This is a genomic window from Phycicoccus sp. CSK15P-2, from assembly GCF_016888005.1.
Taxonomy (GTDB): Bacteria; Actinomycetota; Actinomycetes; order Actinomycetales; family Dermatophilaceae; genus Phycicoccus.
The window spans coordinates 1-98094 of the sequence record NZ_JAFDVE010000017.1; the positions used below are offsets into that span (position 1 = coordinate 1).

The following is a 98094-nucleotide window of genomic DNA, read 5'->3' on the forward strand; positions in this document are numbered from 1 at the left end:
CGGCCCGCGTGTGTCTCACCCCGCCCGCCGGGGGGGGGGTACACACCCACGGTGCGCGGAGGCCGTGGTGCACCTGGGCCATGACGTCGGCCTCGTGGAGGCGCAGCGCGAGGAGGTCGAAGCGCAGCACCCTGTCGCCGCCGAGCGTGACGGCGTTCTGCCGGAGGTTGTCCATCGTCAGGGCGAGCCCTGAGCGGTGTCCCGACCCGTCGACCTCGACGACGAGCCGCGCCCGGTCCCAGCGCACGTCGAGGTAGATCCGCCCACGCGGCCCGCGCCGGACGACCTGGCGGCTCGGCTCAGGGACGTCGTGCCGCCGGCACATCGCCGCGAAGTCGAGCTCTCCGAGCGAGTGGGCTCCGTCGGCGATGTCCCGGGCGACCTGCCGGACGAAGGGACGACGGCCGCGGATGCGGACGGCCCGCACCGCCCTGAGCAGCTGCGGACCTGTGACGAGGCGCTGCTGCACCACCATCGCGAGGACGAGCGCTGCCTGCCGGTCGCTGGCCGCCCATCCGGCGGCACGCACGGCGGCCACATCCGGCCGGGTCCGGGGCGGCTCGGCCCCGCGACACAGCTCCTCCGGCCGGCGGGTGACTCGGTGCACCTCGACGCCGTCGGGTCGCGGGCATCGGGCGTTACGCGTGACGGACACGTGCACGGCCGACTCGTCGAACCCGACGAGGCCGGCGGCCTGCAGGCTGGTCACGCCGTCGAGCACCGCCACCCGGCGGCCGACCTCCCACACCGCACGCCGGCGGAGGGCATCCTCACCGAGGGGCCCGCGGTGCACGGCCACCGTGTGTCGTCCGACCTCGAGCCACCGGGAGTCGGCGACGGCCCGGGCGACCGCGCCGCCGGACACCCCGAGCGCGGCGAGCCGTTGGCGCGACAGCACGCCGCCGAGGGCGTCGCCCTCCGCCTCGACCGCACGTCGCGTCTCCCGATCCACCTGCCCATCGTGTCGAGAAGTGCCGAGACGCCCGGAGCGTCATCCACAGCCTCGGGGGGGGGGGGGGGGGGGGGCGGCGGCGGGGGGGGGGGGGTGGCCCCGCAAGCGGGCGGGGGGGGGGCGCCAAACCCCCACCCCCCCTACGGTGTGTCACCCCGCCGCGGATCCGGCGGCGTGTTCACACACGTTCGCGGCTCAGGAGGGGGCGTTCCAGGCGTCGACGATGTCGAGGACGTCGAGCAGCTCGTGGGCACGCGCGTCCGGCACGGCCGTGACGTCGACCTTCTGCGTCGCCGGGATGTCCGAGTGCGGGATCCACACCGCCCGCATCCCCACCTGCTGCGGGCCGTGCACGTCCTCGAACATCCGGTCGCCGACGTACACCGCGTGCTCCGGCTCGACCCCCACGGCGGCGCACGCCGCCCGGAACACCGACGGATGCGGCTTCACGTGGTCGAGCTCGCTCGAGTAGAGGTCGGCATCGAGGAGGTCGAGCACGCCGTCGCGCTCGAAGATGCCGCGATGGTACTCGCGGTTCCAGATCGTGTTGGACAGCACGCCGACCCGGATGCCGCGCTCGCGCAGGCCCTCCCAGAGCGGACGCACCTGCGGGTCGGTGTGCGTGTGCGGCTCCCAGAAGCCCCGGTAGGCCGCGAGCGCGAGGTGGTGTCGGTCGTGCTCGGCGTCGACCCCGGCGGCGTCGAGGATGCGTTCGAGCGAGGCCGACGAGTGCTCGGCCTGGCCGCGGCGCCAGGCGGCCGCCTCGACCTCGAGGATGCGTTCCGCGAGCCGGTGCGCGGCGTCGAGGTCCTCCGGAGGCACGTCCGGGGAGTCGACCGGCAGGCCGTGCACCTCGCGCGCGAAGACCCTCCACTGCTCGGGCAGGTCGACGTCGTGCCACGGGGTGAGCGTCCCGCCCCAGTCGAAGACGACGGCCTCGACCGGGCGCCCGACGGGGCTCACGACCGGCCGATCTCGCGGAGGACCTCGGCGAGCGCGTCCGTGCTCGCGACCTCGCGCTTCTCGCCGGACCGGCGGTCGCGGACCTCGACGGTCCCCTCGGCCAGCCCGCGCCCCACGACGACGATCGTCGGGACACCGATGAGCTCGGCGTCCTTGAACTTCACCCCGGGGCTGGCCTGCTTGCGGTCGTCGAAGAGCACCTCGACACCCTCGGCCTCCAGGCCCCGGGTCAGCTCCTCACCGAACTGGAAGACGGCCGGGTCCTTGCCGGTGGCGACGACGTGGACGTCCGCGGGCGCGAGCTCGCGAGGCCAGACGAGACCCAGCTCGTCGTGGTTGCCCTCGGCGACGCAGGCGACGGCGCGCGAGACGCCGACGCCGTACGAGCCCATGACGACGGTGCGCAGCTTGCCGTGCTCGTCGAGCACCTTGAGGTCGAGCGCCTCGGCGTACTTCGTCCCGAGCTGGAAGACGTGTCCCATCTCGATGCCGCGGGCCGACTCCAGCGCGTGCCCGCACGAGGGGCAGGCGTCGCCCGGGCGGACCTCGGCGGCCTCGATCGTGCCGTCGGCGGTGAAGTCGCGCCCGGCGACGAGGTCGAGGACGTGCCGCCCGTGCTCGTCGGCGCCGGTGACCCACGCCGTGCCGTCGACGACCCGCGGGTCGAGCAGGTAGCGGATGCCGGACACCTTCTCGGAACCGAGCACACCGGGGCCGATGTACCCCTTCGCCAGCGTGGGGTTGGCCGCGAAGTCCTTCTCGTCGAAGGCCTCGACGACGGCCGGCTCCACCTGCGCTCCCAGCCGCTTCTCGTCGACCTCGCGGTCACCGGGCAGCCCGATGGCCAGTGGCTCGCGGGTGCCGTCCGGGTGGGCGAGGACGACGACGACGTTCTTCAGCGTGTCCGCGGCGGTCCACGCGCGCCCGTCGCCGCGCGGGAAGGCATCCTCGAGGTGCGCGACGAGGGTCTCGATGGTCGGGGTGTCGGGGGTGTCCTCGACGTGCGCCGCCGGCAGCCCGGACGCGTCGACGGCGTCGGGCACCGGCACCCGGACGGCCTCGACGTTCGCGGCATACCCGCAGGACGCGCACCGCACGTAGGTGTCCTCGCCGTTCTCGGCGGTGGCGAGGAACTCCTCCGACTTCGAGCCACCCATCGCCCCGGCCATCGCCTGGACGATGACGTAGTGGAAGCCGAGCCGGTCGAAGATCCGGACGTAGGCGTCCCGGTGCAGCTGGTAGCTCTTGTCGAGCCCGGCCTCGTCGATGTCGAAGGAGTAGCTGTCCTTCATGACGAACTCGCGCCCGCGCAGGATGCCGGCGCGCGGCCGCGCCTCGTCGCGGTACTTCGTCTGGATCTGGTAGATCGCGAGCGGCAGGTCCTTGTACGACGAGTACATGTCCTTGACGGCGAGGGTGAACATCTCCTCGTGCGTCGGCCCGAGCAGGTAGTCGTCGTCGCGGCGGTCCGTGAGCCGGAAGATGTTGTCGCCGTACTCGACCCACCGTCCGCTCGCCTCGTAGGGCTCCCGGGGCAGCAGCGCCGGGAAGAGGAGCTCCTGGGCGCCGATGGCGTCCATCTCCTCGCGGACGACCGTCTCGACCCGTCTCAGCACCTTCAGTCCGAGCGGCAGCCACGTGTAGATGCCCGGGCTCACCCGCCGGACGTAGCCGGCCCGGACGAGCAGCCGGTGGCTCGGGACCTCCGCGTCCGCCGGGTTCTCGCGAAGGGTTCGCAGGAACAGGGACGACATGCGCATGGCCACGGAGGGGCTCCTCGGAGAGCGTTGGGGTCTGGCCGGGTCAGGATATCCAGCGTGTCCCGCCCTGCCCTGCCGCGGGCACCCCCGCGCGGCCGGGGGCGGGAGGGACCGGGGGCCGCGCCGGCGTGGGCATTTTGTTCTCCGGTCGAACGAATGGCTGGGCGTGGGTACGCTGACCGCCATGTCGACGCCGACGGGGTCCCCCGCCACCAGTGGCCGGATCGCCCGTGGGCGACGACACGAGGAGGCCGCCCGGCAGTCGACTCTGCGAGAGCACAACCTCGCACTCGTCCTCGACCGCATCGTCGGCGCCCACGCCGTCGGGTCCCCGGCACCACGCGCGTCGATCGCCGCGGAGGTGGGCCTGGCCCGGGCCACGGTGTCGGACCTCGTCGACCGGCTGATCGGCGCCCGCCTCGTCACCGAGCTCGCCCCCCGCGCCGGCGAGCGCGCCGGCCGTCCGGGCGTCCCGCTCGCGCCGGCCCCGAGGTCCGTCGTGGGGCTCGGCCTCTCGGTCGGGGTCGACCACCTCGCCGCCGTGGTCGTCGACCTCTCCGGCATCACGGTCTCCGAGCGCGTCGTCGAGGTCGACCTGCGCGGCAGCGACCCCGACCCCACCCTCGCCCGCCTCGCCGACCTCGCGGCCGACACCTGCCGGGCGGTGACGTCCCAGGGGATGCGTGTCGCCGGCGCCTGCGTGTCCCTCCCGGGCCTGGTGAGCCGCGAGACCGCGACGCTGCGCTACGCACCCAACCTGAACTGGCACGACCTCGCCGTCGACGCCGCGCTGCGCACCCACCCCGACCTGGCCACCCTCCCGGTCACCGCGGCGAACGACGCCGACCTGGCGGCTCGCACCGAGGTCGGCGAGCGCACCCGCAGGTTCGGCGTCCCCGCCGAGGAGCAGAACTTCCTCCTGCTCTTCGGCGCGGTCGGGATCGGCGCCTCGATGGTCCTCGCGGGGCGGGTCTTCCAGGGCATGCACGGGTGGGGTGGCGAGATCGGGCACGTCGTCGTCGACCCCGCGGGTCGGGAGTGCCCCTGCGGCGCGCGCGGATGCCTCGAGCCGTACGCCGGCCGCGACGCGATGGTCCGTGGGGCGGGGTTACCGGCCGGGTCCGGCTCGGCCGTCCTCGACCGGCTCGCCGCGGCGTCGACGACCGCGGGGCCCGCCGCGGAGACCGTCGCCGCCGCTGGGCGCGCCCTCGGACAGGCCGCGGCGACGGTGGTCAACGTCGTGGACGTCGACGAGGTCGTCCTCGGCGGGGTGTACAGCGCGCTGCACGACACCCTGGCCCCGCACGTGCTCACCGAGCTCGAGCAGCGGGCCGTGATCGCCCGCTGGGCGCGGATCCGGGTCAGCTCGTCGACCGGCGCGGCCGGAGGCTCGGCACGGGGTGCCGCCCTCAGCGTCCTGGACGACGTCGTCGCCGACCCCAGCGCCTGGCTCGCCCCCGCAGGTTGAGCCCGGGTTACCGGATTGTTACGCCGAGATGGCGTGTGGGATCTTGCGTGACAACGGTGTCCGCAATATGTTCGGCCATAGAACTATTGGCGTCGACCGCGCACCCGGCGATCGGCGCCGATGTGTGATCCGACAGGGGCAGCCCCTCAACGACGAGGACAGTGATGAGCGACGACGCACCCGCCCGCACCGGGAAGAGCAGCGCCTCCGGTGACGTCATCCTCGAGATGCGCCACATCACCAAGGAGTTCCCCGGCGTCAAGGCCCTCGACGAGGTCGACATGGTGGTCCGGCGCGGCGAGATCCACGCCATCTGCGGTGAGAACGGTGCCGGCAAGTCGACCCTCATGAAGGTCCTGTCGGGCCTCTACCCCCTCGGGAGCTACGAGGGCGAGATCCACTTCGAGGGCGAGCTGGCGCGGTTCCACACGATCCGCGACAGCGAGCACAGCGGCATCGTCATCATCCACCAGGAGCTCGCGCTCATCCCCGAGCTCTCGATCGCCGAGAACATCTTCCTCGGCAACGAGCAGACCCACCGCGGGTCCATCGACTGGGTGACGACCCGGGCCAAGGCCGCCCAGCTCCTCGAGCGTGTCGGCCTGCACGAGGACCCGACGACGAGGATCAAGGACATCGGCGTCGGCAAGCAGCAGCTCGTCGAGATCGCCAAGGCGCTCTCCAAGGACGTCAGGCTGCTCATCCTCGACGAGCCCACTGCCGCGCTCAACGAGTCGGACTCCCAGCACCTGCTGGAGATCATGTCCGGCCTGCGTCAGGACGGCGTCACCTGCATCATGATCAGCCACAAGCTGAACGAGATCGAGCAGATCTCCGACGCCATCACGATCATCCGCGACGGGCGCACCATCGAGACGCTGCGGGTGCACGAGGACGGTGTCGACGAGAACCGCATCATCCGGGGGATGGTCGGGCGCGACCTCGGCTCCCGCTTCCCCGAGCACACCCCGGACATCGGCGAGGTCTTCTTCGAGGTCAAGGACTGGCGGGTACAGCATCCGGTCCGGGCCGACCGGCTCGTGTGCAAGGACGCGAGCTTCTTCGTCCGTCGCGGCGAGATCGTCGGTTTCGCCGGTCTCATGGGCGCGGGCCGCACCGAGCTCATGCGCAGCGTCTTCGGCCGCTCCTACGGGAACCTCCTCGGGGGCACGATCGTCAAGGACGGCCAGGAGCTCCGCCTGGGCCACGTGCGCGACGCCATCGACGCCGGCCTCGCCTACGTCACCGAGGACCGCAAGTCGCTCGGCCTGAACCTCCTCGACGACATCAAGACGACCACCGTCTCGGCCAAGCTCTCCCGGATCACCGAGGGCCTCGTCGTCAACGAGGCGCTCGAGTTCCGCTACGCGGAGCAGTACCGCAAGGAGCTGCGGACCAAGACCCCGGACGTCGAGGAGGGCGTCGCCAAGCTGTCCGGCGGCAACCAGCAGAAGGTCGTGCTCGCCAAGTGGCTCTTCACCGAGCCCGACCTCCTCATTCTCGACGAGCCCACGCGCGGCATCGACGTCGGTGCGAAGTTCGAGATCTACGGGATCATCCAGCGGCTGGCGTCCGAGGGGAAGGGCGTCATCGTCGTCTCCTCCGAGCTGCCCGAGCTGCTCGGCCTCTCGGACCGCATCTACACGATCTGCGAGGGCGAGATCACCGGCTGCCTCGACAAGGGCGAGGCCAACCAGGAGTCGCTGATGCGCCTCATGACCACGACCACGAACGGCCGGTCGGAGACCCCGGCCGCTTCCTGACCCTCCCCACCCAGACAGAGGACATCCATGAACGTCGTCCGCAAGATCTTCGGGGGTGACACCCGCCAGCTCGGGATGGTGCTCGCGCTCGTCGCTCTCATCGTCTTCTTCCAGTGGAAGACCGGCGGGCTCACCCTGAAGCCCGACAACGTCAACAACATCATCCAGGGCAACGCCTACATCCTCGTCCTCGCGATCGGGATGGTCCTGGTCATCATCGCCGGGCACATCGACCTCTCCGTCGGGTCGATATCGGCCTTCGTCGGCATCGTCGTCGCCATCGCCATCCGCGACTGGGGCATCCCCTGGCCGCTCGGCATCCTGCTGGGACTGGCACTCGGTGTCCTCGTGGGCATCTGGCAGGGCTTCTGGGTCGCCCGGGTCGGCATCCCCGCCTTCATCGTGACCCTGGCGGGCATGCTGCTCTTCCGCGGTGCCAACCAGTACGTCGGCCAGTCGACCACCGTCCCGGTGCCCACGGGCTTCCGCGTCATCGGCTCCGGGGCGCTCCCCGAGGTCGGCCCGTCCACCGGCTACAACAACCTCACCGTGCTCCTCGGCATCGTCGGCTGCGCGGCCATCGTCGTGGGCTCGCTGCGCTCCCGTACGCGCCTCACCAAGATCGGCGCACACGTCGAGGAGTCCTGGGTCATGTGGACCCGGCTGGCTCTCATCTGCGCCGCCATCATGGGCGCGATGATGCTCATCGCCTCCGGGCGCAGGGGCTTCCCGGTCTCCGGGCTCATCCTCGTCGTCCTCGTCCTCGTCTACGGCTTCGTCGCGAGCAAGACGATCCTCGGCCGACACATCTACGCCGTCGGCGGCAACCGGCACGCGGCCGAGCTGTCCGGCGTCAAGAGCCGGGCCATCAACTTCTTCGTCATCGCGAACATGTCCACCCTGGCGGCCCTCGCCGGGATGATGTTCGTCGCCCGCTCCACCGCCTCCGGCCCGTTCGACGGTGTCGGCTGGGAGCTCGACGCCATCGCCGCGGTCTTCATCGGCGGCGCGGCCGTCACCGGCGGCGTCGGGACGGTCGTCGGGTCCATCGTCGGCGGTCTCGTCATGGCGGTTCTCAACAACGGCCTCCAGCTCGAGGGCGTCGGTGCGGACAAGACGCAGATGATCAAGGGCCTCGTGCTCCTCATCGCCGTCGCGTTCGACGTCTACAACAAGTCGCAGGGCAAGCCGTCGATCACCGCACTCCTCCTGCGCAACGTCCGCGGTGGGGGCGGCAGCGACGACGGCAAGGCCCAGGCCGAGTCCCACCTCGACGAGCAGAACCCGGCGGAGGCGGAGACCCGCTCCACGTCCGCGACCGTCGGCGAGGACCGCTAGCCACCACCTCCGGGCGGCAGCCAGTCGTCCGACCCACCCAGAACCCCCGCGTCCACAGGACGCGCGAGTAGAAAGAGATGCACATGCGTCACATCACCAAGGCCCTCGCGATCACCGCGGTCGCCGGGCTCGCCCTCACCGGCTGCGGCCGGTCCGACTCGACCCAGGACGCCGCGGAGGCCGGCGACGACGCTGCGGCGAGCGGCTTCGACGCCAGCGCCGTGATCGGCGTCTCGCTGCCGCAGAAGACCTCCGAGAACTGGGTCCTCGCCGAGAACCTGTTCAACGACGGGCTGACCGAGGCCGGCTTCCAGGGCGATGTCCAGTTCGCCAACGGCGGCGTCGCCGAGCAGCAGAACCAGATCCAGGCCATGGTGACCAAGGGCGCCAAGGTCATCGTCGTCGGAGCCATCGACGGCTCGCAGCTGGGCACCCAGCTCGCGGCCGCCAAGGAGTCCGGCGCCACCGTCATCGCCTACGACCGGTTGCTGACCAACACCGAGGACGTCGATTACTACGTCGCGTTCGACAACTTCAAGGTCGGCGAGCTGCAGGGCCAGGCCCTCCTCGAGGGCATGGAGGCCAAGAAGAAGAACGGCCCGTACAACATCGAGATCTTCGCCGGCTCGCCCGACGACAACAACGCCAAGGTCTTCTTCGACGGCGCGATGAGCGTCCTGCAGCCGAAGATCGACGACGGCACCCTGAAGGTCGTCTCCGGGCAGACCTCGTTCGAGCAGGCCGTCACCCAGGGCTGGAAGGCCGAGAACGCCCAGAAGCGGATGGACACCCTCATCGCGGGCAGCTACTCGGGCAAGACGGCGATCGACGGCGTCCTGTCCCCGAACGACACCCTCGCGCGGGCGATCATCACGTCGGTCAAGCAGGCCGGCAAGGACATCCCGGTCGTCACCGGCCAGGACTCCGAGGTCGAGTCGGTCAAGTCGATCATGGCCGGTGAGCAGTACTCGACGATCAACAAGGACACCCGCAACCTCGTCGAGGAGACCATCAAGATGGTCCAGTCCCTCCAGAAGGGCGAGGAGCCGACGGTCAACGACACCGACTCCTACGACAACGGCGTCAAGACCGTCCCGGCCAACCTCCTCGAGCCGGTCATCGTGACCAAGGAGAACGCCGCCGAGGCCTACGCCGGCAACGAGACCCTCGAGCCGCTCACCCAGTGAGCCGCTCGGCCCGAGGGTCGACCCACGAGGGGCCCGTCCGCACTGCGGGCGGGCCCCTCGCTCGTCCGGTCAGCCGCCGACCACGCTCTGCCCGAGGACGAGCATTCCCATGACGAGGACGAACCACCCGAAGCCCTTGCGCAGCCCCTCGTGCGGGACACGGCGAGCGAGAAGGCCGCCGAGGACGCTGCCGACGACCGCTGTCGCCGTGACCGCGAGTGCCAGCCGGCCGTCGATGCTCACCGACGACAGGTAGCCGACGAGGCCGGCGAAGGACTTCATCGCGACGACGAGCAGCGACGTACCGACCGCCACCGGCATCGGGAGGCCACCGAGCAGGACGAGGGCGGGCACGACGAGGAAGCCGCCACCGGCGCCCACGACGCCGGTGACCAGGCCCACGACGACCCCCTCGACGAGCACGAGCGCGACGGGGAGGTCCCGCCCCTCGCCACCGGCCGGCTCGGTGCTGCGCCCCCGGATCATCGCGACCGCGGTGGCGAGCATCATGACGGCGAACCCCACGAGCAGCACGGAGCCCGGGACGAACGCGGCGAGCCGTCCGCCGGCGTAGGCCCCGACCATGGCCGCCGCCCCGAAGACGAGACCCGTCCGCCACCGGACGGTCCCCGCGCGAGCGTGGGTGACGAGCGCCGCGACACTCGTCGCGCCGACGACGAGCAGGGACGTCGCGATGGCCTCCTTCGCGGACTGTCCTGCGACGTAGACCAGCAGCGGCACGGTGAGGATGGACCCCCCTCCGCCGAGCAGGCCGAGTGACGCACCGACGAGCACCGCGAGCGTGAGAGTCAGCCAGAGCACACCTCAATATACCCCCATGGGTATGTCAGAGCAGCACGGTGGCGAACTCTCCGACCTCGCGGAACCCGAGCCGGTCGTAGGTAGCCCGGGCCGCGGCGTTGAAGTCGTTGACGTAGAGGCTGACCACCGGGGCGTCGCCGGCCATCATCTGCTCCAGCACCGCGGCGAGCATCGGTACCGCCAGCCCCTGTCGGCGCAGCCGCGGCGTGACCCAGACCCCCTGGAGCTGGGCGCACCCCTGGGCCAGGCTGCCGATGTCCGTCTTGAAGATGACCTCGCCGTCCTCGACGACGACGAAGGTGTGCCCTCGTGCCACGAGACCCGCCAGTGACGCCCGGTACCCGCGGCTCGACCCGCGGTAGGGCGGGTACCCGATCTCCGCCGTGAACATGTGCTCGGCGGCGGGCAGGACGAGGTCGACCTCGTCGGGGCGCGCGGGCCGCACCCGTGGGTCGGGCTCGACCCCGAGGGCCGACGGCGGCAGGTCGGCGACGAGAAGCGGCTGGTGCGCCCGCATCGCACGTGCCGGCCCCCACGAGGGCTCGAGGTGGCGCCACAGGCCGATGACCTCCTCCCGTGGGCCGAACACCGACGCACACCGGCCGCGCCACCGGCGCAGCCGCTCGGCGAAGAGCGGACGGTCGTCCTCGGTGGTCCCGACGGGGACGACGTTCGCACTGGCCCAGCACAGGGAGTCGAGCCGCCCCTCGACGCGGTGGCCGAGGACCGAGGACAGCGACCCCGCCCGGGCGCTCTCGACCACCCGCGCGGCGACGAACACGCTCGCGGGGAGGTCCTGGTCGCACACCTCGAGCGCGGCGTCGCGGTCGTCGAGCGACAGCGGCCGGACCGGGGAGCGGGTGCGCAGCACGAGGCCAGCCTAGGGCCGCGGGGGCGGCGCCACTGCCGGCTCCACCGTGCCGGGCCGCCGGACCACGACGGCGGCAGAGCGCCGCGGTCAGCCGACGGTGACGGAGGGGGCTCCCGCGGTGGTCTCGTGTTCCGGCTCGCCCATCTCCTCGGCGATGCGCATCGCCTCCTCGATGAGGGTCTCCACGATGTCCTTCTCGGGGACGGTCTTGATGACCTCGCCCTTCACGAAGATCTGCCCCTTGCCGTTGCCGGAGGCCACGCCGAGGTCGGCCTCGCGGGCCTCGCCCGGGCCGTTGACCACACAGCCCATGACGGCGACCCGCAGCGGCACGGTCATCCCCTCGAGCCCGGCCGTGACCTCGTCCGCGAGCTTGTAGACGTCGACCTGGGCCCGGCCGCAGGACGGGCACGAGACGATCTCGAGCTTGCGCGGACGCAGGCCCAGCGACTGGAGGATCTGGATGCCGACCTTGACCTCCTCGACGGGGGGCGCCGAGAGCGAGACCCGGATGGTGTCGCCGATGCCCTGGCTGAGCAGTGCGCCGAAGGCCGTGGCCGACTTGATCGTGCCCTGGAAGGCCGGACCGGCCTCGGTGACCCCGAGGTGCAGCGGCCAGTCGCCGCGCTCGGCCAGGAGCTGGTAGGCGCGCACCATGACGACGGGGTCGTTGTGCTTCACCGAGATCTTGAAGTCGTGGAAGTCGTGCTCCTCGAAGAGGCCGGCCTCCCACACCGCGGACTCGACGAGCGCCTCCGCGGTGGGCTTGCCGTACTTCTCGAGCAGCCGCTTGTCGAGCGAGCCGGCGTTGACCCCGATCCGGATGGAGACCCCGGCGTCCTTCGCCGCCCGCGCGATCTCCTTGACCTGGTCGTCGAACTTGCGGATGTTGCCGGGGTTGACCCGGACCGCCGCGCATCCGGCGTCGATGGCCGCGTAGACGTACTTGGGCTGGAAGTGGATGTCGGCGATGACCGGGATCTGGCTCTTCTGCGCGATGGCCGGCAGCGCCTCGGCGTCGTCCTGGCTGGGGCAGGCGACCCGCACGATGTCGCAGCCGGAGGCGGTGAGCTCGGCGATCTGCTGGAGGGTGGCGTTGATGTCGGTGGTGGGCGTGGTCGTCATCGACTGCACCGAGACCGGTGCGTCGCCCCCGACGTCGACCGACCCGACCCGGATCTTGCGGCTGGCCCGGCGCGGGGCGAGGACGGGCGGAGGCGCGGCGGGCATACCGAGGGAGACGGACATGGAACCCAGGGTACGGTCACTTCCTCCAAGGACCATGAACGACCTCTCGGCCACCCGGGCCGCGCTCGACGCAGCGACCGCCGACGACCGCGAGGCGGTACGCCTGCGCGCCCTGGTCACCTCGCTGCACCGTGAGGCGGGTGACGCCCGCACCGAGCTGGAGGGGGTCCGGCGCCGGCACCGCCTCGAGGAGGACGACGTCCGCCGTCTGGAGCGGGTGGGGCTGACCGCGCTCCTGGCCGCGCTCCGGGGCACCCGCACCGGCGAGCTCGACCGTGAGCGGGCGGAGGAGGTTGCCGCGCGCTACGCACTCCAGGCGTCCACCGCCCGGGTCGCCCACCTGGACCAGCGTCGCCAGGAGGCCGAGCAGCAGCTCGCTCGGCTCGGTGACACGCCCGGCCGTCGGGAGCGCGCCGCCCAGGCACACGCGGACGCCGTCCGCGCGTCGGGGTCCTCCCCCGAGCTCGAGGCCGTCCTCGACGACCTGGCGGCCGTCGAGTCGGACGCCCGCGAGGTCCGGGAGGCTCTCGCGGCCGGACGGCGCGCCGCGAGCCGGCTCGACGAGGCCCGCCGCACGCTCGGGTCCGCCGACTCGTGGTCGGCCTACGACACCTGGGGTGGCGGCGGGATGCTGTCGTCGATGGTCAAGCACGACCGGCTCGACGCCGCGGGGGACCACGTGGCCGCAGCGCAGGACGCACTCGTCGACTTCTCCCGGGAGCTCGCCGACGTCGGGCCCAGCGCTGCGGCTTCGCACCGACCTCGGGATCACTCCGACGAGCCGCACGATCGATATCTGGTTCGACAACATGCTGACCGACCTGTCGGTGCGCTCCCGGATCAAGGACTCGCTGCGCGCGGTCGACGAGGCCTCCGCGTCGGTACGCGACGCCCTGGGGTCGCTGACGCTGCGCGGCGCCGAGCTCGACCGGCACGGGGCCGACCTGCGCGCCCGGCGCGACGCCCTGCTCGGCCCCTGACCGGCCCGGTTCGTGGCGCCGGCTCAGCCGCCGAGCTTGACCGGTGCGACGACGTCCGCGTAGATGAGCAGGGCCGAGACCCCGATGAGCACCATCGCGACCGTGTAGGCCACGGGCAGCGCCTTCGCGACGTCGACGAACCCGGGGTCGGGCCGGCCGCGCAGGCGGGCCCACACGCGCTTCGCCCCTTCCCAGAGCGCGCCGGCGACGTGGCCACCGTCGAGCGGGAGGAGCGGGACCAGGTTGAACACGAAGAGCATGAAGTTGAGCCCGGCGAGCAGCGAGACGAGGGTCCACAGCTTGTCCGAGAACGTCTCGCCGACGAGGTCGTCGTACTTCCCCATTCCGACCTCACCCGCGACGCGCCCGACCCCGACGACGGACATCGGGCTGTCCGCGGACCGCTCGGCTCCACCGAACGCGGCGTCCCAGACGCCACCGAGCCGCTCCGGGATGTGCACGAGCGCCTCGGCGGTACGCGCCGTGTAGTCCCAGACGATGGCCGGGACGACCGTGACCGGCTGGGGCTCGAGCTCGGCCACCGGGCGGGTGACGACGCCGAGGAAGCCCGCCTCGGTCGTGCGCGGCGTGCCGTCGGCAGCGAGGACCGGGCGGCCGTCGTCGTCGAGGACGGGCACGACGTTGCGGATGGGCGTCACGGCCAGGGTGAGCTGTCGACCGTCCCGCTCGACGAGGAGGTCGACGTCGCGTCCGAGCGCGGGGCGCACGAGGCTGCCGACGTCCCGGTTGCCCTCGACCGGTTGGCCGCCGATGGACAGGATGCGGTCGTCGGGCCGGAGGCCGGCCGCGAGCGCTGGCGTCTCGTCGCGTCCCTCGCAGGACGTGGTCGTCTCGGCCTCCAGGACAGGGACGACGCACTGCGAGACGGCCACGACGTCGGCCCCGGGCCGCGGGGAGAGCACGCCGTGGACCGTCACGAGGATGGTGAGGAGGACCACGCCGATGAGGAGGTTCATCACCGGCCCGCCGAGCATCACGACGACCTTCCGCGGGACGGAGAGCTTGTAGAAGACGCGGTTCTCGTCGCCAGGACGCACCTCCTCCATGCTCGCCGCACGTGCCTCGTCGACGAGCTGGCTGAACCGTCCGGTGCTCGACGCCCGCAGCATGCCGTCGGCGTCGCCCGGTCGGGGCGGGAACATGCCGATCATCCGGATGAACCCACCGAGCGGGATGGCCTTGACGCCGTACTCGGTCTCGCCCCGCCTCCGGGACCACAGGGTCGGGCCGAAGCCGACCATGTACTGGGTGACGCGCACCCCGAAGCGCTTGGCGGGCACGAGGTGCCCGATCTCGTGCAGCGCGATGGACAGCGCGAGCCCGGCGGCCATGAACAGGACGCCGAGCACGAACGCGAGGGTGGTCACGCGGTCACTCCCTGGTGGGGTCGGTGGCGGAGGCGGACCCGACGAGCTGCCGGGCACGTTCCCGTGCCCAGCGGTCGGCGGCGAGCACGGACTCGACGCCCGAGGGGTCGAGGTCACTCCCATTGTGCCCCTCGACGACGCGCTCCACGGTGTCGACGATGTCGGTGAACCCGATCCGGCCGTCGTGGAAGGCGTCGACGCAGACCTCGTTGGCGGCGTTGTAGACCGCCGGGGCGGTGCCACCGGCCTCCCCCACCTGCCGGGCGAGCCGGACCGCGGGGAAGGCGTCGTCGTCGAGCGGCTCGAAGTCCCACGACTGGGCCAGCGACCAGTCGCAGGGCTCGTCGACGTCCTCGAGCCGATCGGGCCAGGACAGCCCGAGCGCGATCGGCACGAGCATCCGTGGCGGACCGCACTGGGCGATCGTCGACCCGTCGTGGAACTCGACCATCGAGTGGATCCACTGCTGGGGGTGCACGACGACGTCGATGCGCTCGAAGGGGATGTCGAACAGCAGGTGCGCCTCGATGACCTCGAGCCCCTTGTTGACGAGGGTGGCAGAGTTCGTCGTGATGACGCGGCCCATCGAGAAGTTCGGGTGGGCCAGCGCCTGCTCGGGGGTGACGTCGGCGAGGTCGGCCCGGCTCCGGCCCCGGAACGGGCCGCCCGAGGCGGTGACGACGAGCCGACGGACCTCTGCTGCCCTGCCGCCGCGCAGGCACTGCGCGATCGCGCTGTGCTCGGAGTCGACGGGGACGATCTGCCCGGGCGCCGCGGCGTCCCGCACGAGGGGGCCGCCCACGATGAGCGACTCCTTGTTCGCGAGCGCCAGGGTGGAGCCGGCCTCGAGCGCGGCGAGGGTGGGGCGCAGCCCGATCGAGCCGGTGATGCCGTTGAGGACGACGTCGGCGCCACACGCCGCCGCACGCACGGCCGCGTCCTCCCCGACCACGACGTCCGGGGTGGCCCCGGGAGCGAGCGCGGCGACGGCGTCGCGGAGGGTGGTGGCGTCCCCCGTGGCCGCCGCGACGAGCGGCGCACGCGTGGCGGCCGCCTGCCGGGTGAGCAGGTCGGTGTTGCCCCCGGCCGAGAGGGCCACGACCCGGAACCTGTCCGGGTGCCGGTGGATGACCTCGAGAGCCTGGGTACCGATGGATCCGGTGGAGCCGAGGACGGCGACGGTGCGCTGGGTCACGCGCCCATTGTCCCGGGTCGCCACGCGGCGACCGTCACGTGGTGAAGATCCGCTCCTCGATGAGCCGCTCGGCGACGACCCGGGCCTTGGGCTGGAAGCGGCCGTGCTCGAAGTTCTTGTGCAGCTCCAGCTCGATCTGCCCGCTGCCGTGCCGGTTCTTCTCGACCGTGACGACCGACCAGCGGCGGAACACCTTGACGGCCCCGAGGTCGTAGACGAGGTGCTCGCGGGAGACGATCTTCTCCTTGCTCGAGAGGATGAGCACGACATCCGCCTCGTACGCCAGGGCCGAGGACCCGCGCAGGTCGCTCGTGCGCATCCGGTGGCCGGAGCCGAGGCTCTCGCGGTCGGCCGCGGAGATGGCGACGATGGGGCAGCCCATCTCCATCGCGAGGTCCTTGAGGCTCTCGGTGACGACGGTGACGCGAGCGATCTCGTCCTCGGTCGTCCCGGGGCGAGGCACCTTCTGCAGGTAGTCGACCAGGACGATGGGCGGCTCGCCGGCCTCCTCGGTGACGGCCGAGACGACGCCGAGGATCTCCTGCATCGTCGTGTGGCTGTTCGACTCGTGGATGTGCAGCCGCTCGGCGTAGGCGTCCACCATCGTCAACGCCGCACGTCCGTACGCGAGCTTGCCGAGGGCCTCGGAAAGCCCCTTGCGGTGCGGGTCCGCGGCCTCGAACACGGCGCGGAAGGCGTGCACGTCGGCTGCCGTCGAGACCGGCTGCTCGGACGCCTCGGCCGCGAAGGCCGCCTCGAGCCCGAGGAGCCGCTGGACGATCGTCTGGGCCTCGTGCTCGTAGGAGAACACGACGGCCGAGCGGCCGGAGGCCACGGCGTTGCGGACCATCTGCACCGCGAGGGTCGTCTTGCCGGAGCCCTCCGTGCCACCGAGGAGCACGAGCTCACCCGAGCGCAGGCCGCCGTCCAGCGTCTTGTCGAGGAGGTCGAAGCCGGTGGGCCAGACGGTTGCCCCGGCCCGGGCGCCGCGGCGCAGCGCGTCGTCGGTCTCGTCGAGCAGGGTGCGCACGGACCGGCGGCGGTCCAGGCCGTTCCGGGTGGTGGGCGTGGTGATGCTCATGGGACAAGTCCACCATCGGCAGGGGCAGCGTGCACGGGCTTCGGAGCGATCCCGGCCGTGCGGTGGATGACCGTCCCGGTCAGGTGGCGATCCCCACGTACTTGACCTCGAGGTACTCCTCGATGCCCTCGGCGCCGCCCTCGCGTCCGAAGCCGGAGTGCTTGACCCCACCGAACGGTGCGGCGGGATTGGAGACGATGCCGGTGTTGACCCCGACCATCCCGAACTCCAGCGCCTCGGCGACGCGCAGCACGCGGGCGTTGTCGCGCGTGTAGAGGTAGCCGACGAGGCCGTACTCGGTGGCGTTGGCGCGGGCCACGGCCTCGTCCTCGTCGCGGAAGGTGCACACCGGCGCGACGGGGCCGAAGATCTCCTCGGTGAGGCACCGGCTGCCCTCGGGGACGTCGGCGAGCACGGTCGGGCGGTAGAAGTGCCCGCGCCCCTCGATGGCCTCGCCTCCGGTGAGCAGCCGCGCCCCGCGCCCCACTGCGTCCTCGACGAGCTCGTGGACCCCGGCCCGTGCCTCCTCGGTGATGAGGGGACCGACCTCGACGCCCTTCTTCGTGCCCTTGCCGACCGTGAGGGCGTCCATCCGTGCAGCCAGCTTCTCGGAGAACTCCGCGGCGACGGACTCGTGGACGAGGAACCGGTTGGCGGACGTGCAGGCCTCGCCGATGTTGCGCATCTTCGCCAGCATCGCGCCGTCGACGGCAGCGTCGACGTCGGCGTCCTCGAAGACGAGGAAGGGTGCGTTGCCACCGAGCTCCATCGAGACCCGGAGCAGCTGCTCGGCCGCCTGTCCGACGAGCACCTTGCCGACGGCGGTGGACCCGGTGAAGGTCAGCTTGCGCAGCCGGGAGTCGCGGATGACCGGCTCGCAGACCCCGCCGCTGTCGGTGGTCGTCACGACGTTGAGGATTCCGTCGGGCAGCCCGGCCTCCTCGAGGATGCGCGCGAGGAGCAGCATCGTCAGGGGGGTCTCGGCGGCCGGCTTGACGACCATCGTGCAGCCCGCCGCGATGGCCGGGGCGATCTTGCGGGTCCCCATGGCGAGCGGGAAGTTCCACGGCGTGATCATCAGCGTGGGCCCGACGGGCTGGCGCATCGTGAGCAGCCGGGTGGCCCCGTTCGGGGCCACCGCGTAGCTGCCGCGCACCCGCACGGCCTCCTCGGAGAACCAGCGCAGGAACTCGGCGCCGTAGGCGACCTCGCCGCGGGCCTCGGGCAGCGCCTTGCCCATCTCGAGCGTCATGAGCACGGCGAGCTCCTCCGCCCGCTCGGTGACCATCTCGAAGGCGCGGCGGAGGATCTCACCGCGGTCGCGCGGCGGGGTGGCGGCCCATCCGGCCTGCGCCTCGTGGGCCGCGGCGAGTGCCGCGAGGCCGTCCTCCGGGGTCGCGTCGGCGCACGTCGTGATCGTCCCGCCGGTGGCGGGGTCGTGGACGTCGAAGCGCGCTCCCCCGCTGGCCTCGCGCCACGTCCCGCCGACGAGGAGACGGGTGGGGACCGAGTCGACGAGTGCCTTCTGGGTGATGGCCATGAGCTCCTCCGGGACGGTGGGCGGCGCGTCGGTGCGCTGCTGGTCCGAGCCTAGGCCCAGCGTGCTCCCCGCCCGCCGGGCGGCCCTCCGGCGGGAACCGGCGACCACGAGCGCGTCGCTGCGCCCGTGAGGCCGCCGCTGCACAGAGAGGGCGTGGCGTTGTGCCGGCCGCGGCTGTCACCACCTCGGAGGGTTGTATCGTATAGCGATACACGCTACGTTGGGGCTGTGATCGTCAGCTTCCGGCACAAGGGTCTGGAACGGCTCTACCGGGACGGGTCGAAGAAGGGCGTGCAAGCAGTGCACGCCCCGAAGTTGTTGCGGATCCTGTCGGCACTGGACGTGGCGCAGACCCCGGAGGACCTGTCGATCCCCTCGTTCCGGACCCACCGGTTGAAGGGCGACCTGGCCGGCCACTGGTCGATCTGGGTCAACGGCAACTGGCGGGTGACGTTCCGTTTCGTCGAGAACGACATCGAGCTCGTGGACTATCAGGACTACCACTGAAGGAGAAGGTGAGGACCATGGCGATGAAGACCCCGGTGCACCCCGGTGAGATCCTGCGCGAGGACGTCCTGACCGACCTCGGCCTCGGTGTTGGTGAGGCCGCATCGCGCCTGGGGATCTCCCGCGTGACGCTCAGCCGGGTGCTTCACGGCCACGCCCGGATCAGCCCGAACCTCGCCGTGCGCCTCGAGGAGGCCGGAGTCGGGACCGCCCGCGGCTGGTTGGCCATGCAGACCGCCCACGACCTGGCTGCCGAGCGAGCCACCGGCTCCCACAACGTCCGCCCTCTGGGCGGCGCTGCCTGATCGACCTCGCGCCGCCCACATCGCGCCGGTCGACTATGTGCTGTCCTTCTCCGCAGGTGCTATGGGCTCGGTCGCTCGGGATCCGTCAGGCGAACCTCGTCGGCGTCGACACGGAACTGAGAGCTGCCGCGCCAGCGTGGCAGCTTGCGTTGAAGACCGCGCAGAATTGAGATGGCTTCTCCATCTGGGATGCCGCTCGTGATCGACCAGTCGATGCCCGATCCGACGACGTCACTCACGAAGACCACCTCGGCGGCGAGCAAGACGCGCCGCCAGTCTTCGTGGCTGAGGTCTTCACGCCTTTCGATGCGTCTCCAGAGTCCCCACGCCTCGCTCGACATCGACTCGGCGTCGGTAAAACCGAGCGCGGCAGCGAGAGCGTCGTCAGGAGACAACAGGCCGCCCCAATCCAGCATTGCGGCCCGCAGGAACCGCAGTTCCTCCTCGCTCAGCTGAACCGGGCTCACGGCATCACTGCCATGTGCGTTTGCCCGACCTACTCCACGACGCGGCACTGGGGCGGCATACGCATGCCTCATTCACCGCGTGACGGCAGTGGTCGATCTCGCGGGACCGTCGCGCGGGGCTCAGCGCTCCTCGAGACCCCACGGAGAGCCGTAGCCCTCCGGCGCCGGGGCCGCGAGCAGGTCGAGGAACGGGACGGCGTCGAAGGCCTCCGGGCCGAGGACGCCGGCACCCGACCACGCGCCGGTCGCGAGCAGCTCGAGCGCGACGACCGGGCCCAGCGCGGTCTGCCAGACGACGCACTGGGCGTCGTCCTCGCGCATCGAGTCGGCGTTGTCGACGACGTGGTACAGGTAGGTCCGCCGCGGGCTCCCGTCCGTCCCGGTGCCCGTGACCAGCACCCCGGCGCACGTGCGCCCCTCCATCCGCGGCCCGATCGTCAGCGGGTCCGGCAGCACGGCGGTCACGACGTCCCGCGGGCTGACCGTCGCCGTCCCGACCCGGACGGGCTCGGTGCGGTCCAGACCCAGCGTGTGCAGGGTCCGCAGAACGGAGATCATCTCCTCGCCGAGCCCGTACTTGAACGTCACGCGGCGGGCGTCGATCCAGCGCGGCATGAGGAGGACCTCCTCGTGCTCGACGTGGACGCACTCGACCGGCCCGATGCCCTCGGGGAACTCGAAGACCTCCGGCTCGCTGAACGGCGGCAGCGTGAACCATCCGCCGTCCTCCTCCCCCGCCCGCCCGCGCTCCCACACGACCGGCGGGTTGAGGCACTCCTCGATGGTGGTCCACATCGAGAACCCGGGGGCGAACACCGGGTTGCCCGCCTCGTCGCGGACCACGAGGTTCGCCCCGTCCCGGACCGCGAGCTCGTCGACCTCCGAGAAGAGGTGGTCGGCGGCGTACCGCGCGAAGACGTCCGACAGACCGGGCTCGACGCCCATGCCGACGAGCGCGAGCCGGCCCTGCGCCTCCCACGCCCCCGCCGCGGCGAACTGCTCGTCGCCGAGCCGGACACCGACCCGTGCGTACGGCTCGTCGGGGTGTGCCCGCGACAGGCTCATCGCCATGTCGAGGTAGTCAGCGCCGGCCGCCCGAGCGCCCTCGAAGACCGGCATGACGAAACGGGGGTCCACGGCGTTGAGCACGTGCGTGGCCCCGGCCTGCCGGGCCAGGGCGGTGACGGCGGCGGTGTCGGAGGCGTCGACCTCGGCGGGGGTGAACCGGGTCTCCCCCGGGTTCCGGCCGACGACCGCGTCGACGGTCCGCTCGGCCCGGGCCAGGTCGCGGTCGGCGACCACCCAGGCGTCGAAGAACGACCGCCGCGCGGCGATCCGGGCCGCGGCGTCGCCGACGCCGCCCGACCCGATGACGAGCACCCGCATCCGGGCTCCTTCCGGCTCAGCCCGCTCGGCTGCGCTCGCGGCGGGCGGCGAGCGCCTGCCCGGCGACGACGACGAGGAGGGCGACGAGGAACATCAACGTCCCGATGACGTTGACCTGCACCGGGGCCCCGCGCTGGGCCGCACCCCACACGTACATGGGGAAGGTGACCGAGCTCGGGCTCGCGGTGAAGTTCGTGATGATGTAGTCGTCGAAGCTCAGCGAGAACGCCAGCAGCGCCCCGGCGAGGATCCCCGGGAAGGCGAGCGGGAACGTCACCCGCAGGAACGTCTGCAGCGGCGTGGCCCCGAGGTCGGCCGCCGCCTCCTCGAGCCGTGGGTCGAGCGTGGCGACCCGCGCCTTGACCGCGACGACGACGAAGCTGATGCAGAACATGATGTGCGCGATGGTGATGGCGAGCGTCCCGGCCGGCAGCCCCATCATGAGGAAGAGCGTGAGGAGGCTGGAGCCCATGACGACCTCGGGGGTGGCCATCGGCATGAAGATCAGCAGGTTCGTCCCGGCCCGCCCGCGGAAGCGGTGCCGCCCGAGCGCGAACGCGACCATCGTCCCGAGGACGGTCGCGGTGAGCGAGGCGACGAGCCCGACGCGCAGCGACAGCCCGAGCGACTGGCAGATCCCCGCGGCGCCGCACGGGTTGGCCCAGGCGTCGAGCGAGAAGGCCCGCCACGTGTAGTTGTAGCGACCCACGGGGTCGTTGAAGGAGAACACGGCGACGACGACGTTCGGCACGAGCATGTACGCGAGCACGAGGACCGCCGCGAGGAACAGCAGGTGGCGCCGGACCCAGGCCATGTCAGACCAGCTCCTCGGTGCCGGCCCGGCGCACGTAGGCGGTGACGAGCCCGAGGATCATGAGGAGCAGGACGAAGGACAGCGCCGCGGCCAGCGGGTAGTCGAGCACCCGCAGGAACTGGCTGTCGATGACCTGGCCGATCATGACCGTCTGGGTGTTCCCGAGCAGCCGGCTGTTGATGAAGTCACCGGCGGCCGGGATGAAGGTCAGGAGCGTCCCCGCGACGACGCCCGGGAGCGACAGCGGCCACGTGACGTGGCGGAACGCCTGCCACGGCGAGGCGTAGAGGTCGCCGGCGGCCTCGACGAGCCGGGGGTCGAGACGGTCCAGGGCGGCGTAGAGCGGCAGGATCATGAACGGCAGGAAGTTGTAGGTCAGCCCGGCGATGACCGCGAACTTCGAGGACAGCAGGGTGTCGTTGTTCGTCAGGTGCAGCAGCTGCAGGAGGTCGGTGAGGTGCAGCGCCTGGGCGACCTCGGTGACCGGCCCGGTGTCGGAGAGGATCGTCCGCCAGGCGAGGGTGCGGATGAGGAAGCTCGTGAAGAACGGTGCGACGACGAGTACGAGCAGGACGTTCTTCCACCGGCCCGCCTTCTGCGCCATGAAGTACGCGAGCGGGTACGCGAGCAGCAGCGCGAACACGGTGGCGGTCGCCGCGTAGCCGACCGAGCGGAGCAGGTGCGGCCAGTACTTCCCGACGGCGTCGGCGTAGATGCCGACGTTGCCCGTCAGGGTGTAGCCGTCGTAGACGTTGCCCTCCTGGAGGGACTGCGACCCGAGGGTCACCATCGGCGCGACGAAGAACACCGCGAGCCACAGCAGGCCCGGCGCGAGGAGCGCGTACGGCACCCAGCTGCGCCGGCGACGCCTCGCGGGGCCGCCGGGCGCGAGCGCGGCCTCAGCCATCGACGGCGACCTCGTCGAGGCCGGCGTGGTCGTCCTGTGCGGCGTCGAGGACGAACTCCCGCCCGGGCTCCCAGGACAGCGTGACGTCCTCACCGGGGGTCGCGCGCGCGGAGCCGTCGTTCTGCTGGACGACGACGAGATCGGCACCCCACGGGGTGCGCACGACGTACTGGGTCGCGACTCCGGTGAACGAGGCGTCGACGACACGGCCGCCCAGCCGGTTGCGACCGCCCGCCTCGCCGAGGGTCAGCTTCTCGGGACGAACCCCCACCCACAGGTCGGTGAGCCCCTCCGGGACCGAGTCCGCGGCCAGGAGCAGCTCCTGGCCCTCGGTGTTCGCCCGCACGAGGCCGTCGCGGGCGCCGCCCTCGACCCGCGCGCGCAGGAGGTTGGACTGGCCGAGGAAGTTCGCGACGAAGGTCGACGCCGGGTGCTCGTAGAGCGTCGCGGGGTCGGCGAGCTGCTCGATCCGACCGGCGTTCATCACGGCGATGTGGTCGGCCATCGTCATGGCCTCCTCCTGGTCGTGCGTGACGTGGACGAACGTCAGCCCGACCTCCTGCTGGATGCGCTTGAGCTCGATCTGCATCTGCCGCCGCAGCTTGAGGTCCAAGGCCCCGAGCGGCTCGTCGAGCAGGAGGACGTCGGGGCGGTTGACCAGGGCCCGGGCGAGCGCCACCCGCTGCTGCATCCCGCCCGAGAGCTGGCCGGGCCGCCGCCCGCCCGCCTGCCCCAGCTGGACGAGCTCGAGCGCCTCGCGCGCCTTGGCCTCGGCCTGCTTGTCCCCCTTGCGGCGCAGCCCGAACATCACGTTGTCGAGGACGGTCATGTGCGGGAACAGCGCGTAGGACTGGAACACCGTGTTGACGTTGCGCCGGTGGGCACGGGTGCCCGTGACGTCGGTGTCGCCGAGGTGGATGGTGCCGCCACTCGGCTCCTCGAGGCCGGCGACCATGCGCAGCGTGGTGGTCTTGCCGCACCCCGACGGGCCGAGCAGGGCGAAGAACGAGCCCCGCGGGATCGTGAGGTCGAGCGGGTGGACGGCCGTGAAGTCGCCGAAACGCTTCGTGAGCCCGGTGAGCCGGAGGTCCCCCGCACCGTGCTCGGCCATCAGGACGCCGTGAGGTCCGAGTACGCGCTGGTGTACCGCTGCTCCTCCTCGGGCGTCAGACCGCGGAAGACGTGGGCCCGGGCGAGGACGTCGTCGCTCGGCACGATGAGCTCGTTGCTCGCGAGCTCGGGGTCGATCGCCTCGAGCTCGGCCTGGGTGCCCTGGACCGGCGGGATGTAGTTGACCCACGCCTCGACCTCGGCCATGACCTCCGGCCGGTAGTAGTAGTCGATGAGGGTCTCGGCGTTCTTCTTGTGCTTCGCGAGCGCCGGCACCACGAAGTTGTCCGACCACAGCATGAAGCCGGCCTGCGGCAGGGCGTACTGCACGGCGTCGTTCTCGAACTGCAGCTGCACGACGTCGCCGGTCCACGCGACGCACGCTGCGATGTCGCCCTTGGTCAGCCCGTCGGTGTAGTCGTTGCCGGTGAAGCCCTTGAGCTGGCCGGAGTCCTTGGCGTCCTGGAGCATCTGCATCGCGGCGTCGAAGTCGGCGTCGGTGAACGCGGCCGGGTCCTTGCCCATCTCGAGGAGCACCAGGCCGACCGTGTCGCGCATCTCGGTGAGCAGGGTGACCTTGCCCTTGAGCCTCGGGTCGGTGAGCAGCTGGGTCATCGTCTCGACCTCGGTCCCGCCCGTGGCGTCGAGGTTGTAGGCGATGCCCGCGAAGCCGCTCTGCCAGGGCAGGCTGAACTTCCGACCGGGGTCGAACTCGACCTGACGGAGCGACTCGACGAGGTTCTTCTCCCCGTTGGGGATGTTCGCGTAGTCGAGCTCCTGGACGTAGCCCTGCTGGATGAGCCGGGCGACCATCCAGTCGGTGCTGCACCAGAGGTCACGGCCGGTGTCCTCGCCGCCGTCGAGCAGCGGGCGGACCTTGGCGTAGAACTCGTCGTTGTCGTTGTAGTCCTCGGTGTACTCGACCTCGATCCCGGTCTCTTGGGTGAAGGCGTCGAGCGTCGGGCGGCTCGCCTCGTCGTCGGAGACGTCGATGTACTGGGTCCAGTTGGACCAGTTGACGACCTTCTCGGTGTCGCTGAGGTCCTCCGCGGCCGCGGCGGTCCGGGTGCCGCTCGCACCGCTGCCGCCACCGCGGCCCTCGCTGCCGCACGCGGAGAGGGCGGCCGTCGTACCCAGCCCGAGGGCTCCGGCCATGAGGGTCCGACGGGTCGTCAGGCCACGGGCCAGCGCCACCCGCAGGGCGGGCGACAGGGGGTCGGGGGTGGGGCGTGTCGCCATCGGCGTTCTCCTCGGGTGGTGCGGGGCCCTGCGCGGCCCGGTCGTGCGGACAGGATGCGCGTGCTCGTGTGTCGGTCGTGTTTCGGGTCAGATCTCGATGTTGGCCATCACGTGCTTGACCCGGGTGTAGTCCTCGAACCCGTACATCGACAGGTCCTTGCCGTAGCCGGACTTCTTGTAGCCGCCGTGCGGCATCTCGGCGACGAGCGGGATGTGGGTGTTGATCCAGACGCAGCCGAAGTCGAGCGCGCGGGACATCCGCATCGCCCGGCCGAAGTCCTTGGTCCACACCGAGGACGCGAGCCCGTACTCGACCCCGTTGGCCCAGCGGACCGCCTCGTCCTCGTCGGTGAAGCGCTGCACGGTGATGACCGGGCCGAAGATCTCGTGCTGGACGGCCTCGTCGTCCTGGTGCAGCCCGGAGACGACGGTGGGCTCGAGGAAGAACCCGTCGCCGAGGGCGCCGACCCGGTTGCCGCCCGCGGCGACGCTCGCGTGCGAGGGCAGCCGCTCGAGGAACCCGGAGACGCGCTCGAGCTGGGCCGCGTTGTTGACCGGTCCGAAGAGGGCGTCCTCGTCGTCCGGGAGCCCGACCGGCGCCGAACCCTTCGCGTACTCCGCGAGCGCGGCGACGAAGTCGTCGTGGATGCCGGGTGCGGCGAGCACGCGGGTCGCGGCCGTGCAGTCCTGGCCGGCGTTGAAGTAGCCCGCGACCGCGATTCCCTCGACGGCGGCCTCGAGGTCGGCGTCGTCGAAGACCACGACGGGCGCCTTGCCGCCGAGCTCGAGGTGGACGCGCTTGAGCGCGGGCGCGGCACTCGCGGCGACCTCCGCGCCGGCCCGGACCGACCCGGTGATGGCGACGAGGGACGGCACCTCGTGCTCGACGACGAGTCGCCCGGTGTCGCGGTCGCCCGTCACGACGTTCAGGGTTCCCGCGGGGAGGAGCTCGGACGCGATCTCGGCGAGGAGGAGGGTCGACTCCGGCGTGGTGTCGCTCGGCTTGAGGACGACGGTGTTGCCCGCGGCGAGGGCCGGCGCGATCTTCCACACCGCCATGAGCAGCGGGTAGTTCCACGGCGTGACCTGTCCGACGACCCCGATCGGCTCGCGACGGACCCACGAGGTGTGGCCGGCCAGGTACTCGCCAGCGGCCCGGCCCTCGAGGACCCGCGCCGCTCCGGCGAAGAACCGGAGCTGGTCGACCATCGGCGGGATCTCCTCGCTCGCCGTGAGCGCCTTGATCTTGCCGGTGTCCTCGGACTCGAGCGCGATGATCTCCTCGGCCCGCGCCTCGATGGCGTCGGCCAGCCCGAGGAGCGCCTGCTGACGCTCGCTGGGCGTGGTGCGCCCCCACTCGCCGAACGCGCGGTCGGCCGCGGCGTAGGCGGCGTCGACGTCCTCGGCCCCGCTGACCGGCGCCGTCGCGACCACCGCACCGGTGGCCGGGTTGACGATGTCGGACCGGACGTCGGTCCGGGCGTCGACGTACTGCCCGTCGACGAAGCTGCGCAGGGCGCGGGGGCTGGTCATCGCAGGGCCTCCCGGGATCTCGCTGGACACGTGGCTGTGGCGGCACAGTAGTACTCCCGGCCGCGAAATCACTAGCCTCGTCCGCGAAATTCAAGGGAATCTTGATGCAGAAGCAGTGCGGTCCACGGATTCCGCCCGTCCGAGACTTGCGCCGTGCAGCGTTCGTCGTCACCATGGGCCGCGTGAGCACCCGTACCGGACGAGACCGCGGCCCGGAGATCCGCCTCGACGACGTCGCCAAGCGGATCATCGAGCTGCTCCAGGAGGACGGGCGCCGCTCGTACGCCGCCATCGCCAAGAGCGTCGGCCTCTCCGAGGCGGCGGTGCGCCAGCGCGTCCAGCGGCTGCTCGACGCCGAGGTCATGCAGATCGTCGCCGTCACCGACCCCCTCCAGGTCGGCTTCCGGCGGCAGGCGATGATCGGCATCCGTGCCTCCGGCGACCTCGTCGAGCTCGGTGACGCACTCTCGGCGATGTCCGAGGTCGACTACGTCGTGACCACCGCCGGGTCCTTCGACGTGCTCGCCGAGGTCGTCTGCGAGGACGACGACCATCTCCTCGAGCTCCTGACGGAGCGGATCCGCACGCTTCCCGGTGTGACCACCACCGAGACCTTCGTCTACCTCAAGCTCAACAAGCAGCACTACAACTGGGGAACCCGATGACCACCACGCCGCAAGAGACCACCGCGACCGGCAGCGAGCGCCGCACGGGCAGCGGGGCCACGTACTCCGACGCCGCGCGCGACCACCTGTGGATGCACTTCACCCGCCACTCGGTGTTCGAGGACCGCGAGCACGGCGGGCTCGGCCAGCGCGTGCCCGTCATCACCCGTGGCGAGGGCTGGCGGATCTGGGACGACCGCGGCCGCGAGTACATGGACGCCCTCGCCGGGCTGTTCGTCAACAACGTCGGGCACGGCCGCACCGAGATCGGCGAGGCGATGGCGAAGCAGGCGGGCGAGCTCGCGTTCTTCCCGCTGTGGTCCTACGCGCACCCGCGCGCCATCGAGCTCGCCGAGCGGCTCGCCGCGAACGCGCCGGGCGACCTGAACAGGGTGTTTTTCACGACCGGCGGCGGTGAGGCCGTCGAGACCGCGTGGAAGCTCGCGAAGCAGTACTTCAAGCTCACGGGCAAGCCGCGCAAGCACAAGGTGATCTCCCGGTCGGTCGCCTACCACGGCACCCCGCAGGGCGCGCTGTCGATCACCGGCATCCCGGCCGCCAAGGCCGACTTCGAGCCGCTCGTGCCGGGCGCGCACAAGGTCCCGAACACCAACCTCTACCGCGCCCCGGAGCACCTGCGCGACGACGAGAAGGCCTTCGGCCGGTGGGCCGCCGACCGGATCGCCGAGGCCATCGAGTTCGAGGGCCCCGACACCGTCGCGGCGGTGTTCCTCGAGCCTGTGCAGAACTCCGGCGGCTGCTTCCCCCCGCCCCCCGGCTACTTCGAGCGGGTCCGCGAGATCTGCGACGCGTACGACGTCCTCCTCGTCTCCGACGAGACGATCTGCGCCTTCGGGCGGATCGGGTCGATGTTCGCCTGCGACGACTTCGGCTACGTGCCCGACATCATCACGACCGCCAAGGGCATCACCTCCGGGTACGCGCCACTCGGTCTCATGGTCGCGAGCGAGCGGCTCTTCGAGCCGTTCCGCACGGGCACGACGACCTTCCCGCACGGGTACACGTGGGGAGGCCACCCGGTCTCCTGCGCGGCGGCGATGGCCAACCTCGACATCTTCGACCGCGAGGGCCTGAACGACCACGTCAAGGAGAACGCGCCGCACTTCCGCACCGCGCTCGAGCGGCTGCTCGACCTGCCGCTCGTCGGAGACGTCCGGGGCGCCGGGTACTTCTACGGGATCGAGCTCGTCAAGGACAAGGAGACGCGGCAGACCTTCGACGACGCCGAGAGCGAGCGGCTGCTGCGCGGCTTCCTCTCCGGCGCGCTCTTCGAGGCCGGCCTCTACTGCCGGGCCGACGACCGTGGCGACCCCGTCGTCCAGCTGGCACCCCCGCTGACGATGGGCCCCGCGGAGTTCGACGAGATCGAGCGCCGGCTGCGCGACGTGCTGACCGAGGCCGAGAACCACCTCTGACCCGGCCGGCGGACGGTGCGCCCGCGGACGGTACGTTCGCGACATGCGGGAGATCGAGACCCTGGCCGCCCTCGACGCGGCGCTCGACGCCGGGACGCCGCTGCGCGGGCTGCGGCTGCAGGACCTCGACCTCACCGGCCGCGCGGCACGGCTGCTCGGGCGGGACGACGTCGAGGGCCTCGTCGTCCTCGGCGGCCGGCTGCCGGACGACCTCGACGCCCACCTGCGCTCGCACGGAGCGCTCGTCTTCCCCACCGACCCGCGGGCGCCGGTCGACCCCTACCGGGCGCGGCTCTACACGCCGGACGAGCTCTACGACGGTCTCCGTGAGGTCGGCTACGCCGCGACCCCCGACGCCCGGGCCCACGCGTGGTCCCGCGACGCCGCCCTGGCCCACGACGCGTTCGCGACGCTGCTGCGCGCCATCCACGACGACTCGATGAGCGACGCCCTGACGGACGTCCTCGGGACGACCCCGGTCGTCGGGGTCATGGGCGGGCACTCGCTCCGGCGCGACGAGGAGGGCTTCGCCCGGGCAGCCGCCCTCGGGCACGCACTGGCAGGGGCGGGCCTCGTCGTCGCCACCGGCGGCGGACCGGGTGCGATGGAGGCGGCGAACCTCGGCGCCCTCGCCCGGTCCGCGGACGCTCTCGCCGACGGGGTCGAGGCCCTCCGAGCCGTGCCGTCGTTCGAACCGGACGTCCGCGAGTGGGCCGCGCTCGCCCTCGACGTCCGCCACGGGCTGCTCGACGGCGCCCCGGACGGCTCGGGGGTGCGCAGCATCGGCATCCCCACGTGGCACTACGGCCACGAGCCGCCGAACGTGTTCTGCGACGGGGTCGCCAAGTACTTCTCCAACGCCATCCGCGAGGACGGCCTGCTCGCCCGGAGCACCGCAGGGGTCGTCGTGCTCGAGGGGGCGGCCGGCACGGTGCAGGAGATCTTCCAGGCCGCGACCGCCCTCTACTACGGCGACCACGAGCGCCCGCTCCCCCGGCTCGTCCTCGTCGGCCACCGGCACTGGTCGCAGGACGTTCCGGTGTGGCCGGCGCTGCACGCGCTCGGGTCGGGCCGGGCCATGGCCGAGCACGTCCATCTCGTCGACGACCTCGCCGAGGCGGTCGACGTCCTGTCCACCTGACGCGGGGCCCCGCCCGTTCCGTCCGTCCGCGGGCGGGACACATGTCCGCGGGCGGGACACATCGGAGCCCGACCGGCCGGGGCACTCGTGCTCGTCCCGACGACGGGTGGGTGGTCGGTGTATCCGGCCCGTCGCGAGTGGCGTGTCCTCGGGTCAGTCGCGGGTGAGCAGGACGATGCCCAGGCACATCTCGTCGGTCGTCCCGTCACCCCACACGACGTACCGGTCGGGCCGGCCGTCGAAGGCCGGGAGGCGGTCGCGCAGCGACTGGTCGTGCCGGCAGGTGACGGTGAGCTCGTCCCCCGGCTCGACCCGGACGGGCTCGTCGAGCGGGATGCTGCCCTGGTCGTCGAAGTCCCAGCTCGCGACCTCGAGCAGCCGCTGGGCCTGCGGCGTGCCCTTGGCGAGGTCCACGGTGATCTCGCGGCCGAGCAGGTGCATGTGCCCTGCGACCGCCCGGACCGTGCCGCCGCGGCGGACCGTGCGGGTACAGCTCTGCACCGGACCGGGGTCGACGGGGCCGCAGAGCGCGTGCAGGAGGTCGGCGGTGGCGACCTCCTCACCGAACCGCTCCTTGACGTCCGCGACGGCGACCCCGCGGGCGCACGGGCCGGCGGAACGACCGCTCCGGCAGGGCAGCTCGACGGGCGCCGGCAGCAGCATCGTCGCGAGCGGGGTGCGGTCCCCGTCCGCCGCGTCGGAGACCCGCAGCCGCACGGTGCTGCGGTCCGATCCGGTGCCGCCGAGCAGGTTGTAGTGCATCTGCACGACGAGCCGGGACCCGGCCTCGAGCGGGATGCCGATGTCCTCCGCCATGACCCGCTCCCCGCCGCCGGGCGCCCAGGCGCCGACCCAGTCGGCGTTGTCGAGGTCGGTCCCGGCCGAGCGGACACCGCTGCCGCCGAAGCACGACCACCCGGGGCCGGGGGCGTCGGCGTCCAGCCGCTGGGCCACCTCGACGTCCCGGGGCAGCACCGACGAGACGATGACGTGGTGGACGAGGTCGGCGTTGTCCGGCCGGATGTCGACACCGCTCACGAGCTCGTCGACGTCGAAGCCCGGGTCGACGAGGAAGCACCGGTAGTCGTCGGTGCCCGCCCCGGAGGGTGCCGAGGGCGTGTACTCGACGGGCAGCCGGAGCTCGACGAAGCGCTCCCCCGGGCGCAGCGGGACGTCGGTGGCCGTCGGCTCCGGTGAGACCGCCGCCGGGTCGACGTGACCCGAGTGCGGCTCCGCGGCACGGTCCCGCAGGTTCTCCGGCAGGTCCTCGGCCGACGAGCAGCCCGCCGCGAGGAGGAGCACCGTCGCAGCGGCCCCGAGCACCCGGCGTCGCACCCTACGAGGGTAACCACCGCATGCGGTTCGGGCGCGCCGTTCGCCAGGTCAGGCCGTGGACGCGGCCAGCTGGCCGCAGGCGCCGTCGATGTCCGACCCGCGGGTGTCGCGCACCGTCGTCGGGATGCCGTGGGCACGCAGCCGCTCGACGAACTGCTGCTCGACGCCCGGCCGGGACGCGGTCCACCTCGACCCGGGGGTGGGGTTGAGGGGGATGGGGTTGACGTGAACCCACCCCTTGCCCCGCGCGGCGAGCTTCTCGCCGAGGAGGTCGGCCCGCCAGGCCTGGTCGTTGACGTCCCGGATCAGGGCGTACTCGATGCTCACCCGGCGACCGGTGGCCTCGTAGTAGCGGCGGGCGGAGTCGATCGCCTCGTCGACCTTCCACCGGGTGTTCACCGGCACCAGCTCGTCCCGCAGCTCGTCGTCCGGCGCGTGCAGCGAGAGGGCGAGCGTCACCGGGATGCCCTCGGCCGCCAGCCGGTCGATACCGGGCACGAGGCCGACGCTCGACATCGTGACGCCGCGCGCCGAGATGCCGAGGCCGGACGGCGGTGGCTCGGTGAGCCGGCGGATGGCACCGATCGCCGCCTTGTAGTTGGCGAGCGCCTCCCCCATGCCCATGAACACCACGTTGCTCACCCGGGTCGGACCGCCGTTCCCGTCGCCCTCCGCCTCGTCGCCGAGCGCCACTCCGCGGCCCGCCGGAGCCTGGGGCAGGCCGCCGTGTCGCAACATCCGGGCGGCCGCGACGACCTGCTCGACGATCTCCGCCGCGGACATGTTGCGGGTCAGGCCCTCCTGCCCCGTCGCGCAGAACGGGCAGTTCATCCCGCAGCCGGCCTGGCTCGAGATGCACACCGTGACCCGGTTCGGGTAGCGCATGAGGACGGACTCGACGAGCGCGCCGTCGAAGAGCCGCCACACCTGCTTGACCGTGGCGCCGCCGTCCGCCGTGAGGTGCCGGACCGGGGTCAGCAGGGGCGGCAGCAGGTCGCGGACGAGGTCGTCCCGCACCGCTGCCGGGAGGTCGGTCATGCCCTCCGGCGTGTCGACGAGCCGGTCGAAGTAGTGCGTCGAGAGCTGGTTGGCGCGGAACGCCGGGTGCCCGAGCGCGGTGACGGCCTCGCGGCGTCCGGCGACGTCGAGGTCGGCCAGGTGTCGTGGCGGTTTGCCCCGGCGTGGCGCCGTGAGGGTCAGCTCGCCGGGGGCAGGGCGGGGGGCGGGCGGCTCGGTCATCGGGCCTCATTGTCGCAGGTTCGCCGTCACCGGTGCCGCGACCGTTCCCCGCGGGAACGCACCGAAAGGAGGACGGCACCTGGCCGTTCGGCCGATCCTCCGGAACTTCTGCGAAGTTCGCCCCGAGGACCTACTCTGGTCGAAGTCTCGTTCGGCAGGGGAACGGGAATTGCAGGGAAGGAACGGCCATGGGCCTGTTCGACCGTCTTCGTGTCCACTCCGAACGACCCGCGGGTGCTCCGGTCTCCACGACCTTGGCTCCGCCTCCACCGCTCATGGCGGTTCCCGACGTCGACGACGAGGCGGGGGTGCTCCACGGCGACGTCCGGGCCCACCTCGAGCGACTGACGGAGGCCGCCGAGACCGACATCGACCGCCTCGACCACTCCGCCTTCGAGGCCGCGCTCACCTCGCGGCTCGTGGGCGCCGAGCGCATCCAGTCCACCGGGCTCGGGTTCAGCTACGCGTCACCGTTCGCCACGCATCTTCACGAGGTGCTCACCCTCGACCTGCCGACGGCGGTCGTGACCCTCCCGGACGACCGCGTGCAGGAGAGCGGCATGCGCCTCCCCAAGCTCATGGACCGGGCAAGGCGCAACCTGTGCACGCTGATGCACAGCGTGCCGGCCGAGGTCATGCGGGTCGGGGACGGCTCGCGGTCGGTCACCGCGGTGATGAGCGACTCGCCGTACACGGCGTCCTTCGCGCGCTTCCTGGCCGACGCGGTCGAGCTGTGGACGCCCGGCGCCGACCAGGGCGGCGGCATCGTCTTCGCCCTCCCCCACCGGCACGCCGTGGTCTTCCAGGTGTGCGCGACCCCGCAGCAGACCCGCGACGCCCTCGACCTCGTGCCGCTCCAGGCCGAGGCGATGCAGGCCGACGGCCTCACACCGGTGTCGCCGCACGTCTACCACTGGCTCGACCGGCGGATCACCTGCCTGACGACCGAGAACACGGACGGCTCCCTCCGCCTGGGCACGACGCCCGAGCTCGACTCCCTGATGGGTCTGCGCCGCGCCGTCTGACGACGACCGGTCCCGGGCCCGCCGTCAGGCGGGCCCGGAACCCGACGGTTCGCCGGTCGCCCGTCAGCCGTTCGGGACGAACCAGCTGAGGATCGCCCACGCCACCGGCGCCACGACGACGAGGGAGTCCAGGCGGTCCATGGCGCCACCGTGGCCCGGGAGCAGCCTGCCCATGTCCTTGATGCCGAGGTCGCGCTTGATGCTCGACTCGATGAGGTCGCCGACCGTCGCCGCCCCCGCGGCCACCGCGCCGAGCGCGGCACCGGCCCACCACTGGCCGCCGAGGAGCATCGGGAGGGAGACCGCCCCGACCACGGCGCAGGTGAGGACCGAACCGGCGAAGCCCTCCCAGGACTTCTTCGGGCTGAGCGAGGGCGCCATCGGGTGCTTGCCGAGCAGGACCCCCACGGCGTAGCCGCCGATGTCCGAGAACACGGTGACGAGGACGAAGGCGACGATCCGCTGCCGCCCGTCCTCCTCGGCGAGCATCAACGACGCGAACCCCCCGAGGAAGGCCGGGTAGAAGGCGACGAGCGCCGACGCCGCCAGGTCACGGGCCGCCCCGGCCACGCCGTCCGCGACACGCCACACGAGCAGCCCGACGACGGTGAGCCCGAAGGTGACGACGAGCGCCTCGGTGCCGCGCAGGTACGCGGCGACGATCATCCCCACCGTGCCGAGCAGCAGCGGCAGGAGCGGGACCTGCATCCCCTGGGCCGCGACCGCGCGCCGCACCTCCCAGGCGCCCACCGCGACGGCCGCGGCGAGGACGACGAGGAAGGCGCGGGCGTCGTAGGAGAGGCTGCCCACGACGAGCGCCCCGAGGAGCAGGCCGACCCCGATCGCGGCGCGCAGGTCGCGGCCCGCGCTCGGCGTCCGACGGCGCCCCGCCCCGCCGCGGGTCGCCTCGGCCTCGTCCGGGGAGTCCTCGGACGAGGGCGAGGCGAGGTCGGCCGACGAGGGTGTCGGGGGCCTCAGGTGCGCGGGGTCGGTCATCGGCGGCGCTCAGACGTCGAGGAGCTCGGCTTCCTTGTGCTTGAGGAGGTCGTCGATCTGGTCGACGTGCCGCTTGGTCACGGACTCGAGCTCCTTCTCGGCGCGTGCCCCCTCGTCCTCGCCGACCTCGCCGTCCTTGACGAGCTTCTCGAGTGCGGTCTTCGCCGTGCGGCGGATGTTGCGGACCGAGACACGGGCGTCCTCGGCCTCCGAGTGCGCCATCTTCACGTACTCGCGGCGGCGCTCCTCGGTGAGCTGGGGCATGGTGCAGCGGATGATGGTGCCGTCGTTGCTCGGGTTGACCCCGAGGTCGGCCTGCTGGATGGCCTTCTCGATCGCGTGCATCGAGGACTTGTCGAACGGGCTGATGATGATGGTGCGCGCCTCGGGCGTCTGGAACGAGGCCAGCTGCTGCAGCGGGGTCGGCGCCCCGTAGTAGTCGACGGTGATCTTCTGGAACATGCCGGGGTGCGCACGACCGGTGCGGATGCCGGCGAAGCCGTCCTTGGCGACCTCGACGGCCTTCTCCATCTTCTCCTCGGCCTCGAACAGGGTCTCGTCGATCATCCGGGCGCTTCTCCTTCGGTCTGCGCCACGGTGATGCGGCGCTGCGGGGTCAAGTATGTCGAACGCCCGGACCGTCCCGGGCGCGGCCGCGCTCAGCCGGCGGAGACCAGCGTGCCGATGGGCTCGCCACGCAGCGCCCGCGTGACGTTGCCCTCCCCCTCCATGCCGAAGACGACCATGGGCAGCTTGTTGTCCATGCACAGGCTGAACGCTGCGGCGTCGACCACCTTCAGGCCCAGGCGCAGGGCGTCCTCGAAGGTCACCTGGTCGAGCTTGCGGGCGTCGCTCGTCGTCCGGGGGTCGGCGTCGTAGACGCCGTCGACACCGTTCTTGCTCATCAGGACGGCGTCGCACTGGCACTCCAGGGCCCGCTGGGCGCTGACCGTGTCGGTGGAGAAGTACGGCATGCCGGCCCCCGCACCGAAGATGACGACCCGCTTCTTCTCGAGGTGACGGATGGCCCTGCGCGGGATGTACGGCTCGGCCACCTGACCCATCGTGATGGCGGTCTGGACGCGGGTGTGCACGCCTTCCTTCTCGAGGAAGTCCTGGAGCGCCAGGCAGTTCATCACCGTGCCGAGCATGCCGATGTAGTCGGCCCGGGCGCGCTCCATCCCCTTCTGCTGGAGCTCGGCCCCGCGGAAGAAGTTGCCCCCACCGACGACGATCGCGACCTCGATGCCGTCCCGGACCGCCTCGGCGATCTGGCGGGCGACGCCGCGGACGACGTCGGGGTCGACCCCGACCCTGCCCCCGCCGAAGACCTCGCCGGACAGCTTGAGGAGCACGCGGCGGGCGCGGGGGTTCGCCTGCTCCTCGACCCGAGGGGCGGTGGCGGTGGCAGTCGTGGTCACAGGGCCTCCTCGAGGGCGGTGCGGCGGTCACCCGATCCTGTCACAGCCCGGACCTCGCGGCCCAACCGGGAAACGTCGCCGAAACCCGCGCCTGCCACGATGGCGCGATGGAGACCGAGCGTGAGGTGCTCACCTGGCAGGCCTTCGGCGACGCCGTGCGGGACCTCGCGGCGCTGGTCGCCGTGGACGGCGTACCGGACGCGGTGCTGTCCATCGCCCGGGGCGGTCTGCTCGTCGGTGGCGCGCTCGGGTACTCCCTCGGCGTGAAGACCACCTACACCCTCAACGTCGAGCTCTACACGGGGGTGGACGAGCGGCTCGGAGAGCCGCAGGTGCTCGCGCCGGTGCCCGACCTCGCCGACCTGCACGACGCCGACGTGCTGCTGGCCGACGACGTGGCCGACACCGGGCTGACGCTCCAGTGCGTCCAGGCGTTCTGCTCGGGGCGGGTCGGGCGGCTGCGCACGGCCGTCGTCTACGAGAAGCCACGCTCGGTCGTCCGACCGGAGTACGCGTGGCGCAGCACCGACCGTTGGGTCACGTTCCCGTGGAGTGCGCTGGACCCGGTGACCGCGGCGACCGGGGCCGGCCCAGCAGCGGCCGTCCCGGCGGTACCGGAAGCCGTTGCGGACACCGGACGGCTCTGAGGGCGCCCGCCTCGAGGCCCTCAGCGGGTGGGTGCCGGCCCCGAGCGGGTTCCGCTGCGCCGTGGACCGGCCGGCCCCGACGGTCCCCGCACGATGTCGCTCAGATGCCTCCGCCGGCGTAGCGGAGCATGAAGTCGCGCTCGGTGTCGCGGCCACCCTCGGGGTCACGGGCGGTGTCGACGTCGTGGGTCGTCACCATGTCCTCCGGGGCCACGCGTGGCAGGTCCACGTGGACCCTCCGCCCGAGGTCGTCGGCACCTGCGTCGTCGGCACCTGCGTCGTCGGCACCTGCGTCGTCACCACCCGGCTCCAGGTCGTCGCGCGTGCTCGACGCGGTGCCGCTCGTGTTCCGCCACTCGGTCATGGGACCCACCTCCGGTCCCATCGTCGCACGCGCGGCCCGGGAACCCACCGGATCGGCAGGGGGATCCGCGCCGCGTCGGGCCGGCACTCGCCCGACGCCACGGGGACCTCGGAGGAATCGGTGCTCCAACCCCGGTCGGCACCACGGGGGACGCCGGCGCGGGCCCCCGCCCGGGGTACGACGACGCCCCCGGGATCTCCCGGGGGCGTCGTGGTGTGCGCGGTCGCGCCCGTCAGGCGTCGGCGCCGACGCGGAAGCGCGCGAAGCCGGTGGCCTCGGCACCCGCCTCACCGAGAACCGCCGCGACGGTCTTCTTCGGCTCCTTGGCGAAGGGCTGCTCGAGAAGGACCTGCTCCTTGAAGAAGCCGTTGACCCGTCCCTCGACGATCCGCGGGAGGGCGGCCTCGGGCTTGCCCTCCTCCTTGGCGGTGGCCTCGGCGACGCGCCGCTCGTTCTCGACCGTCGTCTCGTCGATCTCGTCGCGGGTGAGCACCGAGGGGCTGAACGCGGCCACGTGCATGGCGACGTCACGGGCGACGACGTCGTCGCCGCCGGACGTCGAGACCAGGACGCCGATCTGCGCCGGCAGGTCGGGGCTGGTCTTGTGCAGGTAGGAGACGACGTGCTCGCCCTCGAGCCGAGCGACCCGCTTGACCTCGATCTTCTCGCCGATCGTCGCGTTCGCGTCGTCGAGCAGCTCCTGGACGGTCTTGCCGTCCGAGAGCGTCGAGGACAGCAGGCTGCCCGCGTCGCCCGACTTGGTCGCGACGGCCTGGGCGAGGACCTGGCCCGCGAGCTCGCCGAACTTCTCGCCCTTGGCGACGAAGTCGGTCTCGCAGAGGACCTCGACGAGGGTGCCCTCGCCGTCGCCGGCCTGGGCGGCGACGAGACCGTTCGACGTCGTGCGACCCTCGCGCTTCGTCACGCCCTTCTGGCCCTTGACGCGCAGGATCTCCTCGGCCTTCGCCATCTCGCCGTCGGCCTCGTCAAGGGCCTTCTTGACGTCCATCATCCCGGCGCCGGTCTTCTCGCGGAGCGCCTTGATGTCAGCGGCGGTGTAGTTCGCCATGGGTTCCTATCTCGCTCGTTCGTGATGGATGGGTGGTGCGGGTGGAGGCTGGCCGGGGCCCGCCTCCACCCGGGGCACGGGTCAGGACTGCTCGGCCGGGGCCTCGGTCGCGGTCTCGGCGGGAGCCTCGCTCTGCGCCGGGACCTCGGTCGCCGCGGCGGGCTCCGTGACGGCGGACTCGGCGGCCTCCGGCGCGTCCGCGGCGGCGGTCTGGCCGGCCTCGGGCGCGACGGCCTCGGCGGCCTGCTCTGCGTCACCGGCGAGGAGCTCGCGCTCCCACTCGGCGAGCGGCTCCTCGGCCTGGGTCTCCTCGCCGGAGGCGGCCTGGCCACCGGAGCGGGCGATGAGGCCCTCGGCGACGGCGTCGGCGATGACCCGGGTCAGGAGGGTGACCGAGCGGATGGCGTCGTCGTTGCCCGGGATCTTGTAGTCGACCTCGTCGGGGTCGCAGTTCGTGTCGAGGATCGCGATGACCGGCAGGCCGAGCTTGCGGGCCTCGTCGACGGCGAGGTGCTCCTTCTTGGTGTCGACGACCCAGACCGCGGACGGGACCTTGGTCATCGACCGGATGCCGCCGAGCGTCTTCTCGAGCTTCTCCTTCTCACGGCTCATCATGAGGAGCTCCTTCTTCGTGCGGCCGCTGCCGGCGACGTCGTCGAAGTCGATCTCCTCGAGCTCCTTGAGGCGCGTGAGGCGCTTGGAGATGGTCTGGAAGTTCGTGAGCATGCCGCCGAGCCAGCGGTGGTTGACGTACGGCATCCCGACCCGGGTCGCCTGCTCGGCGACGGGCTCCTGTGCCTGACGCTTGGTGCCGACGAAGAGGATCGTGCCGCCGTGGGCCACGGTCTCCTTGACGAACTCGTAGGCGTTGTTGATGTACGTCACCGACTGCTGCAGGTCGATGATGTAGATGCCGTTGCGCTCCGTCATGATGAAGCGCTTCATCTTGGGGTTCCAGCGACGGGTCTGGTGCCCGAAGTGGACGCCGCTCTCGAGGAGCTGGCGCATGGTGACGACGGCCATCGTCGTTCTCCTTGTGCTGTGTGGTTGTCAGTTACGTCGGTGGTGCCCGAGCCCCGGAGGGTGGGCCCACCTGCCTGGCGTCCTGACGCACCCCGGACGGCCCGGCCGCGAAGGCCGTGTCCGTCACTGCCGTGGTGCGCCCTGCTCGGAGGAGACCTCGTCGCAGGAAGGTGACGCGCGAATTTTCGGCACCGTGTGCGAGCACACGAGAACCAGCGGACATCGTACGTGGAGGGGGTGCCTCAGTGGAAATCGGACAGCGGCCGTGTGGGCTCCCGGAGACGTCGTCGCGTGCGCGGGCGCCGCCGCATAGCCTGCGACCATGCCCTCCTCCCCCGGCCACCCCGCCATGGCCCCGTTCGGCACCACGATCTTCGCGACGATGACACAGCTGGCCGTCGACCTCGACGCGGTGAACCTCGGGCAGGGCTTCCCGGACACCGACGGACCGCCGGAGGTGCTGGAGGCGGCGGTCGAGGCCATCCGGTCGGGCCGCAACCAGTACCCGCCCGGGATCGGCGTCCCCGAGCTCCGGCAGGCCGTCTCCGCCCACCAGGAGCGGTTCTACGGGCTGCGCCCCGACCCCGACACGGAGGTCCTCGTCACGGTGGGGGCCACCGAGGCGCTCGCCGCGGCGGTCCTCGCGCTCGTGCGGCCCGGGGACGAGGTCGTGACGTTCGAGCCGTACTACGACAGCTACGCCGCGAACATCGCCATGGCCGGTGGGGTGCGGCGCACCTCGCTGCTGCGCTTCCCCGACCTCTCGGTCGACGAGGCGTCGCTGCGGGCCGCCTTCTCCGCGCGCACCCGGCTCGTCCTGCTCAACTCCCCGCACAACCCGACGGGGAAGGTGTTCAGCAGGGAGGAGCTCGAGCTCGTCGCCGAGCTGGCGCGTGAGCACGACACCTGGGTCGTCACCGACGAGGTCTACGAGCACCTCGTCTTCGACGGGCTGCGGCACGTCCCGCTCGCGACCCTGCCGGGGATGGCCGAGCGCACCGTGACGATCTCCTCCGGCGGGAAGACGTTCTCGACGACGGGCTGGAAGGTCGGCTGGATGACCGGCCCGGCGGAGGCGGTGGCCGCGGCCCGCGCGGTCAAGCAGTTCCTCACCTTCGTCGGCAGCGGCCCGTTCCAGCCGGCCGTCGCGCACGGGCTGGGTCTGCCGGACGAGGTCTTCACCGGGCTGGCGGCATCCCTCCAGGACCGACGTGACCGCCTGGTCGCGGGGCTGCGCGACGTCGGTTTCGAGGTCCCAGTCCCGCAGGGCGGGTACTTCGTCGTCGCCGACGCCGCTCCGCTGGGCGTCGAGGACGCCGTGTCGTTCTGCCTCGAGCTGCCGGAACGCGCGGGGGTGGTCGGCGTCCCGGCATCCGCGTTCTACGACGACGCGCGGGCCGGCCGCTCGCTCGTGCGTCTCGCCTTCTGCAAGCGCCCGGAGGTCCTCGACGAAGGGGTACGGCGGCTGCGCGCCGCGTTCTGACCGTCGTCCACAGGAGCGCGTCGTCCGGTCCCCGTCCACAGGGCTCCCGGCCGCCCTGGCCGGCCGGCGCGGCCCGGCACACGGTGGTGCCATGGCTCTCCCGGCGCTGCGCCCCGTCCTTGCCCTGGCCACCCTCGCGGGCGCGGTGGTCGCGGCCATGTCCCTCGCACCCGCCGCGGGCCCGGTCCCGGGCGCCGCCGCGGACGGCCGGGTCGTGGGGGCGACGGCACCGGCACGGTCGAGTGCTCCCCTCGGCGGCGGTCCCGGGGACGCCGCCGACGGACCCGGAGCGCTCGCCGGCAGCGTCACCTCGGTGCGTCCCGGCGGTCCACCGGTGGCCTCGGGTGTGAGGTCGTCCGGGGAGGCGAGTCCGGTCCGGCCGCGCTGGCGGTGGCCCCTGGCGCCGCGCCCCTCCGTGGCCCGGTCCTTCGTCGCTCCACGTACCCGGTACGGCGCCGGCCACCGCGGGCTCGACCTGCGCTCGCCCGTCGGCGCGACGGTCAGGGCCGTGGAGGGAGGGGTGGTGACGCACGTGGGTGTCCTCGCGGGGCGGGGCACCGTCACCGTGCGTCACGCGGACGGGCTGCGCAGCACCTACGAGCCGGTGGTCGGCACGGTGGGACACGGCGAGACGGTCGTCGCGGGGCAGCCCCTGGGAACGGTGGGGGTCGGGACGTCGAGCCACTGTGCCCCCGACAGCTGCCTGCACCTCGGCGCGGTACGCGGCCGGGACTACCTCGACCCGTACCCGCTGCTGGCGGGGGGCCGGGTCCGGCTGCTCCCCCTCACGGCGCGGTGACTGCCCGGGTCAGCCGGCACCGGCGCCGTCGACCACCGCAACGACCGCCGTGGGGTGGGCCGCCGACGGCGGGCCGTCCGGCTCGGCCGCCGAGACCGGCCCCGAGCGGTGCACCACGATCCAGGTCGTCGCGATGACCACGAGGATGGCGAGCGCGGCCGCCACCGACATCCGGCGCCGGCGGGAGGTACGGGCCTGGCCGCCCCCGCGCGCAGCGGCGCGGGAATGGGCCCGGGTGCCCGGGAGGTCGGCGTTGTCGAAGCGTGCCGGCGCCAGGCCCTCGGGTGTCGCGGCTGCACGCTCGGCGCGCTGCTCCACCGGCGGGGTGGCGCGGCTCTCGACGTGGCGTGGAGGCCGACGGGCATCGGACTGCCGCACGCGACGCTCGGCAGGCGGCCTCGCCCGGTGCCGGTCGGAGCGCCGCACCACCGTCGGGCCCGCATCGGGCGCCGTGGAGTCCTCGGGACCGGCGGGGTCGGCACCGCCGCTCGGGGTCCCCCGCCGAGGGCCCGAGGACCGGCGTTCGACGGGCCGGGCAGCCGGTCCGCCACGCTTGACGTCGGCGCGCCGCTTGGGCTCGACGTACAGGCGACGTACCTCGGACACCCACTCGCTGATGTCCGCGTCGGACTCGCCGTCCGCGTCCTGCGCTCCCACGAGGTCGGGACTCGCGGGGTCGCGGTGCGCGGGGTCGGGCGTCGTCATGGCAGGTCAGGCACGGGGATGGGCTTGCGCGTAGGAGTGCTTCAGGCGGTCGACGGAGACGTGCGTGTAGATCTGGGTCGTGGCCAGCGAGGCGTGGCCGAGGAGCTCCTGGACCATCCGGAGGTCGGCGCCACCTTCGAGGAGGTGGGTCGCCGCGCTGTGGCGCAGGCCGTGCGGCCCGATGTCGGGCGCGTCGGGGACGTGGGCCACCAAGCGGTGTACGACGTCACGGATCTGCCGCTGGTCCGCCCGGCGTCCGCGGCGCCCGAGGAGGAGGGCCGGACCGCTGCCGGCCACGGCGAGTGCCGGACGGCCCTCGGCGAGCCAGGTGCGCACCGCGTCGCGGGCCGGGACCCCGAAGGGGACGCGCCGCTCCTTGTCGCCCTTGCCGACGACCCGCAGGACGCACTGGTCGAGGTCGACGTCGTCGACGTCGAGGCCGACGAGCTCCCCGACCCGGATGCCCGTGGCGTAGAGCAGCTCCAGCGCCGCACGGTCGCGCAGGTGTACGGGGTCGGCGTCGTCCGCCGCGACGGCCGCGACCTGGAGGAGACCGACGGCCGACCGCTCGCCGAGCACGGGGGGCAGTGTGCGTTGGCGGCGGGGCGCTGCGAGCCGCAGCGACGGGTCGGCGTCCATGCGCCCGGTGCGCTCACACCACCCGAAGAACGTGCGCAGCGAGGCCGACGTGCGGGCGACGGTGGCGCGCGCCGCACCCGCGCGCGCGACCTGGCCGAGCCAGGCGCGCAGGTCGGCGAGGGTGATGGAGCGCAGGCCGGCGTCGTCCTCGGCCCCGACGGCACCGAGGAAGGTCCCGACGTCGCGCACGTAGGCACGGACGGTGTGGTCGGACCGCCCTCGTTCCACGCGCAGGTGGCGCTCGAACGCGTCGAGTGCCTGGGGATGCACAGCGCTCACATGACAACGTTGGCACCACGCGCTACCAGGCGCAACGGATTCGTCGACATGTCGGCCGTTCGTCCGGCACGAAGGCGTGATGTACATCACATTGCGCTCTTCTTCCGGTAGCCCCCCGGCCCCGACTCGACGAGCCCGAGCGCCTCGAGCACGGCGAGTGCCCCGGGCACCTTGGCGGGGTCCACGCCGGCGAGCTCCGCGAGCCGGTCGGGTGTGCACCGACGGCGCATCGGGGCCACGGACCACACGGTGTGCTCGAGAGGGTCGAGGTCGTCGGTGGGCCGCCGCGGAGCGCGCCGCTCGACGTCCGGCCCCTCCCCGATGGGCGCGGCGAGGTCCAGCACGTCGTCGACGTCGGTCACGAGGACGGCCTCGGTGTCGCGCAGCAGACGGTGGCACCCGGCCGATGCCACGCTGGTCACCGGACCGGGTACCGCTCCCACGGGCAGATGGCACTCGAGGGCGTCCCGCGCGGTGACGAGCGACCCCGAGCGCAGCCCGGCCTCGACGACGACCGTGGTCCGGGACATCGCGGCGATCAGCCGGTTGCGGGCGAGGAACCGACCGCGGTACGGCGGCGACCCGGGCGGCACCTCGCTGACAACCGCACCGGACTCGGCGATCCGCGTCAGGTCGCGCTCGTGGGCCCGGGGGTAGGCGACGTCCACTCCGCAGGCCAGCACGGCGACCGTCGGCGCACCCGCGGCGAGGGCACCGCGGTGGGCCGCGACGTCGATCCCGTAGGCGGCGCCGCTGACCACCGTCCACCCGCGCTCGCCGAGCTCCTCCCCGAGCTCGGCCGCCACCCGACGGCCGTACGCCGTGGCCGCCCGCGAACCGACGACGGAGACCGACCTCGCCGTCAGCGACGCGAGGTCCGCCTCGCCGCCGACGAACAGGCAGTACGGCGGATGCTTCAGGCGATCGAGTCCGGGTGGCCAGCGGTCGTCCCCGGGCACGAGGACCTGCGCCCCGATGCGCGCGACGTCGGCGACGAGGCCGTCGAGGTCGAGCCTGGGCAGCCGGACGTATAGCTCGGCGGCCGAACCGGCACGGCGCTCCCGGAGGGCCGCCAGGGCCCCGGCGCCGCCGTGCTCGGCGAGCAGGTCCCGGATCACGCCGTTGCGTGGTTCCACGAGGAAGGACAGCGCGGCGCGCGCCCAGCGGTCGTCGTCCTCGAGCCGCCCCACGGTGCGGAGCACGCCCGTCATGCCGCCACCGCCTCGCCGCGGCGCAGCGACAGGCCGGTGACGACGTCGTCGCGGGTGGGCGCGGCCCTCCCGGCGAGGTCCGCGGAGGACCACGCGACCCGTAGCACGCGGTCGTACCCGCGCAGGGTGAGCCGACCGTGGTCGAGGGCGCGGTCGATGACGGCCGTCGCGGCCCCCGGAAGACGGAACGGTGCACGGCGCAGCACATGCCCCGGCACGAGACCGTTGACCTGCCACCCTCCGGCGGACCATCGCTCCTCCTGGACCGCGCGGGCCTGCGCCACCCGACCCGCGACCACGCTGCTCGGCTCCGCGGTCTCGTCGGCGAAGGCCGCCCGTCGCACGGGCGGAACGTGGACCTGGAGGTCGACCCGGTCCATGAGCGGGCCGCTGAGCCGGCTCGCATACGTGCGCAGGTCCCTCGGGGAGCACGTGCAGTCCAACCCTTTGCCGTAGGCCCGGCCGCACGGGCAGGGGTTGGCCGCGAGCACGAGGAGCACCCGGGCCGGGTACCGGACGACGTGTCGGGCCCGGGCGATGACGACCTCCCCGGACTCGAGCGGCTGGCGCAGCCCCTGGAGCACGCTCGGCCGGAACTCGGCGGCCTCATCGAGGAAGAGGACGCCTCGGTGTGCGCGGGAGACCGCACCCGGGAGGACCAGGCCGCTGCCACCACCGGTGAGTGCCGCCATCGAGGTGCTGTGGTGTGGCGCGACGAACGGCGGGGACGGGTCGAGTGCGGCGACCTCCCCCACCGGTGCCACGAGCGAGCGCACCGCGTGCACCTCGAGGGCCTCCTCCCGGGTCAGCCGGGGCAGGACGGTGACGAGACGCTCCGCGAGCATCGTCTTGCCGACACCCGGTGGACCCGTCATGAAGAGGTGGTGCGCCCCGGCCGCGGAGAGCTCGAGCGCGGCACGGGCCTCGGGCTGCCCGACCACGTCGGCCAGGTCCGCACCTCGGACCGGACCGTCCACCGGCGGCTCGCGGCGCGGCGGCTCGGGGAGCGCGTCCGGGGCGGTCACCTCGCGGTACCAGGCGACGACCTCGGCCAGCGACGACGCGGAGTGGACGGCCACACCGTCGACGAGCTGCGCCTCGGCCAGGTTCTCGTCCGGGACGACGACGTGGCGGACCCCGGCCCGGCTCGCGGCCAGGACCGCCGGCAGCACGCCCCGGACGCCACGCAGCCGGCCGTCGAGCGCCAGCTCCCCCAGATGCATCACGTCCTCCGCGACCCGCCGGTCCACGGCCCCGGATGCTGCGAGCACCGCGACGGCGATGGCGAGGTCGAAGCCCGAGCCGTGCTTCGGCACCGACGCCGGGGAGAGGTTGACGGTGACCCGGTGCGGCGGCACGGCGGCACCCACCGTCGCCGCGGCAGCCCGGACCCGGTCCGGCGCCTGGGCGCACGCGGCGTCGGGCAGCCCGCCGACGGTGAACGCGGGCAGCCCCTGCGCGACGTGGGCCTCGACGTCGACGAGCATCCCGTCGATGCCCGTGAGGGAGACCGACCGCGTCCGGGCCAGCCCGAGCGTCACGAGCCCACCCCCACGACGTGCCGGACCTCGGGGACCCGGCCCCGGACGCAGAGGACGCCCACGACGTCGACCCGCACCTGCTCGGGCCGTACCCCCCGTGCCGCCACGTAGGCCGCGGCGAGACGGCGCAGCCGGAGTGCCTTGGCGACCGTCACGGCCTCGACGGGGTCGCCGTACGCCGTCCCCCGCCGGGTCTTGACCTCGCAGACCACGAGGCATGCGCCATCCCGCGCGACGATGTCGATCTCGCCGTGCTCGCACCGCCAGTTGCGCTCCAGGACCTCGAGCCCTCGGTCACGCAGGTACCGCGCTGCGAGCGTCTCCCCGTACCGACCGAGCGTTGCCCGGTCAGGTGGCTGCCGTGTCGTGTCCGTGCCCATGGGTCGAGCGAAGCCGACCGGGGGTGAGGGGCGCCACGTGCCGGGCCCGGCCTGTGGACGACCGCGTCGGAGGCGCCGGCTGTGGACGAACCGTCGTCCGGGCGGCGCCGTGCCGCAGCGGCCGGGAGCATCCGAGCCCGCCGACAACGGGCGGGATACAGCGGGACCACCCGACCACGGTCCGACCTGTACATCTACCCCCCGGGGCGCCCGTCGGTGTCGTCCGCCCGTCCCGGGCGCACCGATGCGCCGGACGGGGGTGCAGGAGCGGTCGTCGGACGCTTCCGCACCCGCGAGGGGCGAAGCGCACGGGCGTCGACGGAACAACGGCCCGGACACGGCCGGGTGGGAAGATCGCGTCGGAGGCGCCGGCTGTGGACGGCGGCGGTGTCAGGAGGTCGGGGTCAGGAGGTCGGGGTCAGAAGTCGCCTTTGGGCAGCTCGAGGTCGCTCTTGGCGAGCTCCTCGACGTTGACGTCCTTGAAGGTCACGACCCGCACGGTCTTGGCGAAGCGCGCCGGGCGATAGATGTCCCACACCCAGGCATCGTGCATCGTGACGTCGAAGAACACCTCGCCGCCGTCGCTGCGGACCTTCACGTCGACGCTGTTGCACAGGTAGAACCGCCGCTCGGTCTCGACGACGTGGCTGAACAGCCCGACGACGTCGCGGTACTCGCGGTACAGCGCGAGCTCCGCCTCGCTCTCGTACTTCTCGAGATCCTCCGAGCTCATCGCTCTCCCACCGGCATCTGCGTCACCAACCCATCATCGTCCATCGAACCCGGCAGCCGCCACGAGCGCCGGTGCCACACCGACGGACCGTGGGCCCGCAGCGCGTCGAGGTGCTCCGGAGCGGCGTAGCCCTTGTTGCCTGTCCACCCGTAGGCCGCATGCTCGCCGTCCTCGGCGCCGAGCCCGACCATGATCGCGTCCCGCTCGACCTTCGCCAGCACGCTGGCGGCGGCCACCGAGGAACAGCGGAGGTCGGCCTTGACCATGGTGGTCACGGGGGGCGTGGGCACCTCGTCCTCGTGCGCGAAGGCGAGCAGCCCGACGTCCTCGGGGGCCGTGAGCCAGTCGTGGTTGCCGTCGAGGATGACCAGGTCCGGCCGCACGCCACAGGCTGCGAGGGCGCGCATCCCGGCGAGCCGCAGCGCCGCCATGATCCCGACCGTGTCGATCTCCGCCGCGCTCGCGTGCCCCACGGCGTGACAGAGGGCCCACCGTTCGATGCGCGGCACCATCGCCTCGCGCGCCTGCGGCTGGAGGAGCTTGGAGTCCCGCACGCCCTGCGGCGCGGTGCGGCAGGTCTCGTCGATGACGCAGACGCCGACGGTGACCGGACCGGCGAGGGCGCCCCGGCCGACCTCGTCCATGCCGGCGAGGACCCGGTGTCCGTCCCGCTGCAGGGCACGCTCGACCCGCAGGTTCGGCGCGCGCGACCGGGCCGCCCGGCTCACGGTGACGCGGCAGCCGACGGCACGTCGGCGAACGTCGTCTCGTGGTCGGAGAGCCAGGCGAGGCGGGAGAACGGCCAGACGACGGCGACGGCGCGCCCGGTGATCCGGTCGACCGGTACCGAGCCCTGCTCCCCCGTCCCGTCGGGGTCGTGGAACCGCGAGTCCTCGCTGTCCGACCGGTGGTCGCCCATGACCCACACCTTGCCCGCGGGCACGGTGATGTCGAAGGGCATCGAGCTCGCGACGTCGCCGTCGTGGACGTAGGGCTCCTCGATCGGCTCGTCGTTGACCGTGATCCGCCGGTCGTCGTCGCAGCACACGACGTGATCGCCGGGCAGCCCGATGACCCGCTTGATGAGGTGGTCCTCGGACTCACTGGGCAGCACCCCGACGAACACGAGCGCGTCGTGGAGCGCCTTGGTGGCGCCCGTACGGGTCTCGGCCTCCTCCTGCGGGAGCCCACCGAGCCAGTCGTCCGGGTCCTCGAACACGACCACGTCCCCGTGGTGGAGGTCGACGGGCGACGGCGTGAGCTTGGAGACGACGACCCGGTCCCCGACGAGGAGCGTGGTCTCCATGGAGCCGGACGGGATGTAGAAGGCCTGGAGGAACCAGGTCTTGACGACGAAGGAGAGCACCATCGCCATGACGAGGACCAGGACGGTCTCCTTGACGGCCGCCCCGAGCCAGCGCAGCGCGGCGGAGCCTCCCGACCCGTCCGACCCGTCCGTGCCCTCTCGGGTGCGTTCGGGGGCGCTCACGGGAGCGCGGAGGTGGTCGGGGCCACGACGCGGCCGACCCGCGAAGGGGGCCAGTAGCGCAGGACCACCGAGCCGGCTGCCTCGCCGCGGACGTCCCGGGAGGGCACGAGCCGTGCGGCGCCGTCGGTGGCCTCGACGAGGGCGAGGTCACCGGCGCGGGCGTCGCGGTCGGTTCTGAGGACGAGCACGCGGTCTCCCGGCTCTACGGTCGGCACCTGGACGGCCGACGGGACGTGGTAGGTCTCCAGGAGGAGACCCCGGACGAGGCTGGCGACGACGAGCCCTACGACGAGGGCCGGGACCACCGGCGAACGCCGCGACCCGGCACCCACGCGGTCGGTGGGCACCGGGTCGGTGCGGGCTGGTGCCGTCATCGCGTCGAGGGTAACCCCCCGGCCTGTCGACGGCGGCCCGGCGGGTGGTCCGGATCAGGCGTTGGCCGGGGTCTCGCGCTTCTCGCGGATCTTCGCGGCCTTCCCGCGCAGGTCGCGCAGGTAGTAGAGCTTGGCCCGGCGGACGTCACCGCGCGTCACGACCTCGATCTTGTCGATGATCGGGGTGTGCAGCGGGAAGGTCCGCTCGACACCGACGCCGAAGGAGACCTTGCGGACGGTGAAGGTCTCTCCGACGCCACCACCGTGGCGGCGGATGACCACGCCCTGGAAGACCTGGATACGCGAGCGGGTGCCCTCGACGACCTTGACGTGGACCTTGACGGTGTCGCCGGCGCGGAAGTCCGGGACGTCGGTCTTGATCGACGCGCGGTCGAGCTCGTCGAAACGCTGCATGACGAATCGCTTTCTCGCGGGCTGCCACAGGTCATCCGCGGTTCTCGGTACTGCTCTGATGTCGTTCGCGGCGTCGTCACCGGGCCACATGCCTGGGTCGGACCGGAGGTCCGGGCACTCCCCCTGCGGCGGGGGCCGTTCGTCGGCGGGACGCAGCGCTCAAGTCTGCCAGAGGTGGGCCACCCCGGCGAAATCGTGCGGCGTCGGCGGCCGGCCCTATCCTGCCGCCGTGACGATCGACCCCGGGATCCCCGTCGTCCTCGCCGTCCTCCTCCTGCTGGGCGTCACCGTCGGCGGGTACGTCGTCGGCCGGCTGCCGGATCCGGCGTCACCGGCCCTGGCCGCCGCCCGCGCCGTCGGGCAGCTCGGTGTGGCCGCCGTGGTCATCACGGCGGTCGTCCGTTCGCTGCTCCTCTCGGTCCTCCTCCTGTGCGTGATGTTCGGTGTCGCCGTCCTCACGACCACCGGACGGGTGGACGCGCGGGGCGCCTGGCCGTGGGCGACGACGGCGATGCTCGCGGGGCTGCTGCCGGTCGTCGTCGTGGTGCTCGCCACGCGCACCGTCCCCCCGACCGGCCTGGCGCTCATCCCGGTCGTCGGGATCATCGCCGGCAACACGATGAACGGGCACACGCTCGTCTGCCGCCGCGCCTTCTCGGCCCTGCGGGACGAGCACGGACAGTACGAGGCGGCACTCTCCCTCGGCCTGACCCGGGCCCAGGCGGTCGAGGAGATCGTCCACCGCCGCGTGCCGGAGGCGCTCGTCCCTGGGCTGGACCAGGTCCGGACCGCGGGGGTGGTCACCCTGCCGGGCGCCTTCGTCGGGGTCCTGTTGGGTGGCGGGACGCCGGCGCAGGCGGCGGCCGCCCAGGTGCTCGTGCTCGTCGGGATCATGGCCGCACAGACCGTCACGGCCACCGTCGCCGAGCGGCTCATCGGACGGGCCCTGCTCCTGCCCGACGACCTACGGGCAGCCCTGCGGCCCTGACCCCGCACCGAGCCCGGTCGCGAGTCAGCGGCGGCGTCTGGTGAGGTCGACGGTGCCGGGGAAGGTGCCCTCGCCGGGGACGAGCCGGTAACCGGCGCGCTTGTACCGGCGGATGTTCGCCTCACTGACCAGGGCGGTGTTGACCCAGAACGTCGTGACCGACCCGGGTGCGCCGGCCTCGGCGAGGGCGAGCAGGGCTCGGCCCAGCCCACGTCCGCGCAGGTCGGGCGCGACCATGAGCCGCCCCGTCTCCCAGACGGCCGCGTCGCCGGCGCGAACCCGCCCGCGGACCGCCCCGACCAGTCGCCCCGGTGCCGTGCCGGCGGAGGGCAGCCGGGCGACCCACGTCGTCCACTCGGTGAGCCCGCGGGCCACGTCCTCGAGGGACTCGACGTGCGCCGGGATCTCCCAGCTGCGAGCACGCTGGGCCTCGGGCACCCAGCAGGCGAGCTGGAGAACGTGCAGCTCCGGCACGTCGGCGGGCACGGCGGGCCGGACGTCGAGGTCGTCGAGCCCCTCGACACCGGCGGAGGCGGCCGCGAGGTCCGGGCGGCGAGCGACCGTGCGGGCGACGCGCTGCGCGTGCCGCCACCGCTCGATGTCCGTGTGGTTCCCGGAGAGGAGGACCGGAGGTACCTCACGCACCGTGCCGTCGTCGTCCCAGGCTGCGGGGCGGGTGTACACCGGGTACTCGAGCAGGCCGCCCTCGTGCGACTCCTCGAGGAGCGACTCGGCGTTGCCGACGACGCCCGGCAGCAGCCGCGCGACGGCCTCGACCATGGCGAGGACCGCGACCTCGCCACCGTTGAGCACGTAGTCGCCGAGTGAGACGACCGTGACGGGCATCCGCTCCGCGGCGTGCTCGTAGACCCGCTCGTCGATGCCCTCGTAGCGACCACAGGCGAAGGCCAGCCACGGCTCGTCGGCCAGCCGGTGCGCCATCGCCTGGTCGAAGGGGACGCCACCCGGACCGGGGACGAGCAGGTGCGGCACCGGAGCGGCCTCCACGGTCCCCGTGGCCACGACGTGGTCGAGTGCCTCGGCCCACGGCTCGGGCTTCATGACCATCCCCGCGCCGCCACCGAACGGGCTGTCGTCGACCGTGCGGTGGCGGTCGTGGGCGAAACCGCGCAGGTCGTGGACGTGGACGTCGAGCAAGCCGTCACGCCGGGCCCGGCCGATGAGCGACAGCTCCAGCGGCTCGAGGTACTCCGGGAAGATCGTGACGACGTCGAGGCGCACGGTCAGCCCTCGAGGTCGAACAGGCCGTCGGGTGCCTGGAGGACGAGCCCACCGCCGGCGACGTCCACGTCCGGGACGAGGGCGGCGACGAACGGGACGAGCCCTTCGCGGCCGTCGTCGAGGCGCACGACGAGCCGGTCCTGGGCGGCACCGACCTCGAGCCCGGCCACCTCGCCGAGACGCGCGCCGCCGGGGTCGTGGACGACGAGGCCGACGAGGTCCTCCTCGGTGAAGGTGTCGGGGTCGTCCTCGTCGGCGACCGGTGGACCGTCGGCGGAGAGAACGAGCCGGGTGCCGCGCAGCCCCTCGGCGGCGGTGCGGTCCGGCACCTCGGCGAAGGCGACGAGCCAGATGCCACGGTGGACGCGCGTGGAGCGGACGGTCAGCTCGCGGGGCACCCCGGACCCCGGCTCGGCCCGGGTCTCGAGTACGGCGCCGTCGGCGAGCCGCCGCTCGGGCTCGTCGGTGTGCAGCCGCACGGTGACCTCACCGCGCAGACCGTGCGGCTTGCCGATCCGGGCGACGACGGTGCGCTCGCTCACGGGCTCCTCCTCGGGGACGACGACGGCGGGGCGCACCGGGGAGTCTCCTCCCGGCACGCCCCGCCGTGGTGGACGCGGGTCAGCGGACCCGGTCGGTGTCGACGATGTCGATGCGGACCGGGCGGCCACCGGCGAGGGCACCCATGACGGTGCGCAGCGCGCTGGCGGTACGGCCCGAGCGGCCGATGACCCGGCCGAGGTCCTCGGGGTTCACGCGTACCTCGAGGACCTCGCCGCGACGGTTGTCACGGCGCCGGACCTGCACGTCGTCCTTGTGGTCGACGATGCCGGTGACGAGGTGCTCGAGCGCCTCCTCGAGCACGGTCAGGCCTTGTCCTCGCCGGAGGCGGAGTCCGCCGCGTCGGCGTCGGCGTCCGTGGACTCCGCGGCGGCCTCGCCCGAGTCGGTGTCGGCGGCCGGAGCGGCCTCGGCCTGCGGCGCCTCCGCCGGGGCCTCGTCAGCAGCCGGAGCCTGCTCGGCGGGAGTCTCCTCCGCGGCCTTCTTGGCGGTCTTCTTCCGCGGGGTGGTGGCGGCGCCACCGTCGGTGTCCGCGCGGCCCGCGGCGGCGACCGCGGCCTCGTACAGGTCCTTCTTGCTCTGCTTCGGCTCGGCGACCTTGAGGGTGCCGTCCTTGTAGTGCTTGAGGAGCGCGGCGACGGCCTCGGTCGGCTGGGCGCCCTGGCCGACCCAGTAGTCGGCCCGCTCCATGTCGATCTCGATGAGCGAGGGCTCCTGGTTGGGGTCGTACCTGCCGATCTCCTCGATCGCCCGGCCGTCCCGCTTGGTGCGGGAGTCCATGACGACGACGCGGTAGATGGCGGTGCGGATCTTGCCCATCCGCTTCAGACGGATCTTGACGGCCACGTGTGTGGTCTCCGTTCGGTTGTGAGCGCGGCGAGACCGCACGGGTTCATGCGGGGTACCGACACTCGGTGTGTAGGCGTCCGGTCCGGTGCCTCGGAAGACGGCGGGCCCGGACGGGTACAGCCCGCCATTGTGCCAGAGCCCGGCCCGTCGGCCGAATCCACGACCGTCAGCGGTTGGTCCACGCGTCGGGCGCGTCGAGCAGGGGGCGGACGTGCTCCGGCAGCCGGCCCGACAGGACGTCCGCCAGCGTCGTGGCGTCGAGGACGTCGCGCAGCGCGGCCCGGACGGCCACCCACAGGGCGGGGAGGTGCTCGGCGACACCGGTGTAGGCGGTGTCCTGCGGCCGGAGCCCGCGCACCTCCGCGAGAGGGCCGGACACGGCCCGGAACACCTCGCCCACACTGACCTCGGCGGCCGGCCTCGACAGCGTGTAACCGCCGCGCGCTCCGCGGGTGCTCTCGACGAGGCCGGCGGACCGCAGGTCGGCGACGACCGCCTCGAGGAACCTGCGCGGCAGCTCCTGGGCCGTCGCGAGCGCGTCGACGCTCACCGGGCCCCGTTCCTCGTCGGCGGCACGGGCCAACGTGAGCATGGCCCGGACGGCATAGTCGGTGCGGGCGGAGATGTCCACGGGCGCCATCCTGACAGGCCGTCCGAGGGGGCGTGGTTTGCACTCATCTTATTCCTACCCGTACAGTAGAGATTAAATACCTACTAGTTAGATAGGATTTACGATGCGCAGGCTCCTCCTCCTCGCTCTCGTCGGCCTCGGCGCGCAGCTCGTCGACGGCTCGCTCGGGATGGCGTACGGGGTCACCTCGACCACGCTCCTGCTCGCGATCGGCACCAACCCCGCCGCGGCCTCGGCGACGGTCCACCTCGCCGAGATCGGGACGACCCTCGCCTCGGGGGCGTCCCACTGGCGCTTCGGGAACGTCGACTGGCGGGTCGTGCTGCGCATCGGCATCCCCGGTGCGGTCGGGTCCTTCGCCGGTGCCACCTTCCTCGCCGGGCTCGACACGTCGGTTGCGGCGCCGGTCATGTCGCTCGTGCTGCTCACCCTCGGCGTGTACGTCCTCACCCGCTTCACGGTCAAGGGCCTGCGCCGCGACCGGCTCGGGCACCCGCTCCGGCGTCGCTTCCTGGCCCCGCTCGGGCTCTTCGCCGGCTTCGTCGACGCCACCGGTGGGGGTGGCTGGGGGCCGGTCGGCACCCCGGCGCTCCTCGCCAGCGGGCGTATGGAGCCGCGCAAGGTCGTCGGCTCGGTCGACACCTCGGAGTTCCTCGTCTCGCTCGCCGCGAGCCTCGGGTTCCTGCTCGCCCTCGGCACGGCCGGCGTCGACGTCGCCTGGGTGCTGGCTCTCCTCGCCGGCGGGCTCGTCGCGGCACCGGTCGCCGCGTGGCTCGTCCGGCACGTGCCGCCGCGCGTCCTCGGCTCGGCGGTCGGCGGGGTCATCGTCCTCACGAACTCCCGCACCCTGCTCAAGAGCGAGTGGGTGGACGCCGGCGAGGGCACCCGCTGGATCGTCTACGCGATGCTCTACGCGGTGTGGGCCGGGGCCGTCGCGTGGTCGGTACGGGCACATCGCGCCGAGCAGGCCGCCGTGGACGCCGAGCTTGCCGAGCTCGCCGAGCCCGAGGGGACCGGCCGCACCGTCACACGGTGACGCCACGCAGCACGACGGCCCGCGGGTGGGCGAGGACTCCTACGTCCACCCGCGGGTCGGCGGCGTACACGACGAGATCGGCGTCGGCCCCCTCGTCGAGACCCGGGCGGTCGAGCCACGTCCGCGCCGCCCACGTCGCGGCGTCCAGCGCCTCGACCGCCGTGAACCCGCAGCGCGTCAGCCGCTCGACCTCCTCCCCCGCGAGCCCGTGCGGCAGCGAGCCGCCCGCGTCGGTGCCGACGTAGACGGGGATGCCGGCCTCGCGCGCGGCGGCGACGGTCTCGTAGCGGCGGGCGTGGAGGTCGAGCATGTGCCGGTGGTAGTCGGGGAACTTCTCCCGGGCGGGCTCGGCGATCTGGGGGAACGTGTCGATGTTGACGAGCGTCGGCACGATGGCGATGCCCTGGCGGGCGAAGGCGTCGATGCTCTCCGGCACCAGGCCGGTGGCGTGCTCGATGCAGTCGGTGCCGGCCGCCGCGAAGTCATGCAGGCTCTGTTCGCCGAAGCAGTGCGCCGTGACCCGGGCGCCCTCCTCGTGCGCGGCGGCGACGGCCTCGGTGAGGACGTCGACGGGCCAGCACGGCGTGAGGTCGCCCTCCTCGCGGTCGATCCAGTCACCGACGAGCTTGACCCATCCGTCCCCGGCGCGGGCCTCGAGCCGCACCCGTTCGACGAGGTCCTCCGGCTCGACCTCCCAGGCGAAGTTCCGGATGTACCGCTTCGTGCGCGCGATGTGCCGGCCGGCCCGGACGATCCTCGGCAGGTCGGCGCGGTCGTCGACCCAGCGCGTGTCGGAGGGCGAACCGGCGTCCCGGATGAGAAGGGTCCCGGCGTCGCGGTCGGCCGTCGCCTGCGCCTCGGCGGTCTCGGCGTCCGTGGCCCCGGTGGCCACGAGACCGACATGGCAGTGCGCGTCGACCAGGCCGGGCAGCACCCATCCCTCGAGCGTCGTGACGTCGTGGTCGCCGACCGGGCGCTCGTAGGTGACCTGACCACCGACGACCCATGCCTCGGCGCGTTCCTCCTCGCGGCCGACGAGGACGGGACCCGTGAGGTGCAGCACCGATGCCATGGCCCGACCCTAGCGGCGGCGCCGAGCGCAACATCGGGTAGCCGGGGACGACCCGTCCCCGGACGAGGACGGCCTTCATCCGCGGCCGGAGGCGCCGCAGGCTGGAGCCATGACGGAGAACACCAGCACCCAGCACCGGAAGATCGCCCTCGTCACGGGGGCCAACCGAGGACTCGGCCGCGAGGAGGCGCTCGCCCTCGCCGGCGACGGGGTCGACGTCGTCCTCACCTACCGCAGCCACGCGGACGAGGCACGGACCGTCGTCGAGGAGGTCGAGGCCCTCGGGCGTCGCGCCGTCGCGCTCCACCTCGACACCGCGGACCACGAGAGCATCCCCGCCTTCGTCGAGACGCTCCTCTCGACCCTTCGGGAGACCTGGCACCGCACCGACCTCGACATCCTCGTCAACAACGCCGGCCACTCCGGTGACACCGTCCTCGGCGAGATCACCAAGGAACACGTCACCTCGCTGCTCGACGTGCACTTCACCGGGGTCGTCCTGCTCACCGACGCCCTCGTGCCCCACCTCGTCGACGGCGGGCGGATCGTCAACACCTCGAGTGGCCTCGCCCGGTTCAGCACCATGTTCCAGTACGCGGTGTACGGCGCGGCGAAGGGCGCCGTCGAGGTCTGGACCCGCTACCTCGCGGGTGCCCTCGGTCCGCGCCGGATCACCGTCAACGCCGTCGCACCCGGCGCCACGGCCACCGACTTCGGCGGTGGCGGGCTGCGGGACAGCGAGGAGATGCGCGCCGGGCTCGCCCAGGTCATCGCCATGGGGCACGTCGGCCGGCCCGAGGACATCGGGTCCGTCGTCGCCGCAGTCGCCTCGGACCGGATGGGCTGGGTCACCGGCCAGCGCATCGAGGCCTCCGGCGGCATGCTGCTGTGACAGCGGCTCCCCCCGACCGGCAGGATGGACGGGTGACCGGCTCACGTGGCGACCGCGCCCAGCTCGCCGACTTCCTCCGGACCCGCCGGGAGGCACTGCAACCGGAGGACGTCGGCCTGCCGCGCGGAGCCCGCCGCCGCACCGAGGGACTGCGCCGCGAGGAGGTCGCCGCCCTCTCCGGGATGTCCGCCGACTACCTCGGCCGGATGGAGCAGCAGCGCGGCCCGCACCCGAGCGAGCCGATGCTCGCGGCGCTGGCACGCGGTCTACGGCTCAGCCTCGACGAACGCGACCACCTCTTCCGGCTCGGCGGCTTCCCGACGCCGAGCCGGGCCGGTCGCCATCCCCACGTCGACGCCGGGATCATGCGGATCCTGGACCGTCTGACCGACACCCCCGCGATGGTGCTGGGGCCCGCCGGGGAGTGCCTCGCCGTCACGCCGCCCGCCGCGGCGATCTTCGGCGACCGCTCGTCCGACGAGGGCATGCGCGCCAGCGCGGTCTACCGCTGGTTCGCCGAACCCGCTTCCCGTCGGGTCTACCCTCCCGAGGACCGCGACCAGCGTGGCGCCGAGATGGTGGCCGACCTCCGCGCGGCCTACGCCCGACACGGCGACGGGTCGTCGGCCGGCGAGGTCGTGACCGCCCTGGACGCCGAGAGTGCCGAGTTCCGCGAGCTCTGGGCGCGGCACGACGTCCGGCACAAGCACTCGCAACGCAAGCGACTCGTGTCCGAGGTCGGCGTCCTGGACGTCTACTGCACCACGTTGTTCGACGCCGGCCAGAGCCAGTCGCTGCTCGTCTTCACCGCGGCCACCGCCGAGACCGCCGACCGGTTGCGCCTGCTCGGCGTCGTGGGGTCACCGTTCGGTCCGCGGGACTAGCCGGCGTCGGGGCCCGGCAGGGACCCGAGCACGCGTCGCAGGGTCTCGACGACGACGCCCGGGGCGTCGGTGTGCACCCAGTGCGCCGCGCCGTTGACCCGCACGAGACGGGTGCGCGGGAACAGCGCGCGCATGGCCGGGACGTCCTCGTCGCGGACGTACTCCGACTCACCTCCCGCGAGCCAGACGACCGGCCCGTCCCACGTGGCGTCGCCGAGATCGGGGAAGCCCGCGATGCGCGAGCCACTCCCACGGTCCGCGTCCGCGGCGACGAGGTCGAGGTTGACCTGCCAGGACCACTCGCTGCCGTGCCGGCGCAGGTTCTGCAGGAGGAACGCCTTGACCCCGGGGTCCGGCTCGTCGAACCGCTCCTCGGCGTCGGCACGGGTCGTCAGCTCGTCGAGCGGCAGGCGGAGCATCTCGTCGATGTAGCCGGTGAACCGGTCGAGGCTGCCGTACCCCGTGGGCGCGATGTCGACGACGACGAGGCTCGCGACGACATCCGGGTACGTCAGGGCCAGGACCATCGCGACCTTGCCGCCGAGGCTGTGCCCGACCACGACCCACGGCTCCCCCGGCGCCTGTGCCTCGAGCGTCGCGGCCACGGCATCGGCGTACCCGCGGTAGGAGAGCTCGTCCGACCACGGGGAGCGCCCGTGGTCGGGCAGGTCGACGAGCAGGCACCGGGCAGCGGCACCGTCGGGGCCGGCGATCGCCTTGGCGATCTGCGCCCAGTTGCGGCCCTGCCCGAACAGCCCGTGCAGGAACGCGACCCGCGGCCCGTCCGTGCCGACCGAGAGAGTGTTCAGCGGCTCGCTCACGCGCCCCGTCCCCACGCGCAGGCGGCCAGCCAGGCCACGCCTCGCCGGGCGGGATACACCGAGCCGTGCGACGCGATCGGCGCCCTGCAGCACGGGACCTCGCGGCGGGCCCGGATGTATCCGGCCCGTCCGGCTGCCGGCATCAGAAGCGCCGAGGCGCTCACTTGCCCAGGAACTTCTCGAAGCCCTTCGGCAGCTGCGCCGGGTCGAGCTGGGAGGGGTCGAGATCGCCGAGGCCACCGGCGCCTCCCGCGCCGCCGAAGCTCGACCCGGAGGCGGGGGCCTGGGATGCCCGCTCGCGAGCGGCACGCTCCTCGGCCGCGCGCTTCGCCGGGTTGCCGGACTTGGACTTCTTGCGCTGCTGCTGCTTGCCGCCGCCACGCTTGCCCGGCCCGGAGCCCGGCCCGGGCATCCCTGGCATGCCGGGGATGCCGCCACCCTTGGCGAGCTGCTTCATCATCTTCTGCGCGTCACCGAAACGCTCGAGGAGCTGGTTGACCTCGGAGGTCGTGACCCCGGATCCCTTCGCGATACGGGCCCGCCGCGAGCCGTTGATCTGCTTGGGGTGGTTCCGCTCGAACGGGGTCATCGAGCGGACCATGGCCTCGACGCGGTCGAACTCGCGCTCGTCGAAGGCGTCGAGCTGGGCGCGCATCTGACCCATCCCGGGCATCATCCCGAGCAGCTGCTTGAGCGAGCCCATCTTCTTGATGGCCGCCATCTGCTCGAGGAAGTCGTCGAAGGTGAAGTCCTCGGCCGCGAGGAACTTGCGTTCCATCTCGGCGGCCTGGGCGCGGTCGAAGGCGCGCTCGGCCTGCTCGATGAGGGTGAGGACGTCACCCATGTCGAGGATGCGCGACGCCATCCGGTCGGGGTGGAAGACCTCGAAGTCCTTCACGTTCTCGCCGGTGGACGCGAACATGATCGGCCGGCCGGTGACCTCGGCGACCGACAGCGCCGCGCCGCCGCGGGCGTCGCCGTCGAGCTTGGAGAGGACGACGCCGGTGAGGCCGACGCCCTCGAGGAACGCCTCGGCGGTCTCGACGGCCGCCTGGCCGATCATCGCGTCGATGACGAAGAGCACCTCGTCCGGCTCGATCGCGCTGCGGATGTCGGCGGCCTGCTGCATGAGGCCCTCGTCGACCGCGAGCCGTCCGGCGGTGTCGACGATGACGACGTCGTGCTGCCTGGCCCGCGCTTCCGCGATACCGGCGCGGGAGACCGCGACCGGGTCCCCGTGCGAACGGGTGCCTTCGATGTCCCCGCCGACGACGTCGTGGCCGGCCATGTTGCCGCGCTCGGGCGCGAAGACCGGGACGCCGGCGCGCTCGCCGACGACCTCGAGCTGGGTGACGGCGTTGGGGCGCTGGAGGTCGGCCGCGACGAGCAGCGGGGTGTGGCCCTGCTCCTTGAGCCAGTACCCGAGCTTGCCCGCGAGCGTGGTCTTGCCGGACCCCTGGAGGCCGGCGAGCATGACGACGGTCGGGGGCTGCTTGGCGAAGCGGATACCGCGCGTCTCACCACCGAGGATGGCGACGAGCTCGTCGTTGACGATCTTGACGACCTGCTGAGCCGGGTTGAGCGCCTCGCTGACCTCGGCCCCGAGCGCCCGCTCGCGGACGTTCGCCGTGAAGGTCTTGACCACCGGGAGCGCGACGTCGGCGTCGAGCAGCGCGAGCCGGATGTCGCGGACCGTCTTGTTGACGTCGGACTCGCTGAGGCGGCCCTTGGTCCGCAGGTTGCGGAAGGTCTCGGTCAGGCGGTCGGACAGGCTCGTGAACACCGGTCAACCCTAACGGCTGCGCCGGGCCGCCCCGGACGGATGGCGCCACTGCCGACCCGCAAACCCGTTGAGCGCCGCGTGGCCGCTCCGCCATGCTGTCGGACCATGCCGACCAAGCCGAGCGCCCCGACCGCACCACTCGTCCGCGCCGTCGAGGAGCACGACCACGAGGCCGTCCACGCCATCCTCACGAGCCGGTCCGTCATCGCGGGGACGATGCGCCTGCCGTACGCGGCCCTCCACACGACCAAGGAGCGGCTCTCTCCCGACCCCGGCGTACACCGTCTCGTCGCCGAGGTCGACGGGACGGTGGCCGGCTTCGCCGAGCTCATCACCTCGCCGGGCCACCCGCGCGCGGCCCACGTCGGCGACCTCAACATGCTGTGCGTGCATCCCGACCACGAGGGTCGCGGCGTCGGGCGGGCCCTGCTCGACGCCGTCCTCGAGCTCGCCGACGACTGGCTGAGCCTCACCCGGCTCTCCCTCGTCGTCTTCGCGGACAACCCGCGCGCGGCCCGGCTCTACGAGCGCTACGGCTTCGAGCACGAGGGCGTCATGCGCCGGCTCAACCGCAGTCGCGGCACCGACGTCGACGGGCTGATGATGGCCCGGCTGCGGGACTGACCAGCGGCCCGTTCCAGGACGTCGGTGGCGGGCCCTCCGCAGGGCGACACACCGGACGCCGTCTCCCCCGGTGGGTCTCAGGAGGGGTTGACGCCGTCGCAGGTGTCGATGACGATGCTCACCGCCTGGGCCACCTTCGCCGGCGGCAGCGGCATCCCGTCGGCCCCGGTGAGGTAGAAGGTGTCGAGGGTCTGCCCGGCGTAGGTGGCGATGTGCGCCGAGCGCACCGACACCCCGGCTCCCGCGAGCGCGGCCCCGAGCTCGTGGAGCAGCCCCGGACGGTCCTGGGCGCGTACCTCGAGGACGGTCGCCTCGGCGCTGGCCCCCGGCACGACGAGCGCACGGGCCTGACCCGGCGACCCGATCCCGGAGGTGGCCGACGGCCGCGGCAGGTGGGCTCGGCGCCGGTCGAGGGTCTGCAGCGGTCCGCGGTCGCCCCGCGCGAGCCGGGCCAGACCACGGACGATGCGCTCGGGGTCGGGCACCGCACCGCTCGGGGACTCGACGTGCCACTCGTCGATGGCCACGCCGTCGACGGTCCGCAGGATGGCGGTCCGGACGGTGTGGCCCTCGGCGGCCAGCAGCCCGGCGGTGTCCGCGAAGAGACCCACCCGGTCCTGGTCCACGATGTCGAGGCGGTGCGAACCTCCGCCCGACACGACGGTCACGACCGGCTGACCGGCACGGACCGACTCGACGATCGCCGGGTCGAGGGTCGGCGCGGCCCAGGTGCTCTCGGTCGCGGCGCCGGCGACCGGCCGGGCCGCCGGCCGCGGCGCGTCGAGCCTGGCCCGTACCGCGACGGCCAGCTGCTCCAGGAGCGTCGCCCGCCAGTCCGTCCAGGCCATCGGCCCCGCGGCGGAGGCGTCGGCCTCGGTGAGCGCGAGCAGGATCTCGAAGACCTCGCGGTTCCCGCCGACGGCCTCGACCGCGGCGTCGACCGTCGCGGGGTCCTGGTGGTCGCGGCGGGTGGCGAGCTCGATGAGGGTGAGGTGCTCGCGCACGAGTGTCGTGAGCGTGTCGACATCGCGGTCCGGGAAGCCCCAACGGGCGACGACCGTCCGGGCGATGTCGGCCCCGGTGACGGAGTGGTCGTGGGAGCCACGGACCTTCCCGATGTCGTGCAGCAGCGCCGAGGCGAGCAGGAGGTCGGGGCGGGAGGTCCTGCGGACGAGGCCGGCCGCCCGGACGACGGTCTCGACGAGGTGCCGGTCGACGGTGTGCCGGTGCACGGCGCTGCGCTGCGGACGGGATCGCACGGCTGTCCACTCGGGCAGCCACTGCTCGACGAGGCCGACCTGGTCCAGGCCCTCCCACACGGTGACGAGTCCCGGGCCGGAGGCCAGGAGGTCACCGAGGAGGTCCCGGAAGGGTTCTGGCCACGGGGTCGGGATGGGCCGGGCTCCCGCGGCGAGGTTCTCGAGGGTCGTCGGCGAGATCGGCAGGCCCGCGCGAGCCGCGACGACCCCGGCACGCATGGCCATCCCCTCGTCGCTCTCGGCGAGCCTCGGCGTGCCGAGGACGACCTCGCCGTCGCTCGAGAACAGACCGTGGCCGAGCGGGGTCATCTGCGGGCGGCGCGGACCGACCCGCAGGGTGCGCGCCCGCTGGGACTGGCCGGCCCGGCGCACGGTGCCGTCCAGGGCGTAGGCGATGGTCCGGCCGGCACCGGAGACGGCCGTGAGCAGCTCGTCGCCGTCCGGGTGACCGAGCAACGCGGCGACGGCGTCGTGGTCCTCGCGACCGAGGCGGTCGCGGCCACGGCCGGTGACGACGTGGACGGCGTCCCGGACGTCGAGCAGCAGCGCGTGGGCTGCGTCCACACCCCCGTGCGGCCGGTCGGCCAGCCAGGCCTCGGCGAGAGCACGCAGGACGGTCATGTCCCGCAGACCCCCGTGGGCCTCCTTGAGCTCGGGTTCGATGGACTGCGCGAGGTCACCCTGGCGGGCGTGCCGGGAGGACAGGGCCTCGACGAGCTGGGGAAGCCGCTTGCGCGCGTTGCCCCGCCAGTCGTGGGCGACGGTGGAACGAGCCGCGGCGACGAGCTCGGCGTCCCCCGCGATCGGCGCGAGGTCGAGCAGGCCGACGGCGGCGGTGAGGTCCTCGGCGGCGACCTGCCGGCACTGCGTCACGGTGCGGACGCTGTGGTCGAGACGCACTCCGGCGTCCCAGATCGGGTACCAGATGCGCTCGGCGAGCGCGGTGATCTCCTTCGTCGGGAGCGAGCGGTCGGAGTGCAGCAGAACGAGGTCGTAGTCACTGAGCGGGCCCGCGTCGGCCCGTCCGAGGCTGCCGACGGCGGCCAGGGCGACCCCCTCGGGGCGGACCCCACCGATCGCGGTCCGCCACACCTCGGCGAGCCACTGCCGGTTGAAGGTCGCCAACGCCTCCCGGCGCGCCGGGCCGGCACCCGCGACGGCGAAGTCGCGAGTGCCGGCCAGGTCGAGCCTCCGGGAGCCGATGTCGCTCGAGGAGGGCGTCATCGGTCAGATCGCCTCGACCCCACGCTCCCCGGTGCGGACCCGGGCGATCTCCTCGACGGGGATGACCCAGACCTTGCCGTCACCGATCCGGCCGGTCTGCGCGGCCTTGAGGATGACGTCGAGGACCGAGCTGGAGTCCATGTCGTCGACGAGGATCTCGAGGCGGGTCTTCGGGACGAAGTCGACGGTGTACTCGGCACCGCGGTAGACCTCGCTGTGGCCGCGCTGTCGGCCGTATCCCTGTGCCTCGCTGATCGTCATGCCCTGGATGCCGAAGGCCTCCAGGGCCTCCTTCACCTCGTCGAGCTGGTGCGGCTTGATGATGGCGGTGACGAGCTTCATCACTTGGCTCCTTCGAGGTCGTGGGTGTCCTCCGGCGCACGCGCCCCGGCGGTGCCGGCGGCGCCGCCGATACGACCACCCCGAGCGGTGAGCTCGTAGGCGGACTCGGCGTGCTCGGCCTGGTCGATGCCGGCGACCTCGACGTCCTCGGGGATCCGCCAGCCCATGGTGACCTTGAGGGCCATTCCGATGACGAGGGTCATGACACCGGTGAAGAGGACCGTGGCGAGAGCGACGAGGATCTGGACGACGGTCTGGTCCACACCGCCACCGTAGAAGAGACCGCCGTCGGTCGCGAGGAGACCGGCGCCGATGGTGCCCCAGAGGCCGGCGACGAGGTGGACGCCGACGACGTCGAGCGAGTCGTCGTAGCCGAACTTGTACTTCAGGCCCACGGCCAGCGCGGCGAAGACTCCGGCGAAGACACCGAGGGCGATCGAGCCGACGGGCGAGAGGTTGCCACAGGCCGGGGTGATGGCGACGAGACCGGCGACGACACCGGACGCGGCGCCGACCGAGGTGGCGTGCCCGTCGCGCACCTTCTCGACGAGGAGCCAGCCGAGCATCGCGGCGGCGGTGGCGACGGTCGTGTTGACCCACACCAGCGCGGTGGTCTCGTCGGCCGCGAGCTCCGAGCCCGCGTTGAAGCCGAACCAGCCGAACCACAGCAGGCCGGCGCCGATCATGACCAGCGGCACGTTGTGCGGCCGCATCGGGACCTTCTTGAAGCCGACCCGGCTGCCGACGACCAGCGCCAGGACCAGACCCGCCATACCGGCGTTGATGTGGACCACGGTGCCGCCGGCGAAGTCGATCGGGGCCACGTTGGCCTCACCGTCGGTGCTGCCGAGGACCCAGCCCGAGATGCTCTCGCCGGCACCACCGAGGATGCCGCCACCCCACACCATGTGGGCGATCGGGAAGTAGACCAGGGTGGCCCAGATCGGGGCGAAGACCAGCCAGGTCGAGAACTTCACGCGGTCGGCGATCGCGCCGCTGATCAGCGCGACGGTGATCACGGCGAAGGTCAGCTGGAAGCCGACGAACGCGAGCTCGGGGATGTTGCCGTAGCCCTCGTAGCCGAAGCTGTTGTAGAGCGGCTCCATGTTGGCCAGACCGAACTTCTCGAACGGGTTGGCGAAGAGGCCGGCGACGTTCTGGGTGCCGAACGACATCGAGTAGCCCCAGAGGACGTACACGACGGCGATGATGCCCATCGCACCGAACGACATCATCATCATGTTGAGGATGGACTTCGCCCGGGTGAGACCGCCGTAGAAGAGGGCGAGACCCGGGGTGGTCATCAGGAGGACAAGGGACGCGCAGAGGATGACGAAGCCGGTCGACGCGTAGTCGAGGGTCTCGGCCGCCTCTGCCATGGGGGCGAGTGTCGTGCTCATGGCGCAGTACTGTCGGCCACCGCCGTTTCACGGCCTGCCGTGTCGTGTTACGGGCGTGTTTCGGAAACGGCGTGAGTGTAAGCATCGGGTTTCGCGTGCGGCGAGGTCCCGGATCGTGAGACCGGGCGTCCGTGCGACGATCCTGGTGTGAGCGTCCGCCGGCCCGTGCTCGTCTTCGACGGCGACTGCGCGTTCTGCACGACCTCCGCGGACGCCCTGCGCCGGCTGCGCCGTTCCCCCGCCGACTTCGGCGTCGAGCCCTGGCAGCATCTCGACCTCACGTCACTCGGCCTCAGCGAGGACGCGTGCGCCGAGGCGGTGCAGTGGGTCGCGGCGGACGGCCGCGTGTCGGGGGCCGAGCGCGCCGTCGCGCGGTCGCTGCTCGCCTCCAGAGCCTGGGTGCGCCCGGTGGGCGCGCTGCTGCTCGCACCCGGGGTGCGGCCGCTCGCCGGTGCCGTCTACCGGTGGGTCGCGCGCAACCGGCACCGGCTCCCTGGAGGCACGCCGGCCTGCTCCCTGTAGCGGCTACTCGACGATCGCGTCGACGAACGCCTCGGCGTCGAAGGGTGCGAGGTCGTCCGGGCCCTCGCCGAGACCGACGAGCTTGACCGGCACGCCGAGCGCTCGCTGCACCGCGACGACGATGCCGCCCTTGGCGGTGCCGTCGAGCTTGGTGAGCACGATGCCGGTGATCCCGACGACCTCCGAGAAGACCTCGGCCTGCTTCATCCCGTTCTGGCCGGTGGTGGCGTCGAGCACGAGCAGCACCTCGTCGACCGGGCTCTGCTTCTCGATGACGCGCTTGACCTTGCCGAGCTCGTCCATGAGGCCGGCCTTGTTCTGCAGCCGACCCGCAGTGTCGACGACGACGACGTCGGCCTCCATCTCGGCGGCCGCCTTGACGGCGTCGAACGCCACCGACGCCGGGTCGGCGCCCTCGCGGTCGGACCGGATGGTCGGCACGCCGACGCGCCCGCCCCAGGTCTCGAGCTGGTCGGCGGCCGCGGCCCGGAAGGTGTCCGCCGCGCCGAGGACGACGTCCTTGTCCTCGGCGACGAGCACCCGGGCGAGCTTGCCGACCGTCGTCGTCTTCCCCGTGCCGTTGACCCCGACGACGAGGACGCAGGCCGGCCGGCCGTCGACCCGCGCGTCGGCGAGCGAGCGGTCCATCGTCGGGTCGACGAGAGCCAGCAGCTCCTCGCGCAGCCAGCCACGGACGACCGCCTCGTCCGTCGTGCCCTCGACCGCGACCCTGGTCCGCAGGCCCTCGACGAGCTCGGTCGTCGCTGCGACGCCGAGGTCCGCGGCGAGCAGGGTGTCCTCGACCTCCTCCCAGGCGGCGTCGTCGAGCGACCCTCCCGACAGGAGGGCCAGCAGACCCTTGCCGAGCGCGGAGTTGGAGCGCGCGAGGCGGGACCGGAGGCGACGCAGCCGACCGGCCGGCTCCTCCGGGGTCTCGACGGCCGGGACGGGCTCCGGCTCCGGGACGGGCACGGGAGCGGGTGGGGCCTCGGTGTCGTCGACGACCTCGCCGGGATGCTCGATCGTGCCGATCGCACCGTCCGGCGCGAGGTCGGCGTCGGCCGCGCCGGGGGTCCCGGGGCCCTCGGTGCCGGGGACGTCGAGGTCACGCTCGGCGCCGCCACGCCCCCGGAGCAGCCCGGCGACCACACCGCCGACGACGAGGAGGACGGCGAGGGCGATGCCGGCATAGGTCCACAGGGAGTCGGTCACCCGGTCATCCTGTCAAGTGTCGGACGGTGCGCCCAACCCGCGGTCCGACTCGGTGGACGCGAGCCGCCACGCGGCGGCGAACCGGGAGCGTGCGCCGACCGACTCCAGCACGGCGGCGATGTCGGTCCGCACGGTCCGGACGCTCACCCGCAGGGCCGCCGCGACGCGCTCGTCCGTCCAGCCCTCGCGGAGCAGCCTGACGACCACCTGCTGGCGCTCGGTGAGTACGCCGGCGGCCGGGTCCGCAGCGGGGACCGGGTCCGAGGTCACCATGACCGCCGCCCAGTACCGCACCGCCAGCTCGACCGTCGCCGGGCGCTGGACCACCATGACGCAGGTGTCCGGGCCGGGCCCCTCGAGCATGACCGAGCGGTGGTCGATGACCTTCATCTGGACCGGTGCGTCGGCGAGCACGTACCGGCCCTTGGTCTCGCCGGCGAGCAGGCCGAGCGCGGCGTCCGACGTGCCGAGCCGGTCGAAGACGCTCGTCATCGTCAGGCCCTTGTCCACGAGGCGCCGGTTGTTGGGAAGGCTGTACTCGAGCTCGGGCGCCACCGTCCGGGGGCGGATCGAGAGGAGGTGGCGCCAGGACCCCGACTCACGGCGCAGGTGTTCGTTGAGCAGCGGGCCACCGGAGACGACACGGATGTCCACCGGAGGCCGGCTCCGCTCGAGCTCGGCGAGGAGGGACCGCCGGTGCAGCTGCAGCGCGGCGGCGGCGTCGAGGACCGCCTGCCAGCCGGCCTGGCCCCCACGCCGTTGCACCCCCGTTCCCCCGGGCATGACGCCCATCGTGCAGGAACCTGCAGCGCACGTGCAAGTGGGTGTCCGGCACGCGAGGCTCGGGAGGTCGGCACACCGCCCCGAGCCGGCAGGGGCCGGTCGGGCGGCAGGCATCGCACCTCCCTGGCGCCCGACCGGACGGCTCAGAAGATCCGGACCCGCTCGTCCGGCGCCAGCCACATGGCGTCCCCCGGTGTGACGTCGAAGGCCTCGTGGAACTCCGTGAGGTTGCGCGCGGCGTTGGCCCGGAGGTCCATCGGGCTGTGCGGGTCGATCGTCAGCAGTCGCTCGGCCTCGGCGGGGCGGGCCTTCCCCCGCCAGAGCTGGGCCCATCCGAGGAAGAAGCGCTGGACGCCGCTCAGGCCGTCGATCTCCGGTGCCGGCCGGCCCTCGAGGGCGATGCGGTAGGCGGCGTACCCGATCGTCAGGCCGCTGAGGTCACCGATGTTCTCGCCGACGGTCAGGGCGCCGTTGACATTCTTCCCCGGCGCGTCCCGCGACTCGAGGACGTCGAACTGCGCGACGAGGGCGTCCGCGAGCGCCTGGAAGCGCGCCCGGTCCTCCTCGGTCCACCAGTCACGCAGCTCGCCGCGACCGTCGAACTGGGAGCCCGAGTCGTCGAACCCGTGGCCGATCTCGTGGCCGATGACCGCTCCGATCCCCCCGTAGTTCACGGCGTCGTCGGCCTCGACATCGAAGAACGGGGGCTGGAGGATCGCGGCCGGGAAGACGATCTCGTTCATCCCGGGGTTGTAGTACGCGTTGACCGTCTGCGGGGTCATGAACCACTCGCCGCGGTCGACCGGCCCGCCGAGCTTGGCGAAGTTCCGGTCGACCTCGAAGGCCACCGCACGGCGCACGTTGCCGAGGAGGTCGTGCGCGTCGACCTCGAGGGCGGAGTAGTCGCGCCAGCGGTCCGGGTATCCGATCTTCGGGGTGAAACGGTCGAGCTTGGCGAGCGCCTCGGCCCGCGTCCCCGGCCCCATCCAGGACAGGCCGGAGAGGCTCTCGCGGAACGCGGCGACGAGGTTGGCCACGAGCTCGACCATCCGCGCCTTCGCGTGCGGCGGGAAGTGCCGTTCGACGTAGAGCTGGCCGACCGCCTCGCCGAGCGCTTCCTCGACGAGACCGACCCCGCGCTTCCAGCGGGCGCGCAGGGCCGGGACACCGGAGAGCGTGCGACCGAAGAAGTCGAAGTTCTCGTCGACGAACGCCGCGGACAGGTATGGCGCGTGCGCGTGCACGAGCTGCCACGCCAGCCAGTCCCGCCACGCCTCGACGGGCTCCTCGGCGAGCGCCGTGGCGACCGAGACCAGATGGTCCGGCTGGCGCACGACGACCGCGGCGAACGCCCCGGGCGGTGCCTGGAGCCCCTCGAGGTAGGCGGCCCAGTCGATGCCGGGCGCGAGGGCGTCGAGGCCGGCGCGGTCGACGAGCGTGTAGGTCTTGACCGGGTCCCGGTTGGTCACCTTGTCCCAGTGGCCGGCCGCGATCCGGGTCTCGAGGGCCATGACCCGCTCGGCCGCGGCCTGCGCCCCGGGCCAGGCGACGAGGGCGAGCATCCGGCCGACGTGCTCGACGTACCGGGCCCGGCGCTCCTCGTGCTCCGGCTCGCGGTAGTAGGACTCGTCGGGCAGACCGATGCCGGCCTGCTCGAGGTAGACGACGTAGCGGTCCGGGTCACGGTCGTCGGTGTTGACGAACGGGATGACGAGCCCACCCACCCCCTCACGGCCGAGCTCGCCGAGCAGGCGCAGGAGGTCCGAGGCGTCGCGCACTGCGGTGACGCGCTCCAGCCCCGCCGCGAGCGGTGCGGCCCCGAGCGCCTCGACGGTGGCCTCGTCCATGAAGCTGGAGTAGAGGTCACCGACCTTCGCGGCCACCGTGCCCCCGGCCGGCGAGCCGGCCGACACCTCCTCGATGATGGCCCGGACGTCCGCCTCGGCGGTCTCGCGCAGGACGTCGAACGTGCCGTAGCGCCCGCGGTCCTCCGGGACCTCGGTCGTGGCCAGCCAGCGACCGTTGGTGTGGGCGAACAGGTCGTCCTGGGGGCGGACCGTGGGGTCGACGGCGGTGGTGTCGATACCGGACTTCATCCGGGCGGCTCCTTCGTGGTGGGAAGAGCCTCATTCGACCACACGGCACCGTCGACGACGGCCGGGACGCAGGAGCCGGGCCCGCTCGCACGCCGAGGGCCTCGCTGCCCCGCACGACGGGGTCGGCGACGGAGTCGTCGTGGGTCGCGCACCGCGACTAATGTGACCGGGTGACCGATGCCGGTGCGGCGTCGGACGAGCAGACCCTCCGCCGGCGCCGTCTCCCCTGGTTCACCGAGCTCCTCGTCGCTGTCGTGGGGGTGGCCCTCGTCCAGGCCTTCCTCGTGAAGCCCTTCGGCGTGCCTTCGCAGTCGATGGAGAACACGCTGCGGATCGGGGACCGCATCCTCGTCAACCGGCTAGACCACGACATCGACCGCCTCGACCTCGTCGTGTTCGGACACGGCGACACGTGGCAGGAGCGCGAGCTGCCACCGGCCGACAACCCCTTCGTCCGGGTCGCTCGCTGGGTCGGCGGGCTCACCGGGATCGGTCCGAGCTCGACGGCGTACACGGTCAAGCGCACGATCGGTCTGCCGGGCGACCGTGTCGCCTGCTGCACGTCGGACGGGAAGGTCACGGTCGACGGAAGGCCCCTCGATGAGCCGTACGTCCACGAGGACATCCCCTTCACGGCGGGCACGCTCGACTGCTCGTCGACCCCGCGGTCCAGCCGCTGCTTCCCCGAGATCCGCGTCCCCGAGGAGAACCTCCTCGTCCTCGGCGACCACCGGTCGGAGTCCGCCGACTCCGTCATCGGCTGTCGCGGAGCCACCGACGGGCAGGAGTGCGCCCGCTTCGTCCCTCTCGAACGCGTCGTCGGACCGGTCGTGATGCGGTTCTGGCCGATCGGGTCGGCCGGAGGCCTCCCGCACTGACGCTGCGCCCTGGGCGAACAGGGCTTCCACGGACCCGCGACCACGTGGTCGTCTGAGGCGATGAGACTTCTCGTCCTCGGTGGTACCGCGTTCCTCGGCCGGGAGGTCGCCCGCGCCGGCGTCGCCGCAGGGCACGACGTCACCTGCGTGGCACGCGGTACGTCCGGGACGCCCCCCGAGGGGGTGCGGCACGTCCGGCACGACCGCTCGGGTGAAGGGCTCGGCGGGGTCGAGGACGAGCTCTGGGACGCCGTCGTCGACGTCGCCCGCGACCCCGGGCAGGTGAGCCGGGCCGTCGAGGCCCTGGAGGGACGGGTGGCGCACTGGTCGTTCGTCTCGACCGGCAACGTCTACGCGGACCACTCGGTCGTGGGGGCCGACGAGTCCACGCCCCTCCTGGAGCCGCGCCAGGAGGCGGACGACGACCCGGACGGCTACGGCGCGAAGAAGGTCGCCTGTGAGCAGCACGTCCTGCGGGGGCTCGGCGCCGACCGCACCCTCGTCGCCCGCGCGGGGCTCATCGGCGGCCCGGGTGACACCTCCGGGCGGACCGGCTGGTACCCGTGGCGCTTCGCGCACCCGGCGCTCGCCGGTCAGGTGCTGGTGCCGGACGCCCTCGGTGACCCGGCGCAGGTCCTCGACGTGCGCGACCTCGCGGCGTGGCTCGTCCGCTGTGGCCAAGAGGGCACGACGGGGGTCGTCGACGCCGTCGGACCGACGACGACACTCGGCGACGTGCTCGACGCCTCCGCCGCGGTCGCCGGGCCAGGAGCGGTCGCCGTCCCGGCCGACCCGGGGTGGCTCACCGCGCAGGGTGTCGACGCGTGGATGGGACCACGCACCCTGCCGCTCTGGCTGCCCTTCCCCGAGTACGCCGGTTTCGCCGCCCGCACCGGGGAGGCCGCTCGCGGGCTCGGGCTGACGACACGCCCGCTCGCCGAGACGCTGCGCGACACCCTCGCGTGGGAGGAGGGGCGTCCGGCGGACCAGCCGCGCGGGGCCGGGCTCACCGACGCCGAGGAGCGCGAGCTGCTCACCGCCTGGCACGCCGGCGGCTGACGCCTTGGGTGGTCGCCTCAGGCGGTGGCCGCGACGTCGCGGATCCGCTGGCTGACGACGGTGGTCACGCCGTCGCCGCGCATCGACACCCCGTAGAGCGCGTCGGCGACCTCCATCGTCCGCTTCTGGTGGGTGATGACGATGAGCTGGCTGGAGTCGCGCAGCTCCTCGAAGAGGGTGATGAGCCGGCCGAGGTTGGTGTCGTCGAGCGCGGCCTCGACCTCGTCCATGATGTAGAAGGGGCTCGGCCGGGCCTTGAAGATGGCGACGAGCAGCGCCACGGCCACGAGCGAGCGCTCGCCGCCGGACAGCAGCGAGAGCCGTTTGACCTTCTTGCCGGGCGGGCGGGCCTCGACCTCGATGCCGGTCGTCAGCATGTCGTCCGGGTCGGTGAGGACGAGGCGGCCCTCACCTCCCGGGAAGAGCCGCTCGAAGACCCGCTCGAACTGCTCCTTGGTGTCGTGGAAGGCCTCGGTGAAGACCTGCTCGACGCGCTCGTCGACCTCCTTGACGATGTCGAGGAGGTCGCGCTTGGAGCGCTTGAGGTCCTCGAGCTGGGTCGTGAGGAAGGTGTGCCGCTCCTCGAGCGCCGCGTACTCCTCGAGCGCGAGCGGGTTGACCTTGCCCAGCTGGGAGAGCGCACGCTCCGCCTTGCGCAGCCGCTTCTCCTGCTCGTCGCGCACGTACGGCGTGGGCTCGGGGACGGCGTCCGGGTCGTCGTCCGGGCCCGGGACGAACGGCACCGGCTGGTCCGGCCCGAACTCCTCGGCGAGGACGTCGGGGTCGACACCGAGCTCCTCGACGGCCTTGGTCTGCAGCTGCTCGATGCGGGCGAGCTGCCGGGCGCGGGCCATCTCGTCGCGGTGCGCCGCGTCGGTGAGGTCGCGCAGCTCGTCCTGGACCTTCGCCTGCTCCTGGCGCAGCGTCGCCGCGGTGCGGTCCCGCTCGACCCGCTCGGCCTCGGCCGCGTCGCGCAGCGTCGTGGCCCGCGCCAGCGCACGGGACACCCGGTGCACGGCGTAGCCCGCGGCCTCGTGGACGGCGGCGGCCACCTCGGCCTCGCGGCGGCGGCGCTCCTGGCGCTCGCGGAGCTTCTCGCGGGCGGCGATCTCGTTGCGGGCGGCGCCTTCGAGGGAGTCCGCGCGCCCCTTGAGCGCGCGCGCCCGCTCCTCCTTGGTGCGCAGTGCGAGGCGGACCTCGGTCTCGGCGGTGCGGGCCCGGCTGGCCTCGAGCTCGAGGCGGTCGCGCTCCTCCGTGGAGGGGTCGGCGTCGTCCTCGACGGGCTCGGCCTCGGCCTCCTCGAGACGCGCAGTGAGGGCCTCGAGCTCGACCCGGTCGGCGTCGAGGGTCTCGCGCGCGCTCGCGATGGCCCGCTCGGCACGCTCCGCCTCCGCGGCGGCGGTGCGCATCCCCGCACCGAGGCTCCCGAGCCGCTCCGCGACCGCGGCCATCCGGGCGTCCGACTCGTGCAGCGCCTCGAGCGCGGTGTCGACCTCGTCCGTGAGGACGCGTGCCTTCTCGGTGGCGGCGGCGAGCTCGAAGGTCGTCCGCTCGACCCGCGCGACCGCGCCCTCGAGCGTGGTGCGGGTCTCCTCGACCGCCGCCTGCACCTCGATCAGCGACTCCCCCGAGCTGCTGCCGCCCCGAGCCCAGCCCGGGCCGTAGACGTCACCGTCGGCGGTGACCGCGGTGACACCGGGGTGGTCGGCGACGAGGGCGATGGCGTGCCCCGAGGTCGGGACGAGGGCGACCCGCTCGAGCAGCTGCTCGACCGCCGGACGGACGGTGTCGGGCGCGTCGACGACGTCGCGGGCCCACACGGCCTCACCGTCCAGGCCCGGCCACGAGCCGGGGTCGCTCGGGGCGGCGGTCTGGCCCACGAGGAGCGTGGCCCGCCCTCCGTCGCTCGTCCTCAGGTGCTCGAACGCGGAGGCGGCGGACCCGGTGGAGCCGACGGCGACGGCCTCCGAGGCCCAGCCCAGTGCGGCCGCGACGGCGGCCTCGTGGCCGCCGCTCACGTGGAGCAGCGAGGAGACCGCCCCGAGGACCTCGTGGTCGTCGGCGGCCTCGAGGAGGGTCGCCGCGCCGTCCTTGCGGCGCAGGCTGAGCTCGAGGGCCTCGAGCCGGGCGGTCGCGGACGCGCGGTCCCGCTCGGCGTCGCGCTCGGCGGTGCGGAGGCGCTCGACCTCGGTCTCGGCCTCGGCGAGACGCTCGGCGGCGGCCTCGTAGGTGGAGTCGAGCCCCTCCTCGCCCTTCTCCTCGTCCGCGATGCCGCCCTCGAGCCCGGCGAACTCCTTCTCGGCGTCCGCGGCACGCTGCCGAGCCTCCGCGGCGAGGGTCTGCAGCCGCCCGATCTCGGCCTCCCCCGCCTCGATCCGGCTGCGCCGGGCACCGACCTTGCCGGCGAGCTTGGCCAGACCCTCGCGGCGGTCGGCCGCGGCGCGGGCCAGCCGTGCGAGCCGCTGCTGCTCGGCGGCGAACGCGGCCTCGGCCTCCTCGCGGTCGGCGACCGCGGCCTCGAGCCCCTCGGTCGTCTCGGCGATCTCGGCGAGGAGGAGCTCCTCGGCCTCACGGGCCTGGGTGGCCTGGGCGCGCAGCTCCTCGGGGTCGCGGCCGGTCGTCGTCTCGTGCTCCTCGTCCTGGGAGAGCAGCCGGACGCGCTCGGCCGCCACCGAGCCGGTGGACTCGAGGCGGTCGCGCAGGCTCTGCATCCGGACGACGCGCTCCTGGGCACGGCCCAGCTCGGGCGCGGCCTCGCTCGCCCGCTGCTCGACCTCGCCCAGCCGGAGGCGGACGTCGGCGAGCGCGTCCTCGACGGCCGTGCGGCGCTCGAGCAGCGCGGTCTCGTCGGCGACCTCCTGCTCGACGATGCTCGTCAGCTGGACGAGGTCGTCGGCGAGGAGCCGCAGGCGGGCGTCGCGCGCCTCGGCCTGGACGACGGCGGCCTTGCGCGCGGCCTCGGCCTGCCGGCCGAGCGGGCCCAGCTGGCGGCGGATCTCGCCGGTGAGGTCGTGGACGCGGGTGAGGTTGCCCTCCATCTGGTCGAGCTTGCGGAGGGTGCGCTCCTTGCGGCGCCGGTGCTTGAGGACGCCGGCGGCCTCCTCGATGAACCCGCGGCGGTCCTCGGGCGTCGCCCGGAGGACGGTGTCGAGCTGGCCCTGGCCGACGATGACGTGCATCTCACGGCCGAGGCCGGAGTCGGAGAGCAGCTCCTGGACGTCGAGGAGACGGCAGGACGTGCCGTTGATGGCGTACTCGGAGCCGCCGCCACGGAACATCGTCCGGGTGATCGTCACCTCGGAGTAGTCGATGGGCAGGGCGCCGTCGGTGTTGTCGATCGTCAGGCTGACCTCGGCGCGGCCCAGCGGCGGACGCCCGGAGGTGCCGGCGAAGATGACGTCCTCCATCTTGCCGCCACGCAGGCTCTTGGCGCCCTGCTCGCCCATGACCCACGCGAGGGCGTCGACGACGTTGGACTTGCCGGAGCCGTTCGGGCCGACGACGCAGGTGATGCCCGGCTCGAGGCGCATCGTCGTCGCCGAGGCGAAGGACTTGAACCCCTTGAGGGTCAGCGTCTTGAGGTACATGCGGCGGGTCGTCGTCTCTCGGTCGGGGCTCGGCGGGTCGGGGTCGCGGGCGATGCTACCCGCGGGCGGTGCACGGCTCCGGGACGCGCCGGGTCGACCGGTGACGCATGGGACACCTGTGATCTGCGAGACCGCCGAGGCCTCTGTGACACCCGCTCCCGGCCCGCCCGACCTCACCTTTTTCGCGTGGTGCCGGAAGGTTCGGTCGGGCACCCCGAACTTCGGGGTGCGTGACGCGAGGTTGTCGCACGAGGCGAAAAGAGTGCGGATGGCGGACGCGGTCGGGTCGGGCCGGGTCCGGACGGTTGGGTCAGGGCTGCTCGGTCGGGCCAGGTCCGGACGGATGGGTCAGGCCGCCCGGGACAGGTGGACGGGTCAGGGCTGCTCGGGCCGACCGGCGATGCGCTCGTGGTGGTGGATGACCTCGGCGATGATGAAGCCCAGGAACGCCTCGGCGAACCGTGGGTCCAGCCCCGAGTCGTGAGCAAGGGCACGCAGCCGCGCGACCTGCCGCTCCTCACGCTCCGGGTCTGCCGGCGGCAAGCCTTCGGCGGCCTTGAGCTCGCCGACGGCCTGGGTGCACTTGAACCGCTCCGCGAGCAGATGGACGAGGGCCGCGTCGATGTTGTCGATGCTCGACCGCAGCCGCGCGAGGTCCGGGGGGATGTCGCTCACCGGGCCATCGTAGGAAGACACGGTGCGCCGCGGCGAGGTGTCCAGCACCGCGAGCACCACCGCCATCCCAGCCGTCAGCGCTCGTGGAACCCGCTCCCGCCGCGCGCCTCTCCCCAGCGGACGTCCGAGACCGCCGTGACGTGACCGGGCCGGCCGGCGCCCGAGGGCTCCTCGCGCAGGAGGTCGACCAGCCGCTCGACGTCGTCGCGGGCACCTTCGGCGGCGACCTCGACGCGGCCGTCGTCGGTGTTGCGCGCCCACCCGGAGAGGCCGAGCTCGAGGGCTCGGGAGCGCGTCCACCAGCGGAACCCCACCCCCTGGACCCGACCCCGGACGAACACCGTGCCGCGGGCCACCGGGTCGGAGGAGGCGTCGGACATGACGGACATCGTAGGGACCGGTCCCCAGCGCGCCTCCGCGCCCCGGGAGCGGCGCGTCACTACCGTGGCCGCCATGGAGCCGGCCGGGCCCGCATCGCACGGCGGCGTCGCCACCGCGCGCCGTCCGGTTCCCCAACGCCCCGCCACGGAGACCGGACGCCTGGCGGGGCTGGACGGCCTCCGGGCGCTCGCCATCGTCGCGGTCGTCGTGTTCCACCTCGACCCCGGCTGGCTGTCCGGCGGCTTCCTCGGGGTCGACGTCTTCTTCGTCGTCTCCGGCTTCCTCATCACGACGCTCCTGCTCCGCGAGCGGGCGGCCACCGGCGGCGTCGACCTCCCGGCCTTCTGGCGACGCCGGGCCCGGCGCCTCCTCCCAGCGCTCGCCGTCGTGGTCCCGTCCGCGGTCCTGCTCGCCCGGCTGGCCGAGGGTGACCTGTTGGTCGGGGTCGGCCGGCAGGTGCTCGGCGCCGCGACCTTCACCTCGAACTGGCTCGAGATCGCGGCCGGCTCCGACTACTTCGCGGCGACGAGTCCCGCCCTGCTCGCGAACCTGTGGTCGCTCGCGGTCGAGGAGCAGTTCTACCTCCTGTGGCCCCTGGCACTGCTCGCCCTCACGGCCCTCGTGGCACGTCCCGCGCACCGGGCCGCCGTGGTCGCCGGGCTCGCCGCCGCGAGCGCCGTCCTGATGGCCCTGCGGTTCGACCCCGAGTACCCGACCCGTGTCTACTACGGCACCGACACCCATGCCGCGCCCCTCATGGTGGGCGCCGCGCTCGCCCTGGCGTTCGCCGGCCCCTCGCGTGCCGGCACGAGGACCGCCGCCTGGGCGAGACACCGGCGCACCGTCGGACTGCTCGGCGCGCTCACTCTCGTCACGCTCTTCGTGGTCGCCGACGAGCGCTCACCGCTGACCTTCCGCGGCGGTGTCCTGCTGGCCGCGCTCGCCACCGCCGCCGTCCTGCTCGTCGTCGTCGAGCGACCGGGTCGGCTGCGCGCGCTGCTCGAGCTCCCGGCCGCCCGCTGGCTCGGCACCCGCAGCTACGGCATCTACCTGTGGCACTGGCCCGTCGTCCTCGTCGTCGGCCGCGACCTGCCGGTCACGCCGGGAGGGGGCCACTACGTGGCGACCCGGCTGTGGGCGGCCCTGGTCACGATCGCCCTCGCCGACCTCACCTACCGCTTCGTCGAGACCCCGGTCCGGCGCCTCGGCCCGGTCGGCGCCTTCGCGGCCCTGGCCCGGCGGATGCGCACCGGCGGGACGCGCCGGGCCCGGGTCGTGTGGGGTGTCGTCGCCGCCGTCGTGGTCGCGGTGCCGGTCGTCCTCGTCACCGCGCCCGAGCGGACACGCACCGAGGCCACCCTCGCGGCCCAGGAGGCCGAGCTCGCCGCGCGTGAGGCCGCGGCTCTCGCGCGACCCGCCTCCGCCTCCTCCCCGTCCGCCTCGCCCACCCCCTCCGTGACCGCGAGCCCGGCCGCGGCGACCGTGGACTGGACGATGCCGAAGAGTGGCGAGATCGACGCGTTCGGGGACTCGATGCTCGTCGGGGCCAGCGACGCCGTCCGCTACTGGTACCCGAAGGTCCGCATCGACGCCCGGTCCAACCGCCGGTGGAGCCAGGCCCCCGCCCTGGTCCGGGCCCGGGGCGAGGGCCTGCGCCGCGCGGTGCTCCTCGCCTTCGGCACGAACTTCGGCACGGACGCCAAGGCCATCCGCCGCACACTCGACGTCATCGGCCCGGACCGGATGGTCGTCGTCGTCACAGTGCACGGCCGGTACGCCCGCGCCGAGACCGACAACGAGCAGCTGCGTGAGGTCGTGCGGGGCCGGGACAACGTCGTCGTCGCCGACTGGGACGCCGCGCTGAAGGACACCGAGGGGATGCTGCAGTCCGACGACATCCACCCGAGCGTCAAGGGCGCGCACCTGTACACGCGCACCGTGCAGCGGGCGTTCGTCGCGCTCGCCGAGCGCCGTACCGGGCAGCCGGCCCCGGTGAAGGCCGTCCGGGTGCCCTGACCGCGGTCACCCGGCCGGGCGCAGCGGGCGGCGTCGCGGCCTCGGCTGACAGCGCGGGCACGAGAACGACGAGCGGTTCATGAACTGCTCGCGCCGGATGGGGGTGCCGCAGCGGGGGCACGGCCGGCCGGCCTGCCCGTACACGGCGAGCGACCGGTCGAAGTAGCCGGACGCGCCGTTGACGTTGACGTAGAGCGCGTCGAAGCTCGTCCCACCCTCCCCGAGCGCGTCCCGCATGACGTCCTGCGCGTGCCCGAGCAGTGCGGCGAGCCGCGGCTTGGACAGCGCACCGGCCGGACGCTGCCCGTGGATGCCCGCGCGCCACAGCGCCTCGTCCGCGTAGATGTTGCCGATCCCGGACACGACCGTCTGGTCGAGGAGGACCCGCTTCACCGCGCTGTCCTTGCGTTGCATCCGGCGCGCCACGGCGTCGGCGTCGAAGGCCGGCTCGAACGGGTCGTGGGCGATGTGGGCGATGGCGAGGGGCACTCCGTCCGGGCCGAGCTCGGCGAGGGCCAGGCCTCCGAAAGTGCGCTGGTCGACGAAGCGCAGCTCGGGGTCGCCGTCCTCGAAACGGAACCTGGCGTGCAGGTGGCGCTCGTCGGGGGCGTCCGCCGGCTCGACGAGCAGCTGGCCGCTCATCCCGAGGTGGAGCAGCAGCCCGAGCGACCCCTCGAGGTCCCACCACAGGTACTTGCCACGGCGGCGGACGGCGGCGACCCGGCGACCGGCGAGGCGCGCGGCGAGGTCGTCGGGCCCCGGGAGGTGGCGACGGGCCACCCGGTGGCCACGGAGCTCCACGGACCGCAGGACCCGACCCTCGACGTGGTCGGCGAGGCCGCGGCGGACGACCTCGACCTCGGGGAGCTCAGGCACCCGCGGCCGGGTCGTCGGACGTCTCGTGCATGTCCCGGATCGCGGCCCAGGCGTGCGCGGCGGCCTCCTGCTCGGCGACCTTCTTGGTGCGGCCCGCGCCGCGCCCGAGGACGGTCCCGCCCACGAGGACCTCGGCGTCGAAGGACTTCGCGTGCTCGGGCCCCTCCTCGCTCACGCAGTACTCGGGCGAGCCGAGGCCGTGCTTGGAGCTGATCTCCTGCAGGCTCGTCTTCCAGTCCAGGCCGGCGCCGAGGGTGGCGGACTGGGCGAGCAGCGGGTCGACGAGGTGGTGGACGAGCTCCCCGGCCGCCTCGATGCCCGCGCTCGAGTAGACCGCCCCGATGACGGCCTCCACGGTGTCCGCGAGGATGGAGTCCTTGTCACGGCCGCCGGTCGACTCCTCCCCGCGGCCCAGGAACACGTGGTCACCGAGGCCGAGGGTGCGTCCGACGTCGGCCAGCGCCCGCATGTTGACGACCGCGGCGCGCAGCTTCGCGAGCTGGCCCTCGGTCTCGTCCGGGTTCGTGTCGTAGAGCGTCGTCGTGACGACGAGCCCGAGCACCGAGTCGCCGAGGAACTCGAGCCTCTCGTTGTGCGGCAGACCGCCCATCTCGTACGCGTACGAGCGGTGCGTCAGGGCACGACGGAGCAGCGCCTCGTCCACCGTGGTGCCGGTGACCTCCTCGAGGAGGTCGCTCAGCTCCTGGACGGGACGCAGAGGGGCCAGATCACCGGCCGTTGCCGAGCCCTTGCCCATGGGGCGGGGCGTCAGCCCTGGTGGTCGGTACGCTCGGCGGCGCCGTAGTGGCGCCCCTTGTAGGCACCGCACGACGGGCACGCCATGTGCGGCTGCGTCGCGGCCTTGCACTGCGGGCACGTCGTCGTGGCGACGGCCGTCGCCTTCCAGTTGGCGCGGCGCGAGCGGGTGTTGGAGCGCGACATCTTCCGCTTCGGAACGGCCACGTCAGGTCCTCTTCTCTGTCGTCGTCGGCGGGTTCTCGGCCAGGGCCGAGAGCGCCGCCCATCGGGGGTCGATCTGGTCGTGCCGGTGCTCCGGGTCCTCCGCGAGCGGCTGGCCGCAGACGGAGCACAGCCCGGGGCAGTCGGGCCGGCACACCGGCTGGAACGGCAGTGCGGGCACCACCGTGTCCCGGAGCACCGCGTCGAGGTCGATGAGACCGTCCTCGACCTGGTACTCCTCGTCGGCGTCATCGTCCCCCACCTGCTCGTGGTGGACGTGCCGATCGGCGTGAACGAACAGCTCCTGGAAGGACCCGTCGACCGGGACGGTGACGGGGTCCAGGCACCGCACGCAGGCGCCGGTCGCCGTGGCACGGACCGAACCGGTGACGAGCACGCCCTCGACGACCGACTCCATCCGGACCGTCAGCCGGAGGGGGCTGCCCTCCGCGACGGCGACGACGTCGGTGCCGAGGTCGCTCGGCGCCGCGGCCTCCCGCTCGAGCTCGTGCATCGACCCGGGCCTGCGGCCCACGAGCTTGGTGTCGAGCACCAAGGGGGACCGGGGGTCGAGTCGAGACATGGGCTTTCGGGGAGGTCGTGGTGGTTCGGCCACGTCACACGGACGCAGACCGAGGAGCAAGATTACCGGGCCCGGCCCTGCAGCCCAAACCGAGTGGAGCGGGGATGTCCAGGTCAGCCGTCGTCGTCGGTCCCGAGGGCCCGGTCGACCGCGCTCGCCACGCGCGCAGACAGGGTGCGGGCGTAGGTCGCGGTGACGTGGTCGCCCGCCCGGTGCACCGCGACGTGCCCGATGACGACCGGGCACTCCCCGCCCGGGCAGATGTAGCTCGTGAGGTCGAGCAGCGTCACGCCCTCACCGGCCTCGGCCACCGCCTCCCGCTGGACGGGCAGGGCGCTCGCCGCGACGGACGGCTCCGCCGGGAAGGTGCATGCCTCGAGCTCCTCGGGATGCCAGGCCGCGCAGACGTCGAGGTCGTCCGGGGAGACCGGGCTGTCCCCGATGACGACGACCGGCATCCCGGCGGCCACGAGCTCCTGCCACCGCCGCGCGTACCCGGCGACGAGGGTCCCCGCGTCGGCACGGTCGTCGACCCACGCGCCACGCGCGACACCCGAGGTGACGAGGACGTCCGGCGGGTCGGCGAGGAGGGCGTCGACGACGGCGTCGTTCCACGCGTCGCACTGGGGGTACGCAGCCGCCCCCTCGAGGGCGGGGGCGTCCGCGAAGGCGCAGGCGGACTTGCCGTACGTGACGATCCGCCACCCCTGCTCGCGCGCCTGCTGCTGCAGCGCGGGGAGCCACTGCATCGCCTTGGAGTCCCCGACGAGCGCCACCGTGCGCTCCCCCGTCGGGTCGCCGAACGCGCAGCGCACCGGCTCGGTCGTGCCGTGGGCCACCTGGCAGCGGTCGACGTCCGCGTCGGGCCGGTCCTTGCCGGCGAGGAGCGGGTCGGGCGTCACCCAGACGGGGTCGACCGCGTCCGCGACCGCCCGGCTCGGGACGACCGTCGCCGCCCCGAGCGCCGTGACCGGCGGGGTCGTGCCGTTCGGCGGGCTGGTGACGAAGGGCGACCGCAGCGGCAGGAGGGGCAGCGCGGCCGCCACGCCCACGAGGGACAGCGCGACGCCCGAGGCGAGGAGGGCCCGCGGGCGGTTGCGGAGGAGGTCGCCGTAGTGCAGGGGCTGCTCGAGCCAGCGCCAGGAGATCCACGCGGGCCAGAGCGAGGCGACGGCGAACGCCACCAGCGCCCACCCGGGGAGCCGCTCGTCGGTGAGCCGCTCGTAGGTCCACTCCGACATGACGATGACCGGCCAGTGCCACAGGTAGACCGAGTACGACATCCCGCCGAGCCAGACGCCCGGGCGGGCACCGAGCAGGCGCACCGGGCCCCACGCCGACCCCTGCCATCCGGCCCAGATGACGAGCGCGGTCGGGAGCGTCGGCAGCAGCGCCCACGCGCTCGGCCACTCGATGCCGGTCGGGAGCAGGAAGGCCGTCGCGACCAGGGCCGCCAGCCCGGCCCAGCCGGCCGCGGCCGCCCAGGGGACGGGCCGGTCCGGACGGGGCCTCCCGGCGATCCAGACGGCGAGCAGGGCACCGACGCCGAGCTCCCAGACCCGGGTGGGCGTCGTGAAGAAGGATGCGCGCGGGGAGGCGTGCGAGAACCAGACCGACCAGGCGAGGGACGCCACGACGAGCGGGGCGAGCGTGACGGCCACCGTCCGCCGGTCGATCCGGCGCCCGAGCCGGCGGACCACGAAGGCCAGCACGATGAGGACGAGCGGCCACAGGACGTAGAACTGCTCCTCCACCGCGAGCGACCAGTAGTGCTGCACCGGCGACGGGCGGGCGTCGGTGGCGAGGTAGTCGACCTCGCGGCCTGCGAAGACCCAGTTGACGACGTACGTGGCGGCGGCGACGACGTCGTGCGCGATCGACTGCCGGCGCTCTCCGGGGACCACGGCCCAGGCCCACGCCGACACGACCGCCAGCACGAGCACCGCTGCCGGGAGCAGCCGTCGGATGCGTCGTCCGACGAAGCGGACCCACGAGATCCGGCCCGTGTGCTCGAGCTCGGCGACGAGCAGCCCCGTGATGAGGTACCCCGAGATGACGAAGAAGATGTCCACCCCGACGAAGCCCGCCCGGACGGGCAGCCCGGCGTGGTAGGCGAGCACGGCGAGGACGGCGAGGGCCCGCAGGCCCTCGATGTCGGGACGGAACCGCGCGCGGACGGCGGCCTCACGGGCCGGGCGGATCCGCGCGGGTGCGGTCTCAGCCGTCACCGCGCAGCCGTGCCGTGAGTGCGTCCCGGACCTCGTCCGGAACCAGGCCCGAGACGTCACCGCCGTAACGGACGACCTCCTTGACGAGCGAGCTGGAGACGTGCTCGAGGGACGGGTCCCCCGGGAGGAAGACGGTCTCGACGCCGGTGAGGTGGCGGTTCATCCGGGCCATCGGCAGCTCGTACGCGAAGTCGGTGCCGCCGCGCAGGCCCTTGACGACGACGTCGGCGCCGACGTCCCGGCAGACGTCGACCAGCAGACGGTTGGCGAACTCCTCGACCCGGACGGTGTCGGCCAGCCCGGCCGCGGCCACGGCCCGTTCGACGAACGCGACCCGCTCCGCCACCGGGAACGTGCCCTGCTTGGCCGGGTTGTGCAGGACGGCGACGACGACCTCGTCGTGGAGGGCGGCGGCGCGTACCACGACGTCGAGGTGACCGTGGGTCACCGGGTCGTAGGAGCCGGGGCAGACGGCTCGGCGCACACGCTCGCTCACGCGCGTCACCCTACAAGTGCCCCGGTCAGGGGCGGGTCAGCCGTCTCGCTTGGCGGCGTCCTCGATCTCCTCGGCCTGCTCCTTGGCCTCGGCCTTGATCTCCTCGGCCTCCGCCCGGGCGGGCGCCGGGGCGAGCGCACCCTTGCCGACGGCCGTGTCGAGCAGGGCCTTGACCTGCCCCTCGGAGGCGCAGCCCTGCTCGAGCAGCGCGTTGCGGCGGGTCAGCCAGTCGACCCCGAGGCGCTCGCGCGTCTCGACGGAGACCTCCTCGCGGGCCGGGTTGAGGATGGTCTGCTCCTCCTCGTTGGAGTGGTGGTTGACGACCGTGGCGAGGTCCTCGAGCGCCTCGTCGTACGTGTCGGTGTCGGTGCCCTTGGCCCGCAGGAACGCCAGCAGCGCCTCGGTGATCTCGGCGTGCTCCTCCTCGCCGTGCTCGGCCTCGTGCTCGCCGATGTCCTCGGCCTTCTGACGCAGCGTCGGGTAGACCTTCTCCTCCTCGGCGGTGGCGTGCGCGACGAGGATCTCGGCGAGCGCGTGCCGGGCGGCCGCGCGGTCGGTGTCGGTGCGGCGGCACTCGCGCAGGAGGTCCTCGAAGCGGCGGTGGTCGTCGAGGATGAGCTCGATGACGTCGCCGCTCACGGGCCGGGGGATCTCGTAGTCGCTCATGGCGCCATCCTGTCAGACCCGCAGACCGCCCTCGACCTGCGGTGTCGAATCTTCGTCGAACGCTCGCCGGGTTGACGGGTGCCCAGGTAAGGGTATATACCCGTACTTGTGGTCGAACACTCCGAGGACTTCACGGGCTGCCTCGCAGGGAACCTGCGCGCCGCGGCGCGCGCGGTGACCCGCACCTACGACGAGGCCCTGCGGCCGCACGGCCTGCGGGTGACCCAGGTCGCGGTCCTCGCGGCGGTGCGGCGGCATGGGCCGTCCGGGCCCACGGCACTCTCCCGGGCGCTCGGCACGGAGCGGTCCGCCCTCGCCCGCGAGCTGCGGGTACTCGAGCGACGTCGGCTCGTCGCGTTCACACCGGACCCGGCCGACGGCAGAGCCCGACAGGTCGGCCTGACCCCCGAGGGCGCCGCCCTGCTCGCCGAGTGCGCTCCGGCCTGGCGGACGGCCCAGCGCGAGATGACCGAGCGGCTCGGCGCGCGTCCGTTCGACGACCTCGTCGCCACGGCCACGCGGCTCACCGACGCGCTCGCGGAGCCACGTCCATGACCACCCTCGAGCCGTCCCCGCCCCTCCTCGAGCTGCGCCAGTACCTGCTGCGTGAGGGTCGTCTCGAAGACCTCCTCGACGTCTTCGAGACCTCGCTCGTCGAGCCCCAGGAGGAGTGCGGGATGCGCGTCGTGGGCCAGTTCCGCGACGTCGACCATCCCCGGCGGTTCGTCTGGCTCCGCGGCTTCGCCGACCCCGCGGCCCGGGCGGAGGCCCTCGCGGCGTTCTACGGGGGGCCGGTGTGGGCCCGGCACGCGGACCGTGCGAACGCCACGATGGTGACCTTCGACGACGTCCTCCAGCTGCGTCGGCACCCCGGAGGACCCGCGCTGCAGATCCGCCCGGCGGCCCTGCGCGACGAGCCGGTCGGCCCCGGCGCCGCGGTCGTCGTCCTCGCACACCGGCGGACCGGACGACAGGGTGTGCCGGACGACCGCGTCCTCGGTGCACTGGAGCGGCTCAGCGCCGAGGCCGGCCTGACGCTGCGCTCTGTCCTGGAGACCGACCCGGCGCCCAACGGCTTCCCTCGGCTGCCGGTGCGCCGCGCGAACTGTCTGGTCTGGGTCGCCACGGGACCGTCGACGGACGTGCTGGACCCTGCCGCGGAGTCCCTCGTGGGTGTCCGCGCCGACCTGGCCGCCCACTGCGCGGCGCACGACCTCGACGAGGTCCCGCTCCACCTGCGCCGGCTGGTACCGACCGCACGCTCGACCCTCGTCCACGAGGACGACGTCGAGGCGTGACCGAGCCCTCTCACTCCGCCTCGGCGAGCCAGATGGTGGTCTCCCCGTAACGCCGTGCCCCACCGACCCGCTCGAGCCCGACAGGCCAGGTGGGTTCGGGCGAGCGGGAGGAGCGTTCGACGACGACGAGCGCGCCGGAGGCCAGCCAGGCGTCCGCCAGCCGGCCGAGCACCGCCGTGAGCGCCTCCTCGCCGAGGTCGTACGGCGGGTCGAGGAGGGCGAGGTCGACGTGGTCGTCCGGCCCGGGCTCCCCGGCGAGGGCCGCGGTCACCGTCGACGCGAGCACGCGGACACCCTCGAACCCGAGGGAGCGTGCGTTGCCGCTCGCGGTGGCCGCCGCGCGACGGTCCGACTCGACGAGCACCGCGGTGCGGGCGCCCCTGCTCATCGCCTCGAGCCCCAGGGCCCCGGAGCCGGCGTAGAGGTCGAGCACCCGCGCGTCGCGGACCGCGTCGCGGGCGTCGAGGGACGAGAACAGCGCCTCGCGGACCCGGTCGCTCGTCGGGCGGGTGCCGGACCCCGGCGGGGTGCGCAGGGTGCGACCACCGGCCGACCCCGCGATGATCCGGGTCATCCGCGCTCCAGGTAGGCGGCCTGCTCCGCGTCGACCCGGGCCCGGACGGCGTCGGCGAGCAGCGGGTGCGCACCCAGGTCGGGGTCGGCCTCGACGACGGCGAACGCGTCCTCGCGGGCGGCCTCGATGACGTCCTCGTGCTCGAGGATGTGGAGGAACTCCAGCTGGGTGCGCCGGCCGTGCTGCGCCGCGCCGAGGATGTCACCCTCGCGGCGCTGGGAGAGGTCGAGCCGGGCGAGCTCGAAGCCGTCGCCGGACGCCGCGACGGCCATGAGCCGCTCCTGGGTGGCCGTCGCCGGCGTCCCGGACACGAGGAGGCACAGCCCCGGCAGGCCGCCGCGCCCGACGCGGCCGCGCAGCTGGTGCAGCTGCGAGACGCCGAAGCGGTCGGCGTCCATGACGACCATGACGGTCGCGTTCGGGACGTCGACCCCGACCTCGACGACGGTGGTCGAGACGAGGACGTCCACCTCGCCGCGGGCGAACCGCCCCATGACGCCGTCCTTGTCCTCCGCGGACAGCCGGCCGTGCAGCACCTCGAGCCGCAGCCCGGCCAGCGCGGGCTCCTCGGCGAGCGCGGCGGCGACCCCGCTGACGCTCTTCAGCGGACGCGGCGGCGCGGGAGCGTCGCCGTCCGCCTCCGGGTCGGGGGTCTCGGACGTCAGGACGGTCTCCTCGTCGGGCTGGTCGTCCTCACCGATCCGCGGGCAGACGACGTAGACCTGTCGTCCGGCGCGGGCCTCCTCCCCCACCCGGGCCCAGGTGCGATCGAGCCAGCCCGGCCAGGTCTCGGGCACGACGTGCGTCGTGATCGGCTGGCGCCCCGCGGGCAGCTCGCGCAGGGTCGAGGTCTCGAGGTCGCCGAAGACGGTCATCGCGACGGTGCGCGGGATGGGCGTCGCGGTCATGACGAGGACATGCGGCGGGGTCTCGCCCTTGCCCCGCAGCGTGTCGCGCTGCTCGACCCCGAACCGGTGCTGCTCGTCGACGACGACGAGGGCGAGGTCGTAGAACTGCACGTTCTCCTGCAGCAGCGCGTGCGTCCCGACGACGATGCCGGCCTCGCCCGTCACGGCCTCGGAGAGCGCCCGCGCCCGCTCGGCGGTCGGCTGGCTGCCGGTGAGCAGCGCGACCCGGGTGGCGTGCTCGGCCCCGCCCAGCATCCCGCCCTCGGCGAGGTCGCCGAGCATCGCGGTGAGCGTGCGGTGGTGCTGCGCCGCGAGCACCTCGGTCGGGGCGAGCAGGGCCGCCTGGCCGCCGGAGTCGACCGCCTGGAGCATCGCCCGCAGCGCCACGACGGTCTTGCCGGAGCCGACCTCGCCCTGCAGCAGCCGATGCATCGGTACTGCTCGGCCCATCTCGCCCGCCACGGTCTCCCCCACCTCCCGTTGCCCGGCGGTGAGCTCGAAGGGCATCCGGGCGTCGAAGGCGGCGAGCAGCCCGTCGTCCCGGCGGGGCCTGGCCCGGGTGGCGGTGCCGGCGGAGGCCCGCCGCCGCTGCGCGAGCGTGGCCTGGAGGACGAACGCCTCCTCGTAGCGCAGCCGGCGCCGGGCGTCCTCGACCTCGCGCATCGAGTCGGGGGTGTGGACACCCCGCAGCGCGTCGGTGCGCGAGACGAGCCCGCGGCGGGTGCGGACCGCGTCCGGAAGGGCGTCCGGCACGTCGTCGAGGACGTCGAGGACCCGGCGCACGGACTCGGTGACGGTCCAGGTGTGCAGCTTGCCCACCTGGCGGTAGATGGGGATGAGGTCCTTGCGCTCGCCGGCGTCGAGGTCGTCGAGCATCGTGTATCCGGGATGGGTCAGCTGGAGTCGGCCGCGGTAGGTGCCGACCGTCCCGGCGAACAGGCCGCGCGCGCCGGGGACGAGTGCCTTCTCGTGCCCCCAGGCCTTGAAGAACGTGATGTCGAGGTCGTTGCGGCCGTCGGTGATGACGACCTCGAGCATCGTGCCCTTGCGCTTCTGCATCCGGCGAGTACGGGCCGTCTTGACCTCCGCGACGCCCACGAGGAACTGCCCGACCTCGACCGCGCCGAGGTCGGACTCGCGGGTGCGGTAGCGCCGCGGCCAGAAGGCGAGCAGGTCCCCGACCGTGTGCAGGTCGCGGTGCTCGGCGAACTCGGCGGCGGCCTGGGCGATGACCGGGCGCAGCGGGCTGGACTCGGTGGCCACGCTCACTCGACCCCGAGGAGCAGCGGGTAGACCGGCTGGCCGCCCTCGACGACGACGACCTCGACCTCGGGTCGCTCGCGCCCCAGCCGGTCGGCCACGCGGTCCGCGAGCGCGGGGTCCGCGTCCGCCCCGACGACGAGGGTGACGAGCTCGCCGCCCGCCGAGAGCAGACGGTCGAGAACGTCGCCGGCGGAGGTCGCGAGGTCGTCCCCGAGGAGCGCGACGTCGCCGTCGACCACGCCGAGGACGTCCCCGGGATGGCACACCCCCGCCCAGGTGAGCGCCTCCTTCGTGGCGACCGTCACCGCGCCGTGCCGGGTGGACACCGCGGCGCCGGTCATCGCGACGACGTTGGCGTGCACGGTGCGCTCGGGGTCGAGGACGGCCAGCGCGGCGAGCGCCTGCACCGTGGTGCGGGCCGGGACGACGTGGAGGTCGAGCCCGTCGTCCGGGCCGGCCTCGGCGGCGATCTCGGCGCTGGCCATGCCGTCGTGGTCGGCGGGGAGGAGCACGACGGAGGTGGCGCCGGTGCTGCGGGCGGCCTCGAGGTACTGGCTCGCCGAGGCCCTCCGCCCGGGGGCGAACTCGATCGGTACGGCACCGGCCTTGGTGAGCAGGGACGCGATGCCCGGGCCGGCGGCCCCGGCCACCACCCCGACGGGGACGACCTCCTCGCGGGCCGCGACCTGGCTCGGCAGGTGCGTGATCCTGATCCGCTGCGGCGACCCGGCGAGGATGCCCGCCTCGACGGCCGCGCCGGGCGCGTCGGTGTGCACGTGGACGTTCCAGAGGTCGGGCCCTCCGACGACGAGCAGGGAGTCGCCGAGCCCGTCGAGGGTCGCCCGCAGGCGGTCGACCTCCTCCTGCGTCGAGCCGCCGAGGAGGTACATGACCTCGAACGCCGGGCCGTCCGGGGTGACGTCGTCGGCCGGACGGCCAGGCGCCGAGCCGCCGTCCGAGCGCTGCCACTCGCCACGCCGCTCGGCCGGCGCGGTGGAGTGCAGCCCGTCCTCGGTGGGGCTCCAGGCGCCGGTGACGACCCGGTGCAGCGACTCGAGGAGCAGGACGCACCCGGCGCCGCCTGCGTCGACGACGCCGGCACTCGCGAGCACGGGCAGCTGGTCGGGCGTGCGTGCGAGGGCGTCCTGCGCGGCCTGGACCGCCGCCTCGGCGACGTCGCCGAGCGAGCCGCCGTCGTCCGCCCGGTGCCGAGCCGCGGCCGCACCGGCGTCGGCGACGGTGAGCATCGTGCCCTCCTGCGGGTGGGCGACGCTGGCGCGGGCCTTGGCTGCGCCGCGCTCGAGGCAGTCCGCGAGGAGGGGCGCGTCGAGCTCGGTGAGGCGGTGCTCGACCACGACGTCGCAGAGCCCGCCGACGACCTGGCTGAGGATGACGCCCGAGTTTCCCCGTGCGGACATCAGGACGGCACGGCGCAGGCTGCTGCACTCCTCGACGAGGTCGGCCGTCCCGAGGATGCCGCGGGCCTCGTGGGCCGACACGACGTCGTCGAGGGCGCCGTCGAGGGTGAGGAACATGTTCGTGCCGGTGTCGCCGTCCGGGACCGGGAAGACGTTGAGGGCGTCGATCTCGGCGCGTCGCGCGGCCAGCGCGGCCCGGGTGAGGAGGGCCCAGTGCCGGGCGTCGTCGGCGGAGAACACGTCGGGCACGGGCTCAGGGTATCCGCCGGTCCTCAGGCGGCCCGCGCCGCCGTTTTGGTTCCCCCGGCGCGCCTCGGCTACTCTTGTCCGGTTGCGCGCGCGCCGGTGCGCCGCGCCCCAGGACCATCACACACGCACTGCACAGGAGATCACCCGTGGCTGCCACCTGCGACGTCTGCGGCAAGGGCCCCGGTTTCGGGCACAACATCTCGCACTCGCACCGCCGCACGAAGCGCCGCTGGAACCCGAACATCCAGCGCGTCAAGGCGCTCGTCGGTGACGCCGGGGCGACCCCGAAGCGGCTCAACGTCTGCACCTCGTGCCTCAAGGCGGGCAAGGTCAAGCGCTGACCACCCACTGACGCACGCCGGAACGGGCGGCCTCCCCACGGGGAGGCCGCCCGTTCCGCGTCCGGGCCCCCGGGCTGCGCCGGAGAGGCTCAGGGGGAACGGTCGAAGTGGTCCCAGCCCCGGGCGTCCGGCACCTCACCGTCGACCGTGACGCGTGCGCCCGCGCCGGACGCATCGACCACGCGTCCGACGGGCACCCACGGCTGCCCCGGCAGACCCGTGAGGTCGGTGCCGGGCGGGAAGCAGCCGACGAGCGCGTGCTCCTCACCCCCGGCGAGCACTTGGTGCAGCGCCTCCTCGGCCCCGAGCACCCCTGTCAGGTCGCCGTCCGCGAAGCGCTCGCGCAGCACGTCGCCCTCCAGCTCGACCACGACCCGGCTCGCCGACGCGACGCGCCCGAGGTCGGTGACAAGACCGTCGGAGACGTCGACGAGCGCCGTGGCGCCACCCTCGGCCGCAGCCGGGCCCGCGTCCCACGGCGGTCGGGGCGCCCGGTGGTAGGCGACGAGCCCGGCGGCCGCACCGTCTCGCGAGAGGCCGCGGCGCAGCACCTCGAGCCCACCCCCGGAACGGCCGAGCGAGCCGCACACGGCGACGATGTCGCCCGGCGAGGCCCCGGAACGCAGCACCGGCGAGCGCCCGCGCAGGTCCCCGAGCGCGGTCACGCCGACCACGACGACACCGGGCGGGGCGGACGACAGGTCGCCACCGACGACCGGTGCGTTCGCCTCCTCGGCGACGGACGCGACACCGGCCGCGAGGTCGACGGCCCACGCGACAGCGGTGTCCGGGTCGGCCACGAGCGAGACGAGCAGCCCGGACGGTTCGGCCCCCATCGCCGCGATGTCCGCGAGGTTCTGGACCGCCACCTTGACGCCGACGTCGTGGCCGGTGGACCAGTCGTCGCGCCAGTCGTGGTCCCGGACCATCGAGTCCGTCGTCGCGACCACGCTGCCCCCCGGCGCCCCGAGGACGGCGGCGTCGTCCCCCGCGGGCACCGTGACCGTTCCCCAAGGCCGCGGCCGGGCCGCGCGGTAGTGCGGCAGGACACGCTCGAGGAGGGACGCCTCGTCGAGGTCGCGCAGGCGCTCCATCCGGGCCCTCCTCCCGCAGTGACGACCGGACCACCGGCACGGTAGCGTCTGGGGCGCCCCCGGCCACCACCGCGGGCCCCAACGCCGCGGTCGCCCAGGGCCCGGCGACCACGACGACAAGGTGGGAAGCAGTGGTACAGGCCTACATCCTGGTCCAGACCGACGTCGGCAAGGCGGCCTCCGTCGCCGCGGCCATCGCGCAGATCGACGGCGTCGTCCTCGCCGAGGACGTCACCGGTCCCTACGACGTCATCGCCCGGGTCGAGGCCGGCACCGTCGACGACCTCGGCAAGCTCGTCATCTCGCGGATCCAGGACACCGACGGCATCACCCGGACGCTCACGTGCACGGTGGTCCACGTCTGACCCCGCACCGACCCCGCCCGGCGGCGGCAGCGCTCGGCGCTGTCGCCGTCGTGCTGTCCGGGTGCTCCTCCGCCGTGGCCGTCTCGGTCCCCGGCGGCGCCGACGTCCCTGCCTGTGCCGACGCGTCATGGCCCGGCATGGTGAGTGGTCTGGAGCGTCGCGACACGGACCCGGCGGACCCGGCCGTCGCCGCATGGGGTGACCCGGCCGTCGTCGCCCGTTGCGGCGTCGCGGCGATCGGTCCGTCGGAGACCGAGTGCATCGACGTCGACGGCCAGGGCTGGGTCCCCGAGCCGCTCTCGGACGGCACCCGCTTCGTCTCGTTCGGCCGCGACCCGGCCCTGGAGGTGCTCGTGCCGTCCGACTACGACCCGGCACCACTGCTCCTCCCGGCGTTCACCGAGGTCGCCGGCGCCCTCCCACGAAACGGCCTCGACTGCCGCTGAGCCGGCTCAGCGCAGGCCGGTCCGCCGCTCCAGCGCCAGCGCGACCAGCTCGTCGATGAGCTCGGAGTACCCGATGCCCGTGGCCGCCCACATCCGCGGGAACATCGAGCTGGGCGTGAATCCCGGCATCGTGTTGACCTCGTTGACGACGACCCGGCCGTCGTCCTGGAGGAAGAAGTCGACCCGGGCGAGCCCCTCGCAGCCCGCGGCCTCGAACGCCTCGACCGCCATCTCGCGGATGGTGCGCGCTGCCTCGGGCGGGACGTCCGCCGGAGTGGTGAGCCGGACGTCGTCGTCCCCGGACAGGTACTTGGCCTCGAAGTCGTAGAAGTCGTGGTTCGCGACGACGACGCACTCGCCGAGCTCGCTCGCCCGGGGAGGCTCGGTGCCCCGGCCCTCGAGGATGCCGCACTCGATCTCGCGGCCGTCGACGGCGGCCTCGACGACGACCTTCGGGTCGTGCTCGCGGGCGGCCTCGACCGCCGCCTCGAGCCCTTCGGCTGAGGACACCTTCGTGATGCCGATGCTCGACCCGGCGCGGGCGGGCTTGACGAAGACCGGCAGGCCGAGGCTGCGCACCGCGTCCAGGGACGCGGCCTTGTCGCGGCGCCACTCGCGGTCGGTGATGACGACGTACGGCCCGACGGGGAGCCCGGCCGCGGCCAGCACGGTCTTCATGAGGGCTTTGTCCATCATCACCGCGGACGCCGTGACACCGGAGCCGACGTAGCGGACGTCGGCGAGGTCGAGCAGGCCCTGGAGTGTGCCGTCCTCCCCGAACGGGCCGTGGAGCAGGGGGAACACGACGTCGACCTCGCCGAGGGTGCGCGGCGGCTGCCCGGCCTCGTGGACGACGAGGGTGCGGTCGGTAACGCTCGTCGGGACGATGACGCTCGCGGAGCCGCCGTCGACCTCCGGCTCGTGGCCCGGGGTGAGGCGCAACGGCTCGGGGTCGTCCGCGGCGAGCACCCAGTGCCCGTCCTTGGCGATGCCGACGGGCACGACCTCGTAGCGCTCGCGGTCGAGGGCCTCGAGGACGCTCGCCGCGGTCGCGCACGACACGGCGTGCTCCGAGGACCGGCCGCCGAAGACGAGGGCGATGCGGATGGGGTCGCTGCTGGGCTGGCTCATCGCGAGCGACTCTAGCCGTCCTAGGCTGTGACTCCGTGACCGACGAGCCGCGCCCTCCCCGTCCCGACCTCACCCCGGCGACCCGCCTGGTCGCGCTCGGCAGGGAGCCCGTCGTCCCGGGAGGCCAGGTCGGAGCCCCGCTCGTCCTGACCTCGACGTACCACGCCGACGGGCCGGTGTCCTACGCCCGCAGCGGCAACCCGACGTGGTCGGCGTTCGAGGAGGCGCTCGGCTCGCTCGAGGGCGGTGAGGCGCTCGTCCTCGCCTCCGGGATGGCCGCCGTCGCGGCGGTCTTCTCGCTCCTCCCCCACGGCGGGACGGTCGTCGTGCCGGACGCCGCGTACAACGGGGTCATGGCCACGGTCTCGGCGCTCGAGGCCGACACCGCCGCCACGGTGCGTCGCGTCGACGTCACGGACACCGGCGCCGTCGTCGCCGCGCTCGAGGGCGCCGACCTGCTGTGGCTCGAGTCGCCGACGAACCCGCTCCTCGAGGTGGCCGACCTCGAGGCCCTGACCGCCGCCGCCCGCGAGCGTGGTGTGCTGACGGCCGTCGACAACACCTTCTCGACCCCGCTGCTCCAGCGTCCGCTCGAGCTCGGTGCCGATGTCGTCGTGCACTCGGCGACGAAGTACCTCTCCGGCCACAGCGACCTCCTCCTCGGCGCCCTCGTCACCCCCGCGACGGCGGACGGTCGTGCGCTGCACGAGCGGCTCCGCCGGCACCGGCAGCTGCACGGCGGCGTCGCGGGCCCGATGGAGACCTGGCTCGCGCTGCGCGGCCTGCGCACCCTGCACCTGCGTCTGGAGCGTGCCTGCGCGAACGCCGCCGCCCTCGCGGAGCGGCTCGCGGACCATCCGGCGGTGACCCGGGTCCGCTACCCGGGCATCGGGGCCATCGTGTCGGTCGAGGTCCTCGGGGGCCCGGCCGGTGCCGAGCGGGTCTGCGCCGCCACCGAGGTCTGGGTGCACGCGACGAGCCTCGGCGGGGTCGAGAGCCTCCTCGAGCGGCGCCGCCGTCACCCGGACGAGCCGGCCACGGTGCCGGAGGACCTGTTGCGTCTCGCGGTGGGTGTCGAGGACGTCGAGGACCTGTGGCGTGACCTGTCAGCAGCCCTCGACCGCGCGGCCGACTGACCTGTCGAGATAGGGCATGCGCATCGCTGCCTCGGTGTTCGGGCGATGGCAGGTCAGCGGCCTCACGTCCAGGGCTCACCGTTCTTGTCGATGACGCCTCCACCGCAGTCCGGACAGAAGAATCCGCCGGGGCCTGCTTCGAGCTCGCCGGGTCCTGGCGAGCATCGGCAGGCGGACGCATGTGGCCGGGCACGGGCCGGGTCCCAGAGGATGCTGCTCTCGCCATCGCTGGTGACGAGCCCGTCGACGCCGTGAGCCTCGAGCTCCTCGACGATCACGCGGACCATGGCCTCAGCCATCTTCGATGTCGTGGCGCTCTTGGTGTCCGCCCAGACCAGGACACCGTCGTGGACGACCTCCACGTCACTGACGAAGCTCGGCGTGTGGGCATCCACCATCGTGGCGGGTTCGGCCGCCTCCCATTCGCGTCCGTCCGCATCGACCAGCATCAGCCGAGGCGCGGCGGCCGCCAGCGCGGCGGCCGCCGCCTCGACGTCCCGCGTCCGGATGAGGAAGCGCGGGTCCTCGTCCCACCCGAACTCGTAGTCGGGGTCCTCGGGCGAGACCAGATTCGGGTCGCGGGTCACGGGCATGGTCACTCCGTCTCGGCTTTGCGGGGGCGTGAGAGCAGGGCGGTGACGACCTCCTGCGACGTGCGCCCGTGCCGGATCATCGCGTCGACCTGCTCGATGATCGGGACGTCGACGTCGTGCTTGCGCGCGAGCTCGACGATGGACGTGCACGACTTGACGCCCTCGGCGGTCTGCCGGGTCAGCGCCACGACCTCGTCGACCGCCATGCCCTGGCCGAGGCGGACGCCGAAGGAGTGGTTGCGCGACAGCGGCGACATGCACGTCGCGATGAGGTCCCCGACCCCGGCCAGGCCGGCGAAGGTCACCGCGTCCCCGCCGACTGCGGTGCCGAGGCGGGTGGTCTCGGCCAGGCCCCGCGTGATGATCGACGCCTTGGAGTTGTCGCCCATGCCGAGGCCCTCGGCCATGCCGACGGCCAGCGCGATGACGTTCTTCACCGCGCCCGCGATCTCGGTGCCGACGACGTCGGTCGTCGTGTAGGGCCTGAAGTACGGTGCGGCACAAGCCGCGGCCACCCGCTCGGCGACAGCGGTGCTGCTCGACGCGACGACGGAGGCCGCCGGCTGCTTGGCGGCGATCTCACGCGCCAGGTTCGGGCCCGATACGACGGCGACGCGCTCCGGGTCGACCCGGCCGACCTCCGCGACGACCTCCGACATCCGCTTCGTCGTCCCGAGCTCCACGCCCTTCATCAGCGAGACGACCGCGGCGTCCCCCGGCAGGACCGACGCCCACGCGGTGAGGTTCTCGCGCAGCGTCTGCGACGGCACGGCGAGGACCACGACGTCGGCACCGTCGGTCGCCTCGGCGGGGTCGGTGGTCGCCCGGACGGTGTCCGGCAGACGCAGCTCGGGCAGGTAGGCCTCGTTGACGCCGGCGTTGACCTGTTCGACGACCTCGTCGCGGCGGCCCCACATCGTCACGGGGGTGCCGGCGTCCGCGAGCACGGCGGCGAAGGCCGTCCCCCAGCTGCCGGTCCCGAACACGGCTGCCCTGCTCACGACGCCTCCCGGAGGTCGCGCGGCCGGCCGGTCGGGGTGATCCCGGCACGGCGCGGGTCGAAGCGTTCGAGAGGGGCGGACTCGCCGCGCAGCACCTCGAGCTCGGCGGTGATGGCCCCGACGATCCGGGCCGAGGCGTCCCGGAGCAGCTCGGCGGTCACGGGGCGGTCGTAGAGGTCGGAGAGGTCGACCGGGGCGCCGGCCCGGACGTGCATCGTGCGGCGAGGGAAGAGCCGAGGACGCCGCTCGTACGGTGCGAGGACGTCCTGCGGCCCCCACATCGCAACGGGCACGACCGGGCACCGGGTCTCGAGGGCGATACGGGCGGCCCCGGTCTTGCCACGCATCGGCCAGAGGTCGGGGTCGCGGGTCAGGGTGCCCTCCGGGTAGACGGCCACACACTTGCCGGCGCGCACGGCGTCGACCGCCGCCCGGTACGCGTCGACGGCGCGCCCGGACTCGCGGTAGACGGGAATCTGGTCGGCCGACCGCAGGATCGCCCCCACGACCGGGATGTCGAAGACCTCGACCTTGCCGAGGAAGCGCGGTGAGCGGCCGTTGTCGACGAGGTAGTGCGCGAAGACGAGCGGGTCGACGTGCGAGACGTGGTTGGGACAGACGACCCAGCCACCCTCCGTGGGGAGGTGCTCGGTGCCGGACCACGCACGCCGGGTCAGCATCATGAGGAAGGGACGCAGGATCCGGATGGCGAGCCGGTAGCCGAAGGGACGCGAGGAGTCCGTGGGGGTGCTCACCTGGGTCCTTCCGTGGGGGGTCACCGCATTGTGGTCTGCCGCGGGGGCGATGTCGAGCAGGGCACGGCGGGTTGGCAGGATCGACGCCGTGACCCCGACCCACCGGCTCGCGGTCGTCGTCCCGGTCAAGGGCGGTCCGCTCGCGAAGTCCCGTCTGGCACTGCCGGAGGCGATGCGGCGGGACCTCGCGGACGCCTTCGCCCGCGACACCGTCGCAGCGCTGCGCGGCGGCCTGCCCGACGCCGCGGTGCACGTGGTCAGCGCACACGCGGAGGTACGCGCCTGGGCCGTCGAGGCCGGCTGCAGGGTGCCGGCCGACCCGGGGGGCGGGCTCGATGCGGCCGTCGCCGCGGGGCTGGGCTCGGCGGCCCGAGCGGGGAGCATCACGGGGCTGGTGGTCCTCGGGGACCATCCGGCGCTCACGGCGGCGGAGGCTGCGGCGTCCGCAGGTCTTCCGACCGGGAGCCTCGTCGCCGACGCGGACGGCTCGGGTACCGCTCTGCTCGTCGTCGACCTCACGACCGGGCCGCCCTGGCGCACGGCGTTCGGGGCTGGCAGCGCCCGCGCGCACGAGGAGCTCGGGTACTCCCCCGCCCGTCTCGCCGCTCCCGGCCTGCGCACGGATGTCGACGACGCCGACTCGTTCGCGTCCGCGCTGGCCCTGGGGGTGGGCCAGCACACGGCTGCGGCGCTGGGGCGCGCTACCCTGCCGGGCGTGCAGGCGACGATCCACGAGCCGGTCGGGGAGCACCCGGGCAGTGCGCTCCTCGACGACGGTCGGCGGGTGGAGGTCCCCCTCGACGCGGTCGTCGACAGCGGGTTGCTGCACCTGCGCAGCGGGCAGCGCGTCCACGTCGAGCTCGGCGACGACGGCCGCGTCGCGACGCGGGTGTGGCTCAGCGGGATCGGGCCGGGCGAGACGATCCGCTGACCTCGGGTCAGGACTTCTTCGCCGTACGCTTCGCGCCGGTCTTCTTCGCCCCGCCCGTGGAGGCAGCGGATGCCTTGCGCGTGGTCGCCGCCTTCTTGACGGTCGACTTCTTCGCCGTGGAGGCCGTGGCCTTCGATGCCGCCGACTTCTTCGCGGCGGCCCTCTGGGTGGCCGACTTCTTCGCCGCCGCCTTCGTGGCTGTCGTCTTCTTCGCGGACGCCGTCTTCTTCGACGCGGCCTTCTTCGCGGACGCCGCCTTCTTCGTCGCGGCGGCGTCCTTCGTGGCAGACCCGGCCGGGGCACGCCCCGTCGCGGTGCCGGTCTTCGGGACCGTGCTCGGTTTGCGGACGTAGTCCTTGAACGCCGTTCCGGGACGGAACCGTGGCGAGCGGCCCTTGGGGATCCGCACGGCGTCGCCCGTGCGGGGGTTGCGACCCGTGCGGGCCGCGCGGTCGACCCGGTCGAACGTGCCGAACCCGGTGATCGCGACCTTGCCCCCGCGCACGACCTCCCGGACGATCGTGTCGAACACCGTGTCGAGCGCCTCGACGGCGGCCTTGCGGCTGCCGAGTGTCTTCTCCAGTTCCCTGACGAGATCTGCCTTGTTCACGTGATGCCTCCATCGCTGGGCGCCGGGTGCAGGCGACCCGACGGCAGTGTCGGGGGGGGGGCCCCCCCCCCCCCGGGGGCCGCCCGCGCCGCCCCCCACAACCCGAGGGCGGCCCACCCCGCGG

General features: G+C 73.2%; 99 protein-coding genes. 30 read left to right on the forward strand and 69 right to left on the reverse strand.

The genetic code is table 11. The features are described from left to right. From JQN72_RS18900 to JQN72_RS10660, 3 genes are all read right to left on the reverse strand, one after another. Positions 1-952 (reverse strand): DUF559 domain-containing protein (locus tag JQN72_RS18900; RefSeq protein WP_204135170.1); only part of this gene is annotated, 952 nt, incomplete at its 3' end. 195 nt (positions 953-1147) lie between these two features. Beyond that, positions 1148-1915: an HAD family hydrolase gene (locus tag JQN72_RS10655; RefSeq protein WP_204135171.1), complete on the reverse strand. Its 768-nt coding sequence runs from the start codon at positions 1913-1915 to the stop codon at positions 1148-1150. Next, on the reverse strand, positions 1912-3681 hold the full coding sequence (locus JQN72_RS10660; RefSeq protein WP_204135172.1) for a proline--tRNA ligase: 1770 nt from the start codon (positions 3679-3681) through the stop codon (positions 1912-1914). Before JQN72_RS10660 ends, JQN72_RS10655 begins: the two co-directional genes overlap by 4 nt. Positions 3682-3859: 178 nt before the next feature. Between JQN72_RS10660 and JQN72_RS10665 the strand changes: the two genes are divergently transcribed. From JQN72_RS10665 to JQN72_RS10680, 4 genes are all read left to right on the forward strand, one after another. Further along, on the forward strand, positions 3860-5143 hold the full coding sequence (locus tag JQN72_RS10665; RefSeq protein ID WP_204135173.1) for an ROK family protein: 1284 nt from the start codon (positions 3860-3862) through the stop codon (positions 5141-5143). Between the two features lie 164 nt (positions 5144-5307). Continuing rightward, on the forward strand, positions 5308-6906 hold the full coding sequence (mmsA, locus tag JQN72_RS10670; protein WP_204135174.1) for a multiple monosaccharide ABC transporter ATP-binding protein: 1599 nt from the start codon (positions 5308-5310) through the stop codon (positions 6904-6906). Between the two features lie 27 nt (positions 6907-6933). After that, positions 6934-8244 carry a multiple monosaccharide ABC transporter permease gene (gene mmsB, locus JQN72_RS10675; protein WP_204135175.1) on the forward strand — a complete coding sequence of 437 codons (1311 nt, stop codon included), beginning with the start codon at positions 6934-6936 and terminating at the stop codon, positions 8242-8244. Between the two features lie 83 nt (positions 8245-8327). Next, positions 8328-9431: a sugar-binding protein gene (locus JQN72_RS10680; protein WP_204135176.1), complete on the forward strand. Its 1104-nt coding sequence runs from the start codon at positions 8328-8330 to the stop codon at positions 9429-9431. Positions 9432-9500: 69 nt separating this feature from the next. Here the strand turns inward: JQN72_RS10680 and JQN72_RS10685 are convergent, their stop codons facing one another. The 4 genes from JQN72_RS10685 to JQN72_RS10700 form a co-directional block, all read right to left on the reverse strand. Further along, positions 9501-10253, reverse strand: coding sequence for a sulfite exporter TauE/SafE family protein (locus JQN72_RS10685; protein ID WP_204135177.1), 753 nt, complete (start codon positions 10251-10253; stop codon positions 9501-9503). A gap of 25 nt (positions 10254-10278) precedes the next feature. After that, a complete protein-coding gene (locus JQN72_RS10690; protein ID WP_204135178.1) occupies positions 10279-11124 on the reverse strand; it encodes a DUF4081 domain-containing GNAT family N-acetyltransferase in 846 nt (281 codons plus the stop codon). Between the two features lie 87 nt (positions 11125-11211). Then, the gene (gene ispG, locus JQN72_RS10695; RefSeq protein WP_204135179.1) at positions 11212-12372 is read right to left on the reverse strand and encodes a flavodoxin-dependent (E)-4-hydroxy-3-methylbut-2-enyl-diphosphate synthase; all 1161 of its coding nucleotides are present in this window, start codon (positions 12370-12372) and stop codon (positions 11212-11214) included. A gap of 16 nt (positions 12373-12388) precedes the next feature. Then, positions 12389-13129 carry a hypothetical protein gene (locus JQN72_RS10700; protein WP_204135180.1) on the reverse strand — a complete coding sequence of 247 codons (741 nt, stop codon included), beginning with the start codon at positions 13127-13129 and terminating at the stop codon, positions 12389-12391. Between the two features lie 52 nt (positions 13130-13181). On the opposite strand from JQN72_RS10700, the gene JQN72_RS10705 reads away from it, so the two are divergent. Beyond that, positions 13182-13352 (forward strand): hypothetical protein, encoded by a 171-nt coding sequence (locus JQN72_RS10705; RefSeq protein WP_204135181.1) that lies wholly within the window; start codon positions 13182-13184, stop codon positions 13350-13352. A 23-nt stretch (positions 13353-13375) separates the two neighbouring features. On the opposite strand, the gene JQN72_RS10710 is transcribed toward JQN72_RS10705, so the two are convergent. From JQN72_RS10710 to JQN72_RS10725, 4 genes are all read right to left on the reverse strand, one after another. Further along, entirely contained in the window at positions 13376-14740 is a 1365-nt protein-coding gene (locus JQN72_RS10710) for a site-2 protease family protein (RefSeq protein ID WP_307812610.1), read from the reverse strand. A 4-nt stretch (positions 14741-14744) separates the two neighbouring features. Next, the gene (dxr, locus tag JQN72_RS10715; protein WP_204135182.1) at positions 14745-15935 is read right to left on the reverse strand and encodes a 1-deoxy-D-xylulose-5-phosphate reductoisomerase; all 1191 of its coding nucleotides are present in this window, start codon (positions 15933-15935) and stop codon (positions 14745-14747) included. A gap of 34 nt (positions 15936-15969) precedes the next feature. Next, positions 15970-17016 carry a DnaB-like helicase C-terminal domain-containing protein gene (locus JQN72_RS10720; RefSeq protein ID WP_204135183.1) on the reverse strand — a complete coding sequence of 349 codons (1047 nt, stop codon included), beginning with the start codon at positions 17014-17016 and terminating at the stop codon, positions 15970-15972. 79 nt (positions 17017-17095) lie between these two features. Continuing rightward, positions 17096-18556 (reverse strand): NAD-dependent succinate-semialdehyde dehydrogenase, encoded by a 1461-nt coding sequence (locus JQN72_RS10725; protein WP_204135184.1) that lies wholly within the window; start codon positions 18554-18556, stop codon positions 17096-17098. 228 nt (positions 18557-18784) lie between these two features. On the opposite strand from JQN72_RS10725, the gene JQN72_RS10730 reads away from it, so the two are divergent. Together JQN72_RS10730 and JQN72_RS10735 are read left to right on the forward strand one after the other, a co-directional pair. Further along, complete coding sequence (locus JQN72_RS10730) at positions 18785-19063, forward strand: type II toxin-antitoxin system RelE/ParE family toxin (RefSeq protein ID WP_204135185.1); 279 nt, start codon at positions 18785-18787, stop codon at positions 19061-19063. Between the two features lie 17 nt (positions 19064-19080). Beyond that, a complete protein-coding gene (locus tag JQN72_RS10735) occupies positions 19081-19368 on the forward strand; it encodes a HigA family addiction module antitoxin (RefSeq protein ID WP_204135186.1) in 288 nt (95 codons plus the stop codon). Positions 19369-19427: 59 nt separating this feature from the next. Here the strand turns inward: JQN72_RS10735 and JQN72_RS10740 are convergent, their stop codons facing one another. The 7 genes from JQN72_RS10740 to JQN72_RS10770 form a co-directional block, all read right to left on the reverse strand. After that, a complete protein-coding gene (locus tag JQN72_RS10740) occupies positions 19428-19835 on the reverse strand; it encodes a hypothetical protein (RefSeq protein WP_204135187.1) in 408 nt (135 codons plus the stop codon). Between the two features lie 120 nt (positions 19836-19955). Then, complete coding sequence (locus JQN72_RS10745; RefSeq protein ID WP_204135188.1) at positions 19956-21221, reverse strand: saccharopine dehydrogenase family protein; 1266 nt, start codon at positions 21219-21221, stop codon at positions 19956-19958. A gap of 16 nt (positions 21222-21237) precedes the next feature. Then, positions 21238-22035, reverse strand: a complete 798-nt coding sequence (locus JQN72_RS10750; protein ID WP_204135189.1) for an ABC transporter permease — start codon at positions 22033-22035, stop codon at positions 21238-21240. A 1-nt stretch (position 22036) separates the two neighbouring features. Further along, entirely contained in the window at positions 22037-22942 is a 906-nt protein-coding gene (locus JQN72_RS10755; protein ID WP_204135190.1) for an ABC transporter permease, read from the reverse strand. Next, a complete protein-coding gene (locus tag JQN72_RS10760; RefSeq protein WP_204135191.1) occupies positions 22935-24053 on the reverse strand; it encodes an ABC transporter ATP-binding protein in 1119 nt (372 codons plus the stop codon). The genes JQN72_RS10755 and JQN72_RS10760 overlap by 8 nt, the downstream gene beginning before the upstream one ends. Then, positions 24053-25291: a spermidine/putrescine ABC transporter substrate-binding protein gene (locus JQN72_RS10765; protein ID WP_204135192.1), complete on the reverse strand. Its 1239-nt coding sequence runs from the start codon at positions 25289-25291 to the stop codon at positions 24053-24055. The genes JQN72_RS10760 and JQN72_RS10765 overlap by 1 nt, the downstream gene beginning before the upstream one ends. 87 nt (positions 25292-25378) lie before the next feature. Continuing rightward, positions 25379-26824, reverse strand: a complete 1446-nt coding sequence (locus JQN72_RS10770; RefSeq protein WP_204135193.1) for an aminobutyraldehyde dehydrogenase — start codon at positions 26822-26824, stop codon at positions 25379-25381. Between the two features lie 173 nt (positions 26825-26997). On the opposite strand from JQN72_RS10770, the gene JQN72_RS10775 reads away from it, so the two are divergent. The 3 genes from JQN72_RS10775 to JQN72_RS10785 are packed head-to-tail and all read left to right on the forward strand — an operon-like array spanning position 26998 to position 30066. Beyond that, on the forward strand, positions 26998-27489 hold the full coding sequence (locus JQN72_RS10775; protein ID WP_204135194.1) for an Lrp/AsnC family transcriptional regulator: 492 nt from the start codon (positions 26998-27000) through the stop codon (positions 27487-27489). Beyond that, positions 27486-28925, forward strand: coding sequence for an aspartate aminotransferase family protein (locus tag JQN72_RS10780; RefSeq protein WP_204135195.1), 1440 nt, complete (start codon positions 27486-27488; stop codon positions 28923-28925). Before JQN72_RS10775 ends, JQN72_RS10780 begins: the two co-directional genes overlap by 4 nt. A gap of 43 nt (positions 28926-28968) precedes the next feature. After that, positions 28969-30066 carry an LOG family protein gene (locus JQN72_RS10785; protein WP_204135196.1) on the forward strand — a complete coding sequence of 366 codons (1098 nt, stop codon included), beginning with the start codon at positions 28969-28971 and terminating at the stop codon, positions 30064-30066. 153 nt (positions 30067-30219) lie between these two features. On the opposite strand, the gene JQN72_RS10790 is transcribed toward JQN72_RS10785, so the two are convergent. Both JQN72_RS10790 and rlmN read right to left on the reverse strand, forming a co-directional pair. After that, on the reverse strand, positions 30220-31401 hold the full coding sequence (locus JQN72_RS10790) for a hypothetical protein (RefSeq protein WP_307812613.1): 1182 nt from the start codon (positions 31399-31401) through the stop codon (positions 30220-30222). Between the two features lie 48 nt (positions 31402-31449). Further along, entirely contained in the window at positions 31450-32640 is a 1191-nt protein-coding gene (rlmN, locus tag JQN72_RS10795; RefSeq protein ID WP_204135197.1) for a 23S rRNA (adenine(2503)-C(2))-methyltransferase RlmN, read from the reverse strand. A gap of 275 nt (positions 32641-32915) precedes the next feature. On the opposite strand from rlmN, the gene JQN72_RS10800 reads away from it, so the two are divergent. Further along, positions 32916-33665, forward strand: a complete 750-nt coding sequence (locus JQN72_RS10800) for a hypothetical protein (protein WP_204135198.1) — start codon at positions 32916-32918, stop codon at positions 33663-33665. A gap of 63 nt (positions 33666-33728) precedes the next feature. Here the strand turns inward: JQN72_RS10800 and JQN72_RS10805 are convergent, their stop codons facing one another. From JQN72_RS10805 to pyrH, 3 genes are all read right to left on the reverse strand, one after another. Then, positions 33729-34661 carry a phosphatidate cytidylyltransferase gene (locus JQN72_RS10805; protein WP_204135199.1) on the reverse strand — a complete coding sequence of 311 codons (933 nt, stop codon included), beginning with the start codon at positions 34659-34661 and terminating at the stop codon, positions 33729-33731. A gap of 9 nt (positions 34662-34670) precedes the next feature. Further along, complete coding sequence (gene frr / locus JQN72_RS10810) at positions 34671-35228, reverse strand: ribosome recycling factor (RefSeq protein WP_204135200.1); 558 nt, start codon at positions 35226-35228, stop codon at positions 34671-34673. A 92-nt stretch (positions 35229-35320) separates the two neighbouring features. After that, on the reverse strand, positions 35321-36082 hold the full coding sequence (gene pyrH, locus JQN72_RS10815) for a UMP kinase (RefSeq protein ID WP_204135201.1): 762 nt from the start codon (positions 36080-36082) through the stop codon (positions 35321-35323). Positions 36083-36189: 107 nt separating this feature from the next. Here pyrH and JQN72_RS10820 point away from each other — a divergent pair, with 107 nt between their 5' ends. Next, a complete protein-coding gene (locus tag JQN72_RS10820) occupies positions 36190-36729 on the forward strand; it encodes a phosphoribosyltransferase (protein WP_204135202.1) in 540 nt (179 codons plus the stop codon). 100 nt (positions 36730-36829) lie between these two features. Here the strand turns inward: JQN72_RS10820 and JQN72_RS10825 are convergent, their stop codons facing one another. The 3 genes from JQN72_RS10825 to rpsB form a co-directional block, all read right to left on the reverse strand. Then, on the reverse strand, positions 36830-37093 hold the full coding sequence (locus JQN72_RS10825; RefSeq protein WP_204135203.1) for a hypothetical protein: 264 nt from the start codon (positions 37091-37093) through the stop codon (positions 36830-36832). Positions 37094-37325: 232 nt separating this feature from the next. After that, positions 37326-38162, reverse strand: a complete 837-nt coding sequence (gene tsf, locus JQN72_RS10830; protein WP_204135204.1) for a translation elongation factor Ts — start codon at positions 38160-38162, stop codon at positions 37326-37328. Positions 38163-38243: 81 nt separating this feature from the next. Then, positions 38244-39185, reverse strand: coding sequence for a 30S ribosomal protein S2 (rpsB, locus tag JQN72_RS10835; RefSeq protein ID WP_204135205.1), 942 nt, complete (start codon positions 39183-39185; stop codon positions 38244-38246). Positions 39186-39507: 322 nt separating this feature from the next. Here rpsB and JQN72_RS10840 point away from each other — a divergent pair, with 322 nt between their 5' ends. Continuing rightward, on the forward strand, positions 39508-40668 hold the full coding sequence (locus tag JQN72_RS10840; RefSeq protein WP_239100498.1) for a pyridoxal phosphate-dependent aminotransferase: 1161 nt from the start codon (positions 39508-39510) through the stop codon (positions 40666-40668). Positions 40669-40759: 91 nt separating this feature from the next. Beyond that, the gene (locus tag JQN72_RS10845; RefSeq protein WP_239100499.1) at positions 40760-41467 is read left to right on the forward strand and encodes a murein hydrolase activator EnvC; all 708 of its coding nucleotides are present in this window, start codon (positions 40760-40762) and stop codon (positions 41465-41467) included. 9 nt (positions 41468-41476) lie between these two features. Here JQN72_RS10845 and JQN72_RS10850 read toward each other — a convergent pair whose 3' ends face one another. From JQN72_RS10850 to rplS, 10 genes are all read right to left on the reverse strand, one after another. Then, on the reverse strand, positions 41477-42172 hold the full coding sequence (locus tag JQN72_RS10850) for a hypothetical protein (protein WP_204135206.1): 696 nt from the start codon (positions 42170-42172) through the stop codon (positions 41477-41479). Positions 42173-42178: 6 nt separating this feature from the next. After that, positions 42179-43090, reverse strand: a complete 912-nt coding sequence (locus JQN72_RS10855; protein ID WP_307812615.1) for a tyrosine recombinase XerC — start codon at positions 43088-43090, stop codon at positions 42179-42181. A gap of 86 nt (positions 43091-43176) precedes the next feature. Continuing rightward, complete coding sequence (gene dprA, locus JQN72_RS10860) at positions 43177-44301, reverse strand: DNA-processing protein DprA (protein WP_204135208.1); 1125 nt, start codon at positions 44299-44301, stop codon at positions 43177-43179. After that, complete coding sequence (locus JQN72_RS10865; RefSeq protein ID WP_204135209.1) at positions 44298-45842, reverse strand: YifB family Mg chelatase-like AAA ATPase; 1545 nt, start codon at positions 45840-45842, stop codon at positions 44298-44300. Before JQN72_RS10865 ends, dprA begins: the two co-directional genes overlap by 4 nt. Further along, complete coding sequence (locus JQN72_RS10870; RefSeq protein ID WP_204135210.1) at positions 45839-46222, reverse strand: YraN family protein; 384 nt, start codon at positions 46220-46222, stop codon at positions 45839-45841. The genes JQN72_RS10865 and JQN72_RS10870 overlap by 4 nt, the downstream gene beginning before the upstream one ends. Positions 46223-46640: 418 nt before the next feature. Continuing rightward, the gene (locus JQN72_RS10875; protein WP_204135211.1) at positions 46641-46955 is read right to left on the reverse strand and encodes a DUF2469 domain-containing protein; all 315 of its coding nucleotides are present in this window, start codon (positions 46953-46955) and stop codon (positions 46641-46643) included. Beyond that, a complete protein-coding gene (locus JQN72_RS10880) occupies positions 46952-47683 on the reverse strand; it encodes a ribonuclease HII (RefSeq protein ID WP_307812617.1) in 732 nt (243 codons plus the stop codon). Before JQN72_RS10880 ends, JQN72_RS10875 begins: the two co-directional genes overlap by 4 nt. After that, positions 47680-48444, reverse strand: a complete 765-nt coding sequence (lepB, locus tag JQN72_RS10885; RefSeq protein WP_307812619.1) for a signal peptidase I — start codon at positions 48442-48444, stop codon at positions 47680-47682. The genes JQN72_RS10880 and lepB (JQN72_RS10885) overlap by 4 nt, the downstream gene beginning before the upstream one ends. Then, complete coding sequence (locus tag JQN72_RS10890; protein ID WP_204135212.1) at positions 48441-48818, reverse strand: hypothetical protein; 378 nt, start codon at positions 48816-48818, stop codon at positions 48441-48443. The genes lepB (JQN72_RS10885) and JQN72_RS10890 overlap by 4 nt, the downstream gene beginning before the upstream one ends. A gap of 54 nt (positions 48819-48872) precedes the next feature. Next, on the reverse strand, positions 48873-49232 hold the full coding sequence (gene rplS, locus JQN72_RS10895; RefSeq protein ID WP_204135213.1) for a 50S ribosomal protein L19: 360 nt from the start codon (positions 49230-49232) through the stop codon (positions 48873-48875). Between the two features lie 229 nt (positions 49233-49461). Here rplS and JQN72_RS10900 point away from each other — a divergent pair, with 229 nt between their 5' ends. Continuing rightward, positions 49462-50220, forward strand: coding sequence for an ABC transporter permease (locus tag JQN72_RS10900; protein WP_204135214.1), 759 nt, complete (start codon positions 49462-49464; stop codon positions 50218-50220). 24 nt (positions 50221-50244) lie between these two features. On the opposite strand, the gene trmD is transcribed toward JQN72_RS10900, so the two are convergent. From trmD to JQN72_RS10925, 5 genes are all read right to left on the reverse strand, one after another. After that, the gene (gene trmD, locus JQN72_RS10905; protein ID WP_204135215.1) at positions 50245-51462 is read right to left on the reverse strand and encodes a tRNA (guanosine(37)-N1)-methyltransferase TrmD; all 1218 of its coding nucleotides are present in this window, start codon (positions 51460-51462) and stop codon (positions 50245-50247) included. Positions 51463-51464: 2 nt separating this feature from the next. Continuing rightward, positions 51465-52040, reverse strand: a complete 576-nt coding sequence (gene rimM, locus JQN72_RS10910) for a ribosome maturation factor RimM (RefSeq protein ID WP_307812622.1) — start codon at positions 52038-52040, stop codon at positions 51465-51467. A 43-nt stretch (positions 52041-52083) separates the two neighbouring features. After that, entirely contained in the window at positions 52084-52326 is a 243-nt protein-coding gene (locus tag JQN72_RS10915; RefSeq protein WP_204135216.1) for an RNA-binding protein, read from the reverse strand. 2 nt (positions 52327-52328) lie between these two features. After that, positions 52329-52868, reverse strand: a complete 540-nt coding sequence (rpsP, locus tag JQN72_RS10920; RefSeq protein WP_204135217.1) for a 30S ribosomal protein S16 — start codon at positions 52866-52868, stop codon at positions 52329-52331. Positions 52869-53037: 169 nt separating this feature from the next. Further along, a complete protein-coding gene (locus JQN72_RS10925) occupies positions 53038-53511 on the reverse strand; it encodes an Rrf2 family transcriptional regulator (RefSeq protein ID WP_239100500.1) in 474 nt (157 codons plus the stop codon). Between the two features lie 94 nt (positions 53512-53605). Between JQN72_RS10925 and JQN72_RS10930 the strand changes: the two genes are divergently transcribed. Beyond that, the gene (locus JQN72_RS10930; RefSeq protein WP_204135219.1) at positions 53606-54538 is read left to right on the forward strand and encodes a sulfite exporter TauE/SafE family protein; all 933 of its coding nucleotides are present in this window, start codon (positions 53606-53608) and stop codon (positions 54536-54538) included. Here the strand turns inward: JQN72_RS10930 and JQN72_RS10935 are convergent. Continuing rightward, a complete protein-coding gene (locus JQN72_RS10935; RefSeq protein ID WP_204135220.1) occupies positions 54528-55610 on the reverse strand; it encodes an amidohydrolase family protein in 1083 nt (360 codons plus the stop codon). The two genes, JQN72_RS10930 and JQN72_RS10935, sit on opposite strands and share 11 nt — an antisense overlap. A 109-nt stretch (positions 55611-55719) precedes the next feature. Between JQN72_RS10935 and JQN72_RS10940 the strand changes: the two genes are divergently transcribed. Both JQN72_RS10940 and JQN72_RS10945 read left to right on the forward strand, forming a co-directional pair. Next, positions 55720-56502 carry an SDR family NAD(P)-dependent oxidoreductase gene (locus JQN72_RS10940; protein ID WP_204135221.1) on the forward strand — a complete coding sequence of 261 codons (783 nt, stop codon included), beginning with the start codon at positions 55720-55722 and terminating at the stop codon, positions 56500-56502. A gap of 32 nt (positions 56503-56534) precedes the next feature. Further along, positions 56535-57386, forward strand: coding sequence for a helix-turn-helix transcriptional regulator (locus JQN72_RS10945; RefSeq protein WP_204135222.1), 852 nt, complete (start codon positions 56535-56537; stop codon positions 57384-57386). Here JQN72_RS10945 and JQN72_RS10950 read toward each other — a convergent pair. Together JQN72_RS10950 and ffh are read right to left on the reverse strand one after the other, a co-directional pair. Continuing rightward, a complete protein-coding gene (locus JQN72_RS10950; RefSeq protein ID WP_204135223.1) occupies positions 57383-58207 on the reverse strand; it encodes an alpha/beta fold hydrolase in 825 nt (274 codons plus the stop codon). The two genes, JQN72_RS10945 and JQN72_RS10950, sit on opposite strands and share 4 nt — an antisense overlap. Before the next feature lie 160 nt (positions 58208-58367). Further along, a complete protein-coding gene (gene ffh / locus JQN72_RS10955; protein WP_204135224.1) occupies positions 58368-59990 on the reverse strand; it encodes a signal recognition particle protein in 1623 nt (540 codons plus the stop codon). A 105-nt stretch (positions 59991-60095) separates the two neighbouring features. Here ffh and JQN72_RS10960 point away from each other — a divergent pair, with 105 nt between their 5' ends. Further along, complete coding sequence (locus JQN72_RS10960; RefSeq protein ID WP_204135225.1) at positions 60096-60614, forward strand: GNAT family N-acetyltransferase; 519 nt, start codon at positions 60096-60098, stop codon at positions 60612-60614. Between the two features lie 77 nt (positions 60615-60691). On the opposite strand, the gene JQN72_RS10965 is transcribed toward JQN72_RS10960, so the two are convergent. From JQN72_RS10965 to JQN72_RS10975, 3 genes are read right to left on the reverse strand one after another with little or no spacing between them, the layout of a single operon-like run. Continuing rightward, on the reverse strand, positions 60692-63097 hold the full coding sequence (locus tag JQN72_RS10965) for a [protein-PII] uridylyltransferase (protein ID WP_204135226.1): 2406 nt from the start codon (positions 63095-63097) through the stop codon (positions 60692-60694). 3 nt (positions 63098-63100) lie between these two features. Continuing rightward, complete coding sequence (locus JQN72_RS10970; RefSeq protein ID WP_204135227.1) at positions 63101-63439, reverse strand: P-II family nitrogen regulator; 339 nt, start codon at positions 63437-63439, stop codon at positions 63101-63103. Further along, positions 63439-64839, reverse strand: a complete 1401-nt coding sequence (locus tag JQN72_RS10975) for an ammonium transporter (RefSeq protein ID WP_204135228.1) — start codon at positions 64837-64839, stop codon at positions 63439-63441. Before JQN72_RS10975 ends, JQN72_RS10970 begins: the two co-directional genes overlap by 1 nt. Before the next feature lie 147 nt (positions 64840-64986). Between JQN72_RS10975 and JQN72_RS10980 the strand changes: the two genes are divergently transcribed. After that, positions 64987-65361, forward strand: coding sequence for a thiol-disulfide oxidoreductase DCC family protein (locus JQN72_RS10980; protein WP_204135229.1), 375 nt, complete (start codon positions 64987-64989; stop codon positions 65359-65361). Between the two features lie 3 nt (positions 65362-65364). On the opposite strand, the gene ftsY is transcribed toward JQN72_RS10980, so the two are convergent. From ftsY to JQN72_RS10995, 3 genes are all read right to left on the reverse strand, one after another. Next, on the reverse strand, positions 65365-66573 hold the full coding sequence (gene ftsY / locus JQN72_RS10985) for a signal recognition particle-docking protein FtsY (RefSeq protein ID WP_204135230.1): 1209 nt from the start codon (positions 66571-66573) through the stop codon (positions 65365-65367). Between the two features lie 12 nt (positions 66574-66585). Further along, positions 66586-67356: a helix-turn-helix domain-containing protein gene (locus tag JQN72_RS10990; protein ID WP_204135231.1), complete on the reverse strand. Its 771-nt coding sequence runs from the start codon at positions 67354-67356 to the stop codon at positions 66586-66588. 143 nt (positions 67357-67499) lie between these two features. Further along, positions 67500-69452, reverse strand: a complete 1953-nt coding sequence (locus JQN72_RS10995; RefSeq protein ID WP_204135232.1) for a M13 family metallopeptidase — start codon at positions 69450-69452, stop codon at positions 67500-67502. 170 nt (positions 69453-69622) lie between these two features. Here JQN72_RS10995 and lepB (JQN72_RS11000) point away from each other — a divergent pair, with 170 nt between their 5' ends. After that, positions 69623-70330, forward strand: coding sequence for a signal peptidase I (lepB, locus tag JQN72_RS11000; protein WP_204135233.1), 708 nt, complete (start codon positions 69623-69625; stop codon positions 70328-70330). A 60-nt stretch (positions 70331-70390) separates the two neighbouring features. Continuing rightward, positions 70391-71389: an oxidoreductase gene (locus JQN72_RS11005; protein WP_204135234.1), complete on the forward strand. Its 999-nt coding sequence runs from the start codon at positions 70391-70393 to the stop codon at positions 71387-71389. 17 nt (positions 71390-71406) lie between these two features. Here the strand turns inward: JQN72_RS11005 and smc are convergent, their stop codons facing one another. From smc to JQN72_RS11020, 3 genes are all read right to left on the reverse strand, one after another. After that, the gene (gene smc, locus JQN72_RS11010; protein WP_204135235.1) at positions 71407-74976 is read right to left on the reverse strand and encodes a chromosome segregation protein SMC; all 3570 of its coding nucleotides are present in this window, start codon (positions 74974-74976) and stop codon (positions 71407-71409) included. Positions 74977-75351: 375 nt separating this feature from the next. Continuing rightward, on the reverse strand, positions 75352-75651 hold the full coding sequence (locus JQN72_RS11015; RefSeq protein WP_307812624.1) for a chorismate mutase: 300 nt from the start codon (positions 75649-75651) through the stop codon (positions 75352-75354). A 74-nt stretch (positions 75652-75725) separates the two neighbouring features. Next, positions 75726-76040 (reverse strand): acylphosphatase, encoded by a 315-nt coding sequence (locus tag JQN72_RS11020; protein WP_204135237.1) that lies wholly within the window; start codon positions 76038-76040, stop codon positions 75726-75728. A gap of 64 nt (positions 76041-76104) precedes the next feature. Here JQN72_RS11020 and JQN72_RS11025 point away from each other — a divergent pair, with 64 nt between their 5' ends. Continuing rightward, the gene (locus JQN72_RS11025) at positions 76105-78048 is read left to right on the forward strand and encodes an acyltransferase family protein (RefSeq protein ID WP_204135238.1); all 1944 of its coding nucleotides are present in this window, start codon (positions 76105-76107) and stop codon (positions 78046-78048) included. A gap of 6 nt (positions 78049-78054) precedes the next feature. On the opposite strand, the gene mutM is transcribed toward JQN72_RS11025, so the two are convergent. The 7 genes from mutM to JQN72_RS11060 all read right to left on the reverse strand — a co-directional run bounded on the left by mutM (position 78055) and on the right by JQN72_RS11060 (position 83857). After that, entirely contained in the window at positions 78055-78924 is an 870-nt protein-coding gene (gene mutM / locus JQN72_RS11030; RefSeq protein ID WP_204135239.1) for a bifunctional DNA-formamidopyrimidine glycosylase/DNA-(apurinic or apyrimidinic site) lyase, read from the reverse strand. Next, on the reverse strand, positions 78917-79681 hold the full coding sequence (rnc, locus tag JQN72_RS11035; RefSeq protein WP_204135240.1) for a ribonuclease III: 765 nt from the start codon (positions 79679-79681) through the stop codon (positions 78917-78919). The genes mutM and rnc overlap by 8 nt, the downstream gene beginning before the upstream one ends. 11 nt (positions 79682-79692) lie before the next feature. Continuing rightward, positions 79693-79887, reverse strand: a complete 195-nt coding sequence (gene rpmF, locus JQN72_RS11040) for a 50S ribosomal protein L32 (RefSeq protein WP_204135241.1) — start codon at positions 79885-79887, stop codon at positions 79693-79695. A 1-nt stretch (position 79888) separates the two neighbouring features. Then, the gene (locus JQN72_RS11045) at positions 79889-80467 is read right to left on the reverse strand and encodes a DUF177 domain-containing protein (RefSeq protein ID WP_204135242.1); all 579 of its coding nucleotides are present in this window, start codon (positions 80465-80467) and stop codon (positions 79889-79891) included. A gap of 113 nt (positions 80468-80580) precedes the next feature. Next, entirely contained in the window at positions 80581-82695 is a 2115-nt protein-coding gene (locus JQN72_RS18905) for an acyltransferase family protein (RefSeq protein ID WP_204135243.1), read from the reverse strand. Beyond that, the gene (gene coaD, locus JQN72_RS11055; protein ID WP_204135244.1) at positions 82685-83191 is read right to left on the reverse strand and encodes a pantetheine-phosphate adenylyltransferase; all 507 of its coding nucleotides are present in this window, start codon (positions 83189-83191) and stop codon (positions 82685-82687) included. The genes JQN72_RS18905 and coaD overlap by 11 nt, the downstream gene beginning before the upstream one ends. 36 nt (positions 83192-83227) lie before the next feature. Next, positions 83228-83857 (reverse strand): hemerythrin domain-containing protein, encoded by a 630-nt coding sequence (locus JQN72_RS11060; RefSeq protein WP_204135245.1) that lies wholly within the window; start codon positions 83855-83857, stop codon positions 83228-83230. Between the two features lie 108 nt (positions 83858-83965). Here JQN72_RS11060 and JQN72_RS11065 point away from each other — a divergent pair, with 108 nt between their 5' ends. Continuing rightward, complete coding sequence (locus JQN72_RS11065; protein WP_204135246.1) at positions 83966-84412, forward strand: MarR family winged helix-turn-helix transcriptional regulator; 447 nt, start codon at positions 83966-83968, stop codon at positions 84410-84412. Further along, complete coding sequence (locus JQN72_RS11070) at positions 84409-85155, forward strand: NIPSNAP family protein (protein ID WP_204135247.1); 747 nt, start codon at positions 84409-84411, stop codon at positions 85153-85155. Before JQN72_RS11065 ends, JQN72_RS11070 begins: the two co-directional genes overlap by 4 nt. A 10-nt stretch (positions 85156-85165) precedes the next feature. On the opposite strand, the gene rsmD is transcribed toward JQN72_RS11070, so the two are convergent. From rsmD to JQN72_RS11085, 3 genes are read right to left on the reverse strand one after another with little or no spacing between them, the layout of a single operon-like run. Next, entirely contained in the window at positions 85166-85729 is a 564-nt protein-coding gene (rsmD, locus tag JQN72_RS11075; protein WP_204135248.1) for a 16S rRNA (guanine(966)-N(2))-methyltransferase RsmD, read from the reverse strand. Next, on the reverse strand, positions 85726-87900 hold the full coding sequence (locus JQN72_RS11080) for an ATP-dependent DNA helicase RecG (protein ID WP_307812625.1): 2175 nt from the start codon (positions 87898-87900) through the stop codon (positions 85726-85728). Before JQN72_RS11080 ends, rsmD begins: the two co-directional genes overlap by 4 nt. A 2-nt stretch (positions 87901-87902) precedes the next feature. After that, entirely contained in the window at positions 87903-89567 is a 1665-nt protein-coding gene (locus JQN72_RS11085; protein ID WP_204135250.1) for a DAK2 domain-containing protein, read from the reverse strand. Between the two features lie 146 nt (positions 89568-89713). Here JQN72_RS11085 and rpmB point away from each other — a divergent pair, with 146 nt between their 5' ends. Then, positions 89714-89908, forward strand: coding sequence for a 50S ribosomal protein L28 (gene rpmB / locus JQN72_RS11090; RefSeq protein ID WP_204135251.1), 195 nt, complete (start codon positions 89714-89716; stop codon positions 89906-89908). Between the two features lie 89 nt (positions 89909-89997). On the opposite strand, the gene thiL is transcribed toward rpmB, so the two are convergent. Continuing rightward, positions 89998-91002 carry a thiamine-phosphate kinase gene (gene thiL, locus JQN72_RS11095; protein WP_204135252.1) on the reverse strand — a complete coding sequence of 335 codons (1005 nt, stop codon included), beginning with the start codon at positions 91000-91002 and terminating at the stop codon, positions 89998-90000. A 131-nt stretch (positions 91003-91133) separates the two neighbouring features. Here thiL and JQN72_RS11100 point away from each other — a divergent pair, with 131 nt between their 5' ends. Both JQN72_RS11100 and JQN72_RS11105 read left to right on the forward strand, forming a co-directional pair. After that, positions 91134-91367 (forward strand): Lrp/AsnC ligand binding domain-containing protein, encoded by a 234-nt coding sequence (locus tag JQN72_RS11100; protein ID WP_204135253.1) that lies wholly within the window; start codon positions 91134-91136, stop codon positions 91365-91367. Positions 91368-91441: 74 nt separating this feature from the next. After that, positions 91442-91813 (forward strand): DUF3515 family protein, encoded by a 372-nt coding sequence (locus tag JQN72_RS11105; protein ID WP_307812626.1) that lies wholly within the window; start codon positions 91442-91444, stop codon positions 91811-91813. Between the two features lie 6 nt (positions 91814-91819). Here JQN72_RS11105 and JQN72_RS11110 read toward each other — a convergent pair whose 3' ends face one another. Next, positions 91820-92944 carry a D-alanine--D-alanine ligase family protein gene (locus tag JQN72_RS11110; RefSeq protein WP_204135254.1) on the reverse strand — a complete coding sequence of 375 codons (1125 nt, stop codon included), beginning with the start codon at positions 92942-92944 and terminating at the stop codon, positions 91820-91822. 35 nt (positions 92945-92979) lie between these two features. Here JQN72_RS11110 and JQN72_RS11115 point away from each other — a divergent pair, with 35 nt between their 5' ends. Continuing rightward, the gene (locus tag JQN72_RS11115) at positions 92980-94080 is read left to right on the forward strand and encodes a PLP-dependent aspartate aminotransferase family protein (protein ID WP_204135255.1); all 1101 of its coding nucleotides are present in this window, start codon (positions 92980-92982) and stop codon (positions 94078-94080) included. 62 nt (positions 94081-94142) lie between these two features. Here JQN72_RS11115 and JQN72_RS11120 read toward each other — a convergent pair whose 3' ends face one another. Genes JQN72_RS11120 through JQN72_RS11130 form a run of 3 tightly spaced genes read right to left on the reverse strand, consistent with a single transcriptional unit; the run spans position 94143 to position 96429 of the window. Beyond that, complete coding sequence (locus tag JQN72_RS11120) at positions 94143-94673, reverse strand: hypothetical protein (protein WP_204135256.1); 531 nt, start codon at positions 94671-94673, stop codon at positions 94143-94145. A 2-nt stretch (positions 94674-94675) separates the two neighbouring features. Then, positions 94676-95674 carry an NAD(P)H-dependent glycerol-3-phosphate dehydrogenase gene (locus tag JQN72_RS11125; RefSeq protein WP_204135257.1) on the reverse strand — a complete coding sequence of 333 codons (999 nt, stop codon included), beginning with the start codon at positions 95672-95674 and terminating at the stop codon, positions 94676-94678. After that, positions 95671-96429: a lysophospholipid acyltransferase family protein gene (locus JQN72_RS11130; RefSeq protein WP_307812627.1), complete on the reverse strand. Its 759-nt coding sequence runs from the start codon at positions 96427-96429 to the stop codon at positions 95671-95673. Before JQN72_RS11130 ends, JQN72_RS11125 begins: the two co-directional genes overlap by 4 nt. 88 nt (positions 96430-96517) lie before the next feature. Here JQN72_RS11130 and JQN72_RS18400 point away from each other — a divergent pair, with 88 nt between their 5' ends. Then, positions 96518-97360, forward strand: a complete 843-nt coding sequence (locus JQN72_RS18400; RefSeq protein ID WP_239100502.1) for a hypothetical protein — start codon at positions 96518-96520, stop codon at positions 97358-97360. A 7-nt stretch (positions 97361-97367) separates the two neighbouring features. Here the strand turns inward: JQN72_RS18400 and JQN72_RS11140 are convergent, their stop codons facing one another. Next, on the reverse strand, positions 97368-97970 hold the full coding sequence (locus JQN72_RS11140) for an HU family DNA-binding protein (RefSeq protein ID WP_204135258.1): 603 nt from the start codon (positions 97968-97970) through the stop codon (positions 97368-97370). Between the last annotated feature and the right edge of the window lie 124 nt (positions 97971-98094).

Bases quoted from the DNA above. Each gene is read 5' to 3' on its own strand.
- thiL (WP_204135252.1), bottom strand. From the start codon at position 91,002: ATGGAGCGCCTGCGCGACCTCGACGAGGCGTCCCTCCTCGAGCGTGTC.
- JQN72_RS11005 (WP_204135234.1), top strand. From the start codon at position 70,391: ATGAGACTTCTCGTCCTCGGTGGTACCGCGTTCCTCGGCCGGGAGGTC.
- JQN72_RS10725 (WP_204135184.1), bottom strand. From the start codon at position 18,556: ATGGCCATCACCCAGAAGGCACTCGTCGACTCGGTCCCCACCCGTCTC.
- JQN72_RS10825 (WP_204135203.1), bottom strand. From the start codon at position 37,093: ATGACCGAGTGGCGGAACACGAGCGGCACCGCGTCGAGCACGCGCGAC.
- JQN72_RS10735 (WP_204135186.1), top strand. From the start codon at position 19,081: ATGGCGATGAAGACCCCGGTGCACCCCGGTGAGATCCTGCGCGAGGAC.
- JQN72_RS10870 (WP_204135210.1), bottom strand. From the start codon at position 46,222: ATGGGCACGGACACGACACGGCAGCCACCTGACCGGGCAACGCTCGGT.
- JQN72_RS10705 (WP_204135181.1), top strand. From the start codon at position 13,182: ATGCTGACCGACCTGTCGGTGCGCTCCCGGATCAAGGACTCGCTGCGC.
- JQN72_RS11120 (WP_204135256.1), bottom strand. From the start codon at position 94,673: ATGCCCGTGACCCGCGACCCGAATCTGGTCTCGCCCGAGGACCCCGAC.
- ispG (WP_204135179.1), bottom strand. From the start codon at position 12,372: ATGTCCGTCTCCCTCGGTATGCCCGCCGCGCCTCCGCCCGTCCTCGCC.
- JQN72_RS10875 (WP_204135211.1), bottom strand. From the start codon at position 46,955: ATGAGCTCGGAGGATCTCGAGAAGTACGAGAGCGAGGCGGAGCTCGCG.
- JQN72_RS10965 (WP_204135226.1), bottom strand. From the start codon at position 63,097: ATGACGCCCTCCTCGAGCGACATCGGCTCCCGGAGGCTCGACCTGGCC.
- JQN72_RS10930 (WP_204135219.1), top strand. From the start codon at position 53,606: ATGCGCAGGCTCCTCCTCCTCGCTCTCGTCGGCCTCGGCGCGCAGCTC.
- JQN72_RS10745 (WP_204135188.1), bottom strand. From the start codon at position 21,221: ATGCGGGTGCTCGTCATCGGGTCGGGCGGCGTCGGCGACGCCGCGGCC.
- JQN72_RS10750 (WP_204135189.1), bottom strand. From the start codon at position 22,035: ATGGCCTGGGTCCGGCGCCACCTGCTGTTCCTCGCGGCGGTCCTCGTG.
- rplS (WP_204135213.1), bottom strand. From the start codon at position 49,232: ATGCAGCGTTTCGACGAGCTCGACCGCGCGTCGATCAAGACCGACGTC.
- smc (WP_204135235.1), bottom strand. From the start codon at position 74,976: ATGTACCTCAAGACGCTGACCCTCAAGGGGTTCAAGTCCTTCGCCTCG.
- JQN72_RS10995 (WP_204135232.1), bottom strand. From the start codon at position 69,452: ATGAAGTCCGGTATCGACACCACCGCCGTCGACCCCACGGTCCGCCCC.
- JQN72_RS10845 (WP_239100499.1), top strand. From the start codon at position 40,760: ATGGCTCTCCCGGCGCTGCGCCCCGTCCTTGCCCTGGCCACCCTCGCG.
- JQN72_RS11045 (WP_204135242.1), bottom strand. From the start codon at position 80,467: ATGTCTCGACTCGACCCCCGGTCCCCCTTGGTGCTCGACACCAAGCTC.
- JQN72_RS10840 (WP_239100498.1), top strand. From the start codon at position 39,508: ATGCCCTCCTCCCCCGGCCACCCCGCCATGGCCCCGTTCGGCACCACG.
- JQN72_RS11070 (WP_204135247.1), top strand. From the start codon at position 84,409: ATGACCACCCTCGAGCCGTCCCCGCCCCTCCTCGAGCTGCGCCAGTAC.
- JQN72_RS10970 (WP_204135227.1), bottom strand. From the start codon at position 63,439: ATGAAGCTCGTCACCGCCATCATCAAGCCGCACCAGCTCGACGAGGTG.
- JQN72_RS11020 (WP_204135237.1), bottom strand. From the start codon at position 76,040: ATGTCCGTCATGTCCGACGCCTCCTCCGACCCGGTGGCCCGCGGCACG.
- dprA (WP_204135208.1), bottom strand. From the start codon at position 44,301: ATGACGGGCGTGCTCCGCACCGTGGGGCGGCTCGAGGACGACGACCGC.
- JQN72_RS11025 (WP_204135238.1), top strand. From the start codon at position 76,105: ATGGAGCCGGCCGGGCCCGCATCGCACGGCGGCGTCGCCACCGCGCGC.
- JQN72_RS10775 (WP_204135194.1), top strand. From the start codon at position 26,998: ATGGGCCGCGTGAGCACCCGTACCGGACGAGACCGCGGCCCGGAGATC.
- JQN72_RS10780 (WP_204135195.1), top strand. From the start codon at position 27,486: ATGACCACCACGCCGCAAGAGACCACCGCGACCGGCAGCGAGCGCCGC.
- JQN72_RS10785 (WP_204135196.1), top strand. From the start codon at position 28,969: ATGCGGGAGATCGAGACCCTGGCCGCCCTCGACGCGGCGCTCGACGCC.
- JQN72_RS10990 (WP_204135231.1), bottom strand. From the start codon at position 67,356: ATGCCCGGGGGAACGGGGGTGCAACGGCGTGGGGGCCAGGCCGGCTGG.
- tsf (WP_204135204.1), bottom strand. From the start codon at position 38,162: ATGGCGAACTACACCGCCGCTGACATCAAGGCGCTCCGCGAGAAGACC.
- JQN72_RS10765 (WP_204135192.1), bottom strand. From the start codon at position 25,291: ATGGCGACACGCCCCACCCCCGACCCCCTGTCGCCCGCCCTGCGGGTG.
- frr (WP_204135200.1), bottom strand. From the start codon at position 35,228: ATGATCGACGAGACCCTGTTCGAGGCCGAGGAGAAGATGGAGAAGGCC.
- rlmN (WP_204135197.1), bottom strand. From the start codon at position 32,640: ATGACCGAGCCGCCCGCCCCCCGCCCTGCCCCCGGCGAGCTGACCCTC.
- JQN72_RS10680 (WP_204135176.1), top strand. From the start codon at position 8,328: ATGCGTCACATCACCAAGGCCCTCGCGATCACCGCGGTCGCCGGGCTC.
- JQN72_RS10800 (WP_204135198.1), top strand. From the start codon at position 32,916: ATGGCGGTTCCCGACGTCGACGACGAGGCGGGGGTGCTCCACGGCGAC.
- JQN72_RS10850 (WP_204135206.1), bottom strand. From the start codon at position 42,172: ATGACGACGCCCGACCCCGCGCACCGCGACCCCGCGAGTCCCGACCTC.
- mmsA (WP_204135174.1), top strand. From the start codon at position 5,308: ATGAGCGACGACGCACCCGCCCGCACCGGGAAGAGCAGCGCCTCCGGT.
- JQN72_RS10760 (WP_204135191.1), bottom strand. From the start codon at position 24,053: ATGGCCGAGCACGGTGCGGGGGACCTCCGGCTCACCGGGCTCACGAAG.
- JQN72_RS10770 (WP_204135193.1), bottom strand. From the start codon at position 26,824: ATGACCAGCCCCCGCGCCCTGCGCAGCTTCGTCGACGGGCAGTACGTC.
- JQN72_RS10890 (WP_204135212.1), bottom strand. From the start codon at position 48,818: ATGACGGCACCAGCCCGCACCGACCCGGTGCCCACCGACCGCGTGGGT.
- JQN72_RS10935 (WP_204135220.1), bottom strand. From the start codon at position 55,610: ATGGCATCGGTGCTGCACCTCACGGGTCCCGTCCTCGTCGGCCGCGAG.
- rsmD (WP_204135248.1), bottom strand. From the start codon at position 85,729: ATGACCCGGATCATCGCGGGGTCGGCCGGTGGTCGCACCCTGCGCACC.
- JQN72_RS10665 (WP_204135173.1), top strand. From the start codon at position 3,860: ATGTCGACGCCGACGGGGTCCCCCGCCACCAGTGGCCGGATCGCCCGT.
- JQN72_RS10755 (WP_204135190.1), bottom strand. From the start codon at position 22,942: ATGGCTGAGGCCGCGCTCGCGCCCGGCGGCCCCGCGAGGCGTCGCCGG.
- JQN72_RS10925 (WP_239100500.1), bottom strand. From the start codon at position 53,511: ATGGCGCCCGTGGACATCTCCGCCCGCACCGACTATGCCGTCCGGGCC.
- rnc (WP_204135240.1), bottom strand. From the start codon at position 79,681: ATGGGCAAGGGCTCGGCAACGGCCGGTGATCTGGCCCCTCTGCGTCCC.
- JQN72_RS10720 (WP_204135183.1), bottom strand. From the start codon at position 17,016: ATGAGCATCACCACGCCCACCACCCGGAACGGCCTGGACCGCCGCCGG.
- JQN72_RS11110 (WP_204135254.1), bottom strand. From the start codon at position 92,944: ATGAGCCAGCCCAGCAGCGACCCCATCCGCATCGCCCTCGTCTTCGGC.
- JQN72_RS10960 (WP_204135225.1), top strand. From the start codon at position 60,096: ATGCCGACCAAGCCGAGCGCCCCGACCGCACCACTCGTCCGCGCCGTC.
- JQN72_RS11060 (WP_204135245.1), bottom strand. From the start codon at position 83,857: ATGAGCGACTACGAGATCCCCCGGCCCGTGAGCGGCGACGTCATCGAG.
- rpsB (WP_204135205.1), bottom strand. From the start codon at position 39,185: ATGGCCGTCGTCACCATGCGCCAGCTCCTCGAGAGCGGCGTCCACTTC.
- mmsB (WP_204135175.1), top strand. From the start codon at position 6,934: ATGAACGTCGTCCGCAAGATCTTCGGGGGTGACACCCGCCAGCTCGGG.
- JQN72_RS10975 (WP_204135228.1), bottom strand. From the start codon at position 64,839: ATGAGCACGACACTCGCCCCCATGGCAGAGGCGGCCGAGACCCTCGAC.
- JQN72_RS10940 (WP_204135221.1), top strand. From the start codon at position 55,720: ATGACGGAGAACACCAGCACCCAGCACCGGAAGATCGCCCTCGTCACG.
- JQN72_RS10820 (WP_204135202.1), top strand. From the start codon at position 36,190: ATGGAGACCGAGCGTGAGGTGCTCACCTGGCAGGCCTTCGGCGACGCC.
- JQN72_RS10805 (WP_204135199.1), bottom strand. From the start codon at position 34,661: ATGACCGACCCCGCGCACCTGAGGCCCCCGACACCCTCGTCGGCCGAC.